General features: G+C 58.4%; 97 protein-coding genes, 1 tRNA gene and 1 pseudogene (1 of these 99 running past the window's edge). 60 read left to right on the forward strand and 39 right to left on the reverse strand.

Features of this window, described 5'->3' with window-relative positions; all coding sequences use genetic code 11:
* On the forward strand, positions 1–1,834 hold a 1,834-nt coding region (gene priA / locus HB393_RS16810; RefSeq protein WP_213806360.1), incomplete at its 5' end, for a primosomal protein N'.
* 82 nt (positions 1,835–1,916) lie between these two features.
* Here priA and HB393_RS16815 read toward each other — a convergent pair.
* Positions 1,917–2,186, reverse strand: coding sequence for an HU family DNA-binding protein (locus tag HB393_RS16815; protein ID WP_213806361.1), 270 nt, complete (start codon positions 2,184–2,186; stop codon positions 1,917–1,919).
* Positions 2,187–2,426: 240 nt separating this feature from the next.
* Between HB393_RS16815 and dcd the strand changes: the two genes are divergently transcribed.
* The 5 genes from dcd to lpxD all read left to right on the forward strand — a co-directional run bounded on the left by dcd (position 2,427) and on the right by lpxD (position 6,859).
* On the forward strand, positions 2,427–2,981 hold the full coding sequence (gene dcd / locus HB393_RS16820) for a dCTP deaminase (RefSeq protein WP_213806362.1): 555 nt from the start codon (positions 2,427–2,429) through the stop codon (positions 2,979–2,981).
* A gap of 66 nt (positions 2,982–3,047) precedes the next feature.
* Complete coding sequence (locus tag HB393_RS16825; RefSeq protein WP_213806363.1) at positions 3,048–3,716, forward strand: response regulator transcription factor; 669 nt, start codon at positions 3,048–3,050, stop codon at positions 3,714–3,716.
* A gap of 421 nt (positions 3,717–4,137) precedes the next feature.
* The gene (locus HB393_RS16830; protein WP_213806364.1) at positions 4,138–4,836 is read left to right on the forward strand and encodes a lipid-binding SYLF domain-containing protein; all 699 of its coding nucleotides are present in this window, start codon (positions 4,138–4,140) and stop codon (positions 4,834–4,836) included.
* 152 nt (positions 4,837–4,988) lie between these two features.
* The gene (locus HB393_RS16835; RefSeq protein WP_218624005.1) at positions 4,989–5,933 is read left to right on the forward strand and encodes a lysophospholipid acyltransferase family protein; all 945 of its coding nucleotides are present in this window, start codon (positions 4,989–4,991) and stop codon (positions 5,931–5,933) included.
* A complete protein-coding gene (gene lpxD / locus HB393_RS16840) occupies positions 5,933–6,859 on the forward strand; it encodes a UDP-3-O-(3-hydroxymyristoyl)glucosamine N-acyltransferase (RefSeq protein WP_213806365.1) in 927 nt (308 codons plus the stop codon). The genes HB393_RS16835 and lpxD overlap by 1 nt, the downstream gene beginning before the upstream one ends.
* A 107-nt stretch (positions 6,860–6,966) precedes the next feature.
* Here the strand turns inward: lpxD and HB393_RS16845 are convergent, their stop codons facing one another.
* The 3 genes from HB393_RS16845 to HB393_RS16855 all read right to left on the reverse strand — a co-directional run bounded on the left by HB393_RS16845 (position 6,967) and on the right by HB393_RS16855 (position 10,697).
* Positions 6,967–7,974 carry a ferritin-like domain-containing protein gene (locus HB393_RS16845; protein WP_213806366.1) on the reverse strand — a complete coding sequence of 336 codons (1,008 nt, stop codon included), beginning with the start codon at positions 7,972–7,974 and terminating at the stop codon, positions 6,967–6,969.
* 11 nt (positions 7,975–7,985) lie between these two features.
* The gene (locus HB393_RS16850; RefSeq protein ID WP_213806500.1) at positions 7,986–8,948 is read right to left on the reverse strand and encodes a ferritin-like domain-containing protein; all 963 of its coding nucleotides are present in this window, start codon (positions 8,946–8,948) and stop codon (positions 7,986–7,988) included.
* 222 nt (positions 8,949–9,170) lie between these two features.
* Positions 9,171–10,697: a hypothetical protein gene (locus HB393_RS16855; RefSeq protein WP_345945262.1), complete on the reverse strand. Its 1,527-nt coding sequence runs from the start codon at positions 10,695–10,697 to the stop codon at positions 9,171–9,173.
* Between the two features lie 168 nt (positions 10,698–10,865).
* On the opposite strand from HB393_RS16855, the gene HB393_RS16860 reads away from it, so the two are divergent.
* The 4 genes from HB393_RS16860 (at position 10,866) to HB393_RS16880 (ending at position 13,857) form a co-directional block, all read left to right on the forward strand.
* Positions 10,866–12,872 carry a bifunctional homocysteine S-methyltransferase/methylenetetrahydrofolate reductase gene (locus tag HB393_RS16860; RefSeq protein ID WP_345945263.1) on the forward strand — a complete coding sequence of 669 codons (2,007 nt, stop codon included), beginning with the start codon at positions 10,866–10,868 and terminating at the stop codon, positions 12,870–12,872.
* Positions 12,873–13,118, forward strand: coding sequence for an exodeoxyribonuclease VII small subunit (gene xseB / locus HB393_RS16865; RefSeq protein WP_213806367.1), 246 nt, complete (start codon positions 12,873–12,875; stop codon positions 13,116–13,118).
* A gap of 9 nt (positions 13,119–13,127) precedes the next feature.
* Positions 13,128–13,286 (forward strand): hypothetical protein, encoded by a 159-nt coding sequence (locus HB393_RS16870; RefSeq protein ID WP_213806368.1) that lies wholly within the window; start codon positions 13,128–13,130, stop codon positions 13,284–13,286.
* A 256-nt stretch (positions 13,287–13,542) separates the two neighbouring features.
* A complete protein-coding gene (locus HB393_RS16880) occupies positions 13,543–13,857 on the forward strand; it encodes a hypothetical protein (protein WP_213806523.1) in 315 nt (104 codons plus the stop codon).
* Here HB393_RS16880 and HB393_RS16885 read toward each other — a convergent pair.
* The 3 genes from HB393_RS16885 to HB393_RS16895 all read right to left on the reverse strand — a co-directional run bounded on the left by HB393_RS16885 (position 13,854) and on the right by HB393_RS16895 (position 16,383).
* Positions 13,854–14,858 carry a polyprenyl synthetase family protein gene (locus HB393_RS16885; RefSeq protein WP_213806370.1) on the reverse strand — a complete coding sequence of 335 codons (1,005 nt, stop codon included), beginning with the start codon at positions 14,856–14,858 and terminating at the stop codon, positions 13,854–13,856. The genes HB393_RS16880 and HB393_RS16885 overlap by 4 nt on opposite strands.
* A gap of 84 nt (positions 14,859–14,942) precedes the next feature.
* The gene (locus tag HB393_RS16890; protein ID WP_213806371.1) at positions 14,943–15,443 is read right to left on the reverse strand and encodes a YajQ family cyclic di-GMP-binding protein; all 501 of its coding nucleotides are present in this window, start codon (positions 15,441–15,443) and stop codon (positions 14,943–14,945) included.
* Between the two features lie 109 nt (positions 15,444–15,552).
* Complete coding sequence (locus HB393_RS16895; RefSeq protein ID WP_213806372.1) at positions 15,553–16,383, reverse strand: TatD family hydrolase; 831 nt, start codon at positions 16,381–16,383, stop codon at positions 15,553–15,555.
* Between the two features lie 746 nt (positions 16,384–17,129).
* On the opposite strand from HB393_RS16895, the gene HB393_RS16900 reads away from it, so the two are divergent.
* Together HB393_RS16900 and HB393_RS16905 are read left to right on the forward strand one after the other, a co-directional pair.
* Complete coding sequence (locus HB393_RS16900; RefSeq protein ID WP_213806373.1) at positions 17,130–17,741, forward strand: TetR/AcrR family transcriptional regulator; 612 nt, start codon at positions 17,130–17,132, stop codon at positions 17,739–17,741.
* Between the two features lie 675 nt (positions 17,742–18,416).
* Positions 18,417–19,106: a hypothetical protein gene (locus tag HB393_RS16905; protein ID WP_213806374.1), complete on the forward strand. Its 690-nt coding sequence runs from the start codon at positions 18,417–18,419 to the stop codon at positions 19,104–19,106.
* Between the two features lie 500 nt (positions 19,107–19,606).
* Here HB393_RS16905 and HB393_RS16910 read toward each other — a convergent pair whose 3' ends face one another.
* Entirely contained in the window at positions 19,607–20,605 is a 999-nt protein-coding gene (locus HB393_RS16910; protein ID WP_213806375.1) for an oxidoreductase, read from the reverse strand.
* Positions 20,606–20,705: 100 nt separating this feature from the next.
* On the opposite strand from HB393_RS16910, the gene HB393_RS16915 reads away from it, so the two are divergent.
* The 3 genes from HB393_RS16915 to HB393_RS16925 are packed head-to-tail and all read left to right on the forward strand — an operon-like array spanning position 20,706 to position 22,510.
* Positions 20,706–21,617, forward strand: a complete 912-nt coding sequence (locus HB393_RS16915; protein WP_213806376.1) for an AraC family transcriptional regulator — start codon at positions 20,706–20,708, stop codon at positions 21,615–21,617.
* A gap of 38 nt (positions 21,618–21,655) precedes the next feature.
* Entirely contained in the window at positions 21,656–22,135 is a 480-nt protein-coding gene (locus HB393_RS16920; protein WP_213806377.1) for a cupin domain-containing protein, read from the forward strand.
* 9 nt (positions 22,136–22,144) lie between these two features.
* A complete protein-coding gene (locus HB393_RS16925) occupies positions 22,145–22,510 on the forward strand; it encodes a cupin domain-containing protein (RefSeq protein WP_213806378.1) in 366 nt (121 codons plus the stop codon).
* A 58-nt stretch (positions 22,511–22,568) separates the two neighbouring features.
* Here the strand turns inward: HB393_RS16925 and HB393_RS16930 are convergent, their stop codons facing one another.
* The gene (locus HB393_RS16930; protein ID WP_255551247.1) at positions 22,569–22,952 is read right to left on the reverse strand and encodes a cupin domain-containing protein; all 384 of its coding nucleotides are present in this window, start codon (positions 22,950–22,952) and stop codon (positions 22,569–22,571) included.
* Positions 22,953–23,061: 109 nt separating this feature from the next.
* The gene (metG, locus tag HB393_RS16935) at positions 23,062–25,551 is read right to left on the reverse strand and encodes a methionine--tRNA ligase subunit beta (protein ID WP_213806379.1); all 2,490 of its coding nucleotides are present in this window, start codon (positions 25,549–25,551) and stop codon (positions 23,062–23,064) included.
* Positions 25,552–26,199: 648 nt separating this feature from the next.
* Here metG and HB393_RS16940 point away from each other — a divergent pair.
* Positions 26,200–27,681: a hypothetical protein gene (locus HB393_RS16940; protein WP_213806380.1), complete on the forward strand. Its 1,482-nt coding sequence runs from the start codon at positions 26,200–26,202 to the stop codon at positions 27,679–27,681.
* A gap of 12 nt (positions 27,682–27,693) precedes the next feature.
* Here the strand turns inward: HB393_RS16940 and HB393_RS16945 are convergent, their stop codons facing one another.
* On the reverse strand, positions 27,694–28,467 hold the full coding sequence (locus HB393_RS16945; RefSeq protein ID WP_255551248.1) for a FadR/GntR family transcriptional regulator: 774 nt from the start codon (positions 28,465–28,467) through the stop codon (positions 27,694–27,696).
* Between the two features lie 122 nt (positions 28,468–28,589).
* Positions 28,590–29,948 carry an MFS transporter gene (locus HB393_RS16950; protein WP_213806381.1) on the reverse strand — a complete coding sequence of 453 codons (1,359 nt, stop codon included), beginning with the start codon at positions 29,946–29,948 and terminating at the stop codon, positions 28,590–28,592.
* Positions 29,949–30,196: 248 nt separating this feature from the next.
* Here HB393_RS16950 and HB393_RS16955 point away from each other — a divergent pair, with 248 nt between their 5' ends.
* Both HB393_RS16955 and HB393_RS16960 read left to right on the forward strand, forming a co-directional pair.
* Entirely contained in the window at positions 30,197–31,201 is a 1,005-nt protein-coding gene (locus HB393_RS16955) for a pectinesterase family protein (RefSeq protein ID WP_213806382.1), read from the forward strand.
* 101 nt (positions 31,202–31,302) lie between these two features.
* Entirely contained in the window at positions 31,303–32,007 is a 705-nt protein-coding gene (locus tag HB393_RS16960) for a nuclear transport factor 2 family protein (protein WP_255551250.1), read from the forward strand.
* Between the two features lie 195 nt (positions 32,008–32,202).
* On the opposite strand, the pseudogene HB393_RS25315 reads toward HB393_RS16960, so the two are convergent.
* Positions 32,203–33,309 (reverse strand): annotated as a pseudogene (locus HB393_RS25315) (alpha-L-fucosidase); the annotation flags it as partial.
* A 54-nt stretch (positions 33,310–33,363) separates the two neighbouring features.
* Positions 33,364–34,008, reverse strand: a complete 645-nt coding sequence (locus HB393_RS16965; protein WP_213806383.1) for an alpha/beta fold hydrolase — start codon at positions 34,006–34,008, stop codon at positions 33,364–33,366.
* Here HB393_RS16965 and meaB point away from each other — a divergent pair.
* From meaB to mak, 8 genes are all read left to right on the forward strand, one after another.
* Positions 34,007–35,242: a methylmalonyl Co-A mutase-associated GTPase MeaB gene (meaB, locus tag HB393_RS16970; RefSeq protein WP_255551252.1), complete on the forward strand. Its 1,236-nt coding sequence runs from the start codon at positions 34,007–34,009 to the stop codon at positions 35,240–35,242. The genes HB393_RS16965 and meaB overlap by 2 nt on opposite strands.
* The gene (tsaB, locus tag HB393_RS16975) at positions 35,239–35,925 is read left to right on the forward strand and encodes a tRNA (adenosine(37)-N6)-threonylcarbamoyltransferase complex dimerization subunit type 1 TsaB (RefSeq protein WP_213806384.1); all 687 of its coding nucleotides are present in this window, start codon (positions 35,239–35,241) and stop codon (positions 35,923–35,925) included. Before meaB ends, tsaB begins: the two co-directional genes overlap by 4 nt.
* A complete protein-coding gene (locus tag HB393_RS16980) occupies positions 35,922–36,386 on the forward strand; it encodes a GNAT family N-acetyltransferase (protein WP_213806385.1) in 465 nt (154 codons plus the stop codon). The genes tsaB and HB393_RS16980 overlap by 4 nt, the downstream gene beginning before the upstream one ends.
* 155 nt (positions 36,387–36,541) lie before the next feature.
* Positions 36,542–36,775, forward strand: a complete 234-nt coding sequence (locus HB393_RS16985; RefSeq protein WP_213806386.1) for a hypothetical protein — start codon at positions 36,542–36,544, stop codon at positions 36,773–36,775.
* Positions 36,776–36,903: 128 nt separating this feature from the next.
* Positions 36,904–37,536, forward strand: coding sequence for a phosphatidylserine decarboxylase (locus HB393_RS16990; protein WP_213806387.1), 633 nt, complete (start codon positions 36,904–36,906; stop codon positions 37,534–37,536).
* Complete coding sequence (pssA, locus tag HB393_RS16995; RefSeq protein ID WP_255551254.1) at positions 37,536–38,387, forward strand: CDP-diacylglycerol--serine O-phosphatidyltransferase; 852 nt, start codon at positions 37,536–37,538, stop codon at positions 38,385–38,387. The genes HB393_RS16990 and pssA overlap by 1 nt, the downstream gene beginning before the upstream one ends.
* Before the next feature lie 95 nt (positions 38,388–38,482).
* Positions 38,483–39,544 carry an Asd/ArgC dimerization domain-containing protein gene (locus tag HB393_RS17000; protein WP_213806388.1) on the forward strand — a complete coding sequence of 354 codons (1,062 nt, stop codon included), beginning with the start codon at positions 38,483–38,485 and terminating at the stop codon, positions 39,542–39,544.
* Between the two features lie 13 nt (positions 39,545–39,557).
* On the forward strand, positions 39,558–40,493 hold the full coding sequence (mak, locus tag HB393_RS17005) for a fructokinase (RefSeq protein ID WP_345945265.1): 936 nt from the start codon (positions 39,558–39,560) through the stop codon (positions 40,491–40,493).
* A gap of 61 nt (positions 40,494–40,554) precedes the next feature.
* On the opposite strand, the gene pabB is transcribed toward mak, so the two are convergent.
* From pabB to HB393_RS17035, 6 genes are all read right to left on the reverse strand, one after another.
* A complete protein-coding gene (gene pabB / locus HB393_RS17010; RefSeq protein WP_213806389.1) occupies positions 40,555–42,429 on the reverse strand; it encodes an aminodeoxychorismate synthase component I in 1,875 nt (624 codons plus the stop codon).
* Positions 42,430–42,449: 20 nt separating this feature from the next.
* Positions 42,450–43,202: a sulfite exporter TauE/SafE family protein gene (locus HB393_RS17015; RefSeq protein WP_213806390.1), complete on the reverse strand. Its 753-nt coding sequence runs from the start codon at positions 43,200–43,202 to the stop codon at positions 42,450–42,452.
* Positions 43,203–43,337: 135 nt separating this feature from the next.
* Entirely contained in the window at positions 43,338–44,072 is a 735-nt protein-coding gene (locus HB393_RS17020) for a phosphoadenylyl-sulfate reductase (RefSeq protein ID WP_213806391.1), read from the reverse strand.
* The gene (gene cysN, locus HB393_RS17025) at positions 44,069–45,715 is read right to left on the reverse strand and encodes a sulfate adenylyltransferase subunit CysN (RefSeq protein WP_213806392.1); all 1,647 of its coding nucleotides are present in this window, start codon (positions 45,713–45,715) and stop codon (positions 44,069–44,071) included. Before cysN ends, HB393_RS17020 begins: the two co-directional genes overlap by 4 nt.
* Positions 45,716–46,654 (reverse strand): sulfate adenylyltransferase subunit CysD, encoded by a 939-nt coding sequence (gene cysD, locus HB393_RS17030; protein ID WP_213806393.1) that lies wholly within the window; start codon positions 46,652–46,654, stop codon positions 45,716–45,718.
* A 263-nt stretch (positions 46,655–46,917) separates the two neighbouring features.
* Positions 46,918–48,222, reverse strand: a complete 1,305-nt coding sequence (locus HB393_RS17035; RefSeq protein WP_213806394.1) for a TIGR03435 family protein — start codon at positions 48,220–48,222, stop codon at positions 46,918–46,920.
* A 175-nt stretch (positions 48,223–48,397) separates the two neighbouring features.
* On the opposite strand from HB393_RS17035, the gene HB393_RS17040 reads away from it, so the two are divergent.
* Complete coding sequence (locus HB393_RS17040; RefSeq protein WP_213806395.1) at positions 48,398–50,866, forward strand: heavy metal translocating P-type ATPase; 2,469 nt, start codon at positions 48,398–48,400, stop codon at positions 50,864–50,866.
* A gap of 44 nt (positions 50,867–50,910) precedes the next feature.
* Positions 50,911–51,981, forward strand: a complete 1,071-nt coding sequence (locus HB393_RS17045; RefSeq protein ID WP_255551257.1) for a Gfo/Idh/MocA family oxidoreductase — start codon at positions 50,911–50,913, stop codon at positions 51,979–51,981.
* A 63-nt stretch (positions 51,982–52,044) separates the two neighbouring features.
* Here HB393_RS17045 and HB393_RS17050 read toward each other — a convergent pair whose 3' ends face one another.
* Positions 52,045–52,257, reverse strand: coding sequence for a hypothetical protein (locus HB393_RS17050; protein ID WP_213806396.1), 213 nt, complete (start codon positions 52,255–52,257; stop codon positions 52,045–52,047).
* A 56-nt stretch (positions 52,258–52,313) separates the two neighbouring features.
* Positions 52,314–53,096 carry an SDR family oxidoreductase gene (locus tag HB393_RS17055; RefSeq protein WP_213806397.1) on the reverse strand — a complete coding sequence of 261 codons (783 nt, stop codon included), beginning with the start codon at positions 53,094–53,096 and terminating at the stop codon, positions 52,314–52,316.
* A gap of 165 nt (positions 53,097–53,261) precedes the next feature.
* Between HB393_RS17055 and kduI the strand changes: the two genes are divergently transcribed.
* The 3 genes from kduI to eda are packed head-to-tail and all read left to right on the forward strand — an operon-like array spanning position 53,262 to position 55,877.
* On the forward strand, positions 53,262–54,092 hold the full coding sequence (gene kduI, locus HB393_RS17060; protein WP_213806398.1) for a 5-dehydro-4-deoxy-D-glucuronate isomerase: 831 nt from the start codon (positions 53,262–53,264) through the stop codon (positions 54,090–54,092).
* Entirely contained in the window at positions 54,093–55,190 is a 1,098-nt protein-coding gene (locus HB393_RS17065; protein WP_213806399.1) for a sugar kinase, read from the forward strand.
* A gap of 33 nt (positions 55,191–55,223) precedes the next feature.
* Positions 55,224–55,877: a bifunctional 4-hydroxy-2-oxoglutarate aldolase/2-dehydro-3-deoxy-phosphogluconate aldolase gene (gene eda / locus HB393_RS17070; RefSeq protein ID WP_213806400.1), complete on the forward strand. Its 654-nt coding sequence runs from the start codon at positions 55,224–55,226 to the stop codon at positions 55,875–55,877.
* Between the two features lie 342 nt (positions 55,878–56,219).
* On the opposite strand, the gene HB393_RS17075 is transcribed toward eda, so the two are convergent.
* Complete coding sequence (locus tag HB393_RS17075; RefSeq protein ID WP_213806401.1) at positions 56,220–57,557, reverse strand: alginate lyase family protein; 1,338 nt, start codon at positions 57,555–57,557, stop codon at positions 56,220–56,222.
* Positions 57,558–57,652: 95 nt separating this feature from the next.
* Here HB393_RS17075 and HB393_RS17080 point away from each other — a divergent pair, with 95 nt between their 5' ends.
* Positions 57,653–59,926: a TonB-dependent receptor gene (locus HB393_RS17080; protein WP_213806402.1), complete on the forward strand. Its 2,274-nt coding sequence runs from the start codon at positions 57,653–57,655 to the stop codon at positions 59,924–59,926.
* A gap of 217 nt (positions 59,927–60,143) precedes the next feature.
* Complete coding sequence (locus tag HB393_RS17085; RefSeq protein WP_213806403.1) at positions 60,144–61,439, forward strand: nucleotide disphospho-sugar-binding domain-containing protein; 1,296 nt, start codon at positions 60,144–60,146, stop codon at positions 61,437–61,439.
* Positions 61,440–61,526: 87 nt separating this feature from the next.
* Here HB393_RS17085 and HB393_RS17090 read toward each other — a convergent pair whose 3' ends face one another.
* Entirely contained in the window at positions 61,527–65,240 is a 3,714-nt protein-coding gene (locus tag HB393_RS17090; protein WP_213806404.1) for a TonB-dependent receptor, read from the reverse strand.
* Positions 65,241–66,113: 873 nt separating this feature from the next.
* On the opposite strand from HB393_RS17090, the gene HB393_RS17095 reads away from it, so the two are divergent.
* The gene (locus HB393_RS17095) at positions 66,114–67,397 is read left to right on the forward strand and encodes an ROK family protein (RefSeq protein WP_213806405.1); all 1,284 of its coding nucleotides are present in this window, start codon (positions 66,114–66,116) and stop codon (positions 67,395–67,397) included.
* Positions 67,398–67,533: 136 nt separating this feature from the next.
* Here HB393_RS17095 and murQ read toward each other — a convergent pair whose 3' ends face one another.
* The gene (gene murQ, locus HB393_RS17100) at positions 67,534–68,502 is read right to left on the reverse strand and encodes an N-acetylmuramic acid 6-phosphate etherase (RefSeq protein ID WP_213806406.1); all 969 of its coding nucleotides are present in this window, start codon (positions 68,500–68,502) and stop codon (positions 67,534–67,536) included.
* A 316-nt stretch (positions 68,503–68,818) separates the two neighbouring features.
* Here murQ and HB393_RS17105 point away from each other — a divergent pair, with 316 nt between their 5' ends.
* Both HB393_RS17105 and lepB read left to right on the forward strand, forming a co-directional pair.
* The gene (locus HB393_RS17105; RefSeq protein ID WP_213806407.1) at positions 68,819–69,871 is read left to right on the forward strand and encodes a serine hydrolase; all 1,053 of its coding nucleotides are present in this window, start codon (positions 68,819–68,821) and stop codon (positions 69,869–69,871) included.
* A 23-nt stretch (positions 69,872–69,894) separates the two neighbouring features.
* Complete coding sequence (gene lepB / locus HB393_RS17110; protein WP_213806408.1) at positions 69,895–70,497, forward strand: signal peptidase I; 603 nt, start codon at positions 69,895–69,897, stop codon at positions 70,495–70,497.
* Between the two features lie 347 nt (positions 70,498–70,844).
* Here the strand turns inward: lepB and tpiA are convergent, their stop codons facing one another.
* From tpiA to HB393_RS17130, 4 genes are all read right to left on the reverse strand, one after another.
* On the reverse strand, positions 70,845–71,603 hold the full coding sequence (tpiA, locus tag HB393_RS17115; RefSeq protein WP_213806409.1) for a triose-phosphate isomerase: 759 nt from the start codon (positions 71,601–71,603) through the stop codon (positions 70,845–70,847).
* A 103-nt stretch (positions 71,604–71,706) separates the two neighbouring features.
* Positions 71,707–72,912 (reverse strand): phosphoglycerate kinase, encoded by a 1,206-nt coding sequence (locus HB393_RS17120; RefSeq protein WP_213806410.1) that lies wholly within the window; start codon positions 72,910–72,912, stop codon positions 71,707–71,709.
* A gap of 112 nt (positions 72,913–73,024) precedes the next feature.
* Complete coding sequence (locus HB393_RS17125) at positions 73,025–73,402, reverse strand: RidA family protein (protein WP_213806411.1); 378 nt, start codon at positions 73,400–73,402, stop codon at positions 73,025–73,027.
* Positions 73,403–73,405: 3 nt separating this feature from the next.
* Entirely contained in the window at positions 73,406–74,089 is a 684-nt protein-coding gene (locus tag HB393_RS17130; protein ID WP_213806412.1) for a pyridoxamine 5'-phosphate oxidase family protein, read from the reverse strand.
* Positions 74,090–74,365: 276 nt separating this feature from the next.
* Between HB393_RS17130 and HB393_RS17135 the strand changes: the two genes are divergently transcribed.
* The gene (locus HB393_RS17135; protein WP_213806413.1) at positions 74,366–75,028 is read left to right on the forward strand and encodes a DUF6629 family protein; all 663 of its coding nucleotides are present in this window, start codon (positions 74,366–74,368) and stop codon (positions 75,026–75,028) included.
* A 62-nt stretch (positions 75,029–75,090) separates the two neighbouring features.
* On the opposite strand, the gene gap is transcribed toward HB393_RS17135, so the two are convergent.
* Complete coding sequence (gene gap, locus HB393_RS17140; protein ID WP_213806414.1) at positions 75,091–76,098, reverse strand: type I glyceraldehyde-3-phosphate dehydrogenase; 1,008 nt, start codon at positions 76,096–76,098, stop codon at positions 75,091–75,093.
* Positions 76,099–76,310: 212 nt separating this feature from the next.
* Here gap and HB393_RS17145 point away from each other — a divergent pair, with 212 nt between their 5' ends.
* The 7 genes from HB393_RS17145 (at position 76,311) to HB393_RS17175 (ending at position 82,403) form a co-directional block, all read left to right on the forward strand.
* A complete protein-coding gene (locus tag HB393_RS17145; RefSeq protein WP_213806415.1) occupies positions 76,311–77,144 on the forward strand; it encodes an ATP-binding protein in 834 nt (277 codons plus the stop codon).
* A 34-nt stretch (positions 77,145–77,178) separates the two neighbouring features.
* Positions 77,179–77,940, forward strand: a complete 762-nt coding sequence (locus HB393_RS17150) for an ATP-binding cassette domain-containing protein (RefSeq protein ID WP_213806416.1) — start codon at positions 77,179–77,181, stop codon at positions 77,938–77,940.
* Positions 77,940–78,569, forward strand: a complete 630-nt coding sequence (locus HB393_RS17155; RefSeq protein ID WP_213806417.1) for an ABC transporter permease — start codon at positions 77,940–77,942, stop codon at positions 78,567–78,569. Before HB393_RS17150 ends, HB393_RS17155 begins: the two co-directional genes overlap by 1 nt.
* Positions 78,570–78,715: 146 nt before the next feature.
* Positions 78,716–79,621, forward strand: a complete 906-nt coding sequence (locus HB393_RS17160) for a glycine betaine ABC transporter substrate-binding protein (RefSeq protein WP_345945268.1) — start codon at positions 78,716–78,718, stop codon at positions 79,619–79,621.
* A 349-nt stretch (positions 79,622–79,970) separates the two neighbouring features.
* Complete coding sequence (locus HB393_RS17165; protein ID WP_213806418.1) at positions 79,971–80,573, forward strand: hypothetical protein; 603 nt, start codon at positions 79,971–79,973, stop codon at positions 80,571–80,573.
* Between the two features lie 191 nt (positions 80,574–80,764).
* On the forward strand, positions 80,765–81,259 hold the full coding sequence (locus HB393_RS17170; RefSeq protein WP_213806419.1) for a DinB family protein: 495 nt from the start codon (positions 80,765–80,767) through the stop codon (positions 81,257–81,259).
* Positions 81,260–81,308: 49 nt separating this feature from the next.
* Positions 81,309–82,403, forward strand: a complete 1,095-nt coding sequence (locus HB393_RS17175) for a glycoside hydrolase family 88 protein (protein ID WP_255551260.1) — start codon at positions 81,309–81,311, stop codon at positions 82,401–82,403.
* 192 nt (positions 82,404–82,595) lie between these two features.
* On the opposite strand, the gene ribA is transcribed toward HB393_RS17175, so the two are convergent.
* On the reverse strand, positions 82,596–83,234 hold the full coding sequence (ribA, locus tag HB393_RS17180) for a GTP cyclohydrolase II (RefSeq protein ID WP_213806512.1): 639 nt from the start codon (positions 83,232–83,234) through the stop codon (positions 82,596–82,598).
* Positions 83,235–83,319: 85 nt separating this feature from the next.
* Between ribA and HB393_RS17185 the strand changes: the two genes are divergently transcribed.
* Together HB393_RS17185 and HB393_RS17190 are read left to right on the forward strand one after the other, a co-directional pair.
* Entirely contained in the window at positions 83,320–83,466 is a 147-nt protein-coding gene (locus tag HB393_RS17185; protein ID WP_213806420.1) for a hypothetical protein, read from the forward strand.
* 9 nt (positions 83,467–83,475) lie between these two features.
* Positions 83,476–84,888, forward strand: a complete 1,413-nt coding sequence (locus HB393_RS17190) for a histidine kinase (RefSeq protein ID WP_213806421.1) — start codon at positions 83,476–83,478, stop codon at positions 84,886–84,888.
* Here the strand turns inward: HB393_RS17190 and bshA are convergent.
* From bshA to HB393_RS17205, 3 genes are all read right to left on the reverse strand, one after another.
* Complete coding sequence (gene bshA / locus HB393_RS17195; protein WP_213806422.1) at positions 84,846–86,036, reverse strand: N-acetyl-alpha-D-glucosaminyl L-malate synthase BshA; 1,191 nt, start codon at positions 86,034–86,036, stop codon at positions 84,846–84,848. The two genes, HB393_RS17190 and bshA, sit on opposite strands and share 43 nt — an antisense overlap.
* Before the next feature lie 85 nt (positions 86,037–86,121).
* On the reverse strand, positions 86,122–87,051 hold the full coding sequence (locus HB393_RS17200) for a ChbG/HpnK family deacetylase (protein ID WP_213806423.1): 930 nt from the start codon (positions 87,049–87,051) through the stop codon (positions 86,122–86,124).
* Between the two features lie 142 nt (positions 87,052–87,193).
* Positions 87,194–87,270: transfer RNA gene (locus tag HB393_RS17205), tRNA-Val, on the reverse strand.
* Between the two features lie 704 nt (positions 87,271–87,974).
* Between HB393_RS17205 and HB393_RS17210 the strand changes: the two genes are divergently transcribed.
* Positions 87,975–88,130 carry a hypothetical protein gene (locus tag HB393_RS17210; RefSeq protein ID WP_213806424.1) on the forward strand — a complete coding sequence of 52 codons (156 nt, stop codon included), beginning with the start codon at positions 87,975–87,977 and terminating at the stop codon, positions 88,128–88,130.
* Between the two features lie 51 nt (positions 88,131–88,181).
* Here HB393_RS17210 and HB393_RS17215 read toward each other — a convergent pair whose 3' ends face one another.
* On the reverse strand, positions 88,182–88,475 hold the full coding sequence (locus HB393_RS17215) for a metalloregulator ArsR/SmtB family transcription factor (protein ID WP_213806425.1): 294 nt from the start codon (positions 88,473–88,475) through the stop codon (positions 88,182–88,184).
* A 141-nt stretch (positions 88,476–88,616) separates the two neighbouring features.
* On the opposite strand from HB393_RS17215, the gene HB393_RS17220 reads away from it, so the two are divergent.
* From HB393_RS17220 to HB393_RS17230, 3 genes are read left to right on the forward strand one after another with little or no spacing between them, the layout of a single operon-like run.
* Positions 88,617–91,793: an efflux RND transporter permease subunit gene (locus HB393_RS17220; protein WP_213806426.1), complete on the forward strand. Its 3,177-nt coding sequence runs from the start codon at positions 88,617–88,619 to the stop codon at positions 91,791–91,793.
* The gene (locus tag HB393_RS17225) at positions 91,790–93,043 is read left to right on the forward strand and encodes an efflux RND transporter periplasmic adaptor subunit (protein WP_213806427.1); all 1,254 of its coding nucleotides are present in this window, start codon (positions 91,790–91,792) and stop codon (positions 93,041–93,043) included. Before HB393_RS17220 ends, HB393_RS17225 begins: the two co-directional genes overlap by 4 nt.
* Before the next feature lie 50 nt (positions 93,044–93,093).
* Positions 93,094–94,518 carry an efflux transporter outer membrane subunit gene (locus HB393_RS17230; RefSeq protein ID WP_213806428.1) on the forward strand — a complete coding sequence of 475 codons (1,425 nt, stop codon included), beginning with the start codon at positions 93,094–93,096 and terminating at the stop codon, positions 94,516–94,518.
* Positions 94,519–94,971: 453 nt separating this feature from the next.
* Here HB393_RS17230 and HB393_RS17235 read toward each other — a convergent pair whose 3' ends face one another.
* The gene (locus tag HB393_RS17235) at positions 94,972–96,414 is read right to left on the reverse strand and encodes a sugar transferase (RefSeq protein ID WP_213806429.1); all 1,443 of its coding nucleotides are present in this window, start codon (positions 96,412–96,414) and stop codon (positions 94,972–94,974) included.
* Between the two features lie 1,036 nt (positions 96,415–97,450).
* Between HB393_RS17235 and HB393_RS17240 the strand changes: the two genes are divergently transcribed.
* The 5 genes from HB393_RS17240 (at position 97,451) to HB393_RS17260 (ending at position 103,628) form a co-directional block, all read left to right on the forward strand.
* Positions 97,451–98,203: a response regulator transcription factor gene (locus HB393_RS17240; protein WP_213806430.1), complete on the forward strand. Its 753-nt coding sequence runs from the start codon at positions 97,451–97,453 to the stop codon at positions 98,201–98,203.
* Positions 98,204–98,265: 62 nt separating this feature from the next.
* Positions 98,266–99,669 (forward strand): UDP-glucose/GDP-mannose dehydrogenase family protein, encoded by a 1,404-nt coding sequence (locus tag HB393_RS17245; protein WP_213806431.1) that lies wholly within the window; start codon positions 98,266–98,268, stop codon positions 99,667–99,669.
* A 250-nt stretch (positions 99,670–99,919) separates the two neighbouring features.
* Positions 99,920–101,047, forward strand: a complete 1,128-nt coding sequence (locus tag HB393_RS25705) for a glycosyltransferase family 4 protein (protein WP_213806432.1) — start codon at positions 99,920–99,922, stop codon at positions 101,045–101,047.
* Complete coding sequence (locus HB393_RS17255) at positions 101,044–102,348, forward strand: flippase (RefSeq protein ID WP_213806433.1); 1,305 nt, start codon at positions 101,044–101,046, stop codon at positions 102,346–102,348. Before HB393_RS25705 ends, HB393_RS17255 begins: the two co-directional genes overlap by 4 nt.
* A 422-nt stretch (positions 102,349–102,770) precedes the next feature.
* Complete coding sequence (locus tag HB393_RS17260; protein ID WP_213806434.1) at positions 102,771–103,628, forward strand: MBL fold metallo-hydrolase; 858 nt, start codon at positions 102,771–102,773, stop codon at positions 103,626–103,628.
* On the opposite strand, the gene HB393_RS17265 is transcribed toward HB393_RS17260, so the two are convergent.
* Positions 103,593–104,111 (reverse strand): YciI family protein, encoded by a 519-nt coding sequence (locus HB393_RS17265; RefSeq protein ID WP_213806435.1) that lies wholly within the window; start codon positions 104,109–104,111, stop codon positions 103,593–103,595. The two genes, HB393_RS17260 and HB393_RS17265, sit on opposite strands and share 36 nt — an antisense overlap.
* Before the next feature lie 343 nt (positions 104,112–104,454).
* On the opposite strand from HB393_RS17265, the gene HB393_RS17270 reads away from it, so the two are divergent.
* The 3 genes from HB393_RS17270 to HB393_RS17280 all read left to right on the forward strand — a co-directional run bounded on the left by HB393_RS17270 (position 104,455) and on the right by HB393_RS17280 (position 107,582).
* Positions 104,455–105,210, forward strand: a complete 756-nt coding sequence (locus HB393_RS17270) for a gluconate 2-dehydrogenase subunit 3 family protein (protein WP_213806436.1) — start codon at positions 104,455–104,457, stop codon at positions 105,208–105,210.
* Positions 105,211–105,240: 30 nt separating this feature from the next.
* The gene (locus tag HB393_RS17275; protein ID WP_213806437.1) at positions 105,241–106,812 is read left to right on the forward strand and encodes a GMC family oxidoreductase; all 1,572 of its coding nucleotides are present in this window, start codon (positions 105,241–105,243) and stop codon (positions 106,810–106,812) included.
* A 77-nt stretch (positions 106,813–106,889) separates the two neighbouring features.
* On the forward strand, positions 106,890–107,582 hold the full coding sequence (locus HB393_RS17280) for a cytochrome c3 family protein (RefSeq protein ID WP_213806438.1): 693 nt from the start codon (positions 106,890–106,892) through the stop codon (positions 107,580–107,582).
* 67 nt (positions 107,583–107,649) lie between these two features.
* Here HB393_RS17280 and hflX read toward each other — a convergent pair whose 3' ends face one another.
* A complete protein-coding gene (gene hflX / locus HB393_RS17285) occupies positions 107,650–109,179 on the reverse strand; it encodes a GTPase HflX (protein WP_213806439.1) in 1,530 nt (509 codons plus the stop codon).
* Between the two features lie 211 nt (positions 109,180–109,390).
* Here hflX and HB393_RS17290 point away from each other — a divergent pair, with 211 nt between their 5' ends.
* Positions 109,391–110,314, forward strand: a complete 924-nt coding sequence (locus HB393_RS17290; RefSeq protein WP_345945270.1) for a creatininase family protein — start codon at positions 109,391–109,393, stop codon at positions 110,312–110,314.
* Positions 110,315–110,348: 34 nt separating this feature from the next.
* Here HB393_RS17290 and HB393_RS17295 read toward each other — a convergent pair whose 3' ends face one another.
* On the reverse strand, positions 110,349–111,692 hold the full coding sequence (locus tag HB393_RS17295; protein WP_255551262.1) for a hypothetical protein: 1,344 nt from the start codon (positions 111,690–111,692) through the stop codon (positions 110,349–110,351).
* A 409-nt stretch (positions 111,693–112,101) separates the two neighbouring features.
* Between HB393_RS17295 and HB393_RS17300 the strand changes: the two genes are divergently transcribed.
* On the forward strand, positions 112,102–115,343 hold the 5' portion of the coding sequence (locus tag HB393_RS17300) for a TonB-dependent receptor (RefSeq protein WP_345945271.1). Its footprint extends 229 nt past the window's final position; the window shows 3,242 of its 3,471 coding nt (coding positions 1–3,242); the start codon lies at positions 112,102–112,104; its stop codon lies off the right edge, out of view.

A 115,343-nucleotide genomic window follows, 5' to 3' on the forward strand; every position in this document is an offset into this window, starting at 1 on the left:
CGGGCGGGGGGGGGGGAGGGCTGGGGGGAAGGTGGCGGCGGGGGTGGGGCGGGGGGGGTCGGGGTCGGCGGTGGGGGGGCGGGTGAGGCGGGGGCGGGGGGGGATGGAGGAGGTGGCGGAGGCGTTTCATCTGGGCGGTGTGGGTGCGGAGGGGGGCTTCGATGGGGGGAAGAAGCATGCGCATGAGCATGCCTTGAATGAGGCTCAGATGGAGGCGCTGGGGACGATTGCGGCGGCGATGGCGAAGGGGGGCTTTCGGCCGCACTTGTTGTATGGGGTGACGGGTTCGGGGAAGACGACGGTTTATTTTGCGGCGATGCAGCGGGCTCTGGATGCGGGGCGGAGCGCGCTGCTGCTGGTTCCGGAGATCGGGCTGACGCCGGCGATGACAGGGCAGATGGTGGCGGCGTTTGGGGGCGAGGTGGCGTTATTGCACTCGCAACTTACTCCGGATGAGAGGGCGGAGCAGTGGCACAGGATTCGGCGGGGCGAGGCGCGGGTGGTGGTGGGGACGCGGTCGGCGGTGTTTGCACCGATGGTGAAGCTGGGACTGATCATTGTGGATGAGGAGCATGATTCGAGCTATAAGCAGGAGGAGACACCGCGGTACCACGGGAGGGATGTGGCGGTGATGCGGGCGAAGTTCAATGAGGCGGTGGTGGTGCTGGGGTCGGCGACGCCGTCGCTGGAGAGCTGGTCGAATGCGGAGAAGGGGCGCTACGCGCGGGTGGAGATGCTGACGCGGGTGATGGATCGTCCGCTGCCGGCGGTGGAGCTGGTGGATATGCGGGCGGAGTTTCAGGCGGTGGGGAAGGAGGAGCTGTTCTCGCGGCGGCTGGTGGAAGAGGTGCAGGCGACGATCGATCGGGGGGAGCAGGCGATTGTGCTGCTGAATCGGCGAGGGTACTCGTTCGTGGTGATGTGCCGGAGTTGCGGGGAGAAGATTCAGTGCGAGAACTGCGCGATCTCGATGACGTACCACAAGCAGGGGACCAGCGATATTGCGCAGCCGGGGCAGCGGCTGGAGTGTCACTACTGCGGATTTCGGAGGAATGTGCCGAAGGTGTGTCCGAAGTGCGCGAGCGAGCACTTGTACTACATGGGGGCGGGGTCGCAACAGGGGGAGGAGAGGCTGCAGGAGATCTTTCCGGGGGCTCGGATTGGGAGGATGGACCGGGATACGGTGCGGGGGCGTTCCGATATGGAACGGCTGTTGACGAGGCTGCATGCGGGGGAGATCAATCTGCTGGTAGGGACGCAGATGATCGCGAAGGGGCATGACATTCATGGGGTGACGCTGGTGGGGGTGGTGGGGGCGGACTTTGCGTTGGGGCTACCGGATTTTCGGGCGGCGGAGCGGGTGTTTCAGTTGCTGACGCAGGTGTCGGGACGGGCGGGGCGGGGGGAGCTGCCGGGGAAGGTCCTGGTGCAGACGTACTATCCGGATCACTATGCGGTGAAGTTCGCGGCGGAGCACGACTATCCGGGGTTTGTGGCGAAGGAGATGCAATACCGGCGGTGGATGCACTATCCGCCGTATGCGGCGCTTGCGAATGTGGTGGTGCAGAGCGAGAAGCTGGAGGAGGCGGCAGGGTGGTCGGCGACGCTGGGCCGGTGGTTCGAGCAGAGGCGTCTGGAGAAGATAAGGGTGCTGGGGCCGGCTGCGGCCCCGATTGTGCGGCTGAAGAGGATCTACCGCTACCACTTCGTGCTGAAGGCGGAGAAGCGGCAAGGGTTAGGTGAGTTGTTGCGGGCGATGCTGGGATTTGCCGAGGCGCAGGGGATCCCACGACGCGGCCTGGTGGTCGATGTGGATGCGGTTCACTTAATGTGATGTTTCCGACGAAAAAGGGGCCCGATAGACCTGAAGCTGCTGCTGGCTGAGTGTCAGCGATGTGCGGGGGCCCGGAGAGGTATTACGTGAGCAGGTGGAGCTCTTTGCCAGGCTTGAAGCGAACGGCCTTCCCGGGGGCGATGGTGACTTCGGCGCCGGTGCGGGGGTTGCGTCCGATTCCAGTCTTGCGAGGCTTCACGGTGAAGACGCCGAATCCGCGGAGTTCTATGCGGTCACCGGCGACGAGGGACTGCTTCATGCTGTCGAAGATCGCGTCGACAGCGGCTTCCGCTTTGGTTCTGGGAAGCCCGGTGCGTTCGACAACCCGCTGTATTAGATCCTGCTTTATCATCTGGCGCGTCCTTGAATGAAGTCGAAGAAAAGATCGAGTGTTGTGCAGATGGTAGAAAGAGGGAGAGAGATTGTCAACGTCATAGCACTACCGTAAGATGAAGAAACTAATGGTCGATCGAATTGCCTACCAAGGTATCATGCCTTGTCGCCTAAGCGGCGAACTTGTGTGGCAAAACGTAGCCTAACAGTGTTCAGAGTGCTTGTCGTCAAATGTTTTTTCAGGAAGGAATACAACAAAGTGGCCATCAAAAGTGACCGTTGGATTCGCGAGCAGGCGATGGACCACGGAATGATCTCTCCGTTTAGCGAAAAGCAGGTAAAGGATGGCGTGATTTCTTACGGGCTTTCCTCTTACGGATATGATCTGCGGGTCTCGGACGAGTTCAAAATTTTTACGAATGTTAACAGTGCCATCATCGATCCGAAGGCGTTCGACGAGCGCTCGTTTGTGACGGTGCAGGCGGCGAGCGTGATCGTGCCGCCGAACTCGTTCGCGTTGGCGCGGTCGATTGAGTACTTCAAGATTCCTCGGGATGTGCTGACGATCTGCGTTGGCAAATCGACGTATGCGCGGTGCGGCATCATCGTGAATGTAACTCCCTTTGAACCGGAGTGGGAGGGCTTTGTAACGCTGGAGATCTCGAACACTACGCCTTTGCCGGCGCGGATCTATGCGAACGAAGGCCTGTGCCAGATCCTGTTCTTTCAGTCCGACGAGGTGTGCGAGGTTAGCTATGCGGACCGAAAAGGGAAGTACCAAAATCAGCAGGGAATTGTTTTGCCAAAGCTTTAATTAGTTCCGTCGGAGTAGCATTTCTACTACTTGCATGAGATCGGGCGTCTGGGCCGGGTAGTGATTATGAATGAGGAACGGTCGTCGGAGGGACGTGTGCGGATCGGTCTGGTGGCGACCGATCCGCTGCGATTGTTGGGGCTCGAGACGATCTTCGCCGACGATGCGAGGCTGGAGCTGGTTCCGGTGGCTGAGTCGGAGACTCTGGAGCTGACGGGATATGCGCTGGTGGTGATCGACGCCGGGTACACGGACCATCTCTTCGAGCTGCTGACCGTGATTCGGGCGCGGTACTCCAGGTTGAAGGTGATCGTGGTGGGAATAGAGTCCGATCCCAGTTACATTCAGCGAGTGATCGGAGCGGGAGCCAAGGGCTACCTGACCCAGATGGCGAAGGAGAGCGAGATCCGGATGGCGATCGATATCGTGCTGGACGGATCGGTATGGGCTCCGAGGAAGGTGCTGGCGAAGCTGCTTGAATCGTCCGAGTCTTCGGGAGGTTCTGGGGCTTTAGAGACGCCGAAGATTACGAGCCGGGAGCTGGAAGTGCTGCGGCTGCTGGTGGCGGGACGGCCGAACCGGGATATCGCTCTCTCCCTGGGAATCGATGCTGGTTCCGTGAAGGCGCATGTGGGGCGGCTGATGCGGAAGGTTGGGGTTGACAACCGCATTGCCCTGACGATGCAGGCCGTGGAGCGGAAGATGTTGGGGAATGAAAGCTCCGATTCCGAGTAAATCGAGTGAGATGGAGCTATTAACTGAAGGGTAAACATGTCTGCTCAAAGGTATATATACCTCCGTACCGTTGTACGGATCGGAGAAGTCGGGCAAAGTTGGCTAGTAACAAACTACCTGGGAGAGGGCTATAGAGGTTGGGTCAGGCTTGCCTGACACGATGTCTATAGCCCCTATTTTTTTGTCCTGTGGAACGCCGGGTCGGATAAGGACGGCTAAAGGTCCGGAAACAAGCAACTTTGAATCGAAAGGCCACATCCTACAGGCTAGTTAGGTTGTTTGGGCCCATGAAGTTATGTGCAGCAAAAGGGCAAAGGTCTCTGGAGCAACAATCAAAAAAGTCTGTCACGCTCTAAGAAATTAGAATCGTCTCGCAAAAAAACAGCATGGCTTCATAGCCTAGAAATCAAGGACGGAGATTATGAAACAGATTAAGGCACTTGGATTAGGGTTGGCCCTCGCAGCAAGCTCGCTCATGGCATTTGGAGAAGACGTGAACGCCAAGTTGGCGGAGCGGTTGACGAATGCTACGTCCGTCATCAATCAGATTATGTCGGTCAGCCCCGATAAGACGATTCCGAACAGCATTCTTTCGGGAGCCTCCTGCGTCGTGGTGATTCCGAGCTACAAGAAGGGCGCATTCGTTGTTGGCGCTCAGTACGGCCAAGGCGTCGCGACCTGCAGAACCCCCAAGGGCTGGAGCGCGCCGGTGTTCGTACAGCTTGCAGGCGGTAGTTTCGGATTCCAGATCGGCGGACAGGCGACTGACCTGGTCTTGATCGCGATGAACGACCAAGGGCTGCAGGACATGTTGAAGAACAAGTTCAAGATTGGCGCGGATGCGGCTGCTTCTGCCGGTCCAGTTGGCCGCAACGCTCAGGCTGGTACGGACTGGAAGCTCAATGCAGAGTTCCTGACCTATTCCCGCAGCAAGGGCCTGTTCGCGGGTATCAACCTGGATGGAACAGTTCTCTCACAGAATGAGGATGACACCCGCGCGATGTACGGCGCGAACGTTCCCTACACTGCTGTGCTGAAGGGCAACCAGGCGACTCCTCCTCCGGCGCGTCCGTTTGTTTCCACGGTGGCTCGCCACTTTGTGGGCGCACGCAACCAGTAATTGGATTGCAACGTTGTTGCAGAGAAGGGATGGCCTCGCAGCCATCCCTTTTTTGCGTCTGCTCGCTGGTTCTTTCTATGGGCTGACGAGAGCGGGAGTGGCGCGTTATTCCTCAGGTCGTTTTTTGAAGGTAACCCCGGTAAACTAGGGACTTGAGCACAGAACAGGTACGAAAGATCAAGACTCAGAGGGTGACGCTCCGGCAGGCGCTGGAGTTTGGCGCCGTTTGGGTATTCGTCAACGCGCTGCGAGTGCTGCCGCGAGGGCTGGCACGTTGGGCAGGGGCGAGGGTGGGTTGGGTGAGCTATCTGTTGCTGGGGCGGCTGCGACAGGTAGGGGTGCGGAATCTGAAGCTGGCATTTCCGGAGAAGAGCGACGCCGAGCGTGAGGCGATTCTACGGCGGGAGTATCGCAATCTTGGCTGGCTATTGGCGGAGTTCTGCCAGATGCAGGATTACTCCGCGGAACGAGCGAGCGAGTTTATCCGGTACGAGGGGTTGGAGAACTATCAGAGGGCGCGGGACAAGGGGCGTGGGGTGTTGGTGTTGACGGGACACCTGGGTGGGTGGGAGCTTTCCAGCTTTTATCACTCGCTGATGGGGATGCCGATGGGGATGGTGATTCGGCGGCTGGACAATCCGCTGGTGGATGCCTATGTGAACCGGATACGGTGTCTGCATGGAAACCGGGTGATCCACAAGGATGACTTTGCGCGCGGGCTAATTGCGTCGATGCGCTCGGGAGAGACGGTGGGAATCCTGATGGATACGAATATGACTCCTCCGCAGGGGGTGTTTGTTCCGTTCTTCGGAGTCCCGGCGTGCACAGCCTCGGGGATGGCGCGGGTGGCGCAGAAGACAGGCGCGGCGGTGGTGCCGGGATTCCTGCTGTGGGATGAGCAGGAGCAGCGGTATGTGCTACGGTTTGGCGAGGAGATCGCCACGGTGGATACGGGAGATACAGAGGGCGATTCGGTAAGGAACACGGCCTTGTTTACAGCGATGCTGGAGGAGTATATCCGGGAGTATCCTGACCAGTGGCTGTGGATGCACCGCAGGTGGAAGACTCGGCCTGCGGGCGAGACGGGGATTTATTAATGGCGAATCTGGAGCAGGTTGCGGAGTGGGTGCATGCGGAGGCTCCGGCGATCGGGGTGGAGATCCTGCGGGTGGCGAGTCTTGAAGGCGCTACGGCGGATTCGATCGTGTTTGCGGTGGACAGGACGACCCTGGAGCTTGCGTTGCGGTCTCAGGCGGGCGCGGTGCTGGCCAATGTGAGGCAGCGCTCGGAGGAGCTGGAGTCAAATCCGAGGGTAGTGTGGGTGGCGGACCCTCGCTATGCGTTTGCGGTGGTGGCGCAGCAGTTGAAGGGACGCCGGGAGGCGGGTGGGGTCCATCCGACGTCTGTGGTGGCCGGGAATGTGGTGCTGGGGAGTAGGACGAAGGTCGGGCCGGGTGCGGTGCTCGAGGATGGGGTCGTGGTAGGGGAGGACTGCTCGCTGGGGGCGAACGTCACGGTGTATGCCGGGACGGTGCTGGGCGACCGCGTTGTGGTGCAGGCGGGTGCGGTGCTGGGATCGACGGGGTTTGGGTATGCGCGGGATGCGGAGAGCGGGAGGTATCTGCTGTTTCCGCAGCAGGGGACGCTGGTGGTGGAGGACGATGTCGAGATCGGCGCGAATACGACGATCGACCGAGGGGCTCTGGGGGAGACGCGGATTGGACGGGGAACGAAGATCGACAACCTGGTGCATATCGCGCATAACTGCACGATCGGCCAGGATGTGATCATCGCGGCGCAGACCGGGATCTCAGGGTCGAGCGTGGTGGAGGATGGAGCGATTCTGGGGGGGCAGGTGGGGATCGGCGAGCATGCGACTGTGGGCACTGGGGTGATTTTGGGGGGCGGCGCGGGCGTCTTGAGTGGGAAGAAGATGCGCGGGGTGGGAGAGGTGTTTTGGGGGCGGCCAGCGCGGCCTCTGAAGGAGTATCTGAAGGATCTGGCGCGGTTAAAGCGGCAGTAGTCTCTGGCGGGAGGCTTTCGTTTCGATTTGGGAAAAATGCCGGAGCGGCTCGATGCTTTGGGGCTGCTCCGGCTGATTGATTGGAAGTGGAACTACTGTTCTATCGGCTATTTGATGAGACCGTTCATCCCATTCGGAAAGAAAACTCCCTTGGCGGGGCTGATGGTGGCGGAGCCGGAGATGGCTCCTCCGCCGGTGACGATGTTGAGTACCTGTGTCGTATTGCGGCTGAAGGCGATGACGTGGGCATCGGAGTCGACGAGGGTCGTCGCGCTGAGGCTGGCTCCGCCGGCGAGCGAGACGCTCTGGGTCTGAACGCCGAAGTCGTCGGGGTTTGCAGCGGAAGAGAGAGCGGCGAGGGAGAGCTTGGCGCGAAGGGCGGAGACCTTCTGGGTGAGGCCCTGGTAGCCGAGCGCGCCGGTGGGGTCGAGCGTGTTGATCGTGGTACGGATGAGGCCGGCGTGATAGGCCTCGACGGCTAGGATACCGGCTGCCGCAGAGAGATATGCCTTACCGGTTGCTGTAGTGCTGAGCAGGGGAGCCGCTCCTTTGTAGGCGGTTACTCCTACGTCCTCGAAGATGTAAGCGCCGATGAGGAAGTTTGCATCGCTGGCAAAGGGATCGAATGAGGGCCCGATGAGCGCAGCGCCAGCCAAGGTGTTGAAGGCCGTGTTCAGGTCGATTGCAGGTTGAGCGACGGCGGCAGAACCGAGGGTAGTGCGCAGGAATCCGACGTGCTTGCCCTCTTCGATGGCGGTCTCGACTGCGTAGGAGCCGACGGCGATGCTGGTGAAGGGCACCTTGGGACTGCTCTTGACCGAGACGGTTCCCTGCGTGCCTGTGCCGGTGAGGGCGTAGGTCGAAGCGCCAGCAGCGGAGGAGGCGGAGTTGGATACGTCGATGGTGGTGCCGAAGGCGGCGAGGTAGTAGAAGTTGGCCTCAAGGTATTCGAGGTTGAGGGCGAAGTTGAGGATGTCGTTATCGGTGACGGAGGTGGACTGGGCCTTGGCTGTGCCTGCGAGTGCGAGGCCTGCGAGGGCGGTTCCACCGAGCATCATCATGGCTCGGCGGCCGGAGATTATTGCGTCTATTTTTTGGGTCTCTGAAGTTGCCATGGTTTTTATCCTTATGCCGCTGTGACTTTGATGGTTCCGTTCAATCCGGAGGGGAAGAAGGCTCCCTTGGCTAGACCTGAGCCTCCGCCTGTGCCGTAGACGATGTGCAGGACCTGGTCCGTGCTGCGGGAGAAGGCGATTGCGTTGGTCGTATCGGCAGCGACGATGGAGCTGGCAGTGGCGGTGGTTGTGGGGAGCTTCAATGTGGTCTCGTTGCCGCCACCGACTGAGGCGCGAAGCGCGGAGATCGAGTTGGCGAAGCCGAGGTAGGGATAGGCGGTTGCGGGGGAAGCCGATGCTGCGGCGATCGCTCGTCCGGTCAAAGCGGTGCGGACGTAGGCGGCGTGATATGCCTCCACGGCGAGGATTCCCGCTGCTGCCGTGAGATAGCCGGCGGTGATGCCCGCAGTGCTGATGAGAGGAGCAGCACCGTGGTAAGCGGTGACGCCAACGTCTTCAAAGATAAAGGCGCCTACGAGAAAGCTGTCGAAGTCGGCGAACGGATTGAAGGTGATGCCGGTGATCCCGGCCGCGGTAGCGAGTGCGGGGAAGGAGCTGGTGAAGTCGATGGTGGGCCGAGCTACCGCGGAGGAGCCCAGGGCGCTGCGCAGGAACTGAACGTGCGCCTGCTCGTCGTAGGCTATCTCGTTGAGAATCTGTTGTTGGGCCGCGGTGAGATTAGGGACCTTTGACCCGCCGGTGACCGCACCTGCTCCGGTTCCGGCATCGGCGGTGGCAAGGCCGGATCCGGTTGCGGCGCGGAGGTAGAACTCGGCCTCGAGATACTCGAGGTTGAGGGCGAAGTTGAGGATGTCCGCGTCTGTGAAGGTAGTCGTAGCAGGAGTGGCGGGGATGGCGACGCCGTTATCGCCACATCCGACCAGAACTGCGGCGGCTGCCGTGGTGCCTGCTCCCGCAAGGAAGTTGCGGCGTGAGATTGCCTTCTTGTTAATGAACTCGTCCAGTAGTTCCATGTTTTGACTCTCCTTAAGGCAGCGACAATATGCAGGTTCACTAACATGACGTGGGCTATTGAGAGTTGGATTTAGGGAGAGAACAATAAATCTGGACGCGGGATCAAACCGCCTTCGAGAGTGTGGCGATCGTTCGATTGGTTCGAAGGCGGGAGATTTGGGTGCTATCAACGCAAAACAGCGGACCTCGATGAGGTCCGCTGTTCGATGGAGGGCGTCGGGTTAGTTTGCGGCGTTGGTGATGGCGTCCATATAAGCGACGTCGAGCGCCGTGCCTTGAACGGTGATGTTGCTGTTATTGATCTCAGATCCGTCGGCTGTCATGAATGCGTGGACCTGGCCACCATAGGCGGTGTAGACCTTGTGAAGGTTCTGAACCCAGCACAGGCCGGTGAGACTGCCGTAGTAGTAGGGATTGTTATCTGTGTTCGGAAAGGGAACCGTGGCCGTGGGTGAGCCCGGGGTGACGTTGGGGATGATGCTGGCCACTTTAGCGCCGAGGTCGAAGCGGGTGAGGCAGTTGTAGTTCTGGCCAAGCTTGGCGCGTTCACCGGTGGCGCAGAACTGAGAGCCGATCCAAAGGGTGTTGTCGTCGGCGAAGAGGATCTTGGAGTGGTTGCCGTCCGAGATAGAGTATTTGCCGGTAACTGAGTTCGAAGCGAGCGCGATGGTACTGAGATTTCCCGCGAAGAGTCCATCCGGCAAGAGTTGTTGCCCGGCCACGTAGAGCGTGGTGCCGTCCGAGACCGCGGTGGTAGCACCTCCTGGGACGGGAATCGTCGCGGTCACTGGCGAGGGATAGGGAGTAGAGGTGGGGATGACATCGATGGTGAGCAGGCCCTGCTGGAGAGCGCTGACGCTGGCGGTCGCGCCGCCACACTCCGGTCCACAGTTGAGGACGTAGGCGGTGGTGCCATCGACGGAGAAGTAGGCCGTTGTGGGCCGGTCGTAGTTTCCAGGGACAGGGACGACGCAGTAGACGGGCAGATTCAGAGGCTGGCAGTCGATGTAGCCCGGGGGAAATGGTGCATTGATATTGAGCTTGAGGATGCGATAGAGAAGGTTCGAGTTACGGACCGTCGCGAGGATGACGGTACCACCCTGATTGATCGCGATGTTTTGCACGTTGGGCAGTTGCAAGAAGAAGGTGCTGCCTGTCGCATTGTCGAGGACTTCGATCTCACTTTGGTTCTGCAAGCCGGCGACGATGCGTGCGAAGCTCTCGGAGATACCGATGGAGGTTGCTTTGGCAACGAAGGTTCCAACTGCGCCGGTGGAGGCCTCTGTCCCGTAGTTGATTTTGGTGAGCGAGCCATCGGAGTCAGACAAGACGTAGCCGGTTATCTGCTCGGGGAAGTTGAAGATCTGGTCCGGATATCCGCCGGAGAAACCGGAGATGGCGAAGGACTTAATGGTGTTCTGGATGTTGCTGCGAATGTCGCGGTTGCCGTCGAGAATCGCGAGCGAGCCAGTGCTGGTGCCGTTGGCGGTCACTCCCACCATGACGCGGTTCGCGAGCAGGCTGGGAGGGATGGGGCGGTTCGCGAAGGTGAACTGCGGAAATTTATAGAGATTCTGAGAGCAGGACGTGAGAGTCAAGGTCACGATCGCGAGTAGGAGGCCGGAGAGGGCGCGGGCACAAAACTGGCTGGACCAGGACGACTGGCTCCAGATCGGCTGGGGGAACACACTTCGATTCTTCAACGTAAACAACTCCAACCTGAGCACTGCGGCAAGTTTCGTGGCCACTGTTATATTCCCGAGTATAACAAAGCCGGTCTGTGGAGCCTCGGGAACGATTGCCTTGACAGGCTCGGCTCCCATGAGCTTGGAGCAGGTGTGCGGGGTGGCATAGGATGAGAGGATGTGCCGGATTGGCCAGATCGCTCTGGCGCTGCCGGCAGGACGAGGATCAGCGTGGAACAGAAAGCTATTGGAGTGGATATACAGACAGATGTAGCCGAGGAGTCGTTAGGCGCTTCCACTGGCGCGAAGAGACTCTTCAAGAGCTGGACGAGCGCGGCTGGCGCGGTTTTATGCGATGGCGCCATGGGTACGATGCTGTATGCACGGGGTGTCTTTATCAACCGGTGCTTTGACGAGTTGAATCTGTCGCAGCCGGAGCTGGTGAGGACGGTTCATGCGGAGTACCTTCAGGCGGGCGCGGTCGTCATTGAGACTAATACCTTTGGAGCGAATGAGTTTCGGCTGGAGCGCTACGGGCTGCGGGACAAGGTTGCGGAGATCAATGTCGCCGGTGTGAAGCTGGCCAGGGAGTGCGTAGAGCAGATCCGGGACAAGCAGGCCAGCGAGGCGTTTGTCGCGGGTGCGATAGGGCCCCTGGGAATTCGGTTGGAACCGTTGGGAAAGGTGAGTTTAGGCGAGGCTCGAGCGGCGTTTGCCGAGCAAGTAAAGGCTCTGGCACGCGGCGGCCCGGGCGTGGGTGCGGATCTGATTGTGATCGAAACCATGACCTCGTTGTCGGAGGCGGAGCAGGCGATCAAGGCGGTGAAGAGCGAGGCGCCCGAGCTTCCGCTGATGGTGATGGTAACCGTCGACGAAGAGGGCAACTGTCTGGACGGAGCATCGGCGGAGACGGCAGCCGAGCAACTGACCGAGTGGGGTGCGGATGCCGTGGGTTGCAACTGCAGCGCAGGACCCGCGACGGTGCTGAGCGTGATTGAGCGGATGCGGGAAGTGACGACGCTTCCCTTGGCTGCGATGCCGAATGCGGGCATGCCACGATCGGTGGAGGGCCGGAATATCTATATGGCCTCGCCGGAGTACATGGCGAGCTTTGCGCGGAAGTTTGTGAAGGCAGGCGCGACGTTTGTGGGTGGATGTTGTGGAACGACTCCAACGCATACGCGAGCGATGAAGAGCGCCCTGCGAGCGATTGAGGCTCAGGAACTGAGCATCGAGGTGATGGAGCGGCCGGGCCAACAAGGCGGCGTGCGCCCCATTCCAACCGCGCACGGTGAGCAGGAGAACAAGGTGGCTCCTCCGGCGCTTGCGGAGCGCTCGAAGATCGGGGCAAAGATTGCAGCGGGCGAGTTCTGCACGCTGGTGGAGATTGTCTCTCCGCGTGGGATCGATTGCAGCAAGGAGATCGAGGGCGCTGCGATGTTGTACCGGCTGGGCGTCGATGCGATCAACGTCCCGGATTCTCCCAGGGCAAGTGCGCGGATGAGCGCGCAGAGCCTGTGCGTTCAGATTCAGCAACAGGTGGGCATCGAGACCGTCCTGCATTACACCTGTCGCGACCGCAATGTGTTGAGTATTCAAAGTGACCTGTTGGGTGCTTCGTCGATTGGGTTGAAGAATATTTTGTGTTTGACCGGCGATCCTCCGAAGCTGGGGAACTACCCGGATGCGACAGCGGTGTTCGACGTGGATGCGATTGGGCTGGTGAATATCGTCCGCAATCTGAACTACGGTTTGGACATTGGGAAGAACTCGATCGGAGAGACGACCGGTTTCACGATCTCTGTGGCAGCGAATCCTGGGGTTCCGGACATCGACCAGGAAGTTCGTCGATTTGCCTTCAAAGTAGAGGCGGGCGCTGAGTATGCGATTACGCAGCCAGTCTTCGATCTTCGGTTGCTGGAAGACTTTCTGAAGCGGATCGAGCAGTTCAGGATTCCGGTGATTGCGGGCATCTGGCCGCTGACGAGTCTGCGGAACGCGGAGTTCATGAAGAACGATCTGCGCGTCAGCATGCCGGATGAGATTATGGCGCGGATGGCGGCTGTCGCTTCGCCAGAGGCCGCTCGCGCGGAGGGTGTGAAGATTGCCCAGGAGATGCTGGCCGATTCACGCGCATTGAGTGCGTTGGGCGTGCAGGGCGTACAGGTCAGTGCTCCGTTTGGCAAGTACGGTGCGGCGGCTGCGGTGCTCGGTCTGGTGGAAACGGGAGGCAGCTAGATGGCTACGTTTGAGGAGCAGTTAGCGGCTCTGGAGTCGGTGGTGGAGCGTTTGGAGCGGGGGGAGCTGGCGCTGGATGAGTCGGTGCAGCTCTTCGAAGAAGGGGTGCAGCTCTCCAACGCCTGCAAGAAGGTGTTGGATGCGGCGGAGGGCCGGATTCAGGTGCTGATGGACGATGGTGTGGGAGAGCAGGATTTGGTGCTCGAGGCGGAGGAAGAGGTGGAGCGGGAGGAAGACGAGGAGTAAGATTTGAGCATGGACACTCACATCGATGTCGAGACGTTCGATATTGAGAGATTTGGCGAGAGCATCGCGAAAGCTGCACGCGAGGGTGTGAAGTGGGAACGCCGGAAGCTCCAGTGGATATTGGAAGAAGAGAAGAGACAAACTGAGCGTGAGAGCGAAGTTGCTTGAGCCGTCCTCTTCTGACCATCATCGCCGGTTCAAACGGATGCGGGAAAAGTACGTTGACATCCTTTGCCCGGGACAAATTTCAACAAAATCCATTGCTGGATCCAGATGCGATTGCAAAATCTCTTCAAGAGACTGTCGGCTCCCATAGCTCCCCTATCGAAGCCGGAAGACGGGTTTTGGAATTGGCTGAGGAGCTTATCTCTGCTCGACAGAGTTTTACTGTTGAGACAACTCTTTCTGGAATCACTTATTTAAAATGGTTGATCGAGCGAAGGCGGTCGGATTCAATCTCATGGTTGTCTTCGTAGGGACAACATCCGTCGAAATTAACGTTGAAAGAGTGAAGGCTCGCGTCAAAAAAGGCGGTCACGATGTCCCTGAAGAAGACCAGAGACGCCGCTATCCGCGAACTTTAGCTCATATGAAGAGGCTCTTACCACTCGCGGACCTGGCGATATTTTTAGATAACTCCAGCGAGCGCGGACCCATTTTGGTGGGCTTTGGTCGTCACGGAAAAGTGAACTGGAACGAGCCTGTACCTTTGTGGGCTATGCCGTTGCAGGGTCTTTAGCGATCTCTTGTGGTGACGAAGCCGGGGACCCAGAGGAGGGCGCGTTTGGCTTCGGTGTCGGGCAGGTCGGCGATGGAGAGGCGAGCGGCTTCGGCATAGGCGCAGGCTGTGTCCATGGCGTACTCGATGGAGCCGTGGCGCTGAAGGATCTCCAGGATCTGCGGGTGGGAGATGCGGTCGAAGCTACGGTCGGCGAGGACGGTTCGGATGGCTTCGCGGTCCGCTCCGGTTCCGCGTTCCAGGGCGTGAATGACAGCTAGAGTGGCCTTGCCCTCGCGGAGGTCGGATGCGACGGGTTTGCCCAGGACTTCTTCGGCTGCGGTGAGGTCGAGGACGTCGTCGACGATCTGGAAGGCGAGTCCGAGATTGCGGCCATATTCACCGAGTTGTGCGTCGATGTCTTCGGCGTTGCCGAGGCCATGTTGCGGCGTGATTGCGGCTCCGAGCTGCATGGAGACCTTGAAGAGGCAAGCAGTCTTGCGGAAGATGAGGTCGAAGTACTCTTCCTCGTTGATGAGATGACCGAGCTTCTGCATCTGGAGGAGTTCGCCTTCGACCATCTGCTGCGTGAGCGAGATGAGGAGGTCGAGGACGCGGAAGTTACGCTCTTCGAGGGCGACGGAGAAGGACTGCATGTAGAGCCAATCTCCGGCTAAGACACATTTTGCCGCTCCCCAGGTGGTGTTGGAGGAGGGACGGCCGCGGCGGGTGTCGGCTTCGTCGATGATGTCGTCGTGGACGAGGGTCGCAGTGTGGAGCATCTCGACTACGGAGCCGAGGCGGATGCGGCTGTGGGCGGTGCAGCCGAGCGCTTTGGCGGAGAGCAGCAGCAGCGTGGGACGGATGCGCTTGCCGCCGCCAGCCATGAGGTAGGTGGCGATGTCGGTGATGACCTCGACGGGCGAGGAGGACTGTACGGCGAACTCCTGCTCGATGGCCGCGAGGTCGTCGCGGAGCAGATCGAAGACCTCTTTCGCAGTCGCTATGGAGATAGTACTCACTCGCTCCTAGAGTATCAGCAGCAGTCCTGTGCTATTGGTGCGGTGGCGATTTCCGCACAATGAAGATGATGCAGTCAAAATGGATTAGCTTGAGCGGAAGTTGACGAACTGTAGTTCAACGCCGATGTCCTTGCCGCGAAGCAGAGCCATAATCTCCTGGAGGACGTCGCGATCCTTGCTGACGACGCGGACGGTGTCGCCCTGAATGGAGGCGTTGGCCTTTTTCTTGGAGTCTTTGATGGCGGCTACGATGATCTTGGCTTTGTCGGAGGGGATTCCCTGGACGAGCTTGATCTTCTGGCGGACGGAGGAGTTGGAGGCGGGTTCGACCTTCTCGAACTCGAGGTTCTTGAGGGAGACTCCGCGTTTGACCAGCTTCTGGGAGAGGATCTCGATGACGGCTTTGAGGGTGTAGTCGTCCTGGCTGGCGAGCTGGATGGTCTCGGTGCCTTCGAGGTCGATCTTCGACTTGGAGTTCTTGAGGTCGAAGCGGGCGTTGACCTCTTTGGTGGCCTGGTCGATCGCGTTCTTGACTTCCTGAAGTTCTACTTTGCTGACTACGTCGAAGCTGTTATCGGATGCCATGATGTATTCCTTCGCTATTTATTATGCAGGAGATTGAACGGCTTAACACCGATGTTCGCGGATGACACCGATTTTAAGAGGCAGCGCGAGTGCTGGCGCCGGGGTCTCCTTATGACTGGGTCGTGGGGAAGAGTTGGTGGAAGTTTTGGGTGGTGAGGGCGGCCAGAGCTTCGGGTGAGATGCCGCGGAGGGTGGCGAGGGCCGCGGCGGTGTGGGCTACGAGGGCGGGCTCGTTTTGCTGGCCGCGGAAGGGGATTGGGGCGAGGAAGGGCGCGTCGGTTTCGACGAGGATGCGGTTGGCGGGGGCCTGGGTGGCGGCTTCGCGGATGTCGGTCGATTTGGGGTAGGTGAGGTTGCCGGCGAAGGAGAGGTGGAAGCCGGCGGCGATGGAGCGGGCGGCCTGATCGGGGGTTCCGGAGAAGCAGTGCATGATGCCACCGAGGGCGTGCGGGGTCCAGTGCTCGGCGATGAGGGCGAGGAGGTCCTCCCAGGCGTCCGCGGAGCCGAACTTGGCCTTGGCTTGCGGGGTGGCGAGCTCGCTGGTGCGGCAGTGGATGAGGATGGGCTTGCGGGCGGAGGCGGCGATCTTCATCTGGGCGATGAAGGCGGCCTGCTGGATGGGGGGAAGGTGGTTTTCGGCGTGGTAGTAGTCGAGGCCGATCTCGCCGATGGCGATGCATTTGGGGCTGTCGGCGAGGGTGGCGAGCTTGCTGAGGTTCTCTGGCGTGGCCTGGTGGGCCTCTTCGGGGTGGATGCCTACGCTGGCGTAGATGTTGGGGTGCTGGGCGGCGATGTCCAGGGCTTGATGCATCGTCTCTGGGCCGTGGCCGATGCCGATGGCGAGGATGGTCTGGACTCCGGCGGCGCGGGCGCGGGCGAGGACGGCTTCCAGGTCTTCGGTGTAGAAGTCCAGGTGGGCGTGTGAGTCGATGAGGGCCATGGTTCCTTTCTATGGTTGTGCCGGGGGTACCCGCCCGGGGTATTTGGGCGTAACCGATTTTGAATCAATCGGTTACGCTGAGGCTAGTGCCGTAAGCCGCTGATTCGAAAGCGGTTGTGTCTAAATACTTGAGCCAGCTTGGGTTACGGCGATTTTCCAAGAGAAAGGCCCGGCCGGTGGGCCGGGCCTTTCTCCTGTTTGATCTCTAGTTCTATTTTACGGGTTTGGCAGAAACTGAAGTGCCACTTTTATTTGCTTGTGGATCAATGGGTTAGGTCGTTTTGGGGGTTGACATGGGATTTTGCTGGGAAATTTGAAGGTATTTGCGGGCGATAGAGGGCGTTTGCCTTCTGGGCCTACTTCTATCGGGCTCCAAAGCGGTGATGCGCGTACTTGAGTCGTTGGCTGTAACCAACAGGTTTCTGCCAGTGTTATGCGAGGAGTGGTTGCCATGAAATAAATCTCTAATTTATTCGTTGGCGGAGTCTGCTTCTTGCATTAGCCAAAAGTGGGTACATTACGTTTAAACCGACCAGTCGAAAATATTTCATTAGCTCCAGTGAATTTAATCTGCAGATCATGGCATTTCTCCGTTTCGATACTTGCCCAAGTGCGATGCATGGAAGATGTAGAACTGCCTTGGTCATTCCCTTAGCGCACCAAGCTCGTTGCATCTGTCCGATACTAGAGGAGAAGGCGTTTTGCATACGGCGTTTGAATATAACGAAGGCCAAAGAGGACAGTAGATGGCTAGATCGATCGAAGGTTTATCGAAAGGGGAGAAGAGTCGCCGCCTGATTATCGAGAAGGCGGCTGTGCTCTTCAACCAAAAAGGATATGAGGGCTGTTCCATGCAAGACGTCGTCAAGGTCGTTGGTCTCGAAAAGGGCACAATCTATGGCCATTTTGAGAGCAAAGAGCAACTTGCGCTGGAGGCGTTCGACTTCGCATGGTCGGAGACCCGTAAGAGACGTTTTGCGAAGCTGGACACGGTCGCGAATGCAATCGACAAGTTGAAGTTGCATATCCGCAACTTCATCATCATTCCGGATTTTCCGGGCGGCTGTCCTCTCCTGAATACTGCGATTGATGTTGACGATGGCAGTTCTCCGCTTAAGCGTGAGGCAAAGAAGGCGTTTCGGGGCTGGCGCGATTATCTCGTGGGCATCCTTCATGCTGGCCAGGAGGCAAAGGAGGTCCGTATGTCTGTCGATCCGAGAAAGGTGGCGACGCTGATTATTTCCATGCTTGAAGGAGCTTCCGCTATGCAAGAGCTGGATCGTCAGAGTAATGCTTTGGCTGACGCGGAAGAGCATCTTGTGTTTTATTTGGAGTCTGTTGTTCGTTATAGGAAGTAGATTTGTCTGGTGGGGGCCTATGTGGATCGTTGCTAATAGCAACGGCAACGGTGAAATACAGGGATCCTTCACTTCGTTCAGGATGGCGGCTTAAAACAAGCAACTGCAAGTGCAAAGACAACTGCAAAAGCAAATGCAACCGCAGGTCCTTCGACTGCGTAACTCGCGATGAAGCTGCGAGTTACTTCGCTCAGGATGACAAATTTGTGGGGGGTCGCGCGACAAAATTGTGTGCGGGCTTGTGACAAAATTGTGCAGGGGCTTGTGACAAATATGTGGGTATTTGTGACAAATTGTGGGTGCTTGCACAAAATTATGCGGGTGTTTGTGACAAGGTTTGTTGGGGTACCTGTACAGAATTGTGTGGGTGTTTGTGGCAAGGTTTGCGGGGTACTTGTGACGAAGGTGTGTCGGGTCAGTGCTCGGCTATGAGGGCGACGAATTTGTATTCGTACTTGTGACAAATTTATGTGCGTGTTTGTGGCAAATTTGCGGGTGCTGTGCGAATTTTTCGGGGTGCTTGTGACAGATGAGGGATCTGGGCCGTGTGTGTGTGTTTTCAGGAATAAAAGGTTGGTGGGAGGTTTCTCTTTCAGAGATCTTGTAGAGGATGTTCCGGAGAGTTTTCCCGGGATGGCTTTTGGGGCAGTGCGTCGGCAGAGTTGAGGAGATTTTATGCCACTACCAGAGGAGATGAGTGAGCGGTCCAAGGCGTTGTGGCGGAGAGCAGTCACGAAGGCTCTTAGAGTGACCGAAGGTAGCTTCCCGGGAAGCAGGACGATACAACCAGACTACTTTCTGGAGCGGCTGGATCCGATGCACCATTCCATCCTGGACCTGAAACCTTTGTTTCGGCAGTTTCAGCAAGATCGAACCTTCACCGGAGGTGATTTTTTTGAATGGATGGAGGCCAGGCAAAACGAACCAGATCTGATGGTGGAGTACTTCGATGCCGAAAGGCTAAGGGGGCAAAGGATGCATTTTGATGGACTCCGGGTCACTTTTCCTAAGGCCAGAGACTTTGAGGAGTATCTGGCGTCGCTAAGAGAAGAAGAAGTGATCTTTGTTCTCGACAAGGACGATCGATTCTACGGAGATGTAAAGCTAGAAAAGCAGTTACACCACTCTTCTTTCCTTGGGGGAAGGCCGGTTGCAGGCGCCGGTACGATTGTGGTGAGATCCGGCCTTATCCGAGTGATCAACGACCATAGCGGGCACTATCAACCGGGTTCGGATCAAATGCTACGTGTGGCGCGTGCGTTGGCTGGAAATGGTGGGAACCCGAATACTATTCGAATGCGCTTTACTCTTAATGGCCGACGTCGCGAACTAACGGCTGCAGAGTGGATCAGTGGGAATCACTAATAGGCTTGAAGTAGGTGGGTGCTTCGAGAAAACCGCAGGTCCTTCGACTGCGCCACTCGCGATGAGGCTGCGAGTGGCTTCGCTCAGGATGACAATCTTTGAGGGTGTTTGTGTTTGGGGCGTTGTGGCTGGGTGAGGTTGTGATCAACGGCAAAGGCGAAATACAGGGTCCTTCACTTCGTTCAGGATGACGGGGTAAAACAGGCAACGGCAAGTGCAAGGACAACAGCAAGTGCAAGGCAACAGCAAGTACAACCACAGGTCCTTCGACTGCGTAACTCGCGATGAAGCTGCGAGTTCCTTCGCTCAGGATGACAGATTTTAGGTGGGTTTAGGGTAGGGTTCAGGTAGTTTTTAGTAAGTTGTTTGTAAATATTATGTAAGTCAATTTCTTACAATTTCTTTATTCTTACAAACGTTCAAACCCATTCACTTTCTGTGAGTATCTTTCTATTTGATACAGAATTTGATGCGTACTCTTTGGAGGGCTATGTCTCCTTCTAGGAGACTAGGCTTTCGATTCTTGCTCCGGTGAGTTCTTCACTTAGGGTCCAGAGGCGTTCGGCGGCTTGTGGGTCGATTGCGTAAGGCCGTACTCCGACGGGGCTTTCGACTTCCGAGTAAAGGATGGGGGCGATGTCGGCGTCCTGGCAGTAGACGCCGCCCATGCCGGTGAGTTGGGGGCTGGTGGCGCACCAGACGGAGGTGGCGGCGCCTTGTTCGAGGGTTTTGAACTCGCCGCCTTCGGCGATGGATTGGCCGGCGGGAGCAGAGCCGTGGGAGTCGTTGCGGGAGAGGCTGTAGTGTTTGAGCTCGTCTTCGGTCATGGTGCGGATGAGGCCGGTGACGACGGGGCCGGGGTGGACGGCGAAGGCGCGGATGCCGGAGGCTGCGCCGCGACGGTCGAGGGCGACGGCGAAGAGCGAGGTTGCGGTCTTGGCCTGTCCGTAGGCGACGTAGCGGTCGTAGGGGCGGTGGTTGAAGTTGGGATCGTCGAAGTCGACTCCGGCGCGCTGGTGGCCGCGTGAGGAGAGGGCGATGACGCGGGCTCCGTCGGCGTTGGAGAGTGCGGGCCAAAGGCGCATGGTGAGTTGGAAGTGGCCCAGGTGGTTGGTGGAGAGCTGGGACTCGTTGCCTCGAGCGTCGCGGGTGAGGGGATTGGCCATGATGGCTGCGTTGTTGATGAGGATGTGCAGGGGGCGGCCGCTGCGGAGGAACTCGTCGGCGAAGGCGTCGATGGAGGCGGGGTCGAGGAGGTCCAGGGTGGTTTGTTCGACGCGTGGGATGGTGCCTAGGGCTTTGTGAGCTTTGTCGGGGGTGCGGGCGGGGACGATGACGGTTGCGCCTGCTTCGCTGAGGGCGCGGGTGGTGGCGAGGCCGATGCCGGAGTATCCGCCGGTGACGATGGCGACTTTGCCGGTGAGGTCGACGCCTTCTAGGACCTGCTGGGCGGTGGTGGCTGGGCCGAAGCCGGAGGGAATGGGGGCTTGTTTTGTCATATTCAGAGATTTCTCCTTGTTCTCTCGATTCGATGGTGTCCATAGTGAGATGATCTATTGAGATATGCCTAGTTTTTATAGCGATCGTCCTGGAGTCGCGATGGATCCGATCTCGGATGTTTTGTCGCTGCTCAATCCCCGGGCGTCGATCTCGGCGAGCCTGACGACGGGTGGGGATTGGGCGGTCTCTTTTCCGGCGCATGAGGGATTGAAGTTCGTCGCGGTGGTTCGGGGGTTGTGCTGGCTGGCTGTCGATGGAGTGACGGAGCCGATCGAGGTGAGGGCGGGCGATTGCTATCTGTTGACGACGGAGCGGGCGCACCGGCAGGGGAGCGATCTTTCGTTGGAGGCGGACGATGTGCGGGCGGTCTTCGCGGAGGCGGTGGATGGGCGGGCGCAGTATGGGGAGAGTCAGGAGACGATGCTGATCGGGGGGCGATTCAGTTTCGACAGGGAGCAGGTCTCGATCCTGGTGGACTCGCTGCCGCCGGTCATTCTGATTCGGGCGGGGTCTTCGCATGCTTCGACGATTTCGTGGATTTTGGAGCGGTTGGGTGAGGAGCTGTCGGTGGGGGAGCCGGGGGCTTCGCTGATGGTGGATCATCTGGCGCATATGCTGCTGGTGCAGGTGCTGCGGGCTCATCTTGCTTCTGGGGAGAGGCTGCTTACGGGGTGGCTGGGGGCGCTGGCGGATGCGAAGGTCGGGCTGGCGCTGAAGCTGATGCATGGGAGTGTGGGTCGGAGATGGACGCTGGCGGATTTGACCAGGGCGACGGGGATGTCGCGGTCGGCGTTTTCGTCGCGGTTCAAGCGGCTGGTGGGTACAGGGCCTCTGGATTATCTGCTGCGTTGGAGGATGCAGGTGGCGGCGAAGAGGTTGAGGGGCGGGGCGGAGTCGATTACGGAGATTGCGGCTTCGTTGGGGTATGAGTCGGAGAGTGCGTTTGGGAGTGCGTTCAAGCGGGTGATGGGGAGGGCTCCGAAGCGCTATCAGCGGGCTCAAGGGGAGTAACGGTTGCCGGAGGGGTGGGGTGTGGGTAAGATGGCGGCATGAAAAATCTGGATGGTTTGAATCGTCGTGAGGTGTTGGTGGCGCTGTCGGCGTTTGCGGCGTTGGGTGGTTTGACGGCGGAGGCAGAAGCACAGGCGCAGCCGGGGGAGACGGTGTTGTCGGCTTCGCGGACGTTTGTGTTCGAGAAGCTGCCGGTGAAGCCTTCGGACAATGGTGGAGCGAGTCGGGCGGTGGTGCAGGGGGCGTTGACGACGGGGGAGTTTGTCGAGGTGCATGAGACGACGCTGCCGGCGGGGAAGATGCCGCATCCGCCGCATAAGCATCGGCACTCGGAGTTCATCATGATTCGCGAGGGATTGATTGAGTTCAATAACGATGGCAAGCTGACTCGGGTGGGTCCGGGTGGGGTGAACTTCAACGCGTCGGATGTGATGCATGGGATGACGAACGTTGGGGATACGACGGCGAATTATTTTGTGGTGGCGGTGGGGCGGGCTTCTGGCGTGACGAAGGTTTAGGGGCTACCAATGGCGGAGATGCTGGGGGAGTCGAAGACGTACGCGCTGGCGGAGATGCCGGTGCGGAAGATGGCCAATGGGGGCGAGAGCAGGGATATTCTGTGGGGGACGCTGGCTACGGGGGAGGCGATTGGGGTGCATGCTTCGATGCAGCCGGTGGGGATGGCTCCGAATCCGCAGCACCGGATCGAGCACTCGGAGGTGATCTGTGTGTTGGAGGGGGAGTTGGAGTTTCAGCGGGGCGAGAGTAAGGAGTTGGTGGGGCCGGGGGGTGTGATCTATGTTGCGTTGGGGACCTTGCATACGGTGAGGAATGTGGGGGCGGTTCCGGCTCGGTATGTGGTGGTGGCGGTGGGTGGGGATGTGAAGGGGTAAAACGACCGCACTTGTAGGTTGTGGGTTGAGGCGTAAGGATGGAGTTACGCTTTGGCGATCAGCTGCGGAGGTAGGCGTCGTCGCCGGTGATCCAGTCTTCGCGGGGCGGGGAGAAGATGTCGAGGTTGATGGAATCTTCGAGTGCGAAGACTTCGTGCGGAACGTTGGGTGGGATGACCAGGACTTCGTCGGGATTGAGGATGGTCTCGATCGGAGTTTCGGAGCCGGGGTGGTGCAGGAGGAATTTGAGTTTGCCGATGAGCAGGCAGGCTACCTGCTCGTTGTGGTGCTGATGCAACGGCACATGCGCTCCTTTGCTGAGGGTGATGCGGGCGACCATGACGTGGGCGCCGGCGATGAACTGGCGGCCGAGGAGCGGGTTCATGGGTTCGATGGGAAGGTCGGACCAGCGGGTATGGGCATTGTTCATTGAATCTGGCATCGGTTCTCCTTCGACTTAAGCGAGCAAAGACAGATCCTTCGCTTTGCTCGGATGACAAATTGATTCAGATGGTCTGAATCAACGACGGATAATGGCTACCCGGCGTGCTTTAGCGGAGGCGGGAGCCCAGGGCTATGTCTTCGGCGAAGGTGGCGAGGATGGGTTTGCCGTTTTCGCCGTGGGAGGCGGCCAGGAGCATTCCGTGGGATTCGAGGCCGCGCATCTTGCGGGGGGCGAGGTTGGCGATGATGACGATGCGGCGTCCGATGAGGTCTTCGGGGGTGTACCACTCGGCGATGCCGGAGAGGATCTGGCGCTTCTCGTAGCCGAGGTCGACCTCGAGGCGGAGGAGTTTGTCGGCCTTGGGGATGCGTTCGGCGACGATGATCTGGGCGACGCGGAGGTCGATCTTGACGAAGTCGTCGATGGCGATCTGGGGGGTGTCGGGGATGTCGGACTGGGCGGCGGCGTTGGCGAAGAGGCCGGAGGCGGGGGCTTCTTGGTGGGGTGGGGTGCCGGGGCGCTCGGTGGTGAGGGCGTGGCTGCCGGCTACGGAGACTCCGGGGTTGGGGGCTCCGATGGAGCTGGTGCGGGGTGGGGCGGCGGGGTGGGTGGGGTCTTCGACGATGGGAGCGGTGTGGGTGGTCTTCTCGTCCACGAACTTGGAGGGCGTGGGGCTCGGTGCGCCGTTGGTCTCTGCGTCAGTCATGATCTGGATGAGTCCTTTGTCGGCTCGGGGGAAGATGGGGGAGAGTGGGCCTAGCTTTGTGCCGGGCTTCAGGCCGCCCCATTCTAGGTTTTTTAGGTCGCCGTTGCGGGCGGATTCTTCTATGTCGCCTAGGCCGAGTTGTTGCCAGACTTTGGCTGTGGCGTAGGGGAGGATGGGATAGAGATATGCCGTGATGACACGGATTGATTCGCATGCGTGATAGAGACTTGCGGCTAACTTCAACCTGTCTTCGGGTAAGTCAGATTTAGCAAGTTTCCATGGTGCATCTGACGAAATTTTCCCATCTACTACTCCGATGAAGCCCCAAATATCTTTCAATGCGCCAAAGAAATCGGTGCCATTTGCTTTCGCTTCGAAAATAACGCTGAGTGGTAGCGATTCAGGTTCGGTTGGTGGATCGTATTCGGGAATAGAACCTGAGAAGTTCGAGCTGACCATCGCGAGCGTGCGGCTGACTAGGTTGCCGTAGCCGTTGGCTAGGTCGCTGTTGTAGCGCTGGACGAGGGCGTCGAAGCTGAAGCTGCCGTCCTGGCCGAAGGGGATCTCGCGGAGGAGGAAGTAGCGGAGGACGTCGGAGGCGAAGAGGTCTTGTTCGTGCTTCCAGGCTTCGTCACTTAGGACTGCGCCGGGGAGGTCGGCGGGTTTGGGAAGGAGGGTGCCGAAGGCGTCGAGGATGGTCTCGGTGCGGACTACGTTGCCGCGGGATTTGCTCATCTTCGATTCTTCGAAGAGGAGCCAGCCGTTGGCTACTACGGCTTTGGGAAGCCACTTGGTTGCCCATTCGGCGTGTTCGGCGGGAGTAAGTGTTGGGGCGGGCTTGTCGGTGTCTGGTTCGCGCTGGAGCTTTGGGTTCAAGGCCAGGAGGAAGGCGGGCCAGTAGATGCAGTGGAAGCGGGTGATCTCTTTGCCGACGAGGTGGAGGTCGGCGGGCCAGTATTTTTCGAACTTGGCTTGTTCGGCGGGGTCTTCGGAGCCGTAGCCTACGGCGGTCATGTAGTTGGCGAGGGCGTCGAGCCAGACGTAGATGACGTGCTTCTCGTTGCCGGGGACGGGGATGCCCCAGGTGAAGCTGGTGCGGGAGATGGAGAGGTCTTTGAGGGCTCCGGGGACGTAATACTCACCAGTTTTGCTCTTCGAGAGCCTTGAGTCGGTCTCCGCTAGCGCGACGACTTTTTCGCGGTCATAACTTATTGGGAGAACTTTGCCGATAGGTGAAGCCTCAATTTCAGGACTTTCAAGGACAACCTTGTCTCTAAGTTCTGTCAGGATCCCATTCACATCCCCGCGCAGGAAGCTGAGGACTTCGTTGCGGATGGTCTCGGGTTGGATTTGGAGTTGGTTGCTTTCGATGAGGTCGATGAGGGGGAGTTGGTAGTCAGAGAGGCGGAAGAAGTAGTTCTCTTCGGTGATGGTCTCGGTGGGTTTGCCGTCGGGGCCGATGGTGCCGGGGGGACCGTCGACGAACATCTCTTCGCCGATGCTGTACTGGCCGGTGTAGGAGCTGAGGTAGATGGCTCCGCGCTCTTCGAGGTGTTTCCAGAGGGTCTGGACGCCGCGGTGATGGCGCTCCTCGGTGGTGCGGATGTAGTCGTCGTTGGTGATGCCCATGCGCTTCCAGAGATTGCGGAAGGTGTCCGAGACCTGGTCGGTGAACTGTTGCGGGGGGATTCCGGCGGCGGCGGCGGAGCGCTGGACCTTCTGGCCGTGCTCGTCGGTTCCGGTGAGGAAGAAGGTGTCGTCGCCGAGAAGGCGGTGGCGGCGGGCGATGACGTCGGCCGCGATGGTGGAGTACGCGTGGCCGATGTGGGGGCGCGCGTTCACGTAGTAGATCGGGGTGGTGAGGTAGAACTTTTTATTTGTTTCAGACATGAAGGGTGGCCAGGGCTCAGTTTAGCAGGGGTGGGGAGTTGTGAGGATATTCGGGCGGGGGAGAGAGGCGGGTTCTCTGCTGTGGCGGCAAGTCCCTGTCTTCGGTCGAAATGACGAATTTGGGGTGGGTAAAGGAGGGCGGTTCGGACTTTTGTGATCCCACCCTTCGCGAGAGACAAAGGCGAGAAGGATGGGGCACCAGGGCGGCTGGGTTATGCGAGGAGAACGTCGAGACTGTCGTACTGCGTCCAATCGACTGGGAGTTTGGGGCCAGGGTAAGGAAGGCGGTCGGGCTTTGCCCGATACCCCACCCTATTTGCGATGAGACTGCAAAAAGGATGGGGCACCCGCTTTTGTGCCGGCTCGGTTGGGGCTCCTCCGCCGGTCGGGTGGGCACGCGCTCACAGGTCTGTGCTGGGGTCGGTGAATTCGTAAAGGAGGTTGCAGAAGTAGGACATGTTTTGGCGTCAATCCCTCAGTTCGCTGTGCAATAGACCTGAGCGGTTAGACTAAATCCACAGTTGGATTCCTGGTCTCTGGAGCCCATTGAGTCACGTCGTATCAACCCAAGCTGAGGCTCGCACGCTGGCAATGAATGGAAAAGTTGAAGAGAACCGTGACCTCAATCGGGGTAGAGGCTGGCTTTATTTGCTCTTTCTCATTGCGATTCCGTCGTACTTGTATTTGAACTTGTTTACGTTCCCAAACGTGCCTTTCTTTCTGCTGGGCGACCAGAATTTTTTCTGGGTGTATGCCATGCGCATGTTTCATGGGGAACGAGGGTATCAAGATTTTTTTCAGTTCACCCCGCCGGGAACTGACCTCTTCTATCTGGCGCTCTTTCGAATCTTCGGTCTCCATCTATGGGTGACGAACGCGGCGGTGTTTATCCTTGGCGTCGCCTTATGCTGGATCTGTTTTCATGTGGCACAACGGCTCATGGAACGGGATCTGGCGGTGCTCACCAGCCTGCTCTTTCTCGTTTACATCTACGGAGATCGGCTGGACGCCACCCATCATTGGTTCGGCCTGTTCGTTGGATTGTCTGCCCTCAGCGTCGTCCTGACTGAGAGGACTCTTCCCAGGATCGCTATCGCTGGCTTGTTGCTTGGCGTCGCCTCCTTTTTTACGCAGACGACGGGCGTTGCTGGTGTGGCCTCTCTCGTCGCTGCGCTTGCATGGGAGCGTTTCTCCAGGAACAGATCGTGGCAGAGCATGCTGGTGCAACAACTTTTGTTGTCCGTGACCTTTGCGCTGACACTGAGCGTTCTAAGCACGCCGTGGTTGCTGCATGTTGGGTGGAGACAGCTCTGGTATCTGCAGGTCACATACCCACTGCACTATGTTGTTCCCGAGCATAATTTTTGGCTCTCCGATATCAATGCTCCACACAACCGAAGTCCGTTGTTGCCCCTGATTCGACGCCAGTTTCTCTATCTGTTGCTCCTGGTGATCTATCCGTCCATTTTGTGGCATTGCTGGAGGCGACGCAGGGAGATTGCAGCGCGGTACACGATGCAACTGGTTCTTATCTGCTTGTTTGGATTGTCCTTGCTGCTGGTGATCATCACCAGGCCGGACTTGAACCGCATTCATGCCGCTTCGATGCCGGCCATCCTCTTGATGATGTGGGCTGTGAGCCGTCTCGACAAGCGGCGCAGCGTTGCCACCGCTGCAATTTGGGTCGTCATCGCATTTCTAGCTGTAAAGCAGATCCGTTTTAACCAACATTCGCCTCATCAAACCATACTGCTACCGGCCGGAAAAGTTGCTGTTTCTCCTTTGTTCGATGAGAAGTTCTCCTGGATCATGCAACATACTCGGCCAGAAGATCTTTTCTTTCAGGCACAGGGAGCCGTGGTGTACCTTCCCTTGCAGTTGTTCAGTCCCGCCTTTGTGGACTACCTGTGGACGGGCGAACCGACCCGCCCGGAGTACATCGACCGGACCGTACGAGAGCTTGAGCGTCAGCCGGCGAGGTATGTTCTTTGGTCGCAGCAGCATATCTCTCGTTCAGATGGATATCACGCTGGACAGAATCGCCTCGCCCCTTTTTACGGCTTTCTGATCACCCACTACAGGAGAGAGCATGTCTTCTCCGATGGGGATGAGGTCTGGGAACGACCCTAATGAACTCTTGCGCTATTGGGTGATGGAGTCGGGGTTGGGGTCTGGGGGTGGGGTGGGGATGGGTGGGTGGTCGGATTCGGCGTCTTCGGCCCGGCGGGCTTCGTTGAGGTGTTCTTCCATGGTTCGGCGGGCCTGGAGGGGGTTGCGGGAGCGGATGGCGCGGAAGATCTCGCGGTGTTGTTCGGCGGACTCTTTGAGGTTGCGGGAGTTGGAGACGGTGCTGAGGCGGGCGTCGTAGAGGTTGGCGGTGATGGTCTCCATCAGGGCTCCGAGGATGGGGTTGCCGGAGGCGCGGGCGATGGTCCGGTGGAAACGGACGTCGTGGATGAGGTACTCCTCGGGGTTGTCAAGGGCGGCGTACATCTCGGCGACCTCTTCGGCGAGCTCGGCGACGTGCTCGTCGGTGGCTCGCTCGGCGGCCAGGGCGGCGACGTTGGCCTCGAGGACGAGGCGAGCCTCGAACATCTGCCAGGGGAGGAAGCCGTGGAGGGCTCCGAGGACAGTGAGGGAGCTGGAGTCGAGCGCCGGGGGGCCGGAGGAGACGAAGGTTCCCGCGCCGTGGCGGCTCTTCAGGACGCCCATGGCGGAGAGGAAGCCGATTCCGGCGCGGAGGCTGGAGCGGCTGATCTTTAGTTTGCGGGCGAGCTCGCGCTCCGGGGGGAGGCGGTCGCCGGGGTGGACCTCACCGGAGCTGATGAGGGCGCGGACGTGCTCGACGACCTGCATGGTGAGCTGGCTGTGGCCAGTAACCTCGTCCTGCGACTCTTTTGGGAGCTCTTTTTTCAAGCGGCGGATCGCTCCTGGGTGAATTTTGGAGCCAGACTAACACAGCGTTGGTAGTGCTGGTCGAGTGGGAGTTATCGGTGACCCCCAACGATGAAGAAGACCATCGTTGGAGGCTACCGGGGCTAGGCGGGCTGGGCGGCTGCTTTGACGCCGAGGCGCGGAACGAGAAGCTGGAAGATGGCGAGCGAGGTCAGGTAGGCCATCGCCGCCATGCTGAAGATGAGCATGGGGTGGAGCGAGAAGTAGTGCTTGACGATCCAGGTAAAGGAGGCTCCGCCGACGGCTCCGATGGCTCCGCCGAGTCCGACGACGGTGGAGACGGCGGTGGAGGGGAACATGTCCGTCGGCGTGGAGAAGAGGTTGGCGGACCAGCCCTGATGCGCAGCGGCGGCCAAAGCGAAGAGGGCGACGGCGGGCCAGGCGCTGTGGGGCGATAGACGGCCCATCATGGGAACCAGAACGATCGGCACGACGCAGAGGGCGCAGGTGAGCATGGCGATCTTGCGTCCGGCGTTGGTGCTGTAGCCGCGCTTCATGAGGAAGCCGGAGAGTCCGCCACCGGCGATGGAGCCGACGCTGGAGACGGCGTAGACGGCGACGATCTCCCAGTAGGCGTGGGCCAGGTCGAGGCCGTAGTTCTCGTTGAGAAACTTGGGGAGATAGAAGAGATAGAACCACCAGATGGGGTCGGTGAGGCCCTTGCAGAGGGCGAAGGCGTAGAGGCCGCGGTGTTTGGAGAGCTCACCGAAGAGGGCGAAGAAGCCCTTGTTGGCGTTGGGGGAGACGACCTCCTGCAGGTTGATCTGGGTCTGGGTGGAGGCGCGGCGGAGACGGTTGTAGGGGAAGAGGAGCCAGACGACCAGCCAGACGAGTCCCAGGGAGCCGGTGGTGACGAAGGCGGCCTGCCAGCCCCAGTGGTAGGTGACGTAGGCGACGAGGGCGGGGGCGATGAAGGCGGAGGCGTTGGAGCCGGAGTTGAAGATGCCGGTGGCGAGGGCGCGCTCTTCGGTGGGGAACCACTCGGTGGTGGCCTTGATGGCGGCGGGGAAGTTGCCGGACTCGCCGAAGCCGAGGAGGGCGCGGGCGATGCCGAAGCCCATGACGGAGCTGACCAGGGAGTGGCCCATCGAGGAGAGAGCCCAGACGGTGATGGCGATGGCGTAGCCGATTTTGGTGCCGAGCTTGTCGATGATGCGGCCGGCGGTGAGCAGACCGACTCCGTAGGCGACCTGGAAGCAGATGATGATGTTGCCGTAGTTGTTGTTGAAGACGTCCTGGTGGGCGGCGTCGAGGGAGAAGTCCCAGCCCATGAAGGGGAGGTTGTGGAGGAGCGGCTCGATCAGGGAGAGGACGGAGCGATCCATGTAGTTGATGGTGGTGGCGGCGAAGAGGAGCGCGCAGACGAACCATCGGCTACTGGCTTTTTCAGGGGCTTCGCTGGAGAATCCTTCGCGAGAGAGTGTGGCGGGCTTCGTCGACATAAGCGGAGGCGCTCCGGAGTGCAAGTGGTTGGACATCCCTGCTGAAGCTTAGGGGTTGGCAGATCGTTTAAGGGGCGAAATTAATATCAGTCGAGACGAGGATGAGGATAGCTGCTGGTGGGATATAGGTGTCAAGCGTGTCTGCCGCCCGGGTGGAAATTGGTAGAGCCACAGGAGGAGAGCTTCCTGGTTTGGGATAGGAGCTGGGAGGGGTTATTGTTTGTTTCGCGAAGATTTTCGGAGGATGGATGCAATTGAGACTGGCGGCTGCGGTTCTGGCGATGGCGTGTGGGGTGGCGGGGGCCAAGGGGCCAGCGGTCAAGACGATTACGGTGGGGGCTTCCGGGGCGGAGTTTACGACGATCCAGGCGGCGGTGAATGCGGCTCCGGAGACAGGAGCGGTGATTCGGATCAGGCCGGGGGTGTACCGGGAGGTGGTGCATGTGGATAAGCCGGGGATCCAGTTGCGGGGGGATACGGACGATCCGGCGAAGGTAGAGCTGGTGTTTGGGAACAGCGCGGCCTCGACCTGTGGGACGGGGTGTTCGGCGACGCTGTTTGTGACGGGCAAGGACTTCTTTGCGGGGATGATGACAATTGCGAACGACTACAGCAAGACGAGCGATGTGCCTTCGCAGGCGGTGGCGGTCTCGGTAAGGGCGGACCGGGCGGTGTTCCGGCGGGTGCGGCTGCTGGGGGCGCAGGACACGCTGTATGCCTCCAGCATGGGCTGCATGAAGGAGGGAGGTGAGTGCGTGACGGGGCGGCAGTTCTACTCGGACTGCTATATCGAAGGGCATGTCGACTTCATCTTCGGGGATGCGAAGGCGGTGTTTGAGGGGTGCGAGATTCGGAGCATCGCGCATGCGGCGGGTGGATATCTGACGGCGCAGAGCAATACGCGGACGGGGCAGGATGCGGGGTATGTCTTCAACCACTGCAAGTTGACGGCGGATGCAGGGATGGGTCCGGTGTATCTGGGGCGGCCGTGGCGGGATTACTCGACGGTGATCTTCCTGAATACGGAGATGGGGGCGCATATTCTGCCGGAGGGGTGGTCGGAGTGGAAGAGCGCTCCGGCGCCGAGGCTGCCTACGGCGACGTACGCCGAGTTCCACTCCAGCGGGCCGGGGGCGAATGCGGCTGCGCGGGAACCGCTCGCGAAGCAGCTCTCGGCGGAGGAGGCGAAGCGGTATGAGACGAAGACCTATCTGCGGGGTGCGGATGGGTGGGATCCGGAGAAGGTGAAGTAGCGGATGTTAGGCTTGTCTCTTCAGATATGAAGTGTTTCGTCTGGCGTTAGCTCGGCCAGGGGAATTTTTTTGCTGAAATGGTTTCTTAAATAGTGACCAATATGCCTTCAATTTCTTTTTTGACCTCCTCCGTTCGTCCTGCGCGATCTGCTGCGCGTCGTTTCTTTAGCCTTAAATTCAGCGGAGTTGCGGGGATGGTCTGTGCCGCGGTGCTGCTGCTGTCGGCTACGGTGCTTCATGCGGAGCCTCCAACGGCGGAGGAGCAGGCTGTACTGGCTCCGGCGCAAGCGCTGCTCGACGGCATCGCGAAGCGTGACAAGGATCTGAGGCGGGCGCAGCTTCTGCCGGGTGGCATGGCGACTCTGATCAGGAACGGGCAGACGCTGCAGCTTCCCTTCAATGAGTTTCTCGACCGGCTGGAGAAGATGTCCGGCGGGACGCAACGGCTGGAGGAGCGTCTCTACGAGCCTGTGATCCGAATCGATAACGACATCGCGGTCATCTGGGCTTCGTATGATTTTTTGATCGACGGCAAGGTCGACCATTGCGGCTCGGATATCTTCAATATGATTCGCCGCGATGGCCGCTGGCTGATCTCAGGGGTTGCCGATACCAGCAGGAAGAGCTGCCAGCCCCGGGGCTCGGGGCTGGGTGAGTTAGAGGGTCTTCAGGACGAGGACGGTGGCGATTGGATCCAGCGCTTTGTTGGGGAGCTGAATGTCCAGACCGTTAGCCGACCGAGTCAGCTTGAGCGGCGTGTGAGAGGGATCGGCGAGAAGGTAGGCACCGGTAACGTTGCGGGGTAGCTTGTCGAGGTGGAAGGTGCCGTTGGGCCAGGTTAAGAGCTCGATGTAGATCTTGTCGGCGGCGGTAGTGGAGCGCCAGTCCCAGGCGGCGACGAATTTAGGCTTGCCGTTCTTGTCTTTTTCGGTAGAGCTGAAGGAGCCCGCTTCGCCGCCAAAGAGGGTGGACTTGGTGTTGTAGATGGCTTCGCCATTGACGGCCAGCCACTTGCCCATCTCGTGGAGCCGGTCGATCTCGGGGGTGGGGACGTTGCCCTTGGAGTCGGGGCCGATGTTGAGGAGATAGTTTCCGCCCTTGCTGGAGATGTCGATGAGGTTGCGGAGTAGGGTCTGGGTGGACTTGAAGTTGGTGTCGAAGGACTTGAAGCCCCAGGTGTCGTTCATGGTCATGCAGGACTCCCAGTCCTGACCGGGGAAGCCTTGCGGCGGAATGTATTGCTCGGGGGTTTCGGTGTCGCCTTTGTAAGTGCCTCCGAGGCGGTTGTTCCAGATGAGGTTGGGGTGCTGGTTGAGGAGGGCGACGATCTCCGCGGCGCGGGCGGGGGTCATGTTGGCAGTCGGGGTGTCGAACCAGATGACGACGGGGTAGTCCTTGTAATTGGCGAGGAGTTCCTTGATCTGGGGGATCGATTTGGTGTGGAGGTAGGTGTCGAAGTCTCCGTCCTGAGCTGCGTCCCAGTGATGGGTGGGAAGGTCGTGATTGCCGGTCTTGTAGGCGGAGCCGCCGGGCGCGGTCCAGTCCTGATCCTGGGAGTAGTAGAAGCCCAGCTTCATCCCTTGTCTGCGGCACTCTTCGGCGAGCTCTTTGAGCGGATCGCGTTTGAAGGGGGTGGCGGCGACGATGTTGAAGGGGTTGACCTTGGAGTCGAACATGGCGAAGCCGTCGTGGTGCTTGGCGGTGATGACGATGTACTTCATGCCGGAGGATTTGGCGAGGGCGACGATATCGTGGGCGTTGAAGCCGGTGGGGTTGAAGTTCTTGGCGAGGGCCTTGTAGTCGGCGACGGGGATGGAGAGGTCGTTCATTATCCATTCGCCGACGGAGGTGGTGCGCTTACCGTTCCAGGTTCCTGCGGGGATGGAGTAGAGCCCCCAGTGGATGAACATGCCGAAGCGGGCTTCGCGCCACCACTCCATGCGGGCGTCGCGCTGGGCGGAGGTCTCGGTGTCCTGGATGGCCGGGACCGGATGGCTGGTGGGGGTGGTGTCGGCTTTGCTGCCTTCGAGTTGGGCTAGCGAGTGGGTCGGGCTAAGGGAGGTTGCGGCGAAGAGGAGGGCGGCGATGCTGCGGTGAGCTAGATTCAAGTGGCTTCCTCACGCGAGATGGACTCGCGTTGAGATTGTAATTTGACGGACGCGCTACAGGTAGCGGCCGAGGAACTGAGCGATCGAGGCGAAGATGCGCAGACGGGCTCCAGGGGAGAACCAGTGGCCCTCCGCGGGGAAGAGCTGGAGCTGGTGCGGAGTGCCGAGCTGGTTGAGGAAGGTGTTGAGGGCGTGGGCCTGGGCGACGGGGACGACAGTGTCGGCCTCTCCGTGGAGGATGAGGGTGGGCGGGAAGCTCGAAGTGGCCTTGGCCGCGTATGGAGGGACGAGGCCCCCGGAGATCTCGACGATGGCGCGAATGTTTTTGGCGGTAGAGGCAAAGGCGAGGGAGAGGAAGGCTCCGAGGGAGATGCCGAGGAGGGCGATGCGGCGGGAGTCGATCTTGGGTCGGGCGGAGATATAGGCGAGCGCGTCGGAGATGGTCTCAAGCCAGAGGGGAACGTGGTGGCCGTCGCGGAGGATGGTGTCGTCGGCGTGGGTGGTTCCGGTGCGCTCGAAGTAGTGGATCGCGTAGAGGGCGATGCCCAGGCGGGAGAGGTAGGGAGCGATCGGGTCGAACCACAGGCTGACGTTTCCGCCTGCACCGTGGAGCAGGACGATGGCGGGAAAGGGACCCGGACCGGAGGGCTCAAGCTGCTGGATGTGGATGGTCTTGCCTCCACTGACAAAGTTAGGCATGGCGATGAGATGCGGCTGGGGGCGCGATATCATCGCTGACGTGAATGGAAATACGTCGGAGCGGATGTTGGCGCGGCTGCGGGCGGGGGAGACAAGGGCGCTGGCGCGGGCGATTTCGCTGGTGGAGGACGGTGGCGCGGGCTCTGCGGAACTGGTGGCGGCTTGCAGGCTCTCAGGCAGGCGCGGCCTGCGGATTGGCGTGACGGGGCCTCCTGGCGCGGGAAAGAGCACGCTGGTGGACCAGATGGCGCGCTGGGTTCGCGGGCAGGGACAGACGGTAGGAGTGATTGCGGTCGATCCGTCCAGCCCCTATACGGGAGGTGCGCTGCTGGGGGACCGCATCCGGATGCAGGGGTTTGAGGGCGACGCGGGGGTGTATATCCGCAGCATGGCTTCCAGGGGCAGGATGGGGGGACTGGCGCGGGGAGTGGAAGAGGTTTGCACGGTGATGGAGGCGGCGGGGCGGCAGACGATCCTGATCGAGACGGTAGGAGTGGGGCAGGATGAGGTGGATGTGGTGGCGGTCGCGGATGTGACGGTGCTGGTGCTGGTCCCGGGGATGGGCGACGAGGTGCAGAGCATGAAGGCCGGGGTGATGGAGGTCGCGGATGTGTTCGTGGTGAACAAGGGGGATCGCGAGGGGGCCGAGCGGCTGGAGGCGGAGGTGCGGGCGATGCAGGGGCTGGGTGCGTCTGAGGCAGACAGCGTGCCGGTGGTCCGGACGGTCGCGACGACAGGTGAGGGTGTGGGGGAGTTGATGGGGTCGGTGTTGGAGGTGGCTGCGCGGGAGCAGAAAGGCGTGGGACGGGAGTTGCGTGGGCTGGCAGAGGCCGGGTTGCGGCTGGATCACCTGGGAGTAGCCGTGCGGAGTATCGCTGCGGCGCGGGGGTTCTATGAGTTGTTGGGAATGAGCGTTGGGGCGGAGGAGACGGTAGAGCACGAGCAGGTTCGAACTGCCATGCTGCCGTTGGGTGAGAGCCGGATCGAGCTGCTGGAGGCTACGGCGGAGGATTCCGTGATTGGAAGGTTTGTGGCGAAGCGGGGCGAGGGCCTGCACCATATCGCGGTGAAGGTGGATGGAGTGGATGCGATGTTTGAACGGCTGAAGGGCGAGGGAGTGCGGTTGGCAAGCGATGCTGTGCGGGTCGGGGCTGGGGGGCATCGATACTTCTTTGTGCATCCGGCGAGTACGGGCGGGGTGTTGGTGGAGATCGTCGGCGGGGGTTCTGAGTGAGCCGATTTTTGTTGATCCATACGGCTGGCGCCGAGGGGACAGTGGCGCTAGCCGCGGTTGAGGGCGGGGATAGGACGGTCGTCGCGGAGGGAGTGCTGCCCGGTCGCAGTGCCTCGGAGCGGCTGGTGCCGGAGATTCGGCGGCTGTTAGAGGGCGCGGGCTGGCGGCTGGCGGAGTTGGCGGCGGTAGTGGTGGTGCACGGGCCCGGATCGTTCACCGGGGTGCGTGTGGGGTTGAGCGCGGCCAAGGGGCTGAGCGAGGCGGGTGGAGTGGCGTTGATCGCGGTCTCGCGGCTGGCCTTGCTGGCGAATGCTGTTGGCGAGGCCGGGTTGGTTCATGCGGTGCTGGATGCGGGCCGTGGGGAGTTTTATTACGGGGCTTACGAGGGTGGGCGGTGTCTGCGCGAGGCTCTACTGACCGGAGCGGAGGTGGCGGCTGCGGTGGTCGGCTCGGGCGTCGTGGTGGCTTGCGAGGCGAAGGTTGCGGAGGGCTTGCCGGGGCTGAAGATTTCGATGGTGCCCGAGCCAGTGGCGGCTTCGGCGTTATCGATCGCACTGGAGCGGCTGGAGCGCGGAGAGGTCGACGATGCGGCGGTGGTGGATGCGAACTACCTGCGGCGGACGGACTTCGAGATTCAGCAGAGGCTGGAGAGTCGTGCGGCGATGGGGCGCGGCGCGGAGTGAGGATTCGTACGGGTGGGGTGGAGGATGTGCCTGCAGTGCTGGAGCTGGAGAGGGCAACGCCTGAGGCTCCGCACTGGGCTGAGGGTGAGTACCGCGCGGCAGTCGCGGATGGGAACGGTGGGGTCCGGCGGTGTCTGCTGGTGGCGGAGATAGAGGGGCGGATCGTCGGCTTTGTAGTGGGCAAGAGAGCCGAGTGCGGGGACGAGGTGGTGGGGGAGTTAGAGAGTGTGGCAGTTTCGGGAGCGGTGCGTCGGCGAGGGGTGGGAAGGGCTCTGTGTGAGGCGGTGGTGGAGTGGTGCCGGAGCGAAGGAGCGCGTGCGGTGGAGTTGGAGGTTCGGGCGGAGAGTGCGGGTGCGATCGCTCTGTATGAAGGGTTAGGATTCGTAACGACGGGGCGGCGGAGAGGGTATTACCGGGAGCCGGTGGAGGATGCGTTGTTGATGGCGGTGGAGTTGAGTTAGGCGATCTCAAGGCGATCGCTCAGTCGTATTTTCGGCAGTGCAAGTGGAAAAATGGGCTTTGCCAGCGATGGTAGGGGTATGGTACGGTGTGCGCGTTCGGCGAGACTCCGGCTCGTGCTCTGTGGGGGTCTGGCCCGACGCCGGAGGTGTGCCTGATGCAAACCGCCAAGATGAGTGTTCTCCCGGATCCCTCAATCTTCCAATCCATCCATCGGCTGGAGCTGGAACATGGTCTGTATGCGCGGCGGCTGGATACGCTGAACTGCAAGCCGTATCTGACCGAGACGGAAAAGCTGGAGGAGATCCGGCTGAAGAAGTTGAAGCTTTATTTGAAGGATGAGATGGAGCGTCTTCGCCGGGTGGGCTTCGGTCCTTCACGAATCTCCTGAATCGATTCGAACCTGGGTTGCGATAGGCAAGGTGGGGCGGGGGCTTCGGTTGAAGTGTCTCCGAGCCACCTCCTATTCATGAAGTGAGCGAAGTCCAGTATCTGCAAGGCCTTATAATCGGGATACCTATGGTTCGAGATGGATTTTTTTATGCGTTGGGGTTGGGGGTGGTCGCTGCCATCCTTTGGAAGCTGACCCACTCCTACAGCTTGACCGCTGTGCCGCTCGTGCTGGCGGTGTTTTTTCTGTGGTTCTTTCGCGATCCCACCCGGGCGATTCCCACCGGCGTGGGACAGGTTGTGTCGCCTGGAGACGGCGTTGTGACGTCGGCGGAGTTGATCGACACGGTGGCGGGCAGCCAGATGCGGATGAGCATCTTTCTAAACGTCTTTGACGTGCATGTGAACCGTACGCCGGTAGGCGGGACGGTGAAGGTCGTCGAGTTTCACAAGGGCGGCTTCCTGAACGCGATGAAGCCCGAGTCGGCCTTGTCGAATGAGCAGACGCTGATCGTGATCGATGCGGGCGGCTACGATGTCGCCTTCAAGCAGATCGCCGGTCTGCTGGCGCGGCGCATTGTGTGCAATCTGAAGGTAGGCGACAAGGTAGAGCGTGGGCAGCGCATGGGCCTGATCAAGTTCGGATCGCGTGTGGATGTTCTGATGCCCGCGGAGGCGCGGTTGAAGGTCAAGATCGGAACGCGGGTCAAGGGCGGAAGCACAGTTCTGGCGGAGCTACCCGGCTCGGCAGTGGTGGCCTGATGGAGCTCGAAGAGGGACAACTGGACCCGGGAACGGGCAAGCTGAAGCGGCAGCCGAGCCGCGGCATGTACATTCTGCCGTCGGTGTTTACGGCGGGAAATATCGCGGCGGGATACTACGCGATCGTGCAGGCGATCCAAGGATCGGCTGCAGACCCGGACCACTTCGACCGGGCGGCGCTGGCGATTGGGTTCGCGGTATTGTTCGACGGCGTGGACGGGCGCGTCGCGCGGATGACGAGCACGACGAGCGACTTCGGCAGGGAGTTGGACTCGCTGGCGGATGTGATTACGTTCGGCGTCGCGCCAAGTCTGCTGGCCTACATCTGGGGCTTCCGAATGCTTCCCATGATGCCTGCGCACGCCGCGCTGCGCGGTCAGTTGGTGCATGCGGGTGTCTTTGTCTGCTTCTTGTTCCTGATCTGCGGGGCGAGCCGGCTGGCGCGCTTCAACATCAGCATCAATCCACAGCCACGGAATCCGGGACGTCCCGGGCACAAGTATTTCGTCGGAATGCCGATTCCCGCAGGGGCCGGCGTGATCGCTTCGATCATTCACTTTCGCGACGGTTGGCCGATCGATAACGAGTGGGTCGCCCTTGGCTGGCTGTGCCTCATCATCTTGACGGGCTTCCTGATGGTGAGCAGTTGGCGGTTCTGGAGCGGCAAGGAGATCGGCCTCGGCAACAAGCAGCCCTTCCAGATGGTGGCATTGATCGCGGTTTTAGGCGTGCTCATTGCGCTCTACTCGGAGTACATGCTGCTTATCATCGCCATCGGATATCTGATCTCGGGGGTGCTGGCGCGGCTGGCGTACTCGTGGAGCAGAGAGCGGCGGGTCCCCCGGGTCTGAGTGATAAGAACTGATTTCAGCAATCCGACATCTAAAGTGTTCCGAGCCTGTGTGCGCGGGCCTGGCAGTGAAGAGGGAAGGTAGGTCCGTCGCTTATGGCGAAGACAACATATCGAATTGGAATTGTGGGAGCGACATCGCTGGCGGGCAAGGAGCTGAGCGATGAGTTGCATGAGTCGCTGCTGGCCGCCTCCGAGTTCGTGCTGCTCGACGACGATGAAGAGGCTGCCGGGCAGATGACCGCGGCAGGCGATGAGCCTCTGTTTATCCGTCCGGTCGAGACGGCTTCGTTCGATGGGATGGACTTTGTCTTTTTTGTGGGCGATGCCTCCGGGACGAAGAAGCACTGGCAGCAGGCGAGGCGGGCAGGCGCGAGCATTGTGGACCTGACCTATGCGCTGGAGTCCGAGAAGGACGTTCTGGTGCGGTCTCCGATCGCCGAGGCAGGGTTGGATGGAGTCGCGGCTGCCGAGAGGGCAGGCGGTCCGGATTTGAAGACCCCGGCGGTGGTTGCGGGACATCCTGCGGCGGTGATGTTGGCGGTGGTGGCTGGACGGCTTAAGGCGAAGCTACAACTAAGCTCGGTGGCGGCGACGATCATGGAGCCGGCCTCGGAGCATGGCCGGGCGGCGATGGATGAGCTGCACCAGCAGACGGTGAACCTGCTGTCGTTCCACAGCGTGCCGCAGGAGCAGTACGACGCGCAGGTCTCCTTCAACCTGCTGCCGGAGCTGGGCGAGGCCGCGAAGATACGGCTGACCGAGGTGGGGCAGAGGATTCGGACGCACTATGGCCTGCTCTCGGGTGGTGCGTTGCCGAAGCTGGCGCTGCAGATCGTGCAGGCTCCGGTCTTCCATGGCTATGCGGGATCGGTGCTGATCGAGCTGGAGCAGACGGCGACCGTCGAACAGGTCGAGGCGGCCCTGGCGGGCGAGCCGATCGATGTGGTGGACCGCGAGGCCGATCCACCCAGCAATGTAAGCGCGGCGGGACAGCAGAACGTGATGGTCCGCGTCAGCGGTGAGGGCGCGGAGGGTGAGAGCTCGACGCGGTTCTGGTTGTGGCTTGCAGCCGATAATCTAAAGCTGGCGGCGGTGAACGCGATTGCGTGCGCGCTGGAGCTGAGGCGACTGCGGCCTTCAGGGAAGGTACAGTAAAAAGAGCATAGGAGTGAAAGTGAAGCAAGGGATGAAGGACGCAGCGATGCGTATCGGGATCGATCTGGGTGGGACAAAGATTGAGGCGTTGGCGATCGATAAGGATGGAAAAGAGCTGCTGCGGTACAGGGTCCCGACGCCACGCGAGGACTACGAGGGAACGATCGCCGCGATGGTGGGGCTGGTCCAGCGGATCGAGAAGGAGACGGGCGCTGTAGGAACGGTGGGTGCCGGGATTCCTGGAAGCGTCTCCAGCCGCACGGGGCTTGTGAAGAATGCCAACTCAACCTGGCTGAATGGAATGCCCTTTGATAGGGATCTCTCGGCTGCGATGGGACGCGAGGTGCGGGTAGCCAACGATGCGAACTGCCTGGCGGTCTCGGAAGCGACAGACGGAGCAGCGGCTGGAAAGCGCGTGGTCTTTGCCGTGATCGTGGGAACAGGCTGCGGCGGTGGAGTTGCTCTGAATGGACAGGTCCACGCCGGAATCAACGGCGTAGGCGGAGAGTGGGGGCATAATCCGCTGCCCTGGGCGAGCCCGGAGGAGTATCCCGGGCCGGTCTGCTACTGCGGCAAGCGAGGGTGCCTGGAGATGTGGATCTCGGGGACCGGCGTAGCGCGGGACTTCCTTGAGGTAACGGGACGAGCGCAGAGTGGCCCGGAGATCATGGCGGCTTGCGAGGCCGGGGTTCCGGATGCCGTCGCGGCGGTGGAGCGTCTGGAGGACCGACTGGCAAGGGCTTTGGCGCATGTGATCAACATTCTGGACCCGGATGTATTTGTGTTTGGCGGCGGGCTTTCGAAGGTGGAGCGAATCTACCGCGAGGTGCCGAAGCGTCTGTCACGGTACGTCTTCGGAGGCGAGACCGAGACTCCGCTGCTGCAGGCAAAGTTTGGGGACTCCAGCGGAGTGCGTGGGGCCGCTTGGCTGTGGCCTAACCTGGATTGAGGACGGCGTAACGGTGATCCTTGGGATCAAGGCTTGATAAGAGCGGTTCCGGGATTCGTGGCTACGGACGAATTGTTGTGTCGAGTCTTACTTCGTTTATGCCACGCACAGAGTTACAGATCAGGAGGGCGTCTGCAGTGTGGAGGTCCTCTAGCGTGAGGGTGCGCTCTTCGGCGTTGGGGTTGGTCTCGAGCAGGTAACGGCGGTAGATGCCGGGGAGAACTCCTGCGCTTATTGGTGGGGTGAGGAGGCGGTCTCCTCTGCGCAGGAAGAGGTTGCTGATGGCGCCTTCGGTGAGCTCTCCGCGTTCATTGATAAAGAGGGCTTCGTCGAAGCCATCGGCGACCGCCCGGGCGTACTGCTGGTCGTAGAGCGTGCGGCGGGTGGTCTTGTGGCGAAGAAAGCGGTCGGTGGAGTCGGTGTGCTGGGTGGCCAGCCGGACGCGGCCAGTTGGCGGTCTTGGGGTGAAGGGTGTCGCGGTGATGGTGGCGGCACCAGTCGAATCCAGGAGCAGGCGGATGCGGTGTGGGGTGGATGCGTTCAGCGTATGGATGTACTCGATAAGCTCCGCGCCGATGACTTCGCGTTGGCAGGGGAAGCTGAAATAGGCGGCAGAGGCTTCTAGACGGTCCAGATGGAGTGGCAGAAGGTAGAGGCCGTCGTCCTGCAGGATCGCAGGATTCCAGAGGATCGTCTCAATGAGTTGAAAGTCGTTGGGAGCGCGGGTCAGGAAGGCCGTCTTGAGCAGGCACTCGCGGTACTCGTCTGCTGGCTCCGAGTCGGCGACGATTCCGCCGCCTACGCCCATGTGGGCTTTGCCATCCTTTAGGACGAGCGTACGGATAGCTACGTTGAAGGTGGCGTCGCGATTGGGCGCGATATGGCCGATGGCCCCGGTATAGATGCCGCGTGGCGCGGACTCCAGCTCGTGGATGATCTGCATGGTGCGAATCTTGGGCGCGCCGGTGATGGAGCCGCCGGGAAAGAGCGCGCGGAAGATCTCGTAGAAGGACAGGCCAGGACGCAGGTCGCCGGAGACCGTGGAGGTCATCTGGAGCAGCGTCTCGTAGCGCTCGATGGTAAACAGATCGTCAACGCGGACATTGGTGCAGACGCGGCCAAGATCGTTGCGCAGCAGATCCACGATCATGACGTGTTCGCTGCGGTTCTTCTCATCGTTCTGGAGGGCGAGAGCAGCGCGTGCGTCGTCTTCGAGGTCGAGGCCGCGCGGCATGGTGCCCTTCATGGGACGCGTAAGAATCTTGTCGGCCTCGATCTTGAAGAAGAGCTCCGGCGAGAGGGAGAGGATATGGTGACTGCCGAGGTTGAGGAAGGCTCCGTAGCTTACGGGCTGCTGACGAGAGAGGACCGCGAAGGCATCGGCGGGCGAGAGACCGGTCTCTACGATGAGCCTGTCGGTAAAGTTGACCTGGTAGGTATCGCCGGCTGCGATGAGCTCTTTGATCCTCAGGATCTGCTGGTGGTAGTGATCCTCGGAGATCTGCAGGTGAATCTCCGACGCGAAGGGCCGGGCCGGAGATTCAGCAAGAGTCTGCGGCGTCGGTGGTGGCGAAGTGAATCTCCCGGTGATGTGGTCGAAGGCGATCGGTGCTGCGTAGATACCGAACCAGGCCAAGGGAAGGTCGGCAGGGGGAGCGCTCTCAATCTTCGTGGAGGTAGAGGGCTCGAAGTGATAGCCGCACTCGTAGCCGAGGTAGCCGGCAGCGTGGTGGCCTTGAGCCAGCGCGGACTCGATACGACCGAAGAGCGCAGGCAGGTCTTCAAGGGTCTGAACGGTGAGAATCTCGATGGGATCGAGGAAGAGATAGCTGGTGTGGTTGGCGGGATCGGGGCGCGCAGTGTGGAGGAGGAGGGAGCCGGGGTTTTCAGCGACGAGGGCAAAGATCGATTGCGGAAGCGGATACCACGGGGCCACACGTTCTCCGGATGCGATGGCTACTTCGTGGCTGCCTGGTAGCAGAACTGCAGCCCGATGAAGAGCAGCCAGAGAGAGAGCGCAAAGCGCAGGTTGCGATTAGGAATCTTGGGGGCGGCGCCGCTGCCGATCAGGCCACCGACGACTCCTCCTGCAGCCAGTTTAGCAAGCAGGATCGCGTCGTAGTGTCCGCCGATCAGATGAACGCCAGTTCCAACAACGGCGATGACCAACCCGAAAGCCAGATCCGTCCCAACCACCTGAGTGGCGGTAAGGGATGTAAGCCCCAGCAGGGCCACCGTTCCAAGCGCACCAGCGCCCGCCGAGGAGAAGCCGATCTCCGCCCCGATAGGAAACGTGATGGCGGCGAGCCACTTGGAGCGCTCCGCCCCGGCGCGAACGATGTTCGCTGGGCGGAAGTGGCGGTAGAGATGCCACGCCGCGGTGAAGAAGATGATGAGTCCGAGCGCCAGGGTCAGCGCTGTCTTCGGTCCATGTGCGGCGACGTGTTTGAAAAAGACCGAGCCCGAGATGACACCCGGAACTCCTCCCAGCAGCATGATGCCGAGGATCCGATAGTTGATCTGACGGCGCACGACCTGGAAGGGGACGACGATGAGCTTCACAATGGCCGAGTAGGCCAGGGTGGTGCTGACGGCGATATCCACCGGCACCTTGAGGAAGAGGATGAGCAACGGCGCGGTGACGACGCTGGCCCCGACACCCGTAAGGGCGATGACGATGGCTACGACGAAACCGATAAGAAATTCCATGCGGACGAACCTTCTGGTGGTGCTGGTGGCTAATGAGAGAGGCCCTGCTCAACTCTCTCAACGAATATTTTTCTTGGGGTCGGAAGCCTCGCCCTCGTTGCAGGCAAAGCCGAAGTCAAAAACACCGCGAGGCAGCTAGGCGGCCTGGATGTGGATGCCACACTCCTGCTTCTGTCCGCCCCAGCGCCCGGAGCGCGGATCGTTCGGGTCGAGGGGAAGGCTGGTGCACGGCTCGCAGCCGATGCTGGAGTAGCCCTTGTCATAGAGCGAGAGCAGCGGAATGTCGTGCTGGCGGGCGTAGGTCCAGACGTCCTTGGTGGTCCAGTCGGCCAGCGGACTGACCTTGCGGATGCGCGTGCCAGTCGGCAGAGCGAAGGCTTCCGTAAGCTGCATCGCAGCGCGGCTCTTGGCCTGTTCGCGGCGCATGCCGGTGAACCAGAGCTTGTAGTTCTCGAGCGCGCTGAAGAGCGGCTTGACCTTGCGGATACCGCAGCAACGGCCCGGATCCGTCTGGTTGAGGATGCCGAACTGCGACTCCTGCTCCGCAACAGTGATCTCGGGCAGCAGGTTGATCAGGTTGAGGGACCAGTCGCGGGCCATGCGGTCGCGGTACTCGTAGACCTCGGAGAAGTGGTATCCGGTGTCGAGGAAGATGACAGGGACGTTGGGTAGGGTCTGGCGGACGATGTGGAGGACGATGATGTCCTCGGACTGGAAGCTGCTGGTGACGGTGACGTCGGTCGATTGTGCAGCGAGCTCCTGGGCGATGAGGGCGCGGGCGTCGCGAATCTTGTCTTCAGTAGATGCGGCGGGGAGGACTATGGCCGGGGGCGGTGCAGCGTCGGGTTCGGGAGTGATGGTGTGACTCATGGCTGATTCTCTTGATGCGCGGGAAGCACTTCGGTTGCGCGAAGGTGACTTAGGAAGCCTTCCACTGCGTTTGGTTCGGCGCTGTCAAGCGTATGAAGTTCAAGGCCGGCGAACTGCTCCACAGGAGTCTCTTCGAGGATGACCAGCAAACCAATGCTGAGCAGCGAACGCAGGATCGACTCCGACTGAACGCGTGTCTTGACCACAGGATGACTCTGGCTAAGCAGCGCGGACTCGACAGCAGCAGCCTGCTCCGGGTTAGGAACGACGAGCAGCGCCGGCTTGTGAGTCGGAGTGACAGAAGCGGCTGCGAGCGGACGGCGGATCATGCCAGCAGCAGCAGTATGGTTCGTCTGCGCGTCGATGAGGATGAAGCTGCCCGTAGCGCGGTTCTCGGCGTAGGGATCGAAGAACAGAGCGCGGGTGGACTCGATCTCGACGACGCCGATATCGTTCATCCCGAGGGAGTTCACAGCTTCTTCCTGCAGCGTCTGAATGTTGGTGCGATGGATCACGCGAGTGACACGCGCACTGACAGTCTGGGTGCCGTGCTTCAGCAGATAGGGGCGATGCGTCTCAAGACGATCTCCGTCAAACCACACCAGCGAAGCCTCAATAGCAGTAGAGTGCTGCGGCGGAGCGGAGGCGATGGAGATAACATCGCCACGGCTGATATCCAACTCGTCCTCAAGCGTAAGAGCGATGGAGAGCGGCGCACTGGCCTGCTCAAGGTCGCCATCGAACGTAGTGATAGAAGCGACGCGGCTGGTGCGGCCCGAGGGCAGAGCGACGATGGTGTCCCCACGACGTACAGTTCCGGCTGCTATCTGGCCCGCGAAGCCACGATAGAACTGATCCGGACGAATCACGCGCTGCACAGGCAGGCGGAAGGGAGCAGTCGCCTCTTCGGTCCAGACCGGAACCTCTTCCAGATGCTCAAGCAGCGTAGGGCCGGTGTACCACGGCATGCGAACGCTGGACTCGACGACGTTATCTCCGTCAAGCGCGCTGACAGGGATCGTAACAAGGTTGGCATTACCAAGCTGGCCGACGAGATCGCGAAGATCGGAGGCGATGGTGTTGTACACATCCTCGGAGAAGTCGACGAGGTCCATCTTGTTGATGGCCGCGACCAGGTGCCGAATGCCAAGCAGCGAAGCAATATAAGCATGGCGACGCGACTGCGTAAGGATGCCTTTGCGGGCATCGATCAGGATAATGGCGAGGTCCGCAGTAGAAGCCCCAGTAGCCATGTTGCGCGTGTACTGCTCGTGGCCTGGAGTGTCGGCGATGATGAACTTGCGCCGCTGCGTAGAGAAGAAGCGATAAGCCACATCGATGGTGATGCCCTGCTCGCGTTCAGCGCGAAGACCGTCAGTAAGCTGGGCGAAGTCGATGGCGGGCTGCTTCTGGCCCGGAGCGATGGTGGTGCCGGTAACGGCCCGGACCTGATCCTCGTACACATTGCGCGAGTCGTAGAGCAGACGCCCGATGAGCGTGGACTTGCCGTCATCCACGCTGCCAGCGGTGGAGAAGCGAAGTAAGTCCTTCTGCTGCTCGACGGCCAGAAACTCATCGATCAAAAAATCTGCATCTTCTTCAAGCACAAGAGAGGTAGGCGGGATAGGAGCCAAGGTCGACATTTAGAAGTAGCCCTCGCGTTTCTTGATTTCCATGGAGCCGTCCTGATCGTGGTCGATGACGCGGTTCGCGCGCTCGGAGGAGCGGAAGCTGACCAGCTCCGCGATGATCTTGGGGATGGTGTCGGCATCGGAGCGAATCGCTCCGGTGCAGGGGCTGCAGCCCAGGGAACGGAGGCGGGAGCGGACCCACTGCTCTTCGCCCGGCAGTGATTTGACGAAAGACTGTTCGACGGGGATGAGAGAGTCGGCGCGAACGATCATGCGCCGCTCCTTCGCGAAGTAGAGCGGGACGATCGGAATGTCTTCGAGCAGGATGTAGTGCCAGATATCCAGCTCAGTCCAGTTGGAGAGTGGGAAGACCCGGATGCTCTCGCCGGGGGCGATGCGGGAGTTGTAGAGATTCCAAAGCTCAGGGCGCTGATTCTTCGGGTCCCACTGGCCAGCCTTGTCGCGGAAGGAGAAGATACGCTCCTTGGCGCGAGACTTCTCTTCGTCCCGTCGCGCTCCGCCGAAGGCGGCGTCAAAACCATGCTCGCGCAGTCCATCGAGGAGGGCTGTCGTCTTTAGCAGACCGCAGCAGCGCTGTGTGCCGAGTGTGACCGGATTGGCTCCATCGGCGAGCGCCTGCTCGTTGCGCCACACCCGCAGATCGAGGCCGAGCTCCTTGGCAAGGTTATCGCGGAAGGTGATCATCTCCTTGAACTTATAGCCGGTATCGACGTGCAGCAGCGGGAAGGGAATAGGCCCAGGGAAGAAGGCCTTCTGGGCGAGGCGCAACATGACGGACGAGTCCTTGCCGATGGAGTAGAGCATCACCGGCTTCTGAAACTCGGAGGCGACCTCACGAAAGATCTGAATGCTCTCGGCCTCGAGCTGTTGAAGATGGCTCAAGCGGGGGCTGGAAATGGCGTCGAGTTCGGGCATTGCGAGGGTTGTCATGGTTTTGATAGGTCCCGGTGTTTCTCCAAAAAAAATCCCACGATCCAGAGTCTGGAGGTGGGTGGCTTGTCTCTTGAGTTAGGGAAGATAGAGGAAATTTGCTATCTAGTGACTCAGAACTTACACCCACGTCTGGACGCAACAGCAACACGCCATACAACAGGCGTTGCAGCAGGTGCGACAGGCGGTCTGGGTAAAGCTGATCACTGTATTTTAAGGGTGAGCCGTTGGGACGGATTTGTCAATGTCCCTGGGGTGGGGCCTCAGCGTGGCCGAAACACCAACATCTCCACCACCCCCTGGGAAGGAAGGATGACGATGCCGAGTTGATCGCTGAGGCGCTCGAGAAAGCCGCCCTTAGCGTCTGATGGCGTTTGCAGCTGAAATTGAAACTTGCCGTGCAAATTCGTCTCATTGACGACCGGACGGTCTACGACGCCCTCCAGCGTGTGGCAGAACTTATCGACGGTTCCGTCCATGTCTATATTCTTCAGCGTATTGATGCTGACTGGTCTGAGGGTTGCGAATGTCTCGTCGGGGGAGCCCTCCATCTCGAAAAATACGCTGGAAGCTCCAGAAGATCCCATACCCGAGTGAAGGGAAGGGCTCACTGCCGGGAGCTTCGGATGGGGCGCGGTCACGACATACACGTCGACGGAGCGGGTCTCGCGCGAAGCAGTGAGATGAAAGTAATCCAGGAGCCCTTGCTGGAACCGGCGATTCATCTGCTCCCGGTCCTCACTCTCCGGCAGCACCAGCGCTACATCGAAGCGTTTGTCCAGGTCCAGGGCGGGCGGAAGATCCATACGGATCGAATTGACGTTGAAGATCTCCGTGATGAGTTCCTTCAACGTATAGCCCTGCAGGCTGCGGTAGTCATTGCTGCTGGAGTTGGCACGCGACTCGCTTTGCGAGGGCGCGACGTGCAAAGTATAGGAGGGTGGAAACGACGGCCTGTGGTCATTCGGGCGCGGCATTCTGGGCGATTCGGCATCCAGGACCACTTGGCGGTTTTCAAGAAACGCCTTTAGAGTCGCCTTGTCCGGATGAACGGTGGTGATCCTGCCTTCCAGAGCCGCGTGCACTAGGCCTTCGTCCGGTAATGGCGATTGATAGAAGCCAAGAATCCTGCGATCCGAGCCGATGAGGACGGTCGTTGGTTGTTCCAGTCCGTAAGACCTTCCCGTACGTCCGTCAGGGTCGTAAAAGACCCAACCCTTAATCCGATGTTGGGCAACCCAGGGCAGGAGTGTGGACTCCTTCTCCCCTGTGATCCACACGAACTGAACAGGACTGCCGGCGAACTGTTCGACCAGCTTGTTCCAAAGCGTGACCGGCTCGAGGTTTTGCGAGGTGTTAGGAAGGAAGGCGAGGACAGTCAATTGGCCGGAAAGATCGGAGTCACTCCATGAAGCCGAGCCGGGGGCGTTCAGCATATTCGTAAAGGTGATATTTGGAGCGGCATCGCCAGCTTTCGGGTAGGTTGTGATTGACCCATAGAAACCAATCTGTCCGACAGCGCCGGGAACGGCAAAAGTGAGAAGAGTCAGCAGGGATCGGACGCTCATGCAAAAGCTCCTGCCGGCCAGCCTACAGACAAGGCATTAACTGGGCAAGAATTTAAGGTGCCCATGCTTGTGGGCTGTAATGGACGACGGTTGCGGTAGGTCTCAAATTGATGTTGACTGAGGTTTGAGGATGAATGGATGAACCGCTGTTCAATGCCACACACCGGAGGGCGATATGACGGCGATTGACGAAGCTCAAAACGAGGTTCATATCGATCCGGTCTGTGGGATGAAGGTGTTGCCTGCGAAGGCCGCCGGCTCCACGGAGCACGCGGGCAAGACCTGGTACTTCTGCGGGAAGGGATGCCTGGCGAAGTTCGAGGCGGACCCCGGGAAGTACGACGGCAGCCGTCCGAATGAACCTGTGCTGCTAAAGATGCCGGATGCTCCTCCTTCTCCTACTATCGCTCCGGCGCGGGGAGGATACATCTGCCCGATGCACCCCGAGGTTCGTAGCGAGAGGCCCGGCGACTGTCCGAAGTGCGGCATGGCGCTGGAGGCAGCAAATCCCGGGCAGACCGCAAAAGTGCAATATACCTGCCCGATGCATCCGGAGATCGTGAGGGATGGGCCGGGTCAGTGCCCTATCTGCGGAATGGCGTTGGAGCCGATGACTCCTCAAGTGGACGAGGGGAATCCAGAGCTGGAGAGCATGACGCGGCGATTCTGGGTGGGAGTGGTACTGACGCTGCCGCTGCTAGGAATTATGGTCGCCGACATGCTGCCCGGACATCCCTTGGAAGGCTTCCGGCAGGCCGGATGGCTGGGATGGGTCGAGTTTTGTTTCGCCACACCGGTGGTCTTGTGGTGCGGATGGCCGTTCTTCGTGCGCGGTTGGGCCTCGCTCGTTCATCGCAGCCTAAACATGTTTACGCTGATCGCGCTGGGGGCGGCGGCAGCGTATCTGTACAGCGCCGCGGCGGTGATCGCGCCCGGGTTGTTCCCTGCGGCCTTCCGCGATATGTCCGGTGGGCTCGGACTGTACTTCGAAGCCGCAGCGATAATCGTGGTGCTGGTGCTGCTAGGCCAGGTCCTGGAACTGCGGGCGCGGAGCCAGACAGGATCGGCGATTCAGGCGCTACTAGGCCTGGCTCCCAAGACGGCTCTGCGGGTCTACGACGACGGCCATGAGGCCGAAGTCCAACTGGCGACGATCCACGTCGGCGAGCGGTTCCGGGTACGGCCGGGCGAGAAGGTCCCCGTAGACGGAGCGGTCGTCGACGGACATAGCTCGGTCGACGAGTCGATGGTGACGGGCGAGGCGATGCCGGTAGAGAAGTCGGCAGGTGCAAGCGTAGTCGGTGGAACGGTCAATGGTACGGGCACCTTCGTCATGCGGGCCGAGCGCGTAGGGTCGGATACCCTGCTGGCCCAGATCGTGCAGATGGTGAGCGACGCGCAAAGGACCCGTGCCCCCATCCAAAGCCTCGCCGACAAGGTCTCGGGATACTTCGTGCCGGCGGTCCTGCTGGCCTCGGTGGTGACGTTCGTGGTCTGGCGTCTGGTTGGTCCTCAGCCACAGGGAGCCCACGCGCTCATCAACGCTGTGGCAGTGCTGATCATCGCGTGCCCCTGCGCGTTGGGTCTCGCGACCCCAATGTCGATCATGGTCGGGATGGGCCGTGGCGCGGGCGAAGGAATTCTCGTCCGCAGCGCCGAGGTCCTCGAGACGATGGAGAAGGTCGATACCCTGGTCGTCGACAAGACCGGCACCTTGACCGAGGGCAAGCCGCAGGTGGTCTCAGTAGTAGCCGCAGAGGGCTGGGACGATTCGAGGCTGATGCGCATCGCCGGAAGCCTGGAGCGGGCCAGCGAGCATCCTCTTGGCGCCGCAGTGCTGGGTTGGATGAAGCAGAAGAACCTCGCTACAGCCGAGGTCGCACGCTTCGAGGCGATGACCGGCAAGGGCGTCACCGGAGAGATCGACGGCAGACGCGCCGGGATCGGCAGCGAGGGCCTGCTAGCAGATCTGGGAGTCACTTCACCCGATCTGGAGTCCTGGAAGACGCGCGCCGACAACCTGCGCAGCGAAGGGCAGACAGTGGTGCTGGTCTCCGTTGACGGAAAGGTCGCGGGCATCATCGGGGTAGCCGACCCGGTGCGAAGCACAACGGTAGAGGCGCTGTCACAACTGAAGCAAGCCGGAGTCCGCGTAGTCATGGCGACCGGTGACAACGAAAAGACCGCGGCAGTGATCGCCACGCAGTTAGGAATCGAGTTCTACGCCGGCATGACTCCCGCAGGGAAGGCCGAGCTGGTAAAGCGTCTGCAAGGCGAGGGCCGCGTGGTCGCGATGGCAGGCGACGGAATCAACGACGCGCCAGCGCTCGCCCAGGCCAACGCAGGCATCGCCATGGGAACAGGGACCGACGTAGCAATGGAGGCCGGTGCAGTGACCCTTGTAAAGGGCGACCTGCGTGGAATCGTGAAGGCGATTCGCCTAAGCCGCGGCATCATGAAGAACATCCGCCAGAATCTCTTCTTCGCATTTTTCTATAACGCAATCGGAGTGCCGGTAGCGGCGGGCGTCTTATATCCCTTCTTCGGACTGCTCCTGAGCCCGATGATCGCGGCAGCCGCCATGAGCTTCAGCTCCGTGACCGTCATCGCCAACGCTCTACGTCTGCGAAGCGCCCGCCTCTAGCCAGTAGACTGGGAGAAGAGTCGAATCGACGGAGGAGATGCAGGATGGATTTGCAGCAGGTGATGCGGGACGCGGTAGCTCCGCGGCCCAGGGTAGCGCGGCCGATTATCTTGATTGGAGCGGGTGGCATCGTTCATGACGCGCATCTTCCGGCGTACGCGAAGGCCGGATTTCCAGTATTAGCAGTCGTTGATCCGGACCAGGAGAAGGCCCACGCTCTGGCCGCCAAGTTCGGCATCGCAAAGGTAGCGCAAACCATCGAAGAGGCGATTCGTTACGCCCCGAAGGATGCAGTCTTCGACTGCGCCGCACCCTCTCCCGCACACCCCGCGATCCTGGAGCAACTCCCCGACGGCGCAGCCGTGCTAACCCAGAAGCCCATGGGCGAGACCTTGGCCGAGGCCGAAGCGATCCTGGCCATCTGCCGCCGCAAAGGGCTCACCGCCGCCGTGAACTTCCAGCTACGCTATGCACCCAACATGCTCGCCGCGAAGGCCCTCTTCAATACAGGCGCACTAGGCGAGCTGCACGACATAGAGGTGGCGCTAAGCTGCCACATGCCCTGGGAGCTCTGGAGCTTTCTCAACAAGGCTCCTCGCCTGGAGATCCTCTATCACTCGATCCACTACGTAGACCTGGTGCGTTCGTGGTTTGGAAACCCGCTGGGCGTCTACGCGAAGACAGTGAAGAGCCCCCGCACCGCCCACCTCGCCGCCACTAAGAGCGTAATTACGCTGGACTACGGCGAATCCAGGCGAGTCTTTATCGCAGCCAACCACAGCCACGACTTCGACCCAAAGATGCAGCGCAGCTTCGTCCAGTGGGAAGGCCTCAACGGTGCGATGCGCGCACAGATGGGCGTGAATCGCAACTACCCTATCGGCCTTCCGGACACACTCGAATACATCGTTCGGGGCGACGGCGGATGGAAAGACGCTCCGGTGAGCGGCAACTGGTTCCCGGACGCATTCCTGGGTTCGATGGGATCGCTGCAAGCCTACGTGCAGGGCGAGGCACCAACACTACCCACCAGTGTCGAAGACGCCATCGACACGATGCGAACAGTAGAGGCCGCGTATCTCTCAAGCGAACGAGGCGGAGTGCCACTGCCGTAGAAAGCCGTAAAGATCAAAGCCCTTCGCTCTCCCGTGGAACGAGTGAGCGAAGGGCGGTACAGGCTAAGACTTAGCCTCGTCGCTAGCCGCCTTGCCATGCTTAAGTGAAGCCTTCTGCGAGTGCTCATGAGCCAGAGTGGAGTGCTCATGTGCCTTGCGAGACTGTTCGTGTGCCGAGAGATGATCCTCCTTGCCATGAGCCGCTGCGGCAGCAAGGTGAGCGTGAGCGGCAAGGTTGTGAAGCTCTGCCGCGCGTTGGTGATCGTTCGTTTCCATATCGTTCTCCTGATGGCGATGCATGAGCCAACATCTCGTTGGATGCCGTTAGTCAACTAGCGGCCCATCCAGCCCCCATCCACGGTAAGTACAGTACCGGTAACATAGTCGCTGGCCGGGGAGCAGAGAAACAGAGCCGCGCCCACCAACTCCTCCGGCTGACCCCATCTCCCCGCAGGAATGCGTTCTAGGATCTGGCGGCTGCGAGTTTCGTCCGCCCGCAGAGGAGCCGTGTTCGCAGTCTCGAAGTACCCGGGCGCAAGCGCGTTGACCTGGATACCCTTCGAGGCCCACTCGTTGGCCAGTGCCTTGGTCAGTTGAGCCACTCCGCCCTTGGACGCGGCGTAGGCCGGAACGCGAATCCCTCCCTGAAAACTAAGCAGCGAGGCGATGCTGACGATCTTGCCTGGCGCATTGCGGCTGATCATGTCGCGGCCCGCAAGCTGCGAGAGCTGGAAGACGCTGGTGAGGTTCACCTGGATCACCTCCTGCCAGGCTTCGAGGGTGAAGTCGACGGCCTCGTTGCGGATAATCGTGCCTGCATTGTTGAAGAGAATATCCACGCGTCCGAACTTCTCTTTCACCTGCTTGAAGAGGGTTTCAGCCCCAATAGTGTCGGAGAGGTCCGCCTGGAAGGCAGCCGAAGTGCCTCCAGCGGCGTTGATGGCAGCGGCGGTCTCATCAGCAGGATGGCGGTTGCCGTGGACTGCAACGGTGGCTCCCGCCTGGGAGAGCGCCGTGGCCACGGCTGCACCCAGACCGGCTGTTGCGCCCGTCACCAGGGCGATCTTATTGTCGAGACGGAAGAGGTCCAGAACGGAGTGCATTGTGTTTTGCATGGTTCTGCCAATGTACCGGGCGCAGGGCGGCGGAGCAAACATCGAGCCACCGCCGGGGTGTGGAGAGAGATTCGCTTATCATGGTGGAGCAAAGTTATCGCCTGTTCGGTCGCTGTCTAGCAGCCGGAGTAGAGTTTCTCAAACCAGCAGCAAATGGAGACGAGTATGAGGCTGTATCAGATGGCAGACCCGGTGCGTTACGAGATGATGAACACCGAGGAGCTGCGCGAGACGTTTCTCCTGGAGGAGCTCTTCCAGCCCGGTGAGATCGAGTTTGCCTACGTCGACCTGGATCGCACGGTCATCGGCTCCGCAGTCCCGACCAGCGAAGCACTGACACTCGAATCGGACCCCGATCTCCGCGCGGACTACTTTCTGGAGCGTCGCGAGCTCGGCGTCCTCAACGTAGGCGGCGCCGGATCGGTCCTGGTAGACGGCAAGACCTTCGAGCTGAACAAGCTCGACTGCCTCTACGTCGGACGGGGCAGCAAAGAAGTCTCGTTCATCAGCGCAGACGCCGCAGACCCGGCAAACTTCTACCTGCTCAGCTACCCGGCCCACAAGGAGTACCCGACGGCGATGGTGAAGTTCGCCGACCTCAAGCCCGTCGAGCTCGGATCGCTCGAGACCTGCAACAAGCGCCGCATCTACAAGGCCATCTTCAAGGATGGCCTGCAAAGCTGCCAACTCGTCATGGGCTTCACGCTGCTCGAGTCCGGCAGCAACTGGAACACCATGCCTCCGCATACCCACATGCGCCGCTCCGAGGTCTACTTCTACTTCGACATCGACCCAGCCCACCGCGTCCTGCACCTGATGGGGCCGCCGGAGGCCACCAGCCACATCATCGTGGCGGACAAAGAGATCGTGGTCTCTCCAGGCTGGTCGATCCACGCAGGCGTCGGCACCAAGAACTACGCCTTCTGCTGGGGCATGGGCGGCGAGAATCAGGCGTACGACGATATGGACGGCGTAACCATCGCCGATCTCCGCTAAATGAGTGGCAGTGCAGGCTTGAGCCTGCGGGCAAAGGCAGAGTGTCGTTGGGATCTGGTCAGCCTGGGCGAGGTGATGTTGCGCTTCGACCCAGGCGAGGAGCGCATCGCCGTCACGCGCAACTTCCGCGTCTGGGAGGGCGGCGGCGAGTACAACGTCGCCCGCGGGCTGCGCCGTTGCTTCGGCCAGCGCACCTCCATCGTCACCGCACTGGCGGACAACCCCGTAGGCCGCCTGCTCGAAGACCTCATGCTGCAAGGCGGCGTCGACCTCTCGCACCTGCGCTGGGTCGACTACGACGGTATCGGCCGCGAGGCCCGCAACGGCGTCTACTTTCTCGAGCGCGGCTTTGGCCTGCGCGGCGCAATGGGCATGATGGACCGCGGCCACACCCCCATCTCGCAGCTAAAGCCCGGCCAGGTCGATTGGGACGCCATCTTCTCGCAGGAAGGCGTCCGCTGGTTCCACACCGGAGGCGTACTGGCCGCGCTCTCCACCGACTCCGCCGCCGTGGCCCTCGAGGCGATGCAATCCGCCTCACGGCACGGCGTCATGGTCTCCTACGACTGCAACTACCGCCCCTCGCTATGGAAGAACGCCGGAGGACGCCAGGGAGCCTGCGATGTAAACCGGCGGCTCGCCCCTTACGTAGACGTGCTCTTCGGGCACGAGGGCGACGTCGCCGCCGCGCTCTGCGAAGCCTCGCAGGGTCCGCCCTGGTACGACGACGCAAGCTACGGACCGATGGCCGAGCGCATCCTCGCCGAGTTCCCGAACATTAAGGTCATCGCCACCACAACACGCCGCCCCAGGACCGCGAACCGCAACGACTGGGGAGCCTTCGCCTACGCCGAGGGCCAGGTCACGCGTAGCCTCGACTTCAACGACCTGGAAATCTTCGACCGCGTCGGCGGAGGAGACTCCTTCGCCGCGGGCCTCATCTACGGCCTCATGGAAGGCAAGGGAATCAAGTGGTCCCTCGACTGCGGCGTGGCCCACGGCGCGCTCGCCATGACCACCCCGGGAGATAGTTCGATGGCGACGCTAAGCGAGGTCGAGAAGCTGATGCTGGGCGGGTCGGCGGCAGTACAACGTTAAAATAGGTCTAGGAAGAAAAGAGAGGCAAGGACGATGGATAAGGCTGCGGTACTGTTGGAGTTGAAGCAGATTGGGTTGGTTCCCGTGTTGCGGGCAGACAGCGTTAAAGAGGCGCTGGCGCTGGCAACGGCGATTGCAGCCGGAGGCGTGACGGTCCTCGAGATAACGATGACCGTCCCCGGCGCGATTCACGTCATGCGCAAGCTCGCCGAGGAGCGCCCCGACATCCTCATCGGCGCAGGAACCGTCCTCGACCCCGAGACGGCGCGGATGTGCATCCTCGAAGGAGCGAAGTTCGTCGTCAGCCCCGCCCTCAACCTGAAGACCATCGAGATGTGCCACCGCTACACCGTCGCCGTGCTGCCCGGAGCACTGACGCCCACCGAGATCGTCACGGCATGGCAGGCCGGCGCGGACGTCATCAAGGTCTTCCCGGCCAGCGCGATGGGCGGAGCCAAATACCTGCAATCCATCAAGGCGCCTCTGCCCCAGGTAGAGCTCATTCCAACCGGCGGAGTCTCCCTCTCCACCGCGAAGGACTTCCTGGAGGCGGGCGCATTCGCCTTGGGCGTAGGAGCCGATCTCGTCAACGCCAAGGCGATGGCCGAAGGCAAACCCGAGATCGTCACCGAGAGCGCCCGGAAGTATCTCGCCATCGTAAAAGAGTTCCGCGCGGCAAAGGTCTAAAGCGAGGGTCTTGGATCAGGCTTGTCCTCAAACTCTGTCAAGCCCTCAAACACCGTCTGAACGCCCTAACCCAATAGAACGAAACGGGATAATAAATAAATCAAAGTGGCATGTTAGTTATGGACCGCTTAGTAAAATAGAAACAACAGAATCAAAAGAACACAACCCCGGCCAACCGGGGCTTCGTTCTTTAACCCACGAAACGCCTAACTCCAACTGCTGCACGTACTTGGACGCAAGCCGTTTCTTTAGAAGAATTTGCAGCGCGGCACCTGGCCTATCTGTTGCAATATCTACGCTTAGACGCGGGCAAGGGGGGCACCCCCCGGCACCTGCCGAAAGCTAGAGCGCCGGAGCCCGCCTCACCCACAGCAGAGGCTGCCGGATAGGGAAGGTACGCTGGAGCACGATGTCCGGCGGATCGGGAGTGAGCGTCTTCCACAGGTCGACGTACTCGGGACGGCTGTACGCCCGGCCCGCGAGAAGCAGACTAGGCTGGCGCAGCGGGAGCACCGTAAAGCGGTTGCCATCGGCACGGTACGGCCAGGAGCCGCGGCTGACGATGTAAGGGAAGTGATGCGCAACAGCCACCCGCATCCCCGGACCATCCTGAAGCTCGTACTCCCACGCGCTCTCAAAGCGCGTCGAGAGCAGGTCGCAGATGCCAGCCAGCATATCCAGCGTGAACAGGGAGTTGCGGTAAGGAAGCGGCGAGGCGATCTCGCGCGGAAAGCTGCCATCCGCGACGATCTGGGCGCGGATGGTCATCGTCCGGTACTGATGCCGAAGCTGCGTAAGCCCGATGATCTCGTTCGGCGGCGGAGCCTCAGCCTGCGCCGCAGGAACTGGTACCTTGCGCGTCCCGCCAGTAGGCTGCGGCGCAAGCCGCGCAAACGCCGCAGCCTGCAGGAGCCAGGAGACGCCGTGGTGATCCCGCTGGTCCCGAGCCAGCAGAGCGACGCGAGCCGTGCCCAGCCACTCCAGGTACGCGGCGAACCACGCGTAGAGAGCCGTCAGGTCTTCAGCCGCAAGGCTCTCCGAGCGGACCAGGAAGCTAACCGCCTGCGCGACCTCGGCGAGATGCACCGTCTCGAGAACGCCCTGAAAGCGGCTGGCAGTCGTTCCCGGAACCAGTTGCGCATACGCAAGGCTAGGCGTCATACGCTGCGCCGGATCGATGAACCACGCACGGAGATGGCGGATAGCGTGGTCGGCGTAGCGCGGATCGCCGGTCAGGACGAAGGCAGCGGTAAGCGCAGGAACCTGGATGCTGAAGTTGAGCAGAGCATCGCTATGGCCAGTAAACGGAGGAGACTTCTGAGCGCTGGACTCCGCCTCCGAGTAGAACTCCTGCGGAGTACCCGGGCTGCCGGGAGCTGGAATGGCGCTAAGCGGAGCAGGAGCCTGGGCGAGAAAGCGATTCGCCGCAGCCAGAATACGGTCATGATCGATCGCAGCGACATCGGCCCGCGCACTGGAGCTGCCCGGCGCAACTGGACGTGCCTGACCACAAAGAAAGCTCGGCGAGAGCAGAGCGAGAGCCGTATTGGAGCAGAAGCTTCTGCGGCTGATGCGCATGGCTGCGAAGGTGCGTTCGCCGGAAGAGTAACACGCCGCACGGAGAGATGGGACGAAACACATGAAGTCGCCCGATAGGACGCAGTATCGAGCCCGATTCATCGGTTGCTGCGACTTTATATGCCGGACCAACGTACCTTATGCTCAGCATAAACAAGGCATAGCTTGGGCGGGATATGCTGGTTCACGTACAAACAATGAAAAACTTCTGGCGTTGGGGCATCTCCGTGTCGCTCTTGGGCAGTCTTGCCCCGTTCGCCTGCGGGCAGCAACGCGCTCTCCAGATCTGTGCCCGCGACCCAAGCGGACGCGCAATCGCAGAGGCTCATGTCCGTGTAGCCAATGCGACTCCGGCAGAAGCCATAAGCGACGCAAGCGGCTGCGTCCACCTGACGATCGACCCAACAGCTCCAACGACCGTCCAACTGACTCGGCAAGGATTCGGCACCATTACGCAGCCGCTGGGAACCGCACCGGAGCTGACGATCGTCATGCAGCCCGCGACGCTCCGCGAGGTCGTAGAAGTGACGGCAGCGCGAACGCCACTGGCCCTCGACGCCACCGCTAGCAGTGTCCGCTCTCTCACCCAGACGCAGCTCGCAGAGGCTCCCGGTCTGGCACTCGACGACAAGCTGCGTCAGGTCGCCGGATACCAGTTGTTTCGCAGGACCAGCTCATGGGTCGCAAATCCGACCACGCAGGGAACCTCGCTGCGCGGCCTCGGATCGACGGCCGCAAGCCGGACGCTGGTGCTGAGCGATCAGGTTCCACTGAACGACGCCTTCGGCGGATGGATTCACTGGAACGAAGCTCCGCAACTGGCCGTAGCCGGAGTAGAGCTGATGCGAGGCGGAGCCTCCGATCTCTATGGATCGAGCGCCATAGGCGGCGTGATCGACGTGACTCCCGTCCGTCCGGAGGGCAACAGCTACGCATTCGACCTCTCCGGTGCGAATCGCAACACTTCGCTCCTGAATGGACTGGTGACGGCAGGAGCAGGACCGACGAAGGTTCTGGTGGCCTCCACGCTGTTTCGGACCGACGGATACATCCTCACCGCGCCCGAAGTACGAGGAGCGGTAGATGTTCCCTCGAACGTGCACTCCCAGAGCGGACGCATCGAGCTTCGCCGCGAACTCGGAACCGATGATGGAGTCTTTCTTCGCGGCAACATCTACAACGAAGCGCGCAGCAACGGAACACCAGTGACCACCAACGCGACGCGGCTTTGGCGCTACGTCGGAGGCGGAGACTGGGTTCTGCCGAAGGCCAGCAGGCTGATGTTTCGCGTCTACGGAACCCAGCAGGGATATCGCCAGAGCTTCTCTTCCATCGCGGCGAATCGTGCCACCGAAAGGCTGACGCGGTTGCAGCGCGTCCCGACACAGCAGCTGGGCGGAGCCGTCCAATGGGCCCAGACCTACAAGACTCTAACCTTCGTCGCCGGCGGAGACCTGATGGATACACGCGCCACCGACGACGAGACGCCCGTAACCAACAACGTCAATCAGGCGACGATAAGCATCAGCGCCAGGCAGCGGCAGGGAGGTGTCTACGGCGAGGTGCTGTGGCAGCCCCAGAACTGGTCGATCGCACTCTCGTCACGGGTAGATCGCTTCCACAGCTTCGATGCAAGGCAGGTGACAAGCGGCGTGGGAACTACGCTTCCAGCGACAGACGAGTTCGTCTTCGATCCGAGGCTAGGCGTGGTCAGAAAGCTGCGCGGCGGTATATCGCTAACGGCCTCGGGCTTCCGTGCCTTTCGTGGACCGTCGATGAACGAGCTCTACCGAACCGGACAGGTAGGGCAGCAGACGACGCAGGCCAACGCCAACCTGCGGTCAGAGCGTGCGACGGGATTTGAGGTTGGAACCTTGCTGACGCGCGCGCGGCTGGGTTCGCTGCGGGCAAGCTACTTCTGGACGCAGGTGAATCGGCCTGTCGCCGCGGTGACGTTGAGCTCCACTCCGACGAGCGTACTGCTGCAAAGGCAGAACCTCGGCCAACTGACCAGCAAGGGCTTCACGGTAGAGGCAGACGCAAGACCAGCGTCGTGGTTGAACCTGAGCGCAGGCTATCAGTACGCGGATTCGACCGTGACGAAGTTTCAAGCCGATCCGACTCTGGTAGGGAAGTGGACCGCGCAGGTGCCGCGCAATACAGCATCCGCGCAGGCCCGGATGGAGCGCCAGAGGCTGGGCGTCTTCGCGGTGGATCTGCGTACCAGCGGACAGCAGTTTGACGACTCCGCGAACGTCTTCCGCTTGGCTGGCTACGCGCAGGTAGATCTCTACGGAGAGCACAGCTTCGCCATCGGAGCGAAGAACAGGCTGCGAGTCTATGGATCGGTACAGAACGTCTCGGGAGATCCGGTCCAGGCAGGGCGAACGCCAATCTTGACCTTGGGAATTCCACGGACCGTCTCCGTCGGAATCAAGATAGGAGCCGAGGGGATGCGCCGCAGCCAATAGGCAAACCCTGAGACCGCAAGAAATCTGCGTCTCAAGAAGCCGGTCGCACTGAGAGGTGCGACAGCCAGAATCGCGCGAAGTGGAATAAATCATCGGCTGAGTTGTTCATTCAAATACGTCGGAGACCTTCTCATGTTTTTCTGCATTGAGGCCTCTCCGGTGAAGTGCAAGGTCGCCCTCGAAGTTCAAGGCGCCTTAAGAACACTCAGGAGACGACTTGGCTCACATTGGATTCTTCGCGCTCTACGCATCGGGACATCTAAATCCCGCGCTCTCATTGGGTCGTGCACTTCACGATCGCGGCCATAAGGTGACCTTCTTCAACATCCTCGACGTGCGGGATGAGGTGCTTCATGCAGGCCTGAATTTTATCCCCTTTGGGGAGAGCACCTATCCGCGGGGCTCCGCGCCAGAGATGATGAAAGTTACAAGTACACTCCAAGGAGCCGCCGGACTACAGAACTTCATCCAGCGCATGCTTACGCTCGCGGACCTGTCCTTCAAGGAACTGCCGCAAATTGTTCGGCAGCAGAATCTCGACGCCTTGGTCATCGATCAGTTCTACCCAGGAGGAGCAACGATAGCTCACTATCTCAAGCTTCCCTATGCGCTCCTCGCAAACGTGGTGTTTTCGCATCCGGACTCCAGCGTTCCTCCACCGTCCTTTCCGATGAACCATGATCCGAGCGACCAAGGGAGAGCGCGCAATCAGATGGCTTGGGAGAAAATCTATCAAGCTTTTACTCCATGGCAGAATGCAGATAATGCCTATCGAGAGCGCTGGGACCTGCCGCAATATGAACACATACTGCAGGACAGCTTGTCTCCCTTGGCACAGATTACGACTATGCCGTCTGACTTCGATCTTCCCCGTCAGAATGCTCCGGCAAGTCTCCATCATGTAGGACCATTCGTGTCTTCGGCAGCTCTGAAGGCTGTACCTTTCCCTTGGGAGAGACTCAACGGAAAACCCCTCGTCTACGGCTCCCTGGGAACGCTTCATACAGGAATAGGTTGGATCTATCGCACGATCATGGATGCATGCTCGACGCTGGATTGTCAGCTTGTCCTGAGTCTCGGAAACAGCCACCTGGAAGCAGCATCTCTTGGGGAGATTCCAGACAACGTCATACTCGTCTCGTATGCACCACAGAACGAGCTTCTAGCCAGAGCAGCTCTGTGTATAACGCATGCAGGCATGAACACAACCCTGGATGCCCTGACGTTCGGTGTGCCTCTAGTTGCACTTCCCATTGGAAGTGATAACCAAGGCGTAGCCGCCCGCATTCAGTACACGGAGACGGGCGAGGTCATCCAACTCGATCAGTTGAACGCAGAGAGTCTGCGTAACGCGGCCTCCAAGGTCTTGGAGGATCCGCGTTACAAGGCGAACGCTCAACGGCTTCAGCACTCGATCGCACAGCTGGAGCCCCTCGTTAGAGCCTGCGAGATCATTGAAGCCCAGGTGCTCGTAAGTGAGTTGGATAGCGTGTCTCGAAGCCAGGAAGTTTAAGACGGTTTTTCGTGGAAGAGAAGAGACTATGCTTCGGCAAAAAGGCAGCTCCTAAGAGCTGCTTTTTTTGACGAAGCATAATGAGGACTAAAAGTTAAAACGTCCGCTGAACTGAAGCGTCCGTGTATTGCCGAAGGTTGTGATGTAGCCGAACGTACTGCTGGCAGCGGTTGCGGGTGTGGGTACTGTAGCGTTAGGGTTGGTCGTGAGCTGAGGATGATTCAAGAGATTGAATGCCTCGACGCGAACCTGGAACTCACTCTCACGATGGACGTGAAAACCGCGGAACACGCTTGCATTGACCGTTGTCACGCCAGGTCCTCGGAACTGGTTGCGATGGGTGTTGCCGAAGTGCGGTGCTACAGCGGTAGGATTTCCGGCCAGTGTCGCCGCTGGCTCAACTGGGTCCTTGAATGAAGCAGGATCGAACCAAGGCAAGCCTCCGCTGACGGCGCTGTTCCCCACTGTGCGGTTGTGGCCGCCGAGTTGACGGTACGGTGCGACGAGATCCGCATACTCTGTATTGCCCGGAGAGTTGATCGCCGAGGCCGATGGGCTCACCGAGAATGGTGCGCCGCTGGTGTGGCTGAGTTGGCCATTCAGTTGGAAGCCTCCTAAGATGGCGCTCGTGATGCCGTGATTCGCCAGCATCTGGTTACGGCCGAAGGGTAGATGATAGATGCTCCAGAACTGCAGATTGTTGGTGCGATCATATCCAGCGGTGGCGCGGTTCAACTTGAAGTATGCAGGATAAGAGAACTTCGTACCTTCGGAGCCAGAGCCGCCTCCGTTGTCTTCGTAGTTGAACGCATGCGACCAGGTGTAGATCAGACCGAACTGAGCCAGACGGCCCGCGTTCCGCGTCAACTGGCTCTGCATGCCGTTGTAGTTCGAACTAAAGAGCGGCTCGTTCATGGTGATACCGCCGGTGTTGTAGCAGGCATAGCCAGTGGTCGCGTTACAGTGTTGTTGATTGATAATCTGGTTGACCGCATAGCCAGGCAGGCCTGTACCGACGCAGGGACCCGTAAGTCCGGAGGAGGGATTGTACTGTCCGTTGGCCATGCAAGTCGTGGAGGCGCTGGGCAGCGGCGCCGCATTGAGAGTGACACCGGCGAGTTGGCGGATCTGGTGCGTTCCGACGTAGCCGATGTTCGCTACAAATTTGTTGCCAAGGTCCTGCTGGATGAACAGATTCCAGCTCTCGATATATCCGCGGCGGTAATTTGCTGGAGCGGTGTTGGTAGATCCGCTGACCGGGAGTGATGTAAAGCCGCTGGAGAAGTCGGGGAAGACAGAGGCAGGAATACCGACACTGAGCGGCAACGCCCGATTGCCGTTCGCAGAATCAACCGCGATGGTTCCGGCGGCGGTTCCACTATAGTTCTGAGCCAGGTCGACAGGAAACGTGTCACGTAGAAAACGTTGGCTATCCGGATCCGACGTGATACCGCCACCTGTGCGAATCACCGTCCGTTCCGTGATGCGGTATGCGATCCCGATGCGCGGAGCCACCATCCCCTTGCCTACGTCGATACCAGCGTTTTGCGGGTTCCCATTAATGCCACCCGCCTCGACGTTCGCGGTCTGCGGTAGCGTGGGATCCAGACGGAACACGCCTTGTTTATCGCGGTACGGCGCAGGGTAGAACTCGTAGCGAAGGCCGTAGTTGAGCGTGAGTTTGGATGTCAGAGTCCATTGATCCTGTGCGTAAGCAGCATACTCCGACCAACGCAAGGAGTTGGGATTGGTCAACTGCGTTGCCTTTGCTACTGCCAGACCTCCGCCGTTGTTTGGCAGTCCGAGGAGGAAGTCGGCCAGAGCATTGTAGGAATTTTGTGTGGCACTGTTCGTCGTCATACCACCTTGAAAGCGAAAGCCGCCACGAGGAGTATTGATGTCGGATCCGCTTGTCGGCTGAAAATGATTCAGAAGGAAGTGGTAGTAAGTAACTCCATACTTCGTCGCATGCCGACCCTTAGTCCAGCTTAAGTTCACATCGGCAGTGAACTGGTTATCGCGGAACAAGAACGGATTACCGCCGTTTGCATTACCGAGAGATGAAAAGCAGTTACCGTTTGTGCTGCCAGTATTGCAAAAAGCAAAGACCGGTTGTCCGGCCTGCTGAAGGGACGGACCGTTGGTTCCCGGGATGCCAAGAGTCGTTAGGCCGAAGTTGCCCGAGGCGATGTCAATTGCGGACTGCGCTCCCGAGACCTGACGGGTGTAGCCAGCATCCGCGTCGATGACCAAGCTTGGGGTGATGACGTGCGAGAAACCAAGTCCAACGTTCTGAATACGGCCTACCGCCGCGCCGGGTTGTCCGCCGTCGAACGTGCCGCCACCCGCAGCGCCCAGTTCTTGCGGATCTGTAACGGTGAACGGCTCGACGCTGTAGCGCCCGAAGACACTCGTGCTATCCGAGGGGTTGTAGGTGACCTTCGAGTCCGAAGTATTGCGATTGTAGGCGAGGGTGCCGGCGCCGTTATAGTTGTTGATCAATCCACCAGCGAGGGCAGTCGCGTTTGGAGCAGGTAAGGACGCCGAGATCGGTTGGAGAAGCGCCAGCATCTGTGCCGCTGCTTGAGATTGACGGGCGGCCGGAATGCAATTGCATCCGTACTCGGACATAAAGGTGGGACGCGAACCTACCGGAAGATAGGTGCCAGCAGGCGTACCGGGGGGCGTGGGATCGTAAAGAGTGGTGGTGGAGGAGACAGCAGAGAAGTCGCCAACTAACATAGCCGGTGTTGGGACGGTCTGCTGGCCGGTGATCAATTGGCGCCGAGTGGTGCGTTCAAAGTCCTGAAAGAAGAAGAGTTTTTTCTTTCCCGTCAGGATCCTCGGGATATAGACGGGCCCTCCAAAGGAGAAGCCGAACTGGTTAAAGATATTTTTGGGAACGGTCGGCTGCACTTGTGCCGTGTTGACGTAGGCTCTTGCGTTGGAGTTAAAGAGTTGGTTGTACTCCCAGACGCTACCGTGAAATTGACTGGTACCGCTCTTGATGATGACGTTGATGGAAGCACCGCCGGCGACGCCTTGCTCGGCGTTGAAGGAGTTGGTGGCGATGTTGACGCTCTGGATGGAATCCGCCGGAGGTACGTAGGCTATGAGGTACGGAAGCCAGCCGTAGGTGTTCACAGCGCCATCGATACGCGTCGTGTTGCTCATGTCTTCGACGCCATTGACGTTGATGGACATGGCGCGCGATGGGTTCGAGGCCGTCGAGTTTTGCTCCGTGGGTGCCGCTACGCCAGGAATGAGCGAATAGAGAGCTTGAAAGTTGCGTCCCTGGCCGCCGCTGATGGGCAACTCGGCGACCTGGGCCTGAGAGATCTCATGATTGACTTCGGCGCTCTCCGTCTGGAGTACGGGCGGAGCCATGGTTACTGTCACCTCTGACTGCACGTTGGCAAGCTGGAGCGAAATATTGACACGCACCTCCTGGTTTACACTGAGCGGCACGTTCTTCTGCGCGTAGGCTCCGAAGCTGCCGCTCGAGCTTACTGAAACTGTGTAGGGACCAGCTTGCAGATTGCGGATCAGGTACTCGCCGTTACCGTTGGTGGTGACAGTGCGGGTCTCGCCATTTGCCTGGTTCGTCGCAGTGACTTCGACGTTTGGAATCGCGGCATTGCTGGCATCGGTGACGGTCCCGGTGAGGGTGCCATAAAGTATCTGGCCGTATGCTCTTGTGAGGGAAGCGAACGTTGTGGACAGCAGCAGTACGAGAGTGAAGCTCCAGTACAGCGTATTTGAAGACGTGCTTGATGCCTTGCCATTGATCCGACGTATCACTTTTGTTCTCCGAAGATGCCAGCGGGAGGCTACCGTATTCCTAGCTTGCGTGCTGCCATTTTTGTATTTTTTATGCGTCGCGAACTTTATCGAGTTCGAAGAGACGATGTCAAGGAAAAATTTCGACTGTAAGATCGGAGGAATTACATCCCCAGTGTCGTGCTGTAGAAATTCAATTTTCAGTGTTAAATTTCGGAAAAGCAGGTATATCTAAAGGGTGAATCGCGCTATCGCGTAGCCTGTTACGGCGTCGAAATATCCTGCTCTAGATCTTCTGTTGAGGCAGAATCACAGAATTGGCAAAGATTATCTACAGAGCAAAGTATTTGCTGTAAATACAGAGTTAGCGATAACGATTGATGGTTTTACAAGTGTCCCTATGTTCCGTGCTCTGACTGTCGGACAGCGTCTTCTGGAGCCTGGCGGTGTGGCAGCCGATGGGATGACGCGATCTATGGCTAGATGGATTCGCGAACGGGCCGCTCTCTCTCGAAGTCGGGCCAAGCAGATGGTTCAACTTCGCGTATGTTGGACTTGACCCACGACGCTTCACCGAAGTCGCGCAAAGATGAATAGATTTGAACTGGCGGAAGATGCGATCAACGGGTCTGGTGCTATCGGTTATATTTTGCATACGAAAGAAACAGCATGTTCTTGGGGGGGAAACTAGAGCAAGAATGCCAGCATTGATAGACATTCCTTTTCCCATGATGGAATAGATAATATTTTGCATTACAATCCACAATTGTTATTGCTTCGCAAAGCGTTGATTTATCCGTGGCTCGATGCAGTCCATTTGTTTGCGTTAGAGATTTGTGTGCATGGTAACTATTGCGAGCAAGTGAATCAGTATATGGTTCTTATACCTAAACGATGACGAATCCCAGACGTAGAACCCAAGGTATCCAGAGAATTGATTTAGCTTATGCGGAGTTGGCCTCCAGCGAGGTCGCGCGTGATATCAACCGCGATGTAGTGCTTGAGTTGATTCGGACCAAACAGCCAATCTCGCGTGCTGACCTCTCTCGTCTTTCGGGCTTGCAGCCCAGCACGATCTCTTCTATCGTCGAGCAGCTTCTGAACGAAAAGTGGATTACGGAAGGTGCGGCCGCACGCCGTCCTCGCGGGCGTCGTCCGACTCTTCTAGCTTTGAATGCCGCCATGGTTATCGTTGTGGCTGACATCCGCCCCAGTCAGGCGATCATTGCTGTCGTGGACTTGAACGGGAGATTCTTGTCCCGGGAGACACTGCCACTAGCCAAGGAGCCGGAGCGCGGTGTCGAAAATATTATCGTGGGGATGAAGCGGATGATCGCACAGCATCCTGATAAGTCCTTTGAAGGGATTGGCATTAGTCTTCCAGGACGGGTCGACCCGGTCACTCAGCGTCTGATTCTCGCACCCAATCTTCCGTGGTCCCTGTACGACATGAAGAAAGCGATCGAGCGCAAGATTCCCTTACAGGTCGAGATGGACAATGCGGCAAACGCGTGTCTCTTATCTGAACTCTGGTTCGGGAGAATGGATGGCGTGCGTAACGCGGTGCTTGTGACGATCTCAGAGGGAGTTGGGTCGGCGATCATGGCCAACGGTCAACTCGTCACCGGGAAGTCGGGTCTCGCGGGGGAGTTCGGTCACATCTCCATGAATCCATCGGGACCACTGTGTGGATGCGGGCGGTATGGCTGCTGGGAGGTCTATGCGTCTTCGAGCGCGGCGATCGGTTATTACGCAGAGCTCTGTCCCAAGTCTCCGCGACCGTCCATTATGGAGTTGCTCAATCTTGCCGAGGACGGTGATTCGGATGCGATACAAGCTCTCAACCGGCAGGCGTCTTATATCGGTCAGGGTTTGCGCATCATCACTTCGGCTCTTTCGCCTGAAGTGATCTTACTTACTGGTGGGCTTACGTCCTCATGGGAGCGTTTCGGGCCATTGGTGGAAGCCGAGCTCGCAGGCCATGTGCTTGCAGGCGATCCGCCCCGGATCACCGTTACGAGCGATGTCGAACTGGCGCGGCTGCGGGGTGCTGCTGCGTTGGTATTGCAGCGACACTCTGGTTATAGCCGCTCGCAACCGCAGTCGGCTAACGGCAAGTCGATCCGTAAACGGAAGAATCGCTCGGCAGCGGATACTGGCACGCGGTCGCGCAAGTAGTCAGGCTGTATTTTGTGGACATTCGGCGGTTCAATACCTAAAACAACCAGCTTCATAATGCATATAGCCGGAACTCCACGATGGAGTTCCGGCTATGGTTTAGGTGGCTCGATATAGGGAACAGCGCCCTTGGCTCTTAGAGCTCGAGGCGAGAATCATCGATGGCGAGGCGAACGTTGCCGTCGGATTTAGCGAGACGGCGAACGGCTTCCATCTTATCGACGTTGGCCTTGAGCATTACGACGGCGATTGGAATGGATTTTCCTGCCGACTTGATGGTTCGGATGGCGGTGTCGCGGTCAATGTCGCAGACTTTCATGAGGACGCGGATGCCACGTTCTACGAGTTTAGCGTTCTTCATGTGCACGTTGACCATGAGGTTGTCGTAGACATAGCCGAGGCGGGTCATGGCGCCAGTCGTGATCATGTTGAGGATCATCTTCTGAGCGGTGGACGCCTTCATGCGCGTCGAGCCTGAGACGACCTCGGGGCCTACTTCAGCGACGATAGTAGTGTCGGAAACCTCGGAGAGAGGCGTATTGAGGTTGCAGGTAACGGAGGCTGTCTTGGCGCCTCGGGCGCGGGCATACTCTACGGCTCCCACGACGTACGGGGTACGTCCGGAGGCGGAGACGCCGATGACGATGTCCTTGCGCGTGGGGCGGCGGCGGGCGATATCGCGTTGGCCGATCTCGGGAGAGTCCTCGTTGACGTCGGAGGCGCTGGCGAGGGCCTTGGGACCACCAGCCATGATGTATTGCACCTGAGATGGGGCCGTGGAGAAGGTTGGAGGACACTCGGAGGCGTCGAGCGAGGAGATACGTCCGCTGGATCCGGCGCCTACGTAGATAAGGCGGCCTCCATCACGAAGCGACCGAGCGACGGTGTCGATTACGATGGCGATCTCGGGAAGGGCCTTTTTGACAGCGGCAGTGATCTTGGCATCTTCGTGGTTGATGATGCGGGCGATTTCAAGCGCGGATTTGGTGTCGAAGCCTTCGGAAGCTACGTTTGCTGTCTCAGTCGTGAGCTCCGAGAGGTCCGATAGTCCTCTATTGACGGATTTCGGCGGGGGTGCCTGCTCGAGCATGGTAATGGTTGCCATAAGATAGTCCAGTTAGTTACGAGCCAATTCTAGCTCTTAAAATGAGGCAAAGCGTTAAGAAACCATGTGCTTTACACGATGACGTTAGGTATACCTTTTCCGTATTTAGGAGTTCTGATGCCAAATATAGAGTATGTCTGTACCTATGTCCCAAAATTATGGAGAATGAACCTCTCGGTCATGGCTTTCGCAGGTACCTCTGACGTATGAGATGACCTAGATAAGTCAAGTGTTGCCTGTGCTTTGAGTGCTTTTGTGATCTGGGGTGAGATACATGATGCGAATCGCGCTGGTGAGAGATCGATTTTTAGAATGGATGAGAAAGTCAGCGGTTCTGGCATCGCTGGGTATTGTGACCTTGGGAGGGTGGTCCGAAGGTACGGCGAAGGCTCAAATTGCTTCGACTCCCGATGAGGCGTTGCAACGCGAGCTGCGAGGTTTAGCAGACCAACATCATGGCAAGCTCGCGCTGTATGCAACACAGTTGAATACGGGGCGCGTGGTGGCGCTCGACCCGAATCAACCCGTGCAGACGGCGTCTGTGATCAAGCTGGCGATCCTGTTCGAAACGATGGAGGAGGTAAGGACAGGTAAAGCTGCTTGGGACGAACGATTGATCCTGGCAAAGGGGGACGGAGTCAGTGGATCGGGGATTTTGGGGCTAATGGATGCTCCGCTCTCTCTGACGTTGAAGGATGTGCTGACTCTGATGATCGTCCTGAGCGACAACACAGCCACCAACCTGGCGATTGACCGTCTTGGGCTGGATGCGATCAATGCACGGATCAGCTGGTTAGGGCTAAAGGATACGCATCTCTATAAGAAGATCGGTAAGCCAGCGACGGGACCGATGCCTGCGGACCAGCCGAGGTTCGGGTTAGGAAAGACGACGCCGCGGGAGATGGCGGTGGTGATGGAACGGATTGGACGATGCCAGTTGGAAGGGCCGTACGTAGAGGTAACCGGGGCAAAGGCTGCCGACATAGAAGCAAAAGACGTGGCGATCTGCAACGTAGCATTGAAGATGCTTCGCGCACAGTTTTATCGGGAGACGGTTCCGCGGTATCTGGAGGCGCTGGATGCCAGCGAGACGGGCTCGGGGATCGCCAACAAGACAGGAAGTCTGGACCGGGTGAGAGCGGATGTAGCGATCGTAGCTGGCAAGAGCGGGCCCATGGTGCTGTCGATCTTTACGTATGAAAATGCAGATAAGAGCTGGACGGTAGACAATGAAGGTGAGGTTTTAATCGCCCGGCTGGCGAAGAAGATCGTAGACGCATGGTCTCCCGAGGGGTTGGATGGTAAAGTGCTGGTGCCGGGGTTGGGTTTGAGCCCGGTTCGCCCGGGAGTTTCAGGTACGTCTAAATAATCAGGCAAAATAGAAAGATGCAGATGAACGACGAGAATGGGCAGCAAACGACGGAATCGCCAGTCATTCAAGGTGGGAGCGAACCGAACGAAGGCAAAGATACCCCAGGCAAAAGGAAGAGCGCAGTTCATTCCTGGTTTCGGGATATGGTCGTATCGGTCGTCGTGTCGGCGTTCATTATCATGTTTCTCTATCAACCTGTGAGGGTGGAGGGGACGAGCATGCTGCCGATGCTCGAAGATCAGGATCGACTATTTGTGAACAAGTTGGCGTATCGGGTGGGAGAGATTCATCGTGGGGATGTGGTGGTATTTCTCTATCCGCACGACCACTCAAAGAGCTACATCAAGCGCGTCATTGCGTTGCCGGGCGACGATCTGCGAATCGAGCAAGGTCTGGTGTATGTGAATGGCAAGATGATTGCCGAGGATTATGTGCCGGCGCGCTTCTCTGACAGTCGTTCGCAACCGGAGACAGTACTTCCAAAGCATGAGTACTGGGTGATGGGGGATCATCGTTCGATCTCGAGCGATAGCCGGGATTTTGGGCCGGTCGAGCGGGATCTAATCTATGGCAAGGCTGCGTTCGTCTACTGGCCGGTGGCTCAGGCCGGCGTAGTACGGTAAATGGCTGCATCGGGCAGATTACAAATTTCGCTGGCATGAATCTTTCTTTTGCATCTAACCAGATATTGGTGAAAAAACCGATGCAAGGGAGATCGACTTGAACGCTCGATTGGGACGCTGGCTGCTGGGATTCGTTCTACTTTTCGGGTTGGCGGTGGATTATCCGCCAACGGCAAGTGCACAGGTAGTGGTCCAGGTTGGGCCACAGCATCGCAGGCGGTACCGGCATCCGCCGCCACGCCGCTATCACCATCGCCGACACTATCGTCGCTACTAATATGCATGAACATGAAAAGGCCCACGATAAAAATCGTGGGCCTTTTTAGTCCAGATCAATGACCGCCGGATCACCCTTTCGATTGGATGATGATCTCGGCGAAGCTGTTGGGGTCGAGGCTCGCTCCTCCGACCAGGGCGCCGTCGATGTCCTCCAGGCAGCATAGGGTGGCGGCATTTTCAGGCCTGACGGAGCCTCCGTATAGGATTCGGGTGGAGGCGGCGATTGCCGGCGTAAGCGAAGCCGCAATCTGGCCGCGGATGAGCTTGTGTGCCTGCTCCGCGGTGGCGGGAGTGGCGGTGCGGCCTGTGCCGATAGCCCAGACGGGCTCGTAGGCAAAGATCATGGAATGGGCCGTGGTTGGATCGATGCCTTCGAGGGCTACGGCGACCTGTAGTTCAAGCACCTTGGCGGTAAGGTCGGATTCGCGCTCGTTGAGATGCTCGCCGATACACACAATGGGGATGAGATCGTGGGCGAGAGCGGATTTGAGCTTGAGGTTGACGGTCGTGTCCGTCTCGTTGAAGTACTGGCGTCGCTCGGAGTGTCCGATGAGGACGTGGGTGCAGCCGATGGCCTTCAGCATCAAGGGAGAGGTCGCGCCAGTGTAGGCCCCTTCGTTGAGCCAGTGCATGTCCTGCCCGCCGATTTGGATGTGTTTGGAGCGGGGCGTACCGACGACCGCGGCGAGCGAAGAGGCAGAGGGAAAGAGGACGATGTCTGCATGGTGATGGTGGGCGACGAGCAGGTCGAAGGCCTGGACGAAGGCTGCGGCCTCGGCCGGGGTCTTATACATCTTCCAGTTGGCGGCAATCAGTGGTTTGCGCATGGGGGATCAGTATTCCATCTTGATGGCTTCAAGGGAAGAGAGCATCGCAATCTCCTAGAATGAACCGCTGGCGCACGCGGGTTCGACGGAGAAGAAGCAGCCCTTATTTATCCGTAAGGGCTGCTACGCCGGGCAGGGTCTTGCCTTCGAGAAATTCAAGGCTGGCTCCTCCACCGGTGGAGATGTGGGTGATCTTCTCGGCGACGCCAGATTGCTGGACGGCGGCTACAGAGTCTCCTCCACCGACGATGGTGGTGGCGTTGCGATTGTCGGCGACGGCGTGGGCGATGGCGTTCGTGCCCTTGGCGAAGGCCGGCATCTCGAAGACGCCCATGGGGCCGTTCCAAATGATGGTGTTCGCGTCGGCGATCTCTTTCGAGAAGAGTGCGATGGATTTGGGACCGATGTCCAGGGCCATGAGGTCGGCTGGGAAGGGGCCGTCGCCGTCGAAGGGGGTGGCGTTGGCGTCGGGGGCAAACTTGTCGGCGAGGACGTGGTCGATGGGGAGGAGAAAACGCACGCCATTCTTCTTTGCCTTCGCCAGCGCGGATTTGGCGATGTCGAGCTTGTCGGCTTCGACGAGGGACTTGCCGGTGGTCTGGCCCTGGGCGTTGAGGAACGTGTAGGCCATGCCTCCACCGATGATGATGGCGTCGGCCCTGCTAAGCAGGTTATCGATGACCATGATCTTGTCGGAGACCTTAGCTCCGCCGATGATGGCGACGAAGGGCTTGATAGGGTCGGTGACAGCCTTGCCGAGGTAGGTCAGCTCCTTGTCCATCAGGAGACCGGCGGCTGACTGTTTTACGAAGTGGGTGATGCCCTCCGTGGAGGCGTGGGCGCGGTGGGCGCTGCCAAAGGCGTCGTTGACAAAGATGTCGCAGAGGCTGGCGAGCTGGCGCGCGAAGGCGGGGTCGTTGGCCTCTTCTTCGGGATGGAAGCGGAGGTTTTCGAGGAGCAGCGTCTGTCCGGATTCTAGATTGCCGGCGAGTTCGGAGGCGACGTCGCCAACGCAGTCCGGGGAGAAGGCGACGTTCTCGTCCTGATCGATAACGTGATCCAGGAGGAGGCGAAGTCGATCGACAACTGGGCGGAGGCTCATGCTCTCGACGACTTTGCCCTTAGGGCGCCCGAGATGCGAGGCGAGGATGACCTTGGCCTTGTGGCGCAGCGCGTACTCGATGGTCGGGATGGTCTCCCGGATGCGGGTGTCGTCGGTGATCGCACCATCTTTGAGAGGAACGTTGAAGTCGACGCGTATAAGGACGCGCTTGTCTTTGAGCTCGAGGTCGCGGATGGATAGTTTCATGTCAGCTATGAGGATACGGCGCGAAGCGGAGATTGGCGAGTGGGGTAGAGATTCGCCGAGAACCAGCACGCCGGAGAGAGCGTTCAGGATGTTGGGCCTGGTTCGGACTGCGCTAGTCGGGTATCGCGGCGTCGGCCTCGATCTCAACACGCCAGGACGGGGTGAGCAGCGCGGCTACAACAACCATCGTGGCTGCCGGACGGATGAGAGAGAAGAACTTATTGTGGATGCGGCCGACTGCCTCCCAATCTTCAGCGTGAGTGAGGTACATGCGGGTGCGGTAGACGTGCTCAATGGAACTGCCGGCGTTCTTGAGAGCGGCGGCGATGAGAGTAAGGCATTGGTCGGTCTGCTCGGCGATGTCTGCGTTATCAGCGCCTACTGGGCCTGTTCCGGAGACGTGAACCTGATTGCCGATGCGGACAGCGCGGGAAAAGCCGATCACAGGCTCGAAGGGGCTGGTGCCAGGGACGTTGGTGCGCTGGGTCATAGACTATGCATCCTCTTTTTTCTTCGTTTGACTTGGGAGTGGATCTGGAGACTGTGGCTGAGGATTGACCTGTGTGAGGCGGCGTAGCCGGGCGTTTTCGGCTTCGAGTTGTTCGAGCTTGAGACGAATTGGGGCAAGAACCTCCTGCAACTCCTCCAAAGTGTAGCGTGGGGTGATGTGCTGGGGGCAGTTCCAATCGAAGGCCTCAACGTGGATGAGGATGGCGTGTTCGACGATGGCCGACGGGTCGTCTGGACGAAGAGATTGTATGAGAGCCGCATTCTCCGCACTTTGCTCGTGGACTTCGACACGCCCTAGGATTTTGAGCCGGGTCTGGTTGGGGTAGTCCATGAAGAAAAGGGCGACGCGAGCGTCGTGCTCGAGGTTGCCGAGGCTGATGTACTGTTTGTTGCCGCGCAGGTCTGCAAAGCCCAGGAGGGAAGGGCCGAGGACTTTGACGAAACCCTTTGGGCCGCCGCGGTGTTGGACGTAAGGCCAACCGGTCTCGCTGACGGAGGCCATGTAGAAGCTGTCCCGGAGTTGCAGGAAGGCTTGCTCGTCGGGGCCGAGGGTATTCCCCGCAGCGGAAGCCTTCTCCATACGCTCGTACTGGCGACGGCTATTGTGTTGAAGTTGCTGTTGTTTGACGAGAGGCGTGAAGGCTAGTTCATGGAAACGGCTGCCCATGAGGTTTCTCGATCCCGGCAGGTGGACTCGCTGCCATTGTTTGAGATTCTAAGACAGATACGTCCGATTCAGGATTATTGATGACCGGCTGGAAATTTGAGTGGTGCGGATGCAGATTCTTTGAGGTTTGAGAAGGCGAGATTGGAATTTAGAGCGTTTCATAGTCGAGTTTAAATCGTCGAAAGGTACTGTCGACGCGTGCAATGTATGTGTCGCTCCCGACGTTCCAAGAAAGGAATGTAGGGTATGATCCGCACTACTGCCTGGAGGAAGAGCATGTGTTTTTCGGCAACAGCGAACTTCGTAGGCAGCGCGGCGCTGGGCGTGATCGGCGTGGTGACGATTCGTGAGGTAAAGCACAGGCGGGAGCTACTCTTCGCCTCCTTTCCGATCCTGTTTGCGATTCATCAGTTCACAGAAGGTTTCGTGTGGCTGGGGTTGGATGGCGTTCTTTCGCCGAAGGTAACTCATAATGCGGGTGCGGCGTTCGTGCTCTTCGCGCAGGGGCTTTTGCCCTTTCTCCTGCCGCTGGGAGTCCTCTTGATGGAGCCGACCGCGAGACGAAGAAGGCGAATGATGCCGTTCGTTGTCCTGGGAACGGCACTTACGCTTTACATGTTGTGGGGACTGACAGCGTATCCACTGCAGGTCTATGCGATGGATCACAGCATCGTGTACTCCAACGTCGCGACCAATTTGACCTGGGTCGCTGTCTTATATGTAATTGCGACGTGCGGTTCGCTCTTCTTTTCTGGGATTCGGGAGCTCATTGCCTTTGGCGCGGCGAATTTGACGATCCTGCTGGTGGTCATGGCAGTGAAGCGTTACGCTTTCACCTCTGTCTGGTGTGCCTATGCGGCGATCGCCAGCCTGATCATCTGCAGCTACTTCCGGAAGAACCAGACCGGAAGACCGTTCAGTTATGCAGAGGCGATGTGAGGATTTAAATACGATGGCCCGCGATGGTTAATCGCGGGCCGTCGATTTAGATGCTGCAGAAGTTAGAGACCTTTAGCGACCAGGAAGAGGATGAGATCCTTGACCCGGCTGGAGTAGCCCCACTCGTTGTCATACCAACTAATGACCTTACCGGTATTGGTGCCGACCACCTTGGTGAGGAGGGAGTCGAAGATGGACGAGAGAGGATTGCCCCTGAAGTCGGAGCTGACGAGCTCCTCGGTGGTGTAGCCGAGGATGCCCTTGAGCGCGCCTTCGGAGGCAGACTTGATGGCAGCGTTGATGCTGTCGACGGTGATCGGCTTCTCGGAGACGAAGGTGAGGTCGACGACCGAGACGTTCGGGGTAGGAACGCGGATTGCAAAGCCGTCGAGCTTGCCGGACATCTCCGGGATGACGAGCTTCAGGGCCTTGGCGGCGCCTGTCGAGCTCGGGATCATGGAGAGGGCGGCTGCGCGAGCGCGGCGGAGGTCCTTATGGGGCGTGTCGAGGATGACCTGATCGTTGGTATAGCTGTGAATGGTGGTCATGATGCCCGAGGCGATGCCGAAGGTGTCGTGCAGGACCTTGACGACGGGCGCGAGGCAGTTGGTGGTGCAAGATGCGTTGGAGATGACGTTATGCTTAGCCGCGTCGTACTTCGAATCGTTGACGCCGAGGACGACGGTCAGATCCTCGTTGGTGGCGGGAGCGGAGATGATCACCTTTTTGACGGTGCTGCCGAGGTGGGCTTTGGCCTTTTCGGCGTCGGTAAAGAAGCCGGTGGACTCGACGACGATCTGTGCGCCGACGGAGGCCCAATCGAGTTTGGAGGGGTCCCGCTCGGCGAAGACCTTGAGCTGCTTGCCGTCCACAGCGATGAAGTCGGCTCCGTAGGTGATTTCCTGCTTGAGATTGCCGAGGATGGAGTCGTACTTGAGGAGGTGGGCCAGGGTGGCCGGGGTGGTGAGGTCGTTGACAGCGACGAACTCGATATCAGGGTTGCCTAGTGCGGTGCGGAAGACGTTGCGTCCGATGCGGCCGAAGCCGTTGATACCTACCTTAACTGCCATGTTCGCTGAAACTCCTGTCGAGATTAATGCATTGGGATGATTGTAGACCTGGGGCGGCAAAAAAAGGGCGATCGCGGATCTTCAGGTAGATGCCGATCGAAGCGGCGATGGGACAGGTGGGGTATACGGTGTGGTGCAGGGATTTGCGGGGGCGTTCCGGGCTGTGTTACAAGCGTGACATGCGCGAACTGCGCGAATGGATAAGCGAAAAAATGAGACGACGCCCTAGACGTGGACCGAACGAGTCGGAGTCCACCGGCAAAAGCGGGCAGGAGCTGCCTGTCGACCAACCAGCTCCCCTGAGACCGACCTATCCTGATGCTTTGCCGGCCCGTCCGGCGGCACCTCTAGCAAGTGTGACGGTTGAGGTACCGGAACCGGTAGCAGCCTCCATGCCGGAGCCGATTGCGACGCCGTTTGAGCCCGCCGCGCCTGAGAAGACCATGGTGGTGGAGACGCAGCCGGATTCGCTGAGCACGCCGCCGGCGGAGCAGACTGCCTTAAAGTCTCCTCGAGGCTATGTGGTTCTTACGATTGGACTGCCTGGTTCGGGTAAGACGACCTGGTACAAACGGCGGGGCGTGACTCCGCTGTCGAGCGACCTGCTGCGGACGCTGCTGTTTGACGATATTACGGAGCAGCGCTATCAGGGACTGGTCTTTAGCACGTTGCGGAGCTTGCTGCGGGCGCGCTTGATCGCCAAGATGCCGTGGAACTACGTCGATGCTACGAACCTTTCGCCGCATGAGCGGAAACAGTGGATCAAGATGGCGAAGAGCTTCGGGTATGAGGTCCAGGCAGTCTTCTTCGATGTGCCGTTGGCGGTCTGCATGGAGCGGAACAGCAAACGCGACCGCGCTGTGACCGACGAGGTGATGCTAAAGATGGCGGAGCGCCTGAAACCACCTAGTTTCAAAGAGGGTTTCGAGAAGATTACGGTGGTGCGGGTGAAGGGCCAGCCTGGCGCACTGCCGGTGTCGGCGCCTGATTCTGCCGTTGCAGGTGAGCAGGGTGGGGCAGAGCATGCTCCGGAGGCTGCTGAGTAGGCTGTTTGGCTGACCGCTCTCAGGATTTATAGACATGCCCAATGTTGGCGTTGAGTTCGCGAAGGTGAGCTACATGCTGGCAGATGGGCATGTTTTGCTGCGTGAAGTCTCCTTGAAATTGGAGGCGGAGAAGACGACTGCTCTGTTGGGGCGAAGTGGGTCTGGCAAGACTACTCTTTTACGGATGGTGAATGGGCTGGTGGTGCCGACGGAGGGGTCGGTGTCAGTCGTGGGAAAGGAGGTTTCGGCGGCCAGGACGGTAAGGGATTGGGTGTTGTTGCGGCGGGGAATTGGGTATGTGATTCAGGAGACGGGGCTGTTTCCGCATATGACGGTGGAGCGGAATGCTGGGCTGGCGCTGGAGCTGGCGGGGCGAGGGAAGGCTGAGATCGCTCGGCGGGCAGAGGAGGTTCTGGGGCTGGCTGGACTGGACTTTGGGGCATTGCGGGAGCGGTATCCTTGGCAGTTGAGTGGAGGGCAGAGGCAGCGAGTGGGGCTGGCTCGGGCTTTGGCGATGGATCCGGCAGTGTTGCTGATGGATGAGCCTTTCGGGGCGCTGGATCCGATTACGCGGGCGGAGATGCAGACGATGCTGCGGGAGCTGTTGGGACGGGTGAAGAAGACCGTTCTGCTGGTGACGCACGATCTGGATGAGGCGCTTTATCTGGCGGATCGAGTGGTGTTTCTGGAGGCTGGCGAGGTCGTCGCGGATATGGCTGCGGCTGAGGTGTTGGGATCTGAGAACGTGGCGGTGAAGGAGTATGTTGGGGCGGTGCATCGGGCGGTGCGGAATTGATGGGCTTTCTGCACTCGCACGGATGGGAGATCGCTCGGCTGACGTTTGAGCATCTTTGGCTGACGCTGAGTGCGATGGTGTTAGCGGCTGCGATCGGATTTCCTTTGGGAGTTCTGCTGACGCGGAGGCGAGCGTGGGCGCGACCTGTGATTGCGTTTGCAAATGTGGTGCAGACGGTGCCTAGTCTGGCGCTGTTTGGGCTGCTATTGCCTGTGCCTTGGCTGGGGGAGAATGCGGCTCGGCTGGCGATTCTGGCGCTGACGGGATATGCGCTTTTGCCGATTTTGCGGAATACGTATGCGGGCGTTGGTAGCGTCGATCCGGCGCTGGTGGATGTCGCGGAGGCGTTGGGGATGACGCAGTGGCAGCGGCTGGTGAAGGTGGAGATGCCGCTGGCGGCGAGTGTGATTTTGGCGGGTTTGCGGACGGCTACCGTGACTTGTGTGGGAGTGGCTACGATTGCGGCGGCGATTGGGGCGGGTGGATTGGGGGAGCTGATCTTCCGGGGAGTTGCGTCGGTGGATAACGGGCTGGTGCTGGCTGGGGCGATTCCGGCGGCTTTGCTGGCTTTGGGAGCGGATGCGGGCTTGGGGTGGCTGGAAGGTCGGCTTGCGGTGCGGCGGGTATGAGGGGCTTTGGGGCAGACCCCCTCCCCCCTTATTTAACTAAATTCCTCGAAGTAGAAGGGTTAGCTTTGTACTTAAAAATGGGTCGCGGGGTGAGGATGGGGTGGGTGGGGCTTCGTGGGGGGGCTTCTGGGGGCCGTTTTTGTCAAGTGCGAGGTGTTTCGGCGACGTGGCTCGCCGTTCTGGTTTTGTGTGGGCTTCAGGTGTTGGTGGGGTGTGCACCGCCACGATCTTCGCGGGTGGTGATTGGGGCGAAGAACTTTACGGAGCAGGTGGTGCTCGGGGAGCTGGTGGCGCAGGAGATCGAGGCGGTGACCGGGGAGCGGGTGGGCCGGCGGTTCTATCTGGCAGGGAGTTATCTGTGCCAGCAGGCGCTGGTGAGCGGGCGGATCGATGGGTATGTGGAGTACACCGGGACGGCGTTGACGGCGATTTTGAAGCAGCCGTTGCCTCCTCCGGGGCAGCGGGATGCGGCTCGGGTCTTTGAGACTGTTGCACGGCTCTATAAGGAGCGGTACGGCGTGCGGGTGGAGCCGGGGCTGGGGTTTGAGGATACGTTTGCCATGGTGGTGCGGGGAGCGGATGCGCAGAGGCTGGGGTTGAAGACGATCTCGGATTCGCTGAAGGTCGCGCCTGAGTGGAGGCTGGGGGTGGGGTATGAGTTTCAGGAGCGGCCGGACGGGCTGCGGGGGCTAGAGGCGGTGTATGGGTTGAGGTTCGCGGGACAGCCGCGGACGATGGATTTGGGGTTGCTGTACCGGGCGTTGGCGAGTGAACAGGTGGATATGGTGGCGGGGAGCTCGACCGATGGGCCGATACGGGCGCTGGGGTTTACGGTGCTGGCGGATGACAAGCATTACTTTCCGCCGTATGACGCGGTGCCCTTGGTGCGGGAGGATTCGCTGAAGAAGCATCCGGGGATTCAGGTGGCGTTGGATAAGCTGGCGGGGAGGGTGACGGCGGATGAGGTGCGGGGAATGAACGATGCGGTGGATGGGCAGCATCGGGATGTGGGGGATGTGGTGCGGGAGTTTCGGCGAGGGAAGGGTTTGTAGTGGTGACTGCGGATTGGGTGGATGAGCGCGATTTGGGAGGGGTTGAAGAGAACGAACCTTGACGGTGTTGGCGGAGGAAGGAAGGCGGTCGTGCTTTGCGCGATACCCCACCCTATCCGACGATGAGACTGTCGGAAAGGATGGGGCACCCGCTTTTGTGGTTAGGGGTGATTTTTGTGGCTGGGTGGGGAGTGGGTTTTTCCGCTGTGGAACTTGCGATGGTGGTGTGAATGCTTCGGTGGAAAGGATGGTCCTGGAGTGGGGTGGCGGGGTGATCTTGCCTCTCAAATCGGGGCTGGCGCATGTATATTTAGCTTGGCTGCGATGAAAGAGAGTAAGGGCTAAAGACATGCACTTCCATAGACTCCGAGGCTTCCTTGTCTCTAACACCTTCGTGCTGCTTTTTGGGCTGTTCCCGGTGGCGGGTTTTGGGCAGCAGGTTGTTCAGCGGGGAGCCTTCGGCAAGCCTGTTCAGGTTTACGATGAGACTCAGCTATGGACCACGCCTCTGATGGTTCAATCCGATCATGACATCGAGATATACATCCCTGATGTAACGAGTCCTGACTGGCTCAAGCTGAATTATCAGAACTTTGAAGACAGAGGGCAGTATGTGCTCTCGATGTTTACGTTTTACAAGACGACGAAGGCTTGCGTTGCCAGTCAGATTGGCTGGGGCTATGGTGATGCTGAGCATCTCGATGCTTGCATTGATATTGGCTACAGGGTTCGTCAGGCGGTAATAGACACGAATTTGAAGACGGTCACGCTGCTTATGGCCGCGATGGTGGGACAGGATGGCCAGATTGATCCTGCGTCGATCCAGACCCAATCGCTTGTGCGACGTTGGGTTGAACTTGACCCCAATACGCGGGTGGGGCTGGAAAAAGCTACTGAGATTGTTACAAAGCAGATGAAGATCTATGACGCTCGACTTCAGAGTGCTCGGTGATGGTTGTTGGTTGCGGTCTTAGTGGTAATGAGCGGTTCGGGATTTTGTGAATCCCACCCTTCGCTAGAGACAAAGGCGCGAAGGATGGGGCGCCCGGGCGGTTCGCCCGATACCCCACCCTATTTGCGATGAAGCTGCAAAAAGGGTGGGGCACCCGGATTTGTGGCGGGGATGAGGGGAGGTGGATCTAGATGGTTGAGCCTTGGTTGCGGGGTGGGTTGACGGAGTTGGATCCTTTGCGGCGTGGGGTGCTGCATGCGTTGGAGTTGGCGGTGGAGGATGTGGCGAAGTGGTGCGGGGAGCTTTCAGAGGCAGAGATGGAGGTGCGACCTTATGGGGTGGCTCCGGTGGGGTTTCATCTGCGGCATATGGCCCGGAGTCTCGACCGGTTGTTGACTTATGCGGAGGGGGCGTCGTTGAGTATGGCACAGCTGAAGAAGCTGCGGTCGGAGATGGAGACGGGTGGGCGGGACGCGACGCTGCTGGAGTTTGCCGAGGGGATGGAGGTGGCGGTGACGCGGGTGAGGCGGTTTGCTCCGGAGGGGTATTTCGAGGCGCGCAGGGTGGGACGGGAGAAGCTTCCAACTACGGTGGGTGGGCTGCTGGTGCACTGCGCGGAGCATACGCAACGTCATGCGGGACAGGCGGTGACCACGGCCAAGGTCGTCATGGGGATGCGTGGCTAAGGTAAGATGCTCCTGCCAAGGGTTAAATGAGCGCAGAGGAGACTTACGTATGAAGATGGTTCGTGCGGTAGTGTTGGTGGGCAGTCTGTTAGCGGCTTCGGGAGCGGGTGTGGCGCAGCAGAGCTACTTCACCAACTGGCCGGCTGGGGTGGCTCCGAATGAGGTGGGGAAGCGGGTTGCGGAGCACTTTGTTACGAGTCCGCACCAGTACATCAGCGCGAAGAATACGACGCTGCACTACTCGGAGGTGGCGACCTGGTATGGCTCTTTGACGTTTGCGAAGCTGACGCACGATAGCGCGCTGCAGGCCGCGCTGGTGAAGAAGTTTGAGCCTCTGATGCCGGGCGGGGCGGAGGCGAAGCTGATTCCGCAGAGACGTCATGTGGATGACTCGATCTTTGGGATCGTTCCGCTGGAGATTGGGATTCAGACGAAGGATGCGAAGTATCTGAGCTATGGGAAGAGCTGGGCGGACCGGCAGTGGGAGAATCCGCAGCCGGATGGGTTGTCGGCGGAGACGCGGTACTGGATCGACGATATGTACATGCTGACGATCCTGCAGTTGGAGGCTTACAGGGCGACCGGGGATAAGAAGTATCTGGACCGCGATGCGAAGGAGATGGCCGCGTATCTGGACAAGCTGCAGCAGCCGAATGGGCTGTTCTTCCATGCTCCGGATGTACCGTTCTACTGGGGGCGCGGGGATGGTTGGGTGGCTGCCGGGATGGCGGAGATGTTGAGCGAGTTGCCGCAGGGTCATCCGCAGCGGGCGCGGATTTTGAAGGGCTATCGGGAGATGATGGCGGCACTGCTGAAGTATCAGGGGAAGGATGGGATGTGGCGGCAGCTGATCGATAAAGAAGAGTCGTGGCCGGAGAGCTCAAGCTCGGCGATGTTCAGCTTTGCGTTGATCTCCGGGGTGAAGCATGGCTGGCTGGATGCAAGGATGTACGGGCCTGCGGCTCGGCGGGGATGGATTGCGGTGGTGGGGTATATCGACCAGAATCAGGACATCACCAGCGTGTGCGAGGGGACTGGCAAGCTGAACGATCTGCCGTATTATCTTGCGCGGCGGAGGCGGACCGGGGACTTTCACGGGCAGGCTCCAGTGATGTGGGCGGCTAGTGCGCTGATGCGGCCTTAATGGGATCTTGCAGAGAACTGACGAGTGCGGACTTCGCAGGTTAGGACGGATTTCAAGGCGTAACGGTGATGAAAGGGATTACTGCTTGATAAGAGCGGATTGTTTTGTTGGTTGGTTTTGTGAGGGCGGCGCTTAATCCAGAAGTTCTAGGTTGGGCTTGAGGATTAAGCGCCTCCGGGGATTGCAGATGGGCTAGATTACGAGGTGGCCCATCTTTTCGCGCTTGGTTTCGAGGTAGCGGGCGTTTTCGTCGGATTCGGGGACGAGCGCGGAGATGCGTTCGACGACCATGATTCCAGCGGATACAAGAGCGTCTACTTTTTCTGGGTTGTTGGTGATGAGACGCACGGCTTCCACATCGAGCATCTTGAGGATGGCGGCGGGGAGCTCGTAGGCGCGGCAGTCGGCTTTATAGCCTAGTTCCAAGTTGGCCTCGATGGTGTCGCGACCCTGCTCCTGAAGCTCGTAGGCTTGGAGTTTGGCCATGAGACCGATGCCGCGGCCCTCCTGGTTCTCGTAGAGCAGGATGCCGGCGCCGGCGTCGGCGATGGTGGCGAGGGCGAGTTCGAGTTGTTGGCGGCAGTCGCAACGGAGGGAGTGGAAGACGTCTCCGGTGAGGCATTGGGAGTGGATGCGGACGATGGGAGGCGCTGCGTGGATGTCTCCCATGACGAGAGCGACGGCGGATTCGACGCGGACGGCAGGAGCTGGGATGGCGGCGTTGCAGGGTTCAGGCGTTTCGATGATGCCTTCAAAGCCGAGGATGCGAAAGTGCCCCCAACGGGTTGGAAGGTCTGCATCGGCTAGCTTACGAACGCTGGAGAAGGGCATTAGCTGATTATACGGTTCCGGCTGCATGGGAGATTAGACTCAGGCGGATGTGGTTTTGATGCCAGGACATGGAGCGGGTGACAGAATGCTGACAAAAAAGGTGACGGGGTTTGGCGGGGAATTTTTTAGTGGTGACGGTGTAACTGGCGTTTGTGTCTTGAGCGTGGTGCGGCTGGTTGGCCTTGAGGTCGCTCTTGGTGGTGTCGTGTTGTTTTTTCGACGGCGGGATTAGAGTAGTGGGATGACACAGCTCGATCCGAAGCTGATCCTGGTAACGCTGCTGATAGAGCTGGGAGTGGCGGCGGCGGTGTCGAGTTCGCTGGCGCGGTCTAGTACCTTCAAGCGGCTATTGTTGACGCGGGAGCGGACGTCAAAGCAGACGGTAGGGCTGATCGCGTGGATTTGCGTGCCTTTAACGCTGGGAGTGTGGGTACGGGTGACGGTGCCGAACTTTCTGGCGGCGGATATCTCGTTTGAGACGACGATTCTGCTGGGGATTCTGGTGGGGCCGCTGGCCGGGATGGCGGGAGGAGCGGTGCTGGCGATTCCGGCGGTGCTGCACCACGAGTATTGGGCTTTGCCGGTGAATCTGGCGGTGGCGGCGATTGCGGGGTCGTTCGGGCGGTTCGCGAGTACCGAGGAGGTGTGGTCGTTCTCGCCGATGATCGACCTGAGCATCTACCACTGGGTGACACGGAATCTGCGGCGGCCGCATCTGGACCGGCAGATTTTGCTTCTGTTGCTGATTACGGCGATGCAGCTTGGGACGAGTATGCTGGCGCGGTTCTATCCGCGGCACTTCTTTGAGCTGCGATCGGATGACTGGTGGGTGGAGCTGGCGATCTGTGCGACGGCTCCAATTGTGGTGGGGATTCCGCTGAAGATATGGAACGCGATCCGGATTCAACAGAAGCTGGAGGAGCAGGGAAGGCTGCTGCTGGAGGCTCGGCTGGATGCGCTGCAACGGCAGATCAATCCGCACTTTCTCTTCAATACGCTGAACTCGATTACGTCGCTGGTGCGGTCGGAGCCGGAGTTGGCGCGGGAGATGATCGTGAAGCTGGCGAATATTCTGCGGGTGCTACTGAAGGATCGTGAGGCGTTTGTGCCGTTCAGCGAGGAGCTGGCGTTCACGGACGATTATCTGGATATCGAGGTGGTGCGGTTCGGCCATAAGCTGAGGGTGGTGAAGGAGATCGCGGCGGATACGCTGCATGTCGTCGTACCGGGGATGTTGCTCCAGCCGCTGATTGAAAACAGCATCAAGCATGGGCTGGAGCCGCGAATTGGCGGGGGAACGGTGACGCTGCGAAGCCGGATTACGGAGGGGGGGCGGCTGCTGATCGAGGTCGAGGATGACGGGGTGGGGATGGATCCGGAGCGGAAATCGGCTACGGGGAATGGATTGGTGAAGCCGGGGACGGGGATCGGTATGCGGAATGTCCGGGAGCGGATGCAGGTGCTCTATGGGGAGCTGGCTCAGGTGGAGATGGTGAGCCGGCCAGGGCGGGGAACGAAGGTCACTCTGATGATGCCGGTGTTGGATGCGGGCGCGGAGAACTGGACGCGGGTGGCGGCGGAGGCGGCGAGGGCGGCGTTAGGTACGGCGAGTCATCTGGTGGAGGATGCGGTGCGGGCGATGACGCGCTCGTAGTAGTCCTCGTAGATGGGGATGATGCGGGAGGTGCAGAAGTGGTCCTGGGCGGTCTTGCGGGCGGCGCGGGACATGGCTTCGTAGCGGGGTAGATCCGAGAGCAGGGCTATGGCGGCGGTGGCCATGGATTCAATGTCGCCTACTTCGAAGAGGAGGCCGTTGCTGTTGTCTTCGATGAGTTCGGGGACGCCACCGACACGGGTGCCGATGGCGGGAACGCTGCACGCCATGGCTTCGAGGGCAGCAAGGCCGAAGGACTCCATTTCGCTGGGCATGAGCATGAGGTCGGCGAGGGGGAGGAGCTCGTTGACGTTATCCTGCTTGCCGAGGAAGTGGATGCGGTCCTGGACCTTGAGCCGGCGGGCGAGGAACTCGGCGGCGGAGCGGTCGGGGCCGTCACCGATGAGCATGAGGCGGGCGGGCAGGGCTGCCGCTACGCGGGCGAAGACCTCGATGACGTCGAGGACGCGTTTGACGGGGCGAAAGTTGGAGAGGTGGACGAGGAGTTTTTCTTCGGGAGCTGCGAAGCGGGGGCGCATGGCGGCGACGAGCTCCGGCTTGCGGACGTAGACGTCGCAGTTGACGAAGTTGCGGATGACCTCGATCTCCGAGGTGATGCCGAAGGCTTCGCGGGTACGGTCGCGGAGGTGGCTGGAGATGCTGGTGACTCCGTCGGACTGAGTAATGCCGAAGCGGGTGACGGGCAGGTAGGAGGGATCGAGGCCGACGAGGGTGATGTCGGTGCCGTGGAGGGTGGTGAGGATGGGGAGGGTGCGGCCAGGGGTGTCGCCGGGCTGGCGCTGGAGCATCTGGGTCTGGATCATCTGGCGGGCGAGGATAGCGCTGACGGAGTGGGGGATGGCGTAGTGGACGTGGAGGAGATCGAGGGAGTAGAACTCGGCGACCTCGGCCATGCGGGTGGCGAGGGCGAGATCGTAGGGCGGGTGCTCGAAGAGCGGGTAGTTCGAGACCGCTACCTCGTGGAAGTAGATGTTGGCCTCGCGACCGGTGAGGCGGAAGGGTTGGGAGTAGGTGATGAAGTGAATCTCATGGCCGCGGGCGGCGAGTTCGATGCCGAGCTCAGTCGCGACGACTCCGGAGCCGCCGTAGGTGGGATAGCAGGTGATACCGATCTTGCGGGGAGACATGAGGTCGTTTGCCTAGCTCTTAAAATTAAGAACTTCTCTTTCTATAAAACTGAGGGCTGAAAGTCTAAGGACTTCTTTTATTTCTTTATAAAATTTTCTCGTACCCAGTATTGGGTTGAAAACGTCCCAGCTTGCGCATAGCGCCCATGAAGCCAAGGTCTCCGTAGTGGATGAGTTCGGGAGCGCCGGGTTGCAATATTCTTTGTGGCAAGACCTTGAGCAGAGCTTCGCGTTCGACATCGCGCGTGCCGCGGAGGCGGGTGGTGATGGCGTCCAGATCGGGATCGTTGTAGCCGGGGTGGCAGCAGAACTCGAAGAGGCCTTCGGAGGGGAGGGCGGCCAGCGTCTCGGCTAGGGTGTTGGCGTTGAGGTGACCGGTGGCGGAGATTCCGAGGGTGCCGTCTGTGGTGAGAACGTGATTGTGAACGATCTGCGGAATGCGCATGAAGCGGGCTTGCTGGCTGTTGAGCGCGTAGATCTGGAGACGGCGGAGGAGGCCGCCGTGACCCAGGGCCCGGGTGAAGGAGGGCTCGAACGGGTTGCGGATTGCTCCGATGGAGGCTCGTTGGGCGAGATGGAGCAGGGGGCGGGCGACGGCGGAGAAGAGGTGGGTATGTTTGTGGGTGTCGAGGTGGGTGACGTCGATTCCGGCGCGCTGGAGTTTTTGGAGCTGGGCTAAGGCTTCACGTTCGATGTCGTCTTCGTGGATATCGCCACGAAGCAGGGCCTGGGTGAAGTCGATGAGGCTGGGACGGAGGGTTTTGCCATCGCTGCCTATCAGCGTGGGAATGCTTTGAGGGTGGGCCACGGGAGTGCCATCGACCAAGGTGATGTGGCAGCCTACGCCGAGGGTAGGGTTGGCGTGAGCGATGGCTACGGCATCGTCAAAGGCGGGGCCGGTTGCCATGAGGGTCGCGGAGGTGAGGACACCTGCCTGGTGGAGTTCGGCGATAGCCCGGTTGACGCCTGGGGTTAGGCCGAAGTCGTCCGCGTTGAGGATGAGGCGGGGAGGCATGGAGGCGATCTAGAGCTTGGACCGGACGATCAAGAGTCCAAGAGGTCGTGAACAGATGGCGTTGTGTGCGATGGCTTACAAGCGAAATGGAGGGCAATGGTGATTCTGCTCGCCGGTTCAACTCTTTTGATTCAAGGGAGTTTGGTGGGCAGTGAGGGACTCGAACCCCCGACATCCTGCTTGTAAGGCAGGCGCTCTAACCAACTGAGCTAACCGCCCACTCCTTGGGCTATGCCTAAGTGTATGGCAGGCAAAGAGAGGATGCAATGCGGGAGGCTACTTATTCTTGCCTAAACGTCCTTCTGTTGGAGGTGGATCCAGCAGGAGTGCCCTTTTCGTGGGAAGATGTTCGGCTTCTCTGCGGGGCAGCCAGCATCTTTCAACGATTCGGAGGTGGAGTTTAGTTGGCGCCTGCGAGATCCAATAAAGTTTCGACAGTTTCTTCCGGAGCAGTCAGCATGCACAAATGTGTGGTGTCGAGCGTGGCTATGCGGACGGCTGGCCCCGGCTAAGCAGCTCCTGGGTCTGGTCAAAGTGCCGCGAGAGATTGCCGATGCAACGAACGTAGCTCTCATAGAGATATGGGAAGGGTCGCGGTAACGCCTCGACCGGGTTGAAGAGGCTTTGCCAAGGGTGGTCCACGAGACGGAGAGCTACGAATTAGATTGTCGCCGGGTCGGTCAGTCGGAGGAACGACAGGGCGACAGGAGGGATGGGCTTATTCTCGTTTTTGAGAGAGACCCATGTGGTCAGAAGTTCGTGCGGAAGATAGTCGGCTAACGCCTTTTCAGCTTCAGGGCGAAGGCATCGAGATGGATCATCGATTCCATTCGTGGCATACATGTTCATTGGTCGTCACCGTAAAGAGGACATAAAAATTGCAGGATGTTAGCCATCCTGCGAGGTGGGAGAGGTGTTCCTTAATGCAAGTCGACAAATTTAAGTTTGCCGATCAAGGGATTTCTGATCTCTCGATCAACGCGATTCATTCTGTCATCGCAATAATTGTTCTGATGGGAAAACAAGATGGTGGCGCGCTTATTCCTTGTCTGCTGTGCGAGACCGTGACTGGTAAATAAATTTTGGTAATACGCTGGAAGGCGTATGGATTACTGTGGCTCGGACCGCTACTAGCGACTTACCTTCGGGCCGATCCGGGTCAAGAACTTGATGTATTCAGCAAATTTCTCAGGAACGACGCGGTAGTAGACGTTGAGGCCTTCTTTGCGAGAGGTGATTAGTTCCAGATCGTGCAGCACCTTGAGATGATGCGAGAGCGTAGCCGAGGAGATCGGATGTTTCGCGTGCATCTCGCCACAGAAGAGCTCATCGTGTTCTGCGATCTGTGAATAGATTGCGAGACGGTTCGGGTCTCCCAGGGCTTTTCCAATCTGTGCAACCTCGAAGTCCGTCATTTTTTTCATATTGAATAAGACTGGGTTCTGCGTGTTGTTGGTAAATCGATTGTTGTGAGATGCTCCAGCACATTTTGAATCGAACTATTTCGATACTAATCTAAATACTCGTCGAGTGTTCAAGCGCCCTACAGATGGAGAGATTAATATATGTGGATTGTTCGACTTGCGTTAAATAAGCCCTACACGTTTATTGTGGCTGCGATTTTGATTCTCGTGCTCGGCTTCACTTCGATTGCTACGACTCCGACGGACATCTTTCCAAATATTGATATTCCTGTAGTTACGATCATCTGGTCTTACTCCGGCCTGCCGGCGAAGGAGATGGAACAGCGCATCACGACCTTCAGCGAGTTTGTCATGGCGGTGGTCAATGATGTGAAGGCTATCGATTCGCAGACGGTGAACGGCGCCAGCGTCATTAAGATTTCGTTCCAGCCACAGGTCCGTATCGATGCGGCTATGTCGCAGATCGGAGCAGCCGTAAGTTCGATCCGATTCCGCATGCCACCAGGCGTAAACCCACCGTGGATCTTGCGTTTCAGCGCGTCGACGGTGCCGATCATTCAGTTGTCGCTTTCCAGTGATACGCTCTCCGAATCAGAGCTGTATGACTACGGACTCTTTCGTGTTCGTCAGCAATTGTCTACTGTTCCGGGTACTTTGCTGCCCGCGCCGTATGGTGGCGTGGCTCGGCAGATTATGGTGGACCTCGACCAGAACGCGCTGCTTGCGAAGGGGCTGACGCCGATCGACATAACTGCAGCTATCAATGCTCAGAACGTAACACTTCCTTCTGGGTCGGCTAAAGTAGGGAATCGTGAATATTCCGTAAGTACTAACTCAAGTCCGGTCGACGCACTGATGTTGAACGATGTACCGATTAAGACTGTCAACGGATCTCTGGTTTATATGCGGGACGTTGCGCATGTTAGAGACGGCTGGGCTGTGCAGCAGAATTCATCTCGTGCCAATGGCAAGCCTGGCGTTCTGCTTGCCATCATGAAGACGGGATCGGTATCGACGCTCGATATCGTCAACCAGATCAAGAACGACGTTCTTCCTACGACGCGAGCGGCGGCGCCGAAGGGACTGAACATCAAGGAACTCTTCGATCAGTCCATCTTCGTCAAAGCTTCTATTGTGGGTGTTTTGCGTGAAGGAGTCATCGCTGCGTGCTTGACGGCGTTGATGATTCTGCTGTTTTTGGGGAGTTGGCGGAGCACGCTGATCATTGCCATCTCCATTCCACTCTCGATCCTTAGTTCGATCATCGTTCTCAGTGCAATTGGGGAGACGATGAACACGATGACCCTGGGAGGCTTGGCGCTGGCGATTGGCATCCTGGTTGACGATGCGACGGTCACTATCGAAAACATCCATCGTCATATGGATGAGCAGCCGCTGAAAGAGGCGGTGCTTATTGGTGCATCGGAGATCGCAACGCCTACGCTGGTTTCCACGCTGACCATTTGCATCGTCTTCGTGTCGGTGATCTTTCTTACTGGCCCGGCGAAGTATCTGTTCACGCCGATGGCGCTTGCCGTGGTGTTTGCCATGCTTGCGTCTTATGTTCTCTCCAGAACACTTGTTCCGGTACTGGTGAATTTCTTCCTGGGCGCCGAACATACTTTTGGTTCAGAGACGAGTGGGCATGCGGAGGAGCCTAAATCGCGTTCCATCTTTGGCCGGATCAATGATCGCTTCAACGAAGGCTATCTTTGGGTTCAGGGCCGTTATACACGGACGTTGGAGACGATTCTGCATCATCGACGGATCTCCCTCTTTGTTTCAATTGGGGTGATGTCCACGGCGTTCCTGCTTTTGCCGTTTGTTGGCAGAGACTTTTTTCCGTCCGTGGATGCCGGCCAGATTCGATTGCATATAAGGGCTCAGCCTGGAACTCGTATTGAAGCTACTAAGGTGCTGTTCAGCCAGGTGGAGGAGCAGATTCGCAAGACGATTCCTGCGAATGAGACTGAGCTGATCCTGGATAACATCGGGCTTAGTCCTGAGACCTTCAACTATGCCTTTGGCGATGGAGCGACCATCAGTAGCGCCGATGGCGAAGTGTTGATCGCGCTCAATGAGAAGCATCATGGCTCGACGGAGAAGTATGTGAAGAGACTGCGGTCACAGCTTCAAAAGCAGTTCCCGGATGCGGTCTTCTTCTTCCAGCCTGCGGATATTGTGACGCAGATTCTCAACTTCGGTCTTCCGTCGCCGATCGATGTTCAGGTGCAGGGGTATGATCCGGCCAACTATGAGATCGCACGCCGTCTCCGAGAGAGGCTTGCGACTGTTCCTGGGACGGTTGATGTTCATATGCACCAGGTGGTGAATGCTCCGGATCTTCACCTCGATATCGATCGTGTGCGATCTGCGCAGTTTGGTCTCACGCAGCAAGATGTCGCGAATAGTATCTACATCTCCCTTAGCTCAAGCGCGGCGGTGCAGCCGAACTTCTGGCTGGATCCGAAGATGGGTATCACCTATGCTGTGGCGGCTCAGACGCCGCAGTATCGCATCGACTCTATCAATGCCTTGCAGAACACGCCTATCCCGATCCACACAATGAATGACCGCACTGAGATATTGGGCAATATGGCGACGCTAACACCGGCCGTTCTGCCGGTTGTTATCAATCACCATAATGGCGCTCCGGTGTTTGATATTTATGCGAATACTCAGGACAGCGATTTGGGTTCTGTTGCGAAGCGAGTGAATCGAATCGTGACAGAGGAGAGTAAGAATCTTCCTCCTGGAACTAAGATCGTGGTGCGCGGACAGGTGGAGAGTATGAATGAGGCGTTCGACCGGCTTGGACTTGGTCTTACGTTCGCGGCACTCCTGGTCTACCTGCTCATGGTTGTGAACTATCAGAGCTGGCTGGATCCGTTCATCATCATCTGTGCCCTTCCGGGAGCGTTCTGCGGCATTGTGTGGGCGCTCTTTCTCACGCAGACTACATTCAATGTTCCCAGTCTCATGGGAGCGATTATGTCGATCGGAGTAGCGACCGCCAACTCGATTCTTCTGGTCACCTTCGCCAACGAGCTTATGGAGAAGGGCACGGCTCCGCTTGAGGCTGCGGTGACTGCCGGCCACACACGACTTCGTCCCATCATCATGACGGCGTTCGCGATGATTATCGGAATGCTGCCCATGGCGCTCGGTCTGGGTGAGGGAGGGGAACAGAATGCGCCGCTGGCGCGAGCTGTTATCGGTGGCCTCGGCGTCGCGACCTTCGCTACTTTGTTCTTCGTTCCTTTGATGTTCACTTTGATTCATGGAAGAAATGCCAATAAGCCCCAGGAGGCCGTATGACACAGCAAATTGATATCCGACCCACAGAGCAGCGTCAGGGAGTGTCTACCCGGACCGTCATCCGAATTACGGGAGTGGTTGCCCTATTCGTTGTTCTCCTCGCCATAGGCATCTTTCCCCGCCTGGCGCGGCAACGGGAGGCTCTCGCCGCCGTCAACGAGTCGGCTGTGACGCATCCGATCGTGTCCCTGGTTCACCCGAAGAAGGGGGAGCCTACGTCTGAGTTGCTCTTACCGGGTAACATTCAGCCGCTTTACACTGCAGCCGTGTATGCAAGGTCCAATGGCTATGTTGAACGGCGGAACGTCGATATTGGTTCGAAGGTGAAGGCGGGACAGCTACTTGCTGTCATCTCCTCGCCCGAGGTCGATCAGCAACTCTTGCAGGCTCGTGCGACGCTTGCCCAGTCTCAGGCATCGCTCCAGCAGGCTAAGGCGTCGCTTGAACAGGCCAAGGCGAATGCGGAGATCACGCGCCTTACCAAGGAGCGTGATCTTCCGCTGGGAGAGGAGCATGCTATCTCGCAGCAGATTGTCGATGAAGCGGTCCAGGCGAACAATGCACGGGTTGCGGATGTTGTTGCCGCAAACGCGAACATTACCGCGGCTGAAGCCAATGTGACGGCGAATCGGGCGAACGTCTCGCGCCTCGAACAGATGCAGGGGTTTGAGCGCATCGTTGCTCCATTCGATGGTGTTATTACGGAACGCAATGTAGAACGCGGAGATCTGGTGAACACGGGAGGTGCTGCTGCAGGGAAGCCGCTCTTCTCCATCGCACAGAGTCAGACGCTGCGCATCCAGGTTGATGTGCCTCAATCGGAGGCCGTCAACATTCAGGATGGTCAGAAGGCATCCATCGACGTTAAAGAACGTCTTGGCCGCGAGTACACGGGAACGGTGGTACGCAGTGCAAGCTCTCTCAACAGTGCGGCGCGGACTATGTTGACCGAGGTGCAGGTCGATAATCGCGATGGTTCTCTGCTTCCGGGCATGTATGCGCAAATTAAGTTCACGCTAGGACAACAACGGGCTTCGCTTATTATCCCCACCAGTTCTCTCGTCATTGATCGGGCAGGCATGCATGTGGTGACTGTCACCGAGGCAAAGAAGATTCACTTCATTCCGGTCGCTATCGGAAGGGATATGGGAACACAGGTCGAGATCCTGGATGGCCTTACGGGTTCTGAATCTCTGGTCGCGAGTCCAAGTGACCTTCTCAATGAGGGACAGAGTGTCGAAGTGCAATGAGCAGTGGCTGTGCCTATCAAACTGCCGAAGACAAGTGGAAGGACATTGTGATGAGACGAAGTATTGAAACGCTACTAAAACTCGCGGCCGTTCTTGTGTTGGTGGGTTGCAATGTCGGGCCCAACTACAAACGACCGGCCGTCGATGTGCCGCAAGCTTACCATGGAGCACTGGCTCCGGATGTTGCGCCGAACTCGTCTGCGGCATCATTCGCTGATGAGCAATGGTCTAGTATTTTTCAGGATGCTACCCTGCGACGTCTTGTGCAAGAGGCGTTGACGAACAATCTCGATCTTCGTATTACCGCCCAGCGTGTACTCGAGGCTCAGGCACAGCTTGGCATTACCCGGTCACAGCAATATCCAGTTGTTAGCGGTGGAGGTAGCTACACCGCTATCCAAATTCCCTCATCGCTGGCAGGCAAAAATAGCGACGGGACCCCTGCAAATTCTTTCTTTGTAGGCGGCGGGCCCAGTGCATCCGGTGCGTGGAACCTCGATTTCTGGGGAATGTACCGCAGACAGACGGAGGCCGCTAAGGCGGAGCTTCTAGCCAGCGAGTGGGGCAGGAGAGCGACTCTTACTACGCTGGTCCAAGGCGTGGCACAGTCGTACTTTGACTTACGCAGTCTGGACGCCCAACTCGAGGTTACTCAGAACACGATTAAGGCTCGTCAGGATTCATTGAAGCTTACACGGTCGCTTGAAGCGCATGGAGCTTCGTCTCTTGCAGATGTGAGGCAGGCAGAAGAGTTGCTTCACGCGGCGTTGGCGAACCAGCCTGACCTGAGACGGCAGATTGCAATTGAGGAGAACGCTATCAGCATCCTCCTGGGCCGCAACCCAGGCATGATCGATCGCGGGTTGCCCCTTGCGGATCAGCCGCATCCTCAGGAGATCCCAGTGGGGGTTCCGTCCCAGCTTTTGGAGAGGCGTCCGGACGTTCAACAGGCTGAAGCAAAGCTTATTGCAGCTAACGCCCGCATTGGAGTGGCGCGTGCACAATACTTTCCGCAGATCTCCCTTACGAGCCTGGGAGGAGCGGCCAGTAGTCAGCTCAATTCTGTCTTCACAGGGCAGAACTCCTACTGGCTGGCTGCCGGCTCGGTCACGGAGCCGATCTTCGATGGCGGCCGTATTCGGAGCAACTACCATCTGTCGCAAGCGCAGGAGCAGGAGATGCTTCTCGGGTATCGAAAGACGATCCTGAATGCGTTCAAGGACGTCTCGAACTCCCTTGTTTCTTACAAGGAGACGAGAGAGCATCGTGAGGAGCAGGCTGCTCAGGTGACGTCTGCTGCGGACGCCGTCCGTCTCGCCAGGCTACGCTATGCGGGTGGAAATACAAGCTATCTGGAGGTCCTGACTACCGACACTGCGTTGTACGATGCACAGTTGCTTCTGGCTCAGGCACAACAGCAGGAAGCAAGCTCTCTGGTGCAGCTCTATGCTGCGCTCGGTGGAGGGTGGCAATAATCCTCGGCGCTGTGCGTTGGGCTTATGTCGGAGAACGAAGGTTGGATTGCAATCGGTCGGGTTCTGCGAACTGACTGTCTCTTTGTATCCGGGATGTGGGCATGGTTCTCTTGCAAACTTGCAATGGATCGAGACGTCGTCTTACGGCTCGTACTTCAAAGAGGGCGTTCGGCGGAGTGCACAGCGCGTTACCGGACTGACCGCATGAGGGCAATCGAACGAAGCAGAGAGCTGTTGTGACGGAACTTGATTGCGTTAATTGGCTGTAGGCTTACTACTCATAGTTGGGCTGCCAAGAGCGAAATCTGTAGGAAAGACCTGATGGCCTGATGGCGGGAGATCCAACTTGGTGCATTCGGAACGCTACTAAACTTCCTGCGCTCGAGACTCGTTTTATACCTGTAGTTCAGCTTATTGTTCCCCACATGCCACTTGTGACATGTGGGGAACGAGCTATACCGCTCCGGAGCCGCGAAACACGGCTGGGATCGTTTGGAAGAGGATTTTGATGTCCAGCCAAACTGACCACTGATCGATGTACCTCATATCGAGAGCCATCCATTCATCGAAGCCGATCGAACTCCGTCCCATGACCTGCCAGAGGCAGGTGATACCAGGCTTCACGCTGAAACGCCTGCGGTGCCAATCCTCCGAAAATCCTTGATAGTCCCGCAGTGGCAATGGTCGTGGTCCGACGAGACTCATATCCCCGACCAGCACATTGATGAGCTGAGGCAGTTCATCGATGCTTGTCTTACGCAGTAACTTGCCGAGAGCAGTGATGCGGGGATCGTTCTTCAGTTTGAAGGTCGGCCCTTGCGTCTCGTTGAGGTGCTCTACCTGAGCGATCAGCTTCTCAGCGTTTTGGACCATCGTCCGGAATTTCAAAATCTGAAAGGGCCGTTTGCCATATCCCATTCTGGTTTGTCTAAAGAAGATAGGCCCCGGGGATGTGAATTTGATCAATGCCGCAACTATCAGAAGAATCGGAGCGAGTGCAAGCAGCATGATGAAGGAGATAGCAAAATCAACCAAACGCTTTATCAAGGCTGCGCGTGCATCCCAGGATTCATCGTGTAATGTGATTGAGCCTATCGTGCCTCTTACGAGGGCGATTCGCTTCGACTCATCGAGACCAAAGAACTTTCCTATCGAACGAACGGCGATTCCGTGACGCCGGCATAGTTCGACGATCTCTTCCACCTGAGGATAGAACGCTGCCAGGGGCAGCGTCACGATTACTTCGTCCACAGGCAGCGTTCGCAGCAGACTGGGAAGTGTATCGAAGCCGCCGAGCAAAGTTCCAGCGCTGGACGTCTTTTCGTGAAACCATTGGTCGTCGACGAATCCCTGCAGCCGATAGCCCCATTCCGGATGAAGAATGATGTCTCGAGCAAAACCATTCGCTCGGATATTGGTACCGACGATCAGGATGTGCCTCAGGTTTCGTCCACGAGCGCGCAACGCGGCCATCGTGACTCGACCCAGGAGGTGGGTCAGCATGAGGGCGGCGAAACTTAAAATTCCGAAGAGCATGCTGATGATGCCCAGCTCGATGACGTGTCTCGAGGTTGAGGAGACTGCCCAAAGCCATATAAAGCTAAAGACAGTGCATAGGGAGCTGGCGGAGCAGGCGTCCAGAGTTTCTCTGAGGTAGCCGTCCAGCCGGCGTGACCGGTAAAATCCACAGGATCGCAGAGCTCCATGCCAAGCCCATACGAGCAAAATTGTAGCCGCAAATACTTGAACAGGGTGGCGCGTCTCGAGGGAATTTAGAAGATCGAAGACGTGGCGGTGGGAAGTTAGCACATAAGCGATACCAAGGCTGGCGAACAAAAGCCCGATATCAACAATTTGAACCAACTCGAAGATTGTTTTGCGGTTTGAAGGTGTCATGAGGGAAACCTCTTGTCATCGTGCCTTCTGGTGAAATTTCATTCAGGTAAACCAAATAAGGTCATCGAGGGACATCTTGGCTCGATAGTAGGGTGCCCCTGCAACGGCGACAATGAAGAGAAGTGTCTAAATCGCCCTTCTCATGCCAGCGAATCCCGATCGGTTGATATCGGGATGAGAATCGCGATGAGATCTTGAGCTGTTGCTGATGGATGCCAATAAAAGCGATAAATCAGAGAGTTAGGGGGCTGGGACCTTGGCTACATCGCGATACGTGAACGGGAATCGATGAATTAGAGCGATGCGACTATTTCACTTCGCCCTTGGTGCCGATAACCATCACTGATGGCAGGGGGATTGGCATGCACGCGATATTGATCTTTGCTTTTGTGGTGATGGTTGTGGCGCCGTTATGGGGACGGTGGAGAGTGTATCGCTGGGTTAGGGACAATATGCCGGAAGAGATAGGGATTCCCCGGCTTCCAGAGACAGATCTGAATGATTGTGCGCCAGAGAGTTTTGATGCCACGAGGGAACGTCTGGTGACAATGGTTAGAGCTGAACTGTAGATTGCGGCGGCAAGTTCCAGCTCCCACCGTAATTGGAGCTAGGAGTGTCGCAGCTGCAGAGGTTCAGCGGAGAGTTATGTTACAGCCTAGTTTCTGCGTTATCGCTGCAGAAGACATTTTCATGGCTGAGAACGAGGCGCTTTTGGCGAATCGCGAGCAATATCCGCGATTGTTCTTCAGCAGATCAAACTGATCGTGTCACAACTCTATGATTTTCAATTCCAGATGACAATTTCCGGCTCAGTTTATGGCAAACTATGCCTGCAACTATAAGGAAAAGCTGTGTAAATCATCGGCTAGGGATAGGAAATAAGTACCACTACCTTCATACTCTGGACAACCCGGGCGCATCCAAATAACCTTTTTTTTAGTTGACTCAACACTCGATCCAACTTGGATTTGAGCCGACACCCTCAAGGTGCCAACAGGTTCTCTTACAGGCCACAACCTCGGAGCCGGAGGTGCTCATGAACGAACTCGCGGAAACCAAAAAAGCGGTTACTAACATTAGACTTTTCATGGCGAATTTGCCAACAATGCTAACCGATCTGCTGCATAGTGCATTTGAGTCAGTTCCCGATATTGAAATCATCGAACCGGTCAACGACGTACAACATCTTTTAGATATTTCGAAGAGCGGCACAGCCGACGTGATCCTTCTGGGATCTTCACGAGAAGAAAATATTTGTAGTGCTGTCACCATTCTCGATAGTCTCCCGACTCGTTACCAAGATGCAAAGGTGATAGTTCTCACGCAGAAACCTGGTTATGCGGAGGTTATATCTCTGTTTCGAGCAGGAGTGAGGGGTATTCTCTGCAATACAAACCTACGATTCGACCTGCTGTGTAAGAGCGTTCGACGCGTACACCAAGGGCAGATTTGGGCGAGTAATGAGCAGTTGGGATACCTCGTGTCCTCCGTGTCTCGTCCGAAATCCACAGACGTCACTGACTCCAAGGGAAGGCCCCTTCTTACTGCTCGGGAGCAGCAGGTTCTTCATCTCCTGGCAGATGGTTTGAGCAACTATGAACTGGCTACGGTATTAAGGTTGAGCGAACACACCATCAAGAATCACCTCTTCCGCATCTATGACAAGCTCGGGGTGTCGAACCGGATGGAAGCGGTCTTGTATGCTCTCACGCCACGTAATATTCCGTCTGCGGCCAGTGCTGCAGGGGAGACAGTACCCAGCAAGATCCGGATGATAAAAGCCGGCTGAAGTATCACCAGATACGGTAGACAACTTGATTCCCAACATTCAATGAGACCAGTGAGAACGTTATGAGCGATACGATTCGAATTGCTGTGGTTGGTTCTGGGTACGTCGGTTTGGTTGCCGCCGTTTGTTTCGCAGAGATGGGGCATAGTGTTGTATGCGTTGACAACGATCAGCGAAAAGTCGATGCATTGCGGGGTGGGGACAGCCTCATCCACGAGGACCACTTACCTGAGTTGTTGGAGCGGTATCGGAATTCGAAGGTACATTTCACCAGTGATCTAAGTGAAGCGACTCGCGAAGCCGATGCGATCTTCATTGCAGTCGGAACACCCCAAGGAGAGTCCGGGGTGGCCGACCTTTCGTATGTCGAAGCGGTGGCCAGCGAGATTGCGCGATCGCTCACAACGTATACGGTCATCGTCGAAAAAAGTACGGTTCCCGTGTACACAAATGAGTGGATTCGACGGGTACTGGAGCGTAACGGTGTGGATCAACACCTCTTCGATGTCGTCTCCAACCCAGAGTTTCTGCGAGAGGGAACCGCAGTTACCGATTTTATCCATCCCGATCGAATTGTTGTGGGTACGGATAGCGATCGTGCTGCCAAGGTGCTGTCGAAGATCTACGAACCGTTGACGAGTGGAAGCTACTATCGCAAGGCTGCCGCGATCGACGGCTTTCGGAACTCCGATGTCCCACCACCACTCTTACTTACCTCCACCAAGAGTGCAGAGATTATCAAGCATGCTTCAAATGCGTTTCTGGCCTTGAAGATCTCGTTCATCAATGCTGTTTCGAATCTGTGTGAGGCGGCGAATGCGGATGTCGAACAGGTCGCAAAGGGAATTGGCCTGGATAGTCGCATTGGACCGCGATTTCTACGGCCAGGTCTCGGCTATGGCGGTTCTTGTTTCCCGAAGGACGTTGCGGCCTTTCGGAGTGTTGCCGAGCAACTGGGGGTCGATTTCGCTCTCTTGACCGAGGTAGAGAATATTAACGCGGAGCAAAAGAAGCGTTTCCTCAACAAGGTGCGTTCGGCTCTCTGGACCCTTCGAGGAAAGAAACTTGGAGTGCTTGGCCTGTCCTTCAAGGGCGGGACCGATGACATTCGCGATTCCCCAGCGATTGAGTTGGTTCAGATGTTGCTTGCTGAAGGATGCTCGATTCAAGCGTTCGACCCGGCTGGTATGACGCGAGCAGAGAAGGTTCTGCCTTCAGGATCGAATCTGCGCTATATGCCTGACGCGTATGCTGCGGCGGAGGATGTTGAAGCCCTACTCATTCTCACCGATTGGTCGGAGTTTGCCCATCTCGACCTACAGCGTTTGAACCGGCTCATGCGTTATGCAGTCGTGGTGGACGGCCGCAATCTCTACGATCCAGAGCTCATGTTGGAACACGGGATCACCTATTTCAGTGTAGGTAGGCCGACGCGGCATCATGTGCGTGAGCTTGCAGCTGTATAAGACACCATCGCAGGGTTTCAATTATCTAGTGTGAGGTGGCGCCATGTGCCAAGACGAGGGAATTCCTGCGTTGAGGTACACGGCTCCGCCCTACACAGCGCCTAGCGTTGATCAGTTTGCATGGGTGACAGCATCGTTGTTATTGGCAGCTGAACCTGGAGTTAGATTCTCGCTCGTTTGTGTCAGTCACATGTTTGAGACATATCCCTTCGAGCACCCACTTCTGTGGGTTTGATTTTGTGGAGTTCTGGTGACAGGCGTTCTCTATCATCTCTTGACTGAAGCCGAACCGTTCTCCGATTTTTATGGTGGAGCGATTTCGCGTTGGGCAGGGAATGTACTTCGCGATGTGTCTGACGTGGTAGTTGTTTGTCCCTCTGCGGATATGTCTTGGAATTTTCCTTCCGATGCTGTCCTCGTGCTCCCCAAGCTGGCCCGCTATCAACGTCTTCGTCACTACCTTCTTCATGCCCCATGGCTGATGCATTCCGGAGTGCTTCGATTGGTATTCAGGCAATTCCTGAAGCGCCTACGGCCAGGGGACATCGTGTGGATTCATAATCGGCCAGACTTCGCGATCGCGCTTGCTCCCCAGATTCATCGGGCAGGTGGCAGGGTTGTTCTGCACTTGCATAACTCTCATCTTGTTGAATGGCCGAAGGAGCTTATGCGGCAGGTCAGTGTAGACAAGCTTGTCTTTGTTAGCGAGTTTTTGTTGCGACAGGCGCAACGGAGGTTTTCCTCTCTCGGCGATTCGTGCGTGCTCTATAACGGAGCCGACGAGACGATTTTTTATCCTCCGGCCGATCGAAGACAAGAACGAGAGATTCCCGTTGTGCTCTTCGCCGGACGACTTGTAAAAGATAAAGGACTTCATGTGCTGATAGATGCAATGAAGCTCCTTGAGCAGCAGCGGGTTGAGCTTCAGCTACGTATCGTTGGGTCCGTCAACTTCGGCGATAGTCGGGAGACAGAGTACGTACATCAACTGAAGGCGAATGCTCCCGCGACTGTTACTTTTCTTCCTTATCGTTCAGGCGCAGCCCTGGGAGATCTCTTCCGGGACGCCGATGTATTCTGTTCTCCCTCCATATGGGACGAACCGTTTGGCCTCGTTAATGTAGAGGCATTCGCCTCGGGGCTTCCTGTGGTCAGCACTCGGGGCGGGGGAGCCTCCGAAATTTTTGCAGATGGCGGAGGCATACTGGTCGATCGCGGATCCGCAGAACAGCTTGCCGCTGCATTGCGTCAACTCGTAGAGGATTCAAAACTCCGTGCGGTCCTGGGCAAACAGGGTTATGCCGTGTTCCAAGAGCGTTTCACATGGGCTATCGCCCGTAACCAGGTTCAGGAGATCCGTCGTTCTCTCTCTTTATGATTTCAAAACAAATCAAACGACTTCGTGAGAGTACGCTTGCCCGCAACGCCATCTGGATGTTTGCAGGTCAGGGATTTTCTTTCGTGATTCAGGCGCTCTACTTTGTCTTTCTTGCGCGTCTTCTGGATGCTTCGCAGTATGGTGTTCTTGCGGGTGCTGTTGCTTTGGTGGCAGTTGTCAGTCAATACAGCACCATGGGATCAGGGTTACTCCTCGTCCGTTATGTGAGTCAGGATCGAGAGCTCTTCCCTCAGTACTGGGGCAATGTGCTAATGTCGACCGCAGTTTACGGGTCGGTGATCGTGCTGATTCTGCACTTCACCGGCCACTGGCTGGTAGGCCCAGACAGCGCGTCTCTACTGACTCTTATTGCTTTTTCCGATTGCATCTGCAGTCAACTGACGACATGTGCGGCTCAAGCATTTCAATCGATCGAGAGCATGCGGCCTACTGCTACGATCAACATGCTCACGAGTCTATTTCGTCTTTTGCTCGTATGCTCCATGCTATTCGTTATGCACCATGCGATTGCTGAGCAATGGGCCATCGCGATGCTTATTATCTCCATCTGCGCGTCAATTGCCGCGTTTGTTCTCGTCACCCGACGGTTTGGTTGGCCTCGCTTTGAACCCAGCCTGCTCTTCAAGAGAGGCGGGGAAGGATTTATCTTCGCGATCTCGGGTTCAACCACCTCGGCCTACAATGACTTCGATAAGGTCATGCTGGGGCACTACGGAATGACCGTTGCCAACGGCATCTATTCGATGGCGTATCGTGTCATCAACATCGCGACCATTCCTATCCAATCGATTGAGGCCGCTGCCTTTCCGCGATTCTTCCGAGAGGGAGTAAAGGGAGTAGCCGCAGTACAGCCGCTCGCTGTAAAGATTTTGAAACGAACTGCGGTGCTAGGCTTTAGTGCTGCGGTCGGTGCCTTTTTGTTCGCCCCTGTCATTCCTTTTCTTATTGGAAAGGGCTTTACTCCCAGTGTGGGTGCGCTGCGGTGGCTCTGTCTGATTCCTTTTTTCCGTTGCTTCCACCTGTGTGCCGGAGATGCAATTGCTGGTGTCGGGCAACAGAAGTTCCGCCTGCTCTGCCAACTCATTGCTGCTGGCTCGAACTTTGCTATGAACCTTTATCTGATTCCGCGGTATTCCTGGAAGGGGGCGGCCATTGCAAGTCTCTTCACTGACGGTGGTCTCGCTGTGCTTACCTGGAGCGTGCTTTTCTGGCTTCGTCATCGCGAACGTCGCGCTGCTGCGCTCTCCGCTACGTCCATGGCTGCGGATGTGAGCGCTTAATTGCGCATTCTCTCACCTTATCGGACTGCAGCGCGAGACGCCCCAGAGTTGTCCAAGATCAACCTCACAAAGGATGGCGGCTTCCGCGAAATAGGCTTGCGCAGTTTGGATTGGAATTGGCTGGGGAATTTGCGCTGAGACAATAACCGGAATGATGTACAACAATGGAGCGAGGCCAAAGCGAAGACTCCCCATTGATTCAGTCTCCTGGCCGAAAAGTTAACCTGGAATACACGCGACCTACAGCCTCGTTCATGCAATGGGATTGTAGGTCAACAACCTTTCCTTGATTGAGGGTTCGTCCGTCTTGCGCCCGAATGGTGTCTGCTATTTTTGATAAACTTACAGCCCGGGGTTTCTCAATCGGGTGAACGCTATGATCTAAAAGCGATGACCGTGGCGTAAATCAAATAGGAGCAACGATGAGCCTCAGTAAAGCTGATCACACAACATTGCAGTGGGATGTCTTCACGATAAAACGCCCTGGCCTTAGTCGAGATCTGCCGCCCGGCCAAGAGGAGTTGATGTGGGTAGCGAACTCTTCCACTCTCATCTACGGGGAGCGGGATGCCATCCTTGTGGATACCTTTCTTACGATCGAACAATCGCAGATTTTGCTAGATCGGGTTCTTGCCAGTGGTAAAAATCTTACGACTATTTATGTTACTCACGCTCATGGTGATCACTTCTTTGGTCTCGCGTCTCTTCTGGAGCGCTTCCCACACGCGAAGGCTGTCGCGACTCCCGGGGTGGTAAAGGCTATGAGCGAAAGTCTCGCGCCCGCTTCGATTGATAATTTCTGGCGCAGGCTCTTTCCTGATCAGATTCCGGAACGTCTTTTAGCCGCTGAACCGCTCGAAGGTGACTTGGAGCTGGAGGGTCAAAAGCTAATCGTGGTGGATGCTGGTCGAACCGACACAGCTTACTCAACATGCTTGTACGTTCCATCGATCGGACTCATTGTCGGTGGGGATGCTGTCTACAACGGAATCCATCCTTATCTTGGCGAGACCGATACGAAGAGCCGGTTGGAATGGATCTCCGTGCTCGATAAGCTTGAGGCCTTGAAGCCACAAGCCGTGATCGCCGGCCACAAAATTCCGGAAAACGACGATCATCCTGGGATTATCGGCGAGACGCAGCAGTATATCCGGGATTTCAATCGACTGGAGGAGACTACGACAACACCACGGCAGCTTTACGATGCCATGTTGGAACTCCATCCCAAGCGCGTCAATCCAGGGTCACTCTGGGGAGCAGCCAACGCGGCCAAGAGATAATTTACTGGTGGCTGAAATCAGGGAGCGCGCAGGAGGCGCACCCCTCGGCCTCCATGATCCTATCTCTTTCCCCTTGTGACCGCCTTCATTGAGGGATGTCCTTTTGACGTCGCTGTTCGCTCTCCTAATCATTTCGCTCAAATCCGCGGCTGGACGTATCTCGAACGGTCCAGCCTTTACTTCAGGATGCTGGGAGATGAGCTGAATTGCGTGATTCAGATCTCGCGCTTCAAGCACTAAAATTCCGCCTAATTGCTCTTTCGTCTCCGCGTATGGGCCGTCTGTCACTGCAACCCTTCCGTCCTTCCAATACACGGTCATCGCAGTGTTCGGAGGCTGGAGGGCTTCGCCACCGGCAAAATGTCCTTTCTTTCGTAGCCCGTCATCGTAGGTGAAGCACTCGTCCAGCATGGCGTTGCGGTCGCTCTCAGACATATTTTCGAACTTGCCCAGCTGGATATATCCCAAACAGATGTATTTCATAAATTCTCCTTATTTCTAGGCTCAGAGCGCCGTAACCGGTCGTTCTGTTATCAGGTAGTCGTTCGGGAGATGGAAAATCGACATCTACTCCATTTTTAATTTCACCGCCGAAGCCGCTCTTGCATGAATTTCTGCTCCGGCTCTCGTGGGATAAACTCTGGAGCTCGTTAATGCAAGATCGCCATATCGTTCCTTTTCCAGCGTTTTCTGCTTCACCACCGTCGCAAACGGTACCAATACAGCGATATTTGTCTTCGTGCGTAGGGAGCGTGACATAAGTATTTATGTTCGCGACCTCATAGAGGATTGACTGTAATTATCGATACACCGTAGGATTTCACGCATGAAACGGCGCGACTTTGTGAAGGGCCTAGCAGTAGCTACGGCAACGGCGAGCAGTGCACTCGGACAACAACATCCTTCACCGCAGGCGCAAAATCCGCCTCCGGCTGCAAATGCTGCGGATCAGGGCACTATGGCGGTACAGCCCTCTGCGGCTTCCAGCCCGCAGGCGATGTCTCGTGTGGAGGCGATGGCACGATTCCACACGCCGAACATCCCAATCTCGCAGCCCGATGCAGTCGCCATGACGGACGCACGGTATTTCACGCCCGTACGTTATGCAACTCTGTTGCATCTGTGCGAGATCATCATGCCCGCCAGCGACGATTACCCCAGTGCTATCAAGACCGGTACAGCGGAGTTCCTGGACTTCTACATCGGCGCCTCGCCCGATGAGCAGCAGGCCATGTACAACATCGGACTCGATCGACTCAACGCCGACTGCATGAGACAGTTCAACGTCCCGTTTGCAAAAGCTGATGCGAAGCAGGCCGACGCAGTGATCCGCCCGCATCTGAAGGGATGGATGAACGACCATCCCCCGCGGGAAGATCAAGCCCGCTTCATCAACCTGGCGCACCGCGATATTCGCACGGCCACCATCAACTCGCCTGCATGGGCCATTGCGGCCGAGGCGGTGGGCGAGCGTACACCGGGGGTGGGTCTCTACTGGCATCCCATTGATCCGGGAATCCAGACATGGGTGAACCACGGTGTGGCCCAGGCTGCACCCACCACGAAGCATAAGCATTCCTAAGAAATTTTTGCCTCAGAAAGTAGAGAGAGCATGGCACAGAAGAAGGTGGACGTCCTGATTATCGGGTCGGGACATACTGGCGGCATGGCCGCAAAGATTCTGACGGAAAAGGGTATCTCCTGCACGATGCTGGATGCGGGCCCAATGCTGGATTTTGAGAAGTACCGCGAACTGAAACCTGTGCACCAATTGCCCTATCGTGGCTTCGATGCGCCGGGCCGCCTTCCGCATGTGTTTCAGTCGAGCGAGTTCAATGCAAACCAGTGGGTGGATGAGAAGGTGATTCCTTATCATCACCCGCCGGAACAGCCGTATAACTGGGTCCGGGTGCGCAGCGTGGGCGGACGTTCGCCCTTCTGGGGACGCCAATCCTTCCGCCATAGCGACTACGAGTTCAAGAGCAAGGATCATGACGGCTTCGGAGAAAACTGGCCTATCTCGCTGAAGGATCTGGCTCCATACTATCCGCGCGTGGAGGAGATCTTCCGTGTTACAGGGCACACCGACGGCCTGCCGCAGTACCCGGACGGCAAATTTATCGAAGATAGTTCTCCATGGTCTGGCGCCATGCAGCGATTTGTCGACGCCGGAAAGAAGCTGGGCGTGCCAGTCACCAAGCCGCGGTCGTCGCTGGGCAAGGACGGAATGGCTGCATCGCTCAACCTGCTCATTCCAGACGCAGTCGCTACTGGCAAGCTCACCACCATTCCAAATGCGGTCGTACGGCAGATCACGGTGGACAAGAACACTGGCCTGGCAGACGGCGTCCTCTTCCTGGATCGGCATTCGCACCGCGAGATGGTTCTGAAGGCACGGGTCGTTGTCGTTGCTGCGGGAACTCTTGAGACGACCCGCTTGCTGATGCTCTCGGAGATATGTAACTCCAGCGGTGCGCTTGGACATTACCTGTGCGACCAGATCTACGGAGCAGGCATCATCTGCTCGGTTCCGGAGGCGCGTGATGGTAAAGCGGTCCGCGGCCTGATGGGAGGCGGTGCTCTGATTCCACGCTTCCGCAATCTGGAGACAAAGAGCAGCGGCTTTCTCCGGGGCTATGCTGTCAATGTCTCCTGCAATAACGGGCCTTTCGACGCGCGCGCCCTGCCTTTCTATGGCAAAGAACTCGAGCAGAAGCTGCAGAGCTATAACGGCAGCAGCTTCTCCACAAACATCATGGGCGAGACACTCGGACACTACGAGAATCAAGTCACGCTGAATAAGCAGATCGTGGACGCGTGGGGCATTCCAACGTTGAACATTAATACGAAATACACCGCTAACGAAACCAACATGGCGAAGGATTATATAGAGATGATGGCAGCAATGGCCCAAGCTGCTGGTTTCGATATTCTGGTGAAAAACTACGAGTTCAATCCGCCGGGTTACTCGATCCACGAGCAGGGAACAGCCCGTATGAGCGATGATCCGAAGAAGGGTGTCGTGAACAAGTGGAATCAGAGCCATGATATGAAGAACCTTTTCATCACGGATGCCAGCGTCTTTGTCAGTGCGGGATGGCAGAATCCCACAATCACGATGTGCGCACTCGCCATGCGCGCGTCCGAATATCTGGCAGAGGAGATGCGCAAGGGCAGCGTCTAACGTTTCCCTGCGTAGTCCGAACTTATTGGTGTTCCGTTTCTAAGGGAACGACACCCTGCTCTCGGGGAAGGGTTCGCATGCAGAAGTTCCTGCTGATGCTTGCTGTACTATTTGGATCTACCGTAGCCATCCACGCTCAAGATGCTGGTATGCGGAGCCAGAAGCCGGCCGCGCCTTCCGAGGCTGCTCCGGCGCAGCCCATCGCCTTCAACCACAAGCTGCACATCCAGACCGCAAAGATGTCATGCAACGACTGCCATGAGCCGCGTGGTAACGGTGCTACGCTGGCCATGCCGCAGCCACCCAAGTGCATGCTTTGCCATGCTTCCATCGCGACCGATAAGCCGGACATCCGGCGTCTCGCGGAGGCCGCCAAAAACGAAGACTCAATCCCATGGGTCCGCGTCTACCGGGTGCCTTCCTTCGTGACCTTCAGCCATAAGACTCATACTTCCGCTGGGAGCAAGTGCGAGGAGTGCCACGGAGCAGTGGCAGAGCGCACCGCCATTGCTCTGGAGAAGGACACGAGCATGGGCACATGCATCGCGTGTCACCAGGCTAAGGGAGCACCGGCGACCTGCGACACCTGCCATGCCATCATGTCAAGGAATGGCCACTCGCCCTTTGATGTGGGCGGCGCCACATTAGCGCGTCTCCACACTCAACCTGCGGGAAAGCGTGCAACTGGGGCGCTGGTACAAGACAGTAGTCTGCGTGTCACGCCGCAAATGACTGTTATCGCTAGCTTCCTGCATGCGCCGATGTTGTAGTTAAATATCAGGCACTACAGCGCTTTATGTCTCGGGTATTCAGCTATATTTGTGGCGCTGATAAAGGTTAGGTCTGCTTCGCCCGTAGGTGTTCGTTAAGGAGATCCTGTTTCTCACGGAACCGGCGGTAGCGGTTAAGGAGGGATGCTGGTCCGCGAGCTCGTAGAAAGACCAGGTTTCCTTCGAAGCGTTTCTCGCCGATGATAGCTCCGCCTTCGAGCGAGGCGAGGATGGAGCCTTCCGATTGCGGGAGCTTGAAGCTGGCTTCGACGAGTGGATCAACTATGAGTGCGGCATCGATGGCAGCCAGCAGTTGCTCCAGGCCGGTGTGCTGAAGCGAAGAGACGGGAATCGCTTCGCGATCGCTGGAGAGGTGGGCGCGTTCCTGGGGCGAGACGAGATCGATCTTGTTCAGCACCTGGATAACGAGCTTGGTGGAGACTGCAAGCTCGGCTAAGACTCTTTCAACCTGAGTCTTCTGCTCTTCCCGCATCGGGCTGGCGGCGTCCTGGACGTGGAGCAGAATCTCGGCTCGCTCGACCTCTTCGAGTGTGGCGCGGAAGCTCGTAACGAGTGTATGGGGAAGGTTCCGGATGAAGCCGACGGTATCGGAGAGCAGGATCTTGCGGCGAGACGGAAGCTGCAGTTGCCGGAGTTTGGGGTCGAGAGTCGCGAACATGCGGGCCGATTCGAGCACGCCAGCCTCGGTGAGGGCATTGAAGAGTGTGCTCTTGCCAGCGTTGGTGTAACCGACGAGGGCGACGACGGGGACCGGGACTGCCTCACGGCGTTGCCGCTGCTGATGGCGGATGCGGCGGACGGCATCGAGCTGGGTCTTGATGTGGTCGATGCGAAGGTTGATCTTTCGGCGATCGGTCTCGAGCTGGGTTTCGCCTGGACCGCGGGTTCCGATGCCGCCGCCGAGTTGCGACATGGCGCGACCGCGTCCGGCGAGGCGGGGCAACTGGTATTCGAGCTGTGCGAGCTCTACCTGGAGCTGACCTTCGCGAGTCTTGGCATGGCGGGCGAAGATGTCGAGGATGAGCTGCGAGCGGTCGATGACGTGGCAGGGTAGCCTGGCCTCGATGTTACGAAGCTGTGAGGGGGTAAGGTCGTGGTCGAAGAGAACAAGCGAAGCGTTGGTAGAGGTCACGACCTCAACAATCTCGTCCAGTTTGCCCTGGCCGACGAGGCTGGAGGGATCGGGCTTCTGACGGCGTTGGACTAGGGTGGCGGCGATGGTCGCACCCGCCGATCGGGCGAGTTCTTCGAACTCTGCGCGGCTGGCATCGAAGTCAACGGTGGAGGCTGCAGGGCTCGAAAGATCTTCTTCCGAAGCCATGGCGGCAGCCGCGCTGCGGGCAAGTCGAGCGGCTGCCGTAAGCTGCTTACGCTTGCGGAGTTCTCCGGTGAACTCAACCACTACAATCACAGCAAGTTCTTGCTGAGTTTGCGAAGTACGCAGTTCGCGAGCGAGGAGCGCCGCGTCCTGGGCCTCACTTGCTTCGACGAGACTACGACGGACTGGCTTTCCGCGATTCCGGCGAGATTGCGCCTGATCCGGAGTGGCTTCGAGTGAAGCCTTCTTGCTGGTCAAAGTTGTCTCAATTCAGGGCCGGGTTTCCGGTCGACTCTCTTATGATACTGAAGGATCAGCGTCAGTACTCTATTTCTGACCTTCCGGCCGTCGTTCCTGGAAGATGAACTATTCAGAGAGGTGTCGCTGACTCGGCGATTCTTGGGGCCAGAAGAGGTCAACGGGCCCCCATGTCTCCATGCTAGAATCCCGCAGGGAGAGAGCGGACCGAGTGATTATCCAGATGAATCGCAATAGATGCAGAAGTTACGGTGCAACGATTTACTTACTTTTTTGTGTGGCCTTCGGCGGTGGGCAACTGACGCAAGCGCAGACGGTTTCATCGCACGCCAAGCTGTCGGTTCATTGGGAAGAACTAACGGGCCCGGACTTTGTCGAGGCCATCAAGCGTTCCCAGGGTACATGCCTGTTGCCGTTCGGCATTCTGGAAAAACACGGTCCACACATGCCGATTGGTTCCGATCTGCTCAATGCGCGTTATGCAGCACTGCATGCGGCCGAACAGCAATATGCCGTGGTTTTTCCAGAGTATTATTTTGGGCAAATCTCCGAGGCTCGCCATGAGCCCGGTACCATCGCCTACAGCCGCGATCTGCAGTTGGCATTGCTCCAAGCGACTACGGACGAGATGGCCCGCAATGGCTGCAAGAAAATCCTGATCGTGAATGGTCACGGCGGAAACGCTAGTTTGTTGCCGTACTTCGGTCAATCGCAGTTGGATAAGCCACACGATTACGTGGTCTACATCTTCGATCAGCGTACTCCGACAACGGGCGGTCCAAAAAAGAAGACATCGACTGACCAGCATGCAGGCGAAAGCGAAACATCTAAAATGATGGTCGTCAGACCCGATCTCCTGCACCAGGATCGTGCCGCAAGCGAATCAGGGGCAGACCAACATCGTCAAAGCTTGTCAGAAGGTGTTTACACCGGTATCTGGTGGTACGCACGTTTTCCCGATCACTATGCCGGCGACGGTACGGCTGCGACCCGCGAGTTGGGCGAGTATCAGATGAAATGGTGGGTTGACTCGGTGAGCAAAGCCATCGCTTCCATCAAAGCAGATGATGCGAGTCTCAAATTGCAGGACGAATTCTATGAAAAGAGCAGACATCCTCTGGATACACCGCAGTAGGCGGGGTAAAGATCTTTTGTCCCCCCGCTCCGCTTTAAGGATAGAAGCGAGTTGCAATGATCTGTGCACCAGGGTCGGACGCACCGATACTGCTAGTCTCGATCAGCAGCTCGAATGATTTCAATGAGCCATCTGAGCGAACCGCTTGCTTCAAAATCGAACTCATCTCCTGGGGATCAAACAGAGTATCTGCAGCAGCCTGCGTTGCTGCCATATTCAATCCCTGAATGATCAGGACATGACCGTTTCCTTCAAGGCCTGGCAGATAATCTATCGCACCATAAGTACGGTTGGAGGTTTCCGCCGTACCGTTTAGATATCTCTTCTGCTCTGTGCCAACTGGGCGTTCGTTCAGTACGAATGACTGATCCACTTCGGACATATATTCGAGTTTGAAGTTGAGATCTTTTTCGAAGAGGGAGACCCAGGGATTTGTATGGGTCGAACCCATCAGTATTACGTTAGAGCTCTTCAGGTCTTCTATGGTGACGTTTCGTGCATAACGAATCTGGGATCGATTGGCAGCAAATTCGGGAAGCTGGGTCAACATCACAGTTATGTCCAAACTGACGACACTGGTATACCGCTGATGGCGTAGGTCGTTCAAATTTTCCAGTTGAAGCCCCGCTGATGACTTCATCTCGGTGGGATAGGTTTCGTTCGCATACTCCTCTAAAGTGACCAAGTGTTTTGTAAGGTTTTGCAGGATACCAAGCCCGCTGTCGGCAGGCACAATCAAAGTGTTTTGGCCTTTCTGGAATAGTTCTGCCCAAATCGGATGAGCTGGTCCCTGCGTCTTCGCCTTTTGCAAGGTCCGAATTCCGGCCCATGTTGCTGATGTAAATAGAACTCCCGCGATCAGCCCTACCGTGATTAAAAGCCACGCTGATCGCCAACGTGGCGCGGAGACTGCAAGATCCACGCTCGCTGCACTCTTTGGGGTGTACCCCGTCTTGTTGGAGTGGATCTCTGAGACGACCTTTTCGACAAGAGTATTGCTGAAAAGACCTGAATTGGAATCCTTCCTATGAGCATCAGGGGCTCGATGAAAGACGGGGGCATACCCGCCGCGCGGGATAATAACTCGAATGGGTTCCCCGAGTCCTTCCCCTTGGAAATACTCATCGAGGCGTTTTCGTAATAAGCGTGCGTAACTTCGGACGATGTTATCTTCGCCTGGATTGTAATCCGCCGCGCGGTTGAAGATCAGCGTACCGATACGCTGCTCCGTGATCCCATGTGAGTTTCCCATAAGCTGCTGCTCGCAGACATACAGGAAAAACTTCTGAAGTAAGTCCGACTTGCACAAACCTTTGCTGGCGACGATGCGGAGCGCCAGTTGCCACTCCTCCCGCGATGGGAGCTCTTCTATCTGCATGGTCGGTGCTCTTTCACCCGACACGCCTGCTCCGCTTGGCGAGCGGGAACCAGGACCTGCATTGCCCTCCGGCTTTAGGTGAAGCTCCCCTAGCTTTCCATACGGCCGTTCGCGCGGATTCACCATACGCCAAGCATAGCTTTTGAATGTGAAACTTCAGTTAACCGTTCTCGGCCTCCTTATCCAATCCCCTAGAAATACAGGGGGGTGAGAGAGGGGTGAGTTTACAGGGTGAGCCTACCATTCACGCGGAGTACCCTTTTGCGACTGTCCGGATATGGCCATTATCAACTTGGCGGTACTCGATAAATGTGGGTAGCGCGGACGTTGGAGTCCCGACTCTACAGTCATTCGGAAACGCAACCTGGAACAAAACTTAACACGGATAAAAAGCAGTCTGGAGCTACTTGTGAAGCGTCTTTTTTTGTTTGCAGTGATGATCTTTCTCCCGGTTTTGAACTCCTCACCCTTATTTGCGCAATTCGAAACCGCATCCGTCCTGGGTTATGTACGGGATGCCTCAGGCGGAGCACTCCCCAATGCAACTGTCTCTCTGGCAAATCAGGAGACGAAGGCCGTTGTGACCGCAAAGACGAACGCTCAAGGTGCCTATGAGTTTACCGACGTAAAAATTGGTGAATATCAGGTTACAGCCCAGGCCGATGGCTTCGACCTTGGCATAACGCAGACCTTTCGCGTCACCGTCAACGCTCGTCAGCGGGTTGATGTTGCATTAAAGGTAGGCTCGGCGAGCCAGACCGTCACGGTCAGCGACGCTGCCCAACTTCTTGAGACCGACTCCAGCGAACGTGGCCAGGTCATCGGCACGCGTGAAGTTGAGAACCTACCGCTTAACGGGCGAGCCTACGCAGACCTCGCCGCTCTGGTGCCCGGAGTTCGCCGAAACCTTCTCGAAAATGCCACTACCAGTAGCCGAGACGCATCCTTTAACGTCAACGGACAGCGTAGTGAATTCAATAACTTCCTCCTCGACGGTCTCGATAACAACTCCTATGGAACCTCAAATCAGGGTTTTTCAAACCAGGCCATTCCACCCTCCCCTGACGCCATCGACGAGTTCCGCGTCGAGACAGACAACTACAGCGCCGAGTATGGGCGCTCTGCTGGAGCCGTCATCAATGTAAGTATTCGCAGCGGCACCAACAAATTCCACGGCAAGGCATGGGATTATCTCCGCAATACTGATCTCAACGCTATTGGCCCCTTCACCCCGCCCACCAACACCCTCACCGGGCAACCGCAAAAGCCCATACTCATCCGCAACCAGTTCGGTGGCACCGTCGGAGGTCCTATTTGGAAGGACCACACCTTTTTCTTCGCCGATTATGAAGGCGTCCGCCAGATCACGCACTCTACGCTCAACGCGACGGTTCCTTCGCTAAACCAGAACGGAACCAGCGCTCTCGCAAGAGCCAACGGTGGATTTACCTTCCTCACCACAAACGCTGCCGGTATTGAGCAACCTGGCAACCCCGTTCCGCTGGTCAACCCGCTTACTGGAAAATCCTACCCCAACGGTGTCATCCCCTTCGCGGACGCGTCGCCCTTCGCCCAACGCGTCCTTGCGGCTCTTCCGACCCCCACAGCCGCGGCCTTGTCCAATAACTACGCATCCTTACCCGCAGGCACGATTAAGGATGACAAGGGTGATATTCGTGTCGACCAGACTTTCAGTCCTCGAACCACCGCATTCGTCCGATACAGCGAACATCAAGGCATCATTCAGGATGCACCGTCTATCCAAGGTCCCGCCGGTGGCAGCAGCAGCAACGGAACTGTGGTGATCTTCAACCAGCAGATCGCCGGTGGAGTTACCCATGCTTTCACTCAGAACTCGATCCTCGACGCACGTTTCGGCTTTACTCGCACTGACGGTGGAAAGAGTCCCTACGGCGCAGGAATGCCAAGTCTAATGGCCGGAATCACCGGCCTTCCAACCGACCCCCAGGTCGTCAGAAGCCTAAATGACCAGAGCGTAAACGGCTACACGCAGTTCGGAAGCCAAGGGAGCAATCCTCAGTTCCAGAATCCTTACATCTTCAATCCTAAGTTGAATTACACCTGGATCCACGGTCGTAGCAGCTATAAGTTGGGTTACGAATACCAAGCTATCTTCACTTCGATCAGCGACTTCAATCCAAACTTCGGCGAGAACACCTATAACGGAAGCTTCAGCTATACCAATCCCAACATTAACACTCTCTCCAAGCTCGATACAGGAACGAAAGAGGCTGTCGCCCTCGCAGATTTCCTTCTCGGCGCCGACGACAGCTATCAACTCAATAACTTTGCCGTCATCCACCTGAACCAGCGCATGCACTTTCTTTACTTCCAGGATGACATTCGCGTCAACTCGAGACTCACAGTTAACGCCGGCCTTCGCTATGAACTCGTGACTCCACAGTGGGAATCCGACAACCATCTCTCCAACTACGATCCCGATACCCAGACCCTCATCCAGGCCAAGCCCGGCTCCATTTACAGCCGCGCTCTGGTGAACATGCCAAAGCTCGACTTTGCGCCGCGATTCGGCTTCGCCTTCCAGGCTGACCCCAAGACTGTCATCCGCGCAGCCTATGGGCTTGGCTTCGCACAGTTCAATCGCGAAGGCGGCGAGAACATGCTCGGTTACAACGGCCCTTTTATCGTCAACACCAATCGCGTTCAGGCCGCTCCTTTTGCACCCTCCGCAGCAGCTGGAACCACCAATCCTGTGTGTACCTCAACAGATCAACCCTTCAATACCTGCTTCCGCACCACACAGCAAGGGTTCCCGACCAACTTCGCCACCTCTGCGAACTTCAGTACTCTTCTTGCGGAGACACGTTACCTACCCAAGAACCTACCTACCGGCTATGTGCAGAGTTACCACCTGACGGTACAGCGTCAGGTCACTAGCAATACGACCTTCGAGGTCTCTTACGTTGGCGAACACGGCGTAAAGCTTCAGGTCCTCGGAGATCTGAATCAAGCTGCGCCCAATGCTCTCACCGCTACCTGTAACCCCACAACCACCTCAGGTTGCCTCAACCTTCAGGCTCGCCGTCCCATCAAAAACTTCACGGGCATCGAGGAGACGCTTCCTTCTGGTTTCCTGACGTATAACGGTCTGCAGACCAAGTTCGAGCACCATGCTGGCCACGGCCTCTACGTGCTCAACTCCTTCACATGGTCACGCGCTCAGGACAATGCTTCGGGGCATCTCGATGCAAACACTGGGGACAACTCGCGCATCAACCTAGCAAATCCGCTTGGAGATCGTGGCCCCTCTAGCTATAACCAGCCCCTGAATGAGGTCCTGACCATCGTCTATGATCTTCCCTACGGTAAGGGACGTGCGTTTGGCGGCTCAGCTCCTTTGCTCATGCAGGAAGTGCTCGGCGGTTGGCAGCTCACGGCGATCGACTCTGCCAGCAGCGGTCTCCCGGTAAACCTTACCTACACTGAAAACTCCTTCCAGGATGTAAGCGATATTCTGGCGTATCGTCCGAACGTCACCGGCGCGGCGGTCGTCCTGCCCAAGTCGCAACGAACCAAAGCCAGCGGCAACACTGTGCTCATGGCCTTCAACCCCGCAGCCGTCAGTGTCCCTGACGTCAACCACCCGTATGGCAATGCCGGACGTAACTC

The organism is Granulicella sp. dw_53 (assembly GCF_018449545.1).
In the GTDB taxonomy this organism is placed as follows: Bacteria; Acidobacteriota; Terriglobia; order Terriglobales; family Acidobacteriaceae; genus Edaphobacter.

What these genes read in the sequence shown, in the direction of transcription:
- HB393_RS17165 (WP_213806418.1), top strand. Translation starts at nt 79,971, where the DNA reads ATGCACTTCCATAGACTCCGAGGCTTCCTTGTCTCTAACACCTTCGTG.
- cysD (WP_213806393.1), bottom strand. Translation starts at nt 46,654, where the DNA reads ATGACAACCCTCGCAATGCCCGAACTCGACGCCATTTCCAGCCCCCGC.
- lepB (WP_213806408.1), top strand. Translation starts at nt 69,895, where the DNA reads ATGAACGACGAGAATGGGCAGCAAACGACGGAATCGCCAGTCATTCAA.
- HB393_RS17275 (WP_213806437.1), top strand. Translation starts at nt 105,241, where the DNA reads ATGGCACAGAAGAAGGTGGACGTCCTGATTATCGGGTCGGGACATACT.
- HB393_RS17255 (WP_213806433.1), top strand. Translation starts at nt 101,044, where the DNA reads ATGATTTCAAAACAAATCAAACGACTTCGTGAGAGTACGCTTGCCCGC.
- HB393_RS17055 (WP_213806397.1), bottom strand. Translation starts at nt 53,096, where the DNA reads ATGCAAAACACAATGCACTCCGTTCTGGACCTCTTCCGTCTCGACAAT.
- eda (WP_213806400.1), top strand. Translation starts at nt 55,224, where the DNA reads ATGGATAAGGCTGCGGTACTGTTGGAGTTGAAGCAGATTGGGTTGGTT.
- HB393_RS17175 (WP_255551260.1), top strand. Translation starts at nt 81,309, where the DNA reads ATGAAGATGGTTCGTGCGGTAGTGTTGGTGGGCAGTCTGTTAGCGGCT.
- HB393_RS17235 (WP_213806429.1), bottom strand. Translation starts at nt 96,414, where the DNA reads ATGACACCTTCAAACCGCAAAACAATCTTCGAGTTGGTTCAAATTGTT.
- HB393_RS16825 (WP_213806363.1), top strand. Translation starts at nt 3,048, where the DNA reads ATGAATGAGGAACGGTCGTCGGAGGGACGTGTGCGGATCGGTCTGGTG.
- tpiA (WP_213806409.1), bottom strand. Translation starts at nt 71,603, where the DNA reads ATGCGCAAACCACTGATTGCCGCCAACTGGAAGATGTATAAGACCCCG.
- HB393_RS16850 (WP_213806500.1), bottom strand. Translation starts at nt 8,948, where the DNA reads ATGGAACTACTGGACGAGTTCATTAACAAGAAGGCAATCTCACGCCGC.
- HB393_RS17215 (WP_213806425.1), bottom strand. Translation starts at nt 88,475, where the DNA reads ATGAAAAAAATGACGGACTTCGAGGTTGCACAGATTGGAAAAGCCCTG.
- pssA (WP_255551254.1), top strand. Translation starts at nt 37,536, where the DNA reads ATGGAGCTCGAAGAGGGACAACTGGACCCGGGAACGGGCAAGCTGAAG.
- HB393_RS17230 (WP_213806428.1), top strand. Translation starts at nt 93,094, where the DNA reads ATGAGACGAAGTATTGAAACGCTACTAAAACTCGCGGCCGTTCTTGTG.
- HB393_RS17120 (WP_213806410.1), bottom strand. Translation starts at nt 72,912, where the DNA reads ATGAAACTATCCATCCGCGACCTCGAGCTCAAAGACAAGCGCGTCCTT.
- HB393_RS16960 (WP_255551250.1), top strand. Translation starts at nt 31,303, where the DNA reads ATGCCTTCAATTTCTTTTTTGACCTCCTCCGTTCGTCCTGCGCGATCT.
- metG (WP_213806379.1), bottom strand. Translation starts at nt 25,551, where the DNA reads ATGTCTGAAACAAATAAAAAGTTCTACCTCACCACCCCGATCTACTAC.
- HB393_RS17185 (WP_213806420.1), top strand. Translation starts at nt 83,320, where the DNA reads ATGCTGACAAAAAAGGTGACGGGGTTTGGCGGGGAATTTTTTAGTGGT.
- bshA (WP_213806422.1), bottom strand. Translation starts at nt 86,036, where the DNA reads ATGTCTCCCCGCAAGATCGGTATCACCTGCTATCCCACCTACGGCGGC.
- cysN (WP_213806392.1), bottom strand. Translation starts at nt 45,715, where the DNA reads ATGTCGACCTTGGCTCCTATCCCGCCTACCTCTCTTGTGCTTGAAGAA.
- HB393_RS17245 (WP_213806431.1), top strand. Translation starts at nt 98,266, where the DNA reads ATGAGCGATACGATTCGAATTGCTGTGGTTGGTTCTGGGTACGTCGGT.
- HB393_RS17270 (WP_213806436.1), top strand. Translation starts at nt 104,455, where the DNA reads ATGAAACGGCGCGACTTTGTGAAGGGCCTAGCAGTAGCTACGGCAACG.
- HB393_RS17150 (WP_213806416.1), top strand. Translation starts at nt 77,179, where the DNA reads ATGCCCAATGTTGGCGTTGAGTTCGCGAAGGTGAGCTACATGCTGGCA.
- HB393_RS17075 (WP_213806401.1), bottom strand. Translation starts at nt 57,557, where the DNA reads ATGAATCGGGCTCGATACTGCGTCCTATCGGGCGACTTCATGTGTTTC.
- HB393_RS17035 (WP_213806394.1), bottom strand. Translation starts at nt 48,222, where the DNA reads ATGAGCGTCCGATCCCTGCTGACTCTTCTCACTTTTGCCGTTCCCGGC.
- HB393_RS17295 (WP_255551262.1), bottom strand. Translation starts at nt 111,692, where the DNA reads ATGCAGATAGAAGAGCTCCCATCGCGGGAGGAGTGGCAACTGGCGCTC.
- HB393_RS16955 (WP_213806382.1), top strand. Translation starts at nt 30,197, where the DNA reads ATGCAATTGAGACTGGCGGCTGCGGTTCTGGCGATGGCGTGTGGGGTG.
- gap (WP_213806414.1), bottom strand. Translation starts at nt 76,098, where the DNA reads ATGGCAGTTAAGGTAGGTATCAACGGCTTCGGCCGCATCGGACGCAAC.
- HB393_RS17210 (WP_213806424.1), top strand. Translation starts at nt 87,975, where the DNA reads ATGCAAGTCGACAAATTTAAGTTTGCCGATCAAGGGATTTCTGATCTC.
- xseB (WP_213806367.1), top strand. Translation starts at nt 12,873, where the DNA reads ATGGCTACGTTTGAGGAGCAGTTAGCGGCTCTGGAGTCGGTGGTGGAG.
- HB393_RS17040 (WP_213806395.1), top strand. Translation starts at nt 48,398, where the DNA reads ATGACGGCGATTGACGAAGCTCAAAACGAGGTTCATATCGATCCGGTC.
- HB393_RS17265 (WP_213806435.1), bottom strand. Translation starts at nt 104,111, where the DNA reads ATGAAATACATCTGTTTGGGATATATCCAGCTGGGCAAGTTCGAAAAT.
- HB393_RS16985 (WP_213806386.1), top strand. Translation starts at nt 36,542, where the DNA reads ATGCAAACCGCCAAGATGAGTGTTCTCCCGGATCCCTCAATCTTCCAA.
- HB393_RS17240 (WP_213806430.1), top strand. Translation starts at nt 97,451, where the DNA reads ATGAACGAACTCGCGGAAACCAAAAAAGCGGTTACTAACATTAGACTT.
- HB393_RS17065 (WP_213806399.1), top strand. Translation starts at nt 54,093, where the DNA reads ATGAGTGGCAGTGCAGGCTTGAGCCTGCGGGCAAAGGCAGAGTGTCGT.
- HB393_RS16965 (WP_213806383.1), bottom strand. Translation starts at nt 34,008, where the DNA reads ATGCCTAACTTTGTCAGTGGAGGCAAGACCATCCACATCCAGCAGCTT.
- HB393_RS16845 (WP_213806366.1), bottom strand. Translation starts at nt 7,974, where the DNA reads ATGGCAACTTCAGAGACCCAAAAAATAGACGCAATAATCTCCGGCCGC.
- HB393_RS16895 (WP_213806372.1), bottom strand. Translation starts at nt 16,383, where the DNA reads ATGGCCCTCATCGACTCACACGCCCACCTGGACTTCTACACCGAAGAC.
- HB393_RS17000 (WP_213806388.1), top strand. Translation starts at nt 38,483, where the DNA reads ATGGCGAAGACAACATATCGAATTGGAATTGTGGGAGCGACATCGCTG.
- HB393_RS17145 (WP_213806415.1), top strand. Translation starts at nt 76,311, where the DNA reads ATGAGACGACGCCCTAGACGTGGACCGAACGAGTCGGAGTCCACCGGC.
- HB393_RS17225 (WP_213806427.1), top strand. Translation starts at nt 91,790, where the DNA reads ATGACACAGCAAATTGATATCCGACCCACAGAGCAGCGTCAGGGAGTG.
- HB393_RS16890 (WP_213806371.1), bottom strand. Translation starts at nt 15,443, where the DNA reads ATGGCATCCGATAACAGCTTCGACGTAGTCAGCAAAGTAGAACTTCAG.
- HB393_RS16815 (WP_213806361.1), bottom strand. Translation starts at nt 2,186, where the DNA reads ATGATAAAGCAGGATCTAATACAGCGGGTTGTCGAACGCACCGGGCTT.
- HB393_RS16920 (WP_213806377.1), top strand. Translation starts at nt 21,656, where the DNA reads ATGAAAAATCTGGATGGTTTGAATCGTCGTGAGGTGTTGGTGGCGCTG.
- ribA (WP_213806512.1), bottom strand. Translation starts at nt 83,234, where the DNA reads ATGCCCTTCTCCAGCGTTCGTAAGCTAGCCGATGCAGACCTTCCAACC.
- HB393_RS17130 (WP_213806412.1), bottom strand. Translation starts at nt 74,089, where the DNA reads ATGGGCAGCCGTTTCCATGAACTAGCCTTCACGCCTCTCGTCAAACAA.
- HB393_RS16910 (WP_213806375.1), bottom strand. Translation starts at nt 20,605, where the DNA reads ATGACAAAACAAGCCCCCATTCCCTCCGGCTTCGGCCCAGCCACCACC.
- HB393_RS17260 (WP_213806434.1), top strand. Translation starts at nt 102,771, where the DNA reads ATGAGCCTCAGTAAAGCTGATCACACAACATTGCAGTGGGATGTCTTC.
- murQ (WP_213806406.1), bottom strand. Translation starts at nt 68,502, where the DNA reads ATGGCAACCATTACCATGCTCGAGCAGGCACCCCCGCCGAAATCCGTC.
- HB393_RS17200 (WP_213806423.1), bottom strand. Translation starts at nt 87,051, where the DNA reads ATGCCTCCCCGCCTCATCCTCAACGCGGACGACTTCGGCCTAACCCCA.
- HB393_RS16915 (WP_213806376.1), top strand. Translation starts at nt 20,706, where the DNA reads ATGGATCCGATCTCGGATGTTTTGTCGCTGCTCAATCCCCGGGCGTCG.
- meaB (WP_255551252.1), top strand. Translation starts at nt 34,007, where the DNA reads ATGGCGATGAGATGCGGCTGGGGGCGCGATATCATCGCTGACGTGAAT.
- HB393_RS16925 (WP_213806378.1), top strand. Translation starts at nt 22,145, where the DNA reads ATGGCGGAGATGCTGGGGGAGTCGAAGACGTACGCGCTGGCGGAGATG.
- HB393_RS16880 (WP_213806523.1), top strand. Translation starts at nt 13,543, where the DNA reads ATGGTTGATCGAGCGAAGGCGGTCGGATTCAATCTCATGGTTGTCTTC.
- HB393_RS17220 (WP_213806426.1), top strand. Translation starts at nt 88,617, where the DNA reads ATGTGGATTGTTCGACTTGCGTTAAATAAGCCCTACACGTTTATTGTG.
- kduI (WP_213806398.1), top strand. Translation starts at nt 53,262, where the DNA reads ATGAGGCTGTATCAGATGGCAGACCCGGTGCGTTACGAGATGATGAAC.
- HB393_RS16870 (WP_213806368.1), top strand. Translation starts at nt 13,128, where the DNA reads ATGGACACTCACATCGATGTCGAGACGTTCGATATTGAGAGATTTGGC.
- HB393_RS17080 (WP_213806402.1), top strand. Translation starts at nt 57,653, where the DNA reads ATGAAAAACTTCTGGCGTTGGGGCATCTCCGTGTCGCTCTTGGGCAGT.
- HB393_RS17045 (WP_255551257.1), top strand. Translation starts at nt 50,911, where the DNA reads ATGGATTTGCAGCAGGTGATGCGGGACGCGGTAGCTCCGCGGCCCAGG.
- HB393_RS17280 (WP_213806438.1), top strand. Translation starts at nt 106,890, where the DNA reads ATGCAGAAGTTCCTGCTGATGCTTGCTGTACTATTTGGATCTACCGTA.
- HB393_RS17190 (WP_213806421.1), top strand. Translation starts at nt 83,476, where the DNA reads ATGACACAGCTCGATCCGAAGCTGATCCTGGTAACGCTGCTGATAGAG.
- HB393_RS17155 (WP_213806417.1), top strand. Translation starts at nt 77,940, where the DNA reads ATGGGCTTTCTGCACTCGCACGGATGGGAGATCGCTCGGCTGACGTTT.
- HB393_RS17105 (WP_213806407.1), top strand. Translation starts at nt 68,819, where the DNA reads ATGAGAAAGTCAGCGGTTCTGGCATCGCTGGGTATTGTGACCTTGGGA.
- HB393_RS16930 (WP_255551247.1), bottom strand. Translation starts at nt 22,952, where the DNA reads ATGCCAGATTCAATGAACAATGCCCATACCCGCTGGTCCGACCTTCCC.
- HB393_RS17135 (WP_213806413.1), top strand. Translation starts at nt 74,366, where the DNA reads ATGTGTTTTTCGGCAACAGCGAACTTCGTAGGCAGCGCGGCGCTGGGC.
- lpxD (WP_213806365.1), top strand. Translation starts at nt 5,933, where the DNA reads ATGGCGAATCTGGAGCAGGTTGCGGAGTGGGTGCATGCGGAGGCTCCG.
- HB393_RS16905 (WP_213806374.1), top strand. Translation starts at nt 18,417, where the DNA reads ATGCCACTACCAGAGGAGATGAGTGAGCGGTCCAAGGCGTTGTGGCGG.
- HB393_RS17020 (WP_213806391.1), bottom strand. Translation starts at nt 44,072, where the DNA reads ATGAGTCACACCATCACTCCCGAACCCGACGCTGCACCGCCCCCGGCC.
- HB393_RS16830 (WP_213806364.1), top strand. Translation starts at nt 4,138, where the DNA reads ATGAAACAGATTAAGGCACTTGGATTAGGGTTGGCCCTCGCAGCAAGC.
- HB393_RS17015 (WP_213806390.1), bottom strand. Translation starts at nt 43,202, where the DNA reads ATGGAATTTCTTATCGGTTTCGTCGTAGCCATCGTCATCGCCCTTACG.
- HB393_RS17095 (WP_213806405.1), top strand. Translation starts at nt 66,114, where the DNA reads ATGACGAATCCCAGACGTAGAACCCAAGGTATCCAGAGAATTGATTTA.
- HB393_RS17170 (WP_213806419.1), top strand. Translation starts at nt 80,765, where the DNA reads ATGGTTGAGCCTTGGTTGCGGGGTGGGTTGACGGAGTTGGATCCTTTG.
- HB393_RS16950 (WP_213806381.1), bottom strand. Translation starts at nt 29,948, where the DNA reads ATGTCGACGAAGCCCGCCACACTCTCTCGCGAAGGATTCTCCAGCGAA.
- HB393_RS16990 (WP_213806387.1), top strand. Translation starts at nt 36,904, where the DNA reads ATGGTTCGAGATGGATTTTTTTATGCGTTGGGGTTGGGGGTGGTCGCT.
- HB393_RS17125 (WP_213806411.1), bottom strand. Translation starts at nt 73,402, where the DNA reads ATGACCCAGCGCACCAACGTCCCTGGCACCAGCCCCTTCGAGCCTGTG.
- HB393_RS16900 (WP_213806373.1), top strand. Translation starts at nt 17,130, where the DNA reads ATGGCTAGATCGATCGAAGGTTTATCGAAAGGGGAGAAGAGTCGCCGC.
- HB393_RS17050 (WP_213806396.1), bottom strand. Translation starts at nt 52,257, where the DNA reads ATGGAAACGAACGATCACCAACGCGCGGCAGAGCTTCACAACCTTGCC.